The organism is Herbaspirillum sp. (assembly GCF_035644555.1).
Taxonomy (GTDB): Bacteria; Pseudomonadota; Gammaproteobacteria; order Burkholderiales; family Burkholderiaceae_D; genus Herbaspirillum.
This window is the reverse complement of sequence record NZ_DASQOH010000012.1, coordinates 56,260-171,602: the sequence shown is the minus strand read 5'-3', so window position 1 is coordinate 171,602 and position 115,343 is coordinate 56,260. Positions and strand designations below refer to the sequence as shown.

Genomic DNA, 115,343 nt, shown 5'->3' with positions numbered 1-115,343 from the left:
GAACAGGCCGGCGCCATCGCCCGCGAAGTGATCGCCATGAGTTCGGTGATCAAACTGCACCTGTCGGTGGAAGACCGCTACCTCTACCCGGCCATGCAGCAGGCTTCGCCTGCCCTGGCGGCCAAGGCCAGGCAGTATCAGGACGAGATGCAGGAAATCTCTGCGCAATATGCGCAGTTCTCGCGCCAGTGGAATGACGCGCAGCGGGTGGCCGAACAGCCCGAACTGTTCCGCGCCGACGCCAATCGGGTGCTCAAGTTGCTGTTCGATCGCATCGGGCGCGAGAACCGCGATTTCTATCCCATGGTGGAAGCGGCCTAGGCCGCCTGCCGGCAGGCTGGCTCGGGACGGCCACCGTCTCGCTGCTTCGCAGCAAATCAGCCTCCCGATCAGGCTGCCGGCGCGCATTGAAGGCTGCATTGAGGGCGCATTGAGGGCCACACAGGCCTGCCCCTCGGGGCAGGATTGATCTTCGACAATTTTTCGCAACGCAGCAAATGCTAAGCTGCGCCTTCCCTCCTCCACCGAAAGATTGTCATGTCCGAAAAACTCAGCGCCGAGCGCCACACCCCCGAGGAACTGACCCAGGAGCTGGAAGCCCTGGATCTGGAAATCGTGCGCTTCGCCGTGATCTGCCAGATCCGGCTGTTCGATCCCGGCGTACTCAACCAGGTGATGGACAACAATGAACAGATCTGCGGCCAGTCACACCCAACCGCCTTCCAGAGCCTGCGCGGCCTGCTTTATCTGCACTTCGACCTGCATCGCCAGCTGGCCCAGACCTATGGTGCCGCCGATGCCGAACAGATCATCGAGCGTGTGCATGCGCATCTGCGTCCCCGCATCGGCGAGCAGTTGGGCTCCCTGCTCAATGCCCACCACACGCCGCAGTGATCAGGCCACCAGCCGCTCGCCCAGGCTGCCGCCACGGGCGAAATCGTTCAGGTTGGCTACCGTGGTCTGCATGATCTGAGCAATCGCTTCTTCGGTAAAGAAAGCCTGGTGCCCAGTCACGATCACGTTGGGGAAGGACACCAGGCGCTGGATCACGTCATCGGTGATGATGGTCGAGGACAGGTCCTGGAAAAACAGGCTGGCCTCCTGCTCGTAGACGTCGATGGCCAGCCCGCGCAGCTGGCCGCTCTTGAGGGCCGCGATGGCCGCCTCCGTATCCACCAGCGCACCGCGACTGGTATTGACCAGGATGCAGCCGGGCTTGGCAGCGGCCAGGGTCCGGGCGTTGACCAGATGACGCGTGGCCTCGGTGAGCGGGCAATGCAGCGAAATCACGTCGCTCGCGGCCAGCAGCGCATCGCGCTCCACGTACCGTCCGCCCAGCGCTTCGAAATCGGGATTGCGATGCACGTCGCTGCCCAGCAGGGTACAGCCGAAGCCGGCCATGATGCGGGCAAACAGAGCGCCGATCTTGCCGGTACCGATCACGCCCACGGTCTTGCCGTGCAGATCGAAGCCCATCAGCCCATCCAGCTCGAAATTCCCTTCGCGTGTGCGCATGCTGGCGCGGGCGATCTTGCGATTGACCGCCAGCAGCAGCCCGACTGCGAACTCGGCCACCGAATACGGCGAATAATCGGCCACCCGCGCCACCGTGATGCCAAGGCGCCGCGCGGTGGCGATATCGATATGGTTGAAGCCGGTGGAGCGCGTGGTGATGAAGCGCACACCATGGCCGGCCAGGCGTTCCAGCACCGCTGCCCCGAGATCATCGTTGACGAAGGCCGCTACCGCCTCGCAGCCTGCCGCCAGCTGCGCCGTATCGGCATCCAGGCGGTCCTGCAGGAACAGCAGTTCGTGGGCTCCGCCGGATTCGGCATTGGCGCGCGTGAGCAGGGTCTGATCGTAGCGGCGGGCGCTGTAGACGGCGGTTTTCATGAAGACCTTTCAACAGGTTGGAAATCGGAGACCATGCACGAGGTCGATGCGGCATTGCACCATAGCTATCCTCCGCCTGCCTTGACGCAGTGCAGGGGAAAGCCGGAAAGCGGCTTTTTTGCCAGGAATGGCTTCCCAAGCTTTCATCCAGCTATCGAAAAAACCGATATTTGCTTCCATCCCGGGTCGGGGTGGTCCATGGTCGGGAATTCGGGCATAGAATCGGCGGCGCAATAGCTGTCCCCACAAAAAAGATCCTGACACAACCTGCCGCATGGCGGGACGAGACAGGCGCAAGACCGGAAGCAACACGGTCCGCCCAACTGATAACGAGGCACATATCATGACGACATCCACTTCTTCGCCGTCGAAGTTTTCCACGGTGCTGCGGGTTACCAGCGGCAACTTCATGGAAATGTTCGATTTCTTCCTGTTCGGTTTCTACGCGACGCACATCTCCAAGGCCTTCTTCCCGGGCGACAACGAGTTCGCGTCCATGATGCTGACCTTCATGACCTTTGGCGCCGGCTTCCTGATGCGTCCGCTGGGTGCCATCATCCTGGGCGCCTACGTGGACCGCGTCGGTCGCCGCCAGGGCCTGATCGTGACCCTGGCCCTGATGGCGCTGGGCACCATGCTGATCGCCTTTGTCCCCTCCTACGCCACCATCGGCGCGCTGGCGCCCGTGCTGGTGCTGATCGGCCGCCTGCTGCAAGGCTTCTCGGCCGGCGTGGAACTGGGCGGTGTGTCGGTCTACCTGGCCGAAATGGCCACGCCCGGCCGCAAGGGCTTTTACGTGAGCTGGCAGTCCGGCAGCCAGCAGGTGGCCATCATCGTGGCAGCCGCCATCGGCTACGCACTCTCGACCACCCTCACCCCGGCCCAGGTCGGTGACTGGGGCTGGCGCATTCCCTTCTTCATCGGCTGCCTGATCGTGCCGGTGCTGTTCGTGATCCGCCGCTCGCTGCAGGAAACCGAAGAGTTCATGCGCCGCAAGCATCGTCCGAGCACCGGCCAGATCTTCCGCTCCATGATCGAGAACTGGAAGCTGGTCATTGCCGGAATGATGCTGGTGTCGATGACGACCGTGTCGTTCTACCTGATCACGGTCTACACCCCGACCTTCGGCAAGAACGTCCTGAAGCTGTCCACCGAGGCCAGCCTGATCGTCACCTTGTGCGTGGGCGTGTCCAACTTCATCTGGCTGCCCATCATGGGCGCCCTGTCGGACCGCATCGGCCGCCGCCCCATCCTGGTGGCCTTCACCGTACTGACCATCCTGACCGCCTACCCCGCCGTGAACTGGCTGGTGCATGACGCCACCTTCGGCAAGATGCTGATCGTGGAACTGTGGCTGTCCTTCCTCTACGCCAGCTACAACGGCGCGATGGTGGTGGCACTGACCGAAGTGATGCCGGCCGACGTGCGTACCGCAGGTTTCTCGCTGGCCTACAGCCTGGCCACCGCCGTCTTCGGCGGCTTCACCCCGGCCATCGCCACCGGCCTGATCCACGCCACCGGCGACAAGGCAGCGCCTGGCATCTGGATGAGCGCAGCTGCGGTGTGCGGTCTGATCGCCACCCTGATCCTCTACCGCAACAAGACGGCACAGCAGGTGGCTGCGGCCTGACAAGCGTTTTTGCAATAGCTATTGGAATGATGGGCCGCTGAAGCTAAGCGGCCCTTTTTTATGCGCGCAAGCAACGGCGCGCCATAGGTTCAGCGCAGGCTGGACAGGGGCAGGAACAGGGTGCGGGGAGCATCTCGCAGATCGATGAACCCGTGATGACGGTAAAAAACGGCTGCCTGCGGGTCCTTCGCCTCGACCACCATGACCGCCCCCGGAATCTCGGCTGCCACTGCCCGGCGCATGGCATTGACCAGCAAGGCGCCACCGAGGCCACGCCCCTTGAACTCCCTTTCCACGGCGAGGCGGCCCATACGGATGGCCGGGATGGCGCCATAGCGCGGCAGCTTGCGTCGTAGATCATCCGGCAGTCCGGTCAGCGGCACGCTGGCACTGGCCAGGGTGTAATAGGCGGCGATGCGCTGGCTGTCATCGAGGGCGACAAAGCAGGCGGCCACGCGACGACGGATGTCCTGCGAGACCTGCTCCCGCAGGTAGCGGTTTAGTGCAAGTACGCCGCAGTCGAAGCGGCTACGATCATGAATCCCGGTCTCCAGCGCCGTCACCAGGAACGGCGGGCGCGTCATTCTTCAGTGCGCAGAAGCTTGTCATGACGCGCCATGGCGCGCTGGAGAGCGGGCGATGGCGACGGAGGCGCCAGCAAGGCGTCCGCGAAACGCTGCTGGTCCTGAAGTGAAAGGCGGATCACATCGGCCTGCTCGATGGCCTTTTGCGCAGCCTCCTGCACGGCGCTTACGACGAAATCGGTCAGCGTACGACCTTCGATCTCGGCGGCACGCTTGAGCAATTGCTGCAATTCAGGACTGATCCGGGCTTCGAGCCTGGCGGTTGAGACGGCGGGCATGATGTTTTCCTCCGGAAGTCATTGTACGGCAAATTGCCGGATCGATGGTGGCCCGGCCAGGTGATGGTGTGTGGATACAGCGGCCGCCCTTCTCAGCACTCGCTACCCAGGGGCAAATGAAGCGGCCTGGCAGGCTGGCATCATGCCGTGCGAATCTCTTCCAGCAGGTCCGGATGGCGGTCCAGCAGCCGGAACAGTTTGACCAGTGCCAGCGGCGGCTGGGTCTTGCCGTTTTCGTAGCGGGAAAAGGCATTGACGCCGCCCCCGAAGAGTTCAGCGGCCTGGCGCTGGTCGAGGTCGAGCTTGCGACGGACGCGGGCGATGTAGTCCGGATCGACGTAGGCCGCATTGATGCGGCGCTGGAACTGCCCAATCAGGGCGCTGTAGCGATCACCCTGCTCGCGATTGAGCAGTACCTCGCCACAGGCCGGGCAAAAATTCCCCGTCACTGCTTCGATGACCGTGCTTTCACCCTTGTAGATATAGGTCAGGTTGCGGGTGTCGCGCACCAGTTCAGCGCCACCACAGGAGGGACATTTCATTTCATAGCTCCTTGAAGGAAACGACAAGCACCTCATCGACCACCGTCAACTTGACGTAGGCCCATACGCCCGCAGCGAGCCGGGCGTGATAGACATCACGCCAGATACGATGGTCCATATGCGTTGTCATGCTTTTATGGAAGTCGTCAGGCGTCAGCTGCAGGACCACGCTGCAGATGCCATCAAGGTTCCCGATCCCGATGGCACGGGCGCCCTGGAAGGCAGCGGCCGTGGCCTGGACCTGCCCGGCCTGGACCAGGGCATGGACCACGGCAAGCTTGCAGTGTGCAGTGCGCTTTTCCATGCGGATTCTAACCCAATAGGTGATTAAACCAAAAAGGTTAATTGATCATCACTGCCCGCCAAACCGCTGCCCCTTGAATCGAAGGAAATACAAAAATTTCTTCAAGTCTTATATAAGAGTTGAAGCATTTCCGCCCGCTTAGGAGTAAACTACCGCTGTTTTTTGCCGCGGCCCTCTGGCAGCAGTACGCCGGGAACGCCGCCCCGGGAGACGAATTTCCGCGCAGCAAGCCGACAAGGAGATGGCGCCAGTCCAGGCCGACAGAGCCAGGACGGACCATCCGGCGCTGCGGGGATCGCACCAAAGCACATCAACACACCAACGCAAGGACATCATCGTGACTACTGGCAACCCGACCATCATCTATACGCTGACCGACGAGGCACCCTATCTGGCGACCCACTCGCTCTTGCCCATCGTCAAGAAGTTCACCGCTCCGGCTGGCATCGACGTCGTCGAAAGCGATATTTCGGTGGCTGCGCGTATCCTGGCTGAATTCCCGGAGTACCTCACCGATGAGCAGAAAGTCCCCGACAATCTGGCTGCACTGGGCGCCCTGACCCAGAAGCCGGAAGCCAACATCATCAAGCTGCCCAACATCAGCGCCTCCATCCTGCAGCTACAAGCGGCCATCCGCGAACTGCAGTCGCGTGGCTACAAGCTGCCCGACTATCCGGAAAACCCCAGCACCGAAGAAGAGAAGGCCCTGCAAAAGCGCTACGCCAAGGTCACCGGCAGCGCCGTGAACCCGGTCCTGCGCGAAGGCAACTCCGACCGCCGCGCACCCAACGCCGTCAAGAACTACGCCCGCAAGCACCCGCACTCGATGGCCAAGTGGTCCATGGCCTCGCGCACCCACGTGGCGCACATGCACGGCGGCGACTTCTACGCCGGTGAAAAGAGCCTGACCCTGGACAAGGCCGTCGACGTCAAGATGGACCTGGTCACCAAGTCCGGTGAAACCATCGTCCTGAAGTCCAAGGTCTCGCTGCAGGCCGGTGAAATCATCGACAGCATGTTCATGAGCAAGAAGGCCCTGTGTGCCTACTACGAAGAACAGATGCAGGATGCCTTCGATACCGACCTGCTGCTGTCGGTGCACGTCAAGGCCACCATGATGAAGGTCTCGCACCCCATCGTCTTCGGCCACGCCGTGCGTACCTACTACAAGGACACCTTCACCAAGCATGCCAAGCTGTTCGCCGAGATCGGCGTGAACCCGAACAACGGCATGTCGGGCGTCTACGAAAAGATCAACACCCTGCCCGAAGCCAAGAAGGCTGAAGTGCTGGCCGACCTGAAGGCCGACGAAGCCAAGCGTCCGCGCCTGGCCATGGTGGACTCCGCCAAGGGCATCACCAACCTGCACGCCCCCAACGACGTGATCGTCGATGCCTCCATGCCGGCCATGATCCGCGCGGGTGGCAAGATGTGGAACGCCGCCGGCAAGACCGAAGACACCAAGGCCCTGCTGCCGGAATCGACCTTCGCCCGCATCTATCAGGAAATCATCAACTTCTGCAAGACCAACGGCGCCTTCGACCCGACCACCATGGGTACCGTGCCCAACGTCGGCCTGATGGCCCAGAAGGCCGAGGAATACGGTTCGCACGACAAGACCTTCGAGATCGCACAAGCCGGCGTGGCCCGCATCGTCACCCTGGACGGCCAGGTGCTGCTGGAGCAGAACGTGGAAGAAGGCGACATCTGGCGCATGTGCCAGGTCAAGGACGCCGCCGTGCGTGACTGGGTCAAGCTGGCCGTCACCCGCGCCCGCCTGTCCGGCATGCCGGCCGTGTTCTGGCTGGACCCGTACCGTCCGCACGAAGCCGAACTGATCAAGAAGGTCAACACCTACCTGAAGGAACACGACCTGACCGGCGCGGACATCCAGATCATGTCGCAAGTGCGCGCCATGCGTTACACCCTGGAGCGCGTCATCCGCGGCCTGGACACCATCTCGGTGACCGGCAACATCCTGCGCGACTACCTGACCGACCTGTTCCCTATCATGGAACTGGGTACCTCGGCCAAGATGCTGTCGATCGTCCCGCTGATGGCCGGCGGCGGCATGTTCGAAACCGGCGCTGGCGGCTCGGCGCCCAAGCACGTGCAACAGCTGGTCGGTGAAAACCACCTGCGCTGGGATTCGCTGGGTGAATTCCTGGCCCTGGCCGTGTCCATCGAAGATGTGGGCATCAAGAACAACAACGCCCGTGCCAAGATCCTGGCCAAGACCCTGGACGCCGCCACCGGCAAGCTGCTGGACAACAACAAGTCGCCCTCGCCCAAGACCGGCGAACTGGACAACCGTGGCAGCCATTTCTACCTGGCCATGTACTGGGCCCAGGAACTGGCCGCGCAGAAGGACGACGCCGATCTGGCCAAGCAGTTCGCACCGCTGGCCAAGGCACTGACCGACAACGAGCAGAAGATCGTGGAAGAGCTCAATGCGGTGCAGGGCAAGGAAGTGGACATCGGCGGCTACTACCTGCCGGACCGCGAAAAGACCTTCGCCGTGATGCGTCCGAGCGCCACGCTGAACAAGGCGCTGGAAGCCATCTGAGCAGCCGTGCTGCCGTAGCGGCCTGAGCCACACCGGGCCGCCACAGCAACAGCAAAGGGCCGCGAACGCAAGTTCGCGGCCCTTTGTGTTATTGGCCTGGGTCGATACGCCCCACTCATGGCGACCGTTCCATGGCGACCGTTCCCTAACTACCGTTCGGACTGAGTAGCCGCACATGTGCGGCGTATCGAAGATTCACCGTCAGTGCATCTTCGATACGCGGCAAGCCGCTACTCAGTCCGAACGGTTCTCAGGGCATCCTAGCATGATCATGTGTCGGCCCGATTCAGGCGCCATCGAGCAGGAAATTACGCCGCACATCCAGCGCCGGCCCTTCGCCAGCCGTCTCATCCTTCAAGGCCACGCCCGACAGGCTGCGCTGGTGCGCCTGGGCCATCAGGTAGTGCAGCTTGTAGGCCGCTTCCGCATAGGGCAAGCCTTCTGGGCGTACGTTGGAAATGCAGTTGCGGCTGGCATCGGTCAATCCGCGTGCCGGCATCCAGGTCAAGTACAGGCCCATGCTGTCGGGCGAACTGAGTCCCGGCCGCTCGCCGATCAGGATCACCACCAGCTTCACGCCCAGCAATTCGCCGATCTCGTCAGCCACCGCCACCCGACCCTGCTGCACGATCACCGGCGGTGCCATGGTCCAGCCTTCCGGTGCGATGCGTCGCATCACCTCGCCCAGGAAAGGCGCGGCATTACGCACGATGGCGCGGGCCGAGAGGCCATCGGCGATGACGAAACCGACGTCGTAGCTGCGTGGCGCCTGGCTGCCGAAACGCGCCAGCAACTGTTGGCGCGATGCCTCCGAGAGCTTGCGTCCGAAGTCAGGGCGCTGCAGATAGACCAGACGGTCCGTTGCTGCGCTCTGGACCTGCAGTACCTCTTCGGCAGCGCAGATGCCCTGCTGCTGCAACTGTGTCGTCAAGGCTGCCACGTCCAGCGGCAGATGCACGGCATCCCGCGCCTGCGCATGCGCCAGCTGGAAGGCCAGTTGCGGCGCGGTCGGCAGACTGACGCCGCTGCGCCCCAGGGCGATGCGCGCGGCGGTAAAACGGCGTAGCGCTTCCCACGGATTGGCCGTGACCGATTCCGCACCGGGGCCGACGTTTTCTGCACCTGAAGGGGAAATGGGCTGGTCGTCCATGGTCATTGCAGCCGCAGCAAGGTATCGCGAAAGCCCGGTGCCATGTCGGCATGCAGGCGGAAGGCGACGTCGTCGCTGCCCTGGTTGAAGATCTGCATCCGGTGCAGCCAGGCCTCGAACTCGGGCGCGGGGCGCGAACCCAGTACCCGGCGCGCATACAGGGCATCGTGGAAGGACGTGGTCTGGTAGTTCAGCATGATGTCGTCCGAGCCGGGGATGCCCATGACGAAGGTACAGCCGGCCACGCCCAGCAGGGTCAGCAGCACGTCCATGTCGTTCTGGTCGGCCTCGGCGTGGTTGGTGTAGCAGACGTCGCAGCCCATGGGCAGGCCCAGCAGCTTGGCGCAGAAGTGGTCTTCCAGGCCGGCGCGGATGATCTGCTTGCCGTCGTAGAGATATTCGGGACCGATGAAGCCGACCACGGTGTTCACCAGCAGCGGCTTGAACGCCCGCGCCACCGCGTAGGCCCGGGCCTCGCAGGTCTGCTGGTCGATGCCGTGATGGGCATTGGCGGAGAGCGCACTGCCCTGCCCGGTCTCGAAATACATGACGTTGTCGCCGACGGTACCGCGCTTGAGCGACAGGGCGGCTTCACGCGCCTCGCCCAGCAGGGAGAGATCGATGCCGAAGCTGCGGTTGGCGGCCTCGGTGCCGGCAATCGACTGGAATACCAGGTCCACCGGCGCACCGCGCTCGATGGCGGCAATCGTGTTGGTGACGTGGGTCAGCACGCAGGATTGGGTGGGGATGTCATAGCGCGCAATGACGTCGGCCATCATGCCGACCAGCTTGACCACCTGCGGCACGTTGTCGGTGGCGGGGTTGATGCCGATGACGGCGTCGCCGTTACCGTACATCAGGCCATCGAGCATGCTGGCGGCGATGCCGCTGGCGTCGTCAGTCGGATGATTGGGCTGCAGGCGGGTCGAGAGCCGGCCCGGCAGGCCGATGGTATTGCGAAAGGCCGTCACCACGCGGCACTTCTTGGCGACCAGGATCAGGTCCTGGTTGCGCATGATCTTGCTGACGGCCGCAGCCATCTCCGGGGTGATGGCGGGCGCCACCGCTGCCAGCACGGTGCTGTCGGTGTCGTCGGCCAGCAGCCAGTTGCGCAGGTCGCCCACGGTGAGATGGGCGATGGGCACGAAGGCGGCGCGGTCGTGGCTGTCGAGGATGAGACGGGTGATCTCGTCCTCTTCATAGGGGATGAGCGGCTCTTCCAGGAAGAGCTTCAGCGGCAGATCGGCCAGCGCCATCTGCGCAATCGCCCGCTCTTCGGCGCTGCCCGCCGCCACCCCGGCCAGCAGGTCGCCCGAGCGCGCCGGGCTGGCCTTGGCCATCAGGTCCTTGAGATCGCGAAACACGTAGCTGGCGCTACCTGCGCTGTGCCGGAAACGGTGTTCGGCCATGATGCTGCTCCTCCTTGTTCGCCGGAGCCGGTGCTGCCGTGGATGGCGGCACCGGCCCGGTCTGGCACCCTGCCGCTCAGCTGGTGAGCAGTTGCGGTGCGGTCTTGCCGTATTTGATGCTGGTCTCGGCCGGCACCCAGTTGCCGGTCGATTCCTGCCGACCCTGCAGCAGGAAGCGCGGCTTGTCGGTGCTGATCTGGTCGGCCGCCAGCTTAGACAGCTCGCCGATCTTGCCGTTCTTCATGCGGTTGACGATGAGCCCGAAACGGGTCTCCGGGAAGTCCCGCAGCATATCGTAATCACCATCGCTGTCGCCTGCCACGAACAGCGGGCCATAGCCCTTCTGCGCCACCAGCACCTGCTTGATGGCGACCGTCTTGCCTGGTCCCCAGGTCAGCGGCCAGTCCTTGAGGTAGGCATTGCGGAAGGCCTGGCCGTTGCGCTCCAGACGCAGACCGATGACGTTGTCACGCGTGACGTGGTAGCCGTACTTGGGATGGGTCGCGAACACCGCCACCACATCCTCCAGCGAGGCGGTGCAGACGTAGACGTCGATGCCGTTGCGGCGCAGGCTGTCCATCAGGGTGGCGATCTCGGTGCACAGGCGGATGCCGTGGAAGTGCGACACGCTCACCACGCCCGCCTTGCCCGGGCGGTCGGCCGGGCTGGTGTACTTGACCTTGGTCAGCGCGGCGCCCAGTGCGGCATCGTTGGAGGCCTCGGCCAGGGCGCTCACCTCGGCCACGCTCATGTTGGCGAAGAAATAGATCACCCATGGATAGCCGATGTTCACGCCATGGGTGTCGTTGACCGCTTCATAGAGGTAATACAGCTTGGCGCGGAAGTCCTGGAACTCGGTGGTGGCCGTCACTTCCTCCAGCGACTTGCTGCCGGCCATGCCCTTGTAGTTGGCGTGCAGGAAGGCATAGTCGGCGTCCAGGTCGGCGCAGATGGAGTCGAGGTCGACGATCTGGCCGGCGGCATTCTTGAAATCCTTGCTGAAGGGACCCGGTGGCACGTTCTGGCGCGTGATGGCGGCGAACTCGGCCGGGCTCAGCTTAAAGGACAGCGTATTGATCTGGTACATCAGCAGCGCTTCCTCGCAGTCATTCATGATGCTGGTGTTGTCCCAGTCGAAGACCGCGTAGGGGCGCTTGCTGGACTGATAGCCCGGCGCCAGCTTGCCGTGTTCGGCGATCATCTGCGCCACCATGTCGTGATTGCGCATGGCCCACTTGGCGCGGTCCAGCGCCACCTCGGCGCGGCTGGCGGCATGGGCCGGGCTGGCCAGGGTCGCCAGCGTGCCGCCGGCGGCAGCGGCCAGCAGGCCGCCCAGGAAACCACGGCGTTGCAGCACGGGCGGATGGGAGTCGGTCGTCGGTGTGTGCTTGTTGTTCATGATGGCCTTGAGGAAATAAAAGTTTTATATCGTTTGAAAAATCATGCCGCTCAGGATTTCGCCATCGCCGCCGCACCCTCCGCCCGGTGTCGCGCCGTTGCCAGGAACCAGGCATAGCCCAGGGCCAGCAGGCCGACGAAGATGCCGAAGATCAGCGGGTTGTAATAGATCATGGTGGCCATGCACACCAGCGCGCCGAACAGCGCGAAGGCCGGGAAGTACGGGTACAGGGGTGCCCGGAACGGGCGCTCCAGGCCGGCCTCGTCGCGGCGCAGGCGGAACAGCGAGAGCATCGACAGGATGTACATCAGGATCGCGCCGAACACCGACATGGTGACGATGTTGGCGGTGAGGGTCTGGCCGCCGATCTTGATGAGTTCATCGCTGTAGATGGCGGCAATGCCCACCACACCGCCGGCCAGGATGGCCCGGTGCGGGGTCTTGAAACGGGGATGGACACGGGCGAAATAGGCCGGCAGGTAACCCTCCCGGGCCAGGGCGAAGATCTGCCGCGAATAACCCAGGATGATGCCGTGGAAGGACGCCACCAGCCCGAACAGGCCCAGCCACACCAGCATGTGCAGCCAGTTGCTGTTCTCGCCCACGATCAGCTTCATGGCCTGCGGCAACGGGTCGTTGATGTTGGCCAGCTTGGTCCAGTCACCCACGCCACCGGCGAAGAGCATCACGCCGATGGCCAGCACCACCAGCGTCAGGATGCCGGTGATATAGGCGATGGGGATGGAGCGACGGGGGTCCTTGGCTTCCTCGGCGGCCATGGCCACGCCTTCGATGGCCAGGAAGAACCAGATCGCGAACGGGATCGCCGCAAACATGCCCGGCACCGCCGCCAGGCTGAAGCCATCGCTGCCCGACCAGCCGCCCTTGGTGAAGTTGGCCATCGAGAAGCCCGGCGCCACCACGCCCATGAAGACCAGCAGTTCGAAGATCGCCAGCAGCGTCACGCACAGCTCGAAGGTGGCGGCGATCTGCACGCCCACGATATTGAGCGTCATGAAGACCAGATAGGCGCCCAGCGCGGCCAGCTTGGGGTCGAGCGCCGGAAACTGCACGTTCAGATAGGCCCCGATGGCCAGCGCAATGGCCGGCGGCGCGAAGACGAACTCGATCAGCGTGGCCGCCCCGGCCAGGTATCCGCCCACCGGCCCGAAGGCGCGCTTGCTGTAGGCGAACGGGCCGCCCGCATGGGGGATGGAGGTGGTCAGTTCGGTAAAGCTGAAGATGAAGGTGGCGTACATGGCCGCGATGAACAGCGCCGTCACCGTAAAGCCCAGCGTGCCGGCACTGGCCCAGCCGTAGCTCCAGCCGAAATACTCACCGGAGATCACCAGCCCGACCGCAATGGCCCAGAGCTGCAGGGTGGACAGGACGGGCTTGAGCGTATGCCCCTGCCCTGAAGAGCTTGCATTCATAGGATTCTCCTGTTGGCGCGAGAGGTGGGCCGCACTGTGGCGGCCGTCAGGGTGGCAAAGAGCCATCTTTGCGGGCATGCGGCTTGCTTGATTTTGATCAAGACGCTGCCCTAGCGACGCAATATAGCAACGGCCAAATCGGCGGCGTTATCGAAATTCGGCAAAACTGCGTCGCCTGCGGGCGGCTATCGATGCCACTCATCTATGGAGTCGTCCCATGTCCTCTCTTGCACTGTCCCAGCCTGACACAGTGGCAACGCACAGCCGGCGGGCATTGCGCACCGCCGTTGCGCGCGACGTGGACGAACATGCCCATAACCTCACCGACTGGGAGCAGCGCTACGACCAGCTGGCCTGCGGCAGCTTCGAGGGTGTGCTGCAGGAGTGGCAGAGCGAGGGTCTGCAGATCTTCCGCGAGGCCGGCAGCCGTGCCGTGCGCCAGTCCTGCCAGGTGTGGCCGGATGCCTACTGGTTCGGCATCGAGGTGCGCACCATGGGCATGCGCATCAATGGCCGCCTGGTGCCACAGGACGTGGTGATGACCCGACCCGGCGCCTGCGAATTCGAACTGGTCACGCCGGATCAACATGACATCTTCGGCGTCGTGGTCCAGCGCGACGCCCTGCAGGCCAGCGCCGCCCGGCTCGGCTGCCAGCCCGACTGGCGCCGGCTGGGTCAGGCCGAAATGCTGAAGGTGGACGCCGGCGGCCTGGACGATTGCCGCCACCAGATCGGCGCCCTGCTCGCGCTGGCCGGCCAGGCCAGCGGCCAGGCAGCCCATGCCGCCCTGCAACTGCGCCAGGAAGCGGTACTGGTCTCGCTGCTGGCACTGCTGGACGAAGGTGATATCGAAGCCGAGGCCGGCGCCAGCCTGCTGCGCCGCCGTCGCATCGTCAACGATGCCCGCGATCTGGCCCTGGCCCATCAGGAAAGCCCGGTCACCGTGCCCATGCTGTGCGAGGCATTGCATGTGAGCCGACGAACGCTGCAATACTGTTTCGAGGATGTGCTCGGTCTGAGCCCGATGAGCTACCTGCGCCTGCTGCGCCTGAACGGCGTGCGCCGCGCCCTGGCCCAGGGCGATGGCAGGCAGGCCATCGGTGACATCGCAGCAGCCTGGGGTTTCAGCAATTTCAGCCAGTTCTCGTGCGACTACAAGAAACTGTTCGGACAGTCGCCCTCGGCCATGCTGCAGGCCCGTACGTCGCACTGAGCGGGCCGGGCATTTGCCGGCTATAGTGGCAGGCCGACGCACGCACAGGCTCGCCACCTTTGAGACCATGGCCCGACCTCCCTCTTCCCTGATGTCCCTCGCCTTCGCCCTGGCGTTGCTGCTGACCTCCCTCCTGGGCCACTGTGCCGCTGCCTCCGCTGCATCCACTGCCAGCGGCGACGCGATGCGCCAGCCTTTGCTGCTGGAAGGCCCCGCTCGCCCGCCCTACACCTTCGGCCTGTATGCCAATGCCGATCTGGGCCAGTTGCCAAGTCACGTGCGGCAGGCCGTGCTGATCCTGCACGGCGTCAAGCGCAACGCCGACGATTACTTCGCCATCGGTCAACACCTGCTGACGATGGCTGGTCTGGCAGCGTCCGACAACTTGCTGCTGGCCCCGAACTTCATGGCCCGCAAGGATCGTGGCGTGCTACCGGGCATGCCGGTATGGGGCGGCGGCGCCTGGATGCAGGGCGAACCGTCGGCGCGGGGCGTGACGGGGATCACCAGTTTCCAGGTGCTGGACGACCTGCTGCGCTGGCTGGGTGACCCGCGGCGCTTTCCGGACCTGCGCGAGATCGTGCTGATCGGCCATTCGGCCGGGGCGCAACTGCTGCAGCGCTACGCGGTGTTGAATGCGGTCACGGAAGAACTGCAACAGGCGGGCATCCATGTGCGCTATGTCATCTCCAGCCCCTCGTCCTACCTCTACCTGAGCCCGGAACGCCCGCTCGGCGACGGCTTTGCCATCCCGACTATGCAGATGCAGGCCTGTCCGCGCTACGACGACTACCGCTACGGGCTGCAGCATGCGCCCGCCTACCTGCCGCCACCGCAGCTGGACGGACGCCAGCTGTTCGCCCGCTATGCCGCCCGGGACGTGCGCTACATGGTGGGTGCTCGCGACACTGATCCGCAGCACCGCTACCTCGACCATTCCTGCGGCGCGGCGATGCAAGGCCAGACCCGGGTGGCGCGACAACTGGCCTACGTGGGCAGCGAACACGACCTGTCGCAGCGCTGGCAGATTCCGGTCGATCATCCTCAACGGCAGATCGCCGGCGCCGCCCATGGTGCGGCGCGGCTGTTCGGGGCGCCGGAGGCGGTGCAGTGGATCTTCCCCCCACCGTCTGGCGCGGCACGACGTGAAAGCGCTGGCAGTCGTTTGCCATAGACGGCACAATGCCGGCTGCCTCCATTTGATGACGAGATCCCGCCATGACGGCCAGCCCCGACGAGATTTTCTCCCTGGAAAAATTCGAGTACCTGTGCTATTCGCGGCAGCATGAGCCAGCCGCCCGCGAACTGGTGCGCCTGCTGCTGCTGATCGACCGCCAGTACGGGCAGCTGGCCGACAAGTTTTCGCTGCAGGTATCGGCCGCCGTCACCGCCACCGAGCTGGAGCAGCACATGCTGACCCGCGTCACCAGCGCCATCTCGGCACTGTTCTCGGACCCCGCCTTTCACATCAGCCCGGACGGCTTCGGCCAGCTGATCAATTTCCAGCGCTGGCTGGCGGCGCTGTTCGGCGCCAGCCATTTCATCAATGCCGACCACATCCTGGCCTCGCTCAAGCTGGGCGGTCCGCAGGCCGAGGTGTTCGAAATCAAGCCGCTGGACCTGGTGAAGTTCTGCATCCTGTATTCGCCCGAATCGGAACTGCCGCTGGACGTGGAAATGCTGTGGGCGCAGAACAAGCCGCTGGCGGCCGCCCTGTTCCTGGCCCTGATGTCACCGCGCTTTCTCGGTACCCCGGCGGCGCACTCCAAGCGTGAAACCTTGCTGGGCTGGCTGCCGGACCGGCTGCAGCAGCTGGACTCGCTGGACGGGCTGCCGGTGGCGGTGCTGCATGACGTCTACATGCACTGCAGCTATGCCGACCTGCCGCAGCGCCATCGCATCAAGGGCGCCATCAACCAGTTGATCGTCAAGAAGCTGCGCGCCGAGGGTCTGGCCGACCTGGACCAAGACGGCGCTGGCCGGGTCGACGGCAAGCCGGTCATGCTGGTGCTGCTGGAATGGTTTTCCGGTGGCCACTCCATCTATCGCACCCACTCCAAGACGCTGGAGGCGGCGCGACGCCACTTTCACGTCGTGGCCATGGGCTACGAAGCCAATACCGACGATCTGGGGCGGGCAGTCTTCGATGAATTCGTCATCCTGCAGCAACCGTCGGACCTGATGGGCTGCATGCGCCAGATCGCCGCGCAGGCCCGCACCCGACAACCACAGGTGTTCTACATGCCCAGCGTGGGCATGTTCCCGATCACCATGTTTGCGGCCAATCTGCGCGTGGCACCGCTGCAGGTGGCGGCGCTGGGCCACCCGGCCACCACGCATTCGCCGCGCATCGACTACATCAGCGTGGAAGACGACTTCGTCGGCGACCCGACCTGCTTCAGCGAAAAGCTGCTGCGCCTGCCGGCTGACGGCCAGCCCTATCGGCCCTCGGCCATTCCCTTTGCGGTACCGCGGCTGGAGCGACGCGACCTACCCCACGTCAACATCGCCATCGCCGCCACTACGATGAAGCTCAATCCGCGCTTCCTGATGGCCTGCCAGAAGATCGTGGAACTGGCGGCCCGGCCGCCCGGTGGCGGTGCCGGCAAGCAGGTGCATCTGCACTTCCTGGTCGGTCAGGCGCAGGGGCTGCTGTATCCGCAACTGCAGCGCCTGGTGCTGCGCTACGTGCCGGGCGCCGAGGTCTACCCGCACCAGCCTTACCAGCAATACCTGTCCATCTTCAACCAGTGCGACATGTTCCTGTCGCCGCTGCCCTTCGGCAATACCAACGGCATCATCGACGCCTTCACGGTCGGCCTGCCGGGGGTCTGCAAGACCGGGCCGGAAGTCTTCGAGCACATCGACGAGGGCCTGTTCCGCCGGGTCGGCCTGCCCGACTGGACCATTGCCGTCACCCTGGACGACTACATCCTGGCGGCGGTGCGCATGGCGACCGATTACCCGGCGCGCCAGGCACTGTATGCGCATCTGGACGATCCGCAGGCCTTGCAACGCCTGTTCGAGGGACGGCCGGAGTCACTGGGCGACGCGCTGGCGGCGCTCTGTGCCGAGCATGCGGGGAATGGGGAAAGGAAAAGCGCCAACTGAAGCAGGCGGCGATCAGGCCGGCGCCAACGGTGCCACCTGTTCCGGCAGCAGGGGTGCCAGCGATGGCAGGCCCAGGCGGTGGCGCAATTGCTGGCAGACGGGATTGGGCCGGCCATCGGCCTCCCAGGGAGAAAATTCGCGACAGGTGCTGGGCCGGCGGGCATAGATGCGGCAACCGATGCCGGGCTGCCCGAGTTCACCCACCAGGGCCACGCAACGGCCGTGGCCGGATTCCGTGCCTTTCATGCAGGCCAGGTGGTCGTTGACCTTGCTGGTCAGCTCCACCGGCACCATGCCACCCAGACCATCACTGAGTTCACCGCAATAGAAGGACACCCGGAAATGCGCGCAGCAGCCGCCGCAGGCGGTACAGGGGTTGTCGGATGGATCGGTGGAACCGGACATGTCGGCGAAGAGGCGATCCTCGTCGACGATCCAGGTGACGGCCATGGGCTTATGCATGAAAACACCGCAAGCTGATACGAAGCGGCCATGATACGACAGGGACGACCGTCGGCACACTCGCCCGATGGTCGTCCCCTGCCCTGGTGGATCAGCTGCCCTTGCGGTCCTTGAAGGCTGGCACGAACATCTCGTTCCACACCGCCGGCTTGGTCTTGATGGTGCCGGCTTTGCTCATGAAGAGCACGTATTGCATGATGTCCACCGGCGTGGTCGAGAACTCGGTACCGGGGTCGGCCAGCATCTGTTCCACTTCTTCCTGCGGCAGCTTGAGCTTGGAGACGCGCAGGAAGGTTTCAGCCGCGCCCTTGCGGTTCTTGACGATATAGGCGTTCGCTTCTTCCTGCGCCGCCATGAAGGCTTGCGTCAGCTTGGGATTCTTGTCGGTGAAGGACTTCAGGGCGAAGACCACGTCGATGGTGATGTGGCCCAGCACGTCGGTGGAGTTCAGCACGCGGGTGATACCGGGCGCCTTGGCTTCCTGGTAGGAGAACGGCGGCGAGGTGAAGTGGGCGGTGATCTCGGTCTTGCCGGAAACCAGCGAAGCCATCGCCTCCGGGTGTGACAGGCTCACCGTCAGCGGGTCCAGCTTGGCGTAGTTCTCGGCACCGAAGGTCTTGGCCGCGGCCATCTGCAGCAGCACGGCCGACAGCGAGGTCTTGATGCCGGGGATGGCGATCTTGTCCTTGGGCGTGAAGTCCTTGAGCGACTTGACGTTGGGGTTGTTGGTGTTCAGCCAGAGCGGCGAGGTCGACAGCGCGCCCAGGCCCACCACTTCCGAACGCGGGATGCCGTGGGCCTTGGACCACAGGGTCACGAAGCCCGGGGCGCCGGTGCCAGCGATGTCCAGGTTACCGGCCAGCATGGCGTCATTGATGACATTGCCGCCGTCCAGCAGCACCCACTTGGTCTTCACATCGCCCAGGCCCATGGCCTTGGCATGCTTTTCCAGCAGGCCCTGGTCTCGGATCACCATCAACGGCAGGTACAGCAGGCCGTAGCCGTGGGAAATACGCACTTCCGGCGCTTCGGCGCGGGCGGCACCGGCGGCGGTGGACAGCGCCAGGGTGGCGGCGATCATCATGCTGCTAAAGGTACGACGTTTCATGTGTTGTCTCCTGTGGGTTCTCAGTTTATCGGTCTTGTCGTGGTCAGTCGTGTTGCGGTCAGCCTCAGTGCTGCATGCCCCAGCGGCGGATGGTTCGCTTCTCGATCTGGGCGAAGATCAGGTTCTCGACCACCAGGCCGATGATGATCACGAAGAACAGGCCCGAGAAGACGTTGGCGGTTTCCAGCTGGTTGCGGTTTTCGAAGATGTACCAGCCCAGGCCGCCAGCGCCGGAAGAAACCCCGAACACCAGCTCGGCTGCGATCAGCGTGCGCCAGGCAAAGGCCCAGCCCACCTTCAGGCCCGTGAGGATGCTGGGGAAGGCAGCCGGGATCAGGATGGACTTCACCAGCGAGAAGCGGCGCAGGCCATAGTTCTGGCCCACCATGCGCAGGGTGTTGGACACCGCGCGGAAGCCGCCGTGGGTATTGAGGGCCACCGCCCACAGCACCGAGTGCACCAGCACGAAGATGATGCTGCCGGTGCCCAGGCCGAACCAGATCAGCGCCAGCGGCAAGAGCGCGATGGCCGGCAGCGGGTTGAACATGGAGGTCAGGGTTTCCAGCAGGTCGTTGCCGATGCGCGAGCTGATGGCTACCGTGGTCAACAGACCGGCCAGCAGGATGCCCAGGCCGTAGCCCACCAGCAGGGTCTGCATGGATACCGCGGCACGCTCCAGCAGCACGCCGCTGCCGATGCCGGCGAGGAAGGCCTGCACCGTCTCGCTGAAGCTGGGGAACAGCAGCGCATTGTCCAGCCAGCGGCCATAGACTTCCCAGATCAGCGCCAGCACCAGCAGGATCACGGTCTTGCGCAGCCAGCCCATGCGATACAGCGATTCGAAGGCCGACAGCGGGCGCTGCACCTCGGCGGTGGCATTGGGGTTGGGTTCCACCACGATCTCGGGGCGGACGTAGGGCAGATTGGTTTGCATGATTATTGTCTCCTGGCGCGGCTCAGTGATGCGCGAACAGCATGTCGTTGATGCGGGTTTCCAGCTCGGCCTGGGCGGCGGTTCCCAGCTGGCTGGGATCGATGCTGTTGAGTTCGGCGCGGACCTGGCCCGGGTGCGGGGTCAGCAGGAGGATGCGGGTACCGACGCGGATGGCTTCCTCGATGGAGTGGGTCACGAAGAGCACCGTGAACTGGGTGTCGTCCCACAGGCGCAGCAGCTCGTCCTGCATCTTGCGGCGGGTCAGCGCGTCCAGCGCGGCGAAGGGTTCGTCCATCAGCAGCACATCCGGCTCCATGGCCATGCCACGGGCGATCGAGACGCGCTGCTTCATGCCCCCGGAGAGCATGTGCGGATAGCTGTCGATGAACTTGGCCAGGCCCACCTTGCTGATGTAGTACTCGGCGCGCTCGGCGGCGGCGCGGCCCTGCAGGCGGCCACTGGCGTGCAACGCGAATTCGACGTTCTGGCGCACCGTCTTCCAGGGCAGCAGCTGGTCGAATTCCTGGAACACCATCATGCGGTCCGGCCCCGGCTCATGCACCTCCCGCCCCTTGAGGCGGATCGCGCCGGAGGTCGGTTGCAGGTAGCCGCCGATGGCCTTCAACAGGGTGGACTTGCCGCAACCGGAGGGACCCAGCAGGATGTAGCGATCGCCCGGATGGACGTTGAAGCTAACGCTCTGGGTGGCCGTCACCAGCGAATCGGTGGTCTTGTATTGCAGGGTGACGCGGTCGATCTCCAGCAGCGGACGCGATGGATCGATGGCAGATGCGCCATGGGCATTGTCGCTCATGCAAGTCTCCAAATGATTTATAGGATTTATGTTGGAACGGATGCTAGGCCGCGAAGCTGTAACGAATCTGACTAAAAGCTGACGGCTGTTTCTATCGCGACGTTCGGGCATACAATGGCGCCCTGCAACACGCCCAAGCAGCGCCCACAGCTGCGGCAACGCCATCACACTGGAGATCCCCATGCGCATCCTGCTGGTCGAAGACACTGCCGACGTGGCCGAGGCCATCGTCTCCCACCTCACCCGCATCGGCCATACCGTGGAATGGGAGAGCCAGGGACTGGCCGCCAGCCGCCGCCTGGGCGAGGCCTTCGACCTCCTGATCCTGGACGTGATGCTGCCGCAGCTGGACGGCTTCGCCCTGCTGGAACAATTGCGCACGCGCGGCCAGCACACCCCGGTGCTGATGCTGACCGCCTGCGGCGAGATCGAGGAACGGGTGCGCGCCCTGGATCTGGGCGCGGATGACTACCTGGTCAAGCCCTTCGATTTTCGCGAACTGGAAGCCCGCATCCGCGTGCTGCTGCGCCGTAGCGGCGGCGAATCCACCAACCTGCTGCACTGCGCCAACCTGTGCATCGACCGCAAGAGCCGCAGCGCCACGCTGGACGGCCAGCCCATCGACCTGACCCGGCGCGAGGTGACCCTGCTGGAAATCATCGCTGCCCGTCCGGGTCGCATCTTCAACAAGGATGAATTGATGGATCGGCTCTTCACCGTCGATGACACCCCCAACGCCAACACGGTGGAGCAATACGTGGCGCGTCTGCGCAAGAAACTGGCCGGCGCCGCCTTCGAGATCCGCACCCTGCGCGGCCTGGGCTACCAGCTGGTGCTGCAGGCCCCGGCCGAGGCACTGCCCTGATGCAGGGCCGCACGCAGGAGGGAGCGCAGGTGGTGGCCGGGCGCTCGCTCTATACCCGGCTGGTAGTGCGCGTGGGCGCGGTGCTGCTGGCCAGCGCCGCGGTGCTGTTGATCGCCATCTGGATCTCCACCCAGCTGGCCGCCAAAGAAGCCTATGACCGCATCCTCACCGGCAGCGCCCTGCAGATCGCCGAAAACACCTGGTACGACCATGGCGAGGTCAATGTCGATGTGCCGCTGGCGGCGCTGTCGATGCTGGGTACCGGCGACCACGCCATCTATGCCGTCTTCGATCCGCGTGGCCGGGTGATTGCCGGCGATGCCGAATTCCGCCCCGAGATTCCCTGGAATGAACTGGAACAGGGCCCGCTGCTGCGCGACGGCCAATACCTGGGCACACCGGTGCGCATGGCCATCATCGGCCGCCGCATGCCGGTCGACAGCCCGCATCCCTGGGCCGTCATCGTGCTGGCGCAGACCAACAATGCCCGCATGTCCTTCGCCCACAGCCTGGGCAGCAAGGCACTGGTGGTGATCGTGGTGATGAGTGTGCTCACGCTGGTGGCTGCCATGTTCACGCTGTACCAGGCACTGGCACCGTTGAAGCGCATCGAGGCGGCCATCCGCGAACGCGACCTGAATGACCTCTCGCCCCTGGCCCTGACGGTGCCGGCCGAAACCCATGCGCTGGTCTCCGCCATCAATGCCTTCATGCAGCGGCTGGCGGTACACCGCGCCACCATGCGCCGCGTGATCGGCGACGCCGCCCACCAGTTGCGCACACCCGTGACGGCACTGGTGGCGCAGATGGAACTGCTGGCCAGCGAGAGCAACGAAGAAAAACGCCAGCGCCACCTGAGCCTGCTGCGTGAACGCACGCGCAGCCTGGGCGCGCTGGTGAACCAGCTGATCAACCATGCCATGGTGCAGCATCGCAACGACAGCCGCCTGCAGGAACCCGTCGACCTGGCCGCGCTGGTGCGCTCACAGATGACCGAGGTGCTCTCCAACCGGGCGCGCACCCCACCCGACCTGGCGCTGGATGTGCCGCCCCTGCCCTGCCTGATCCTGGGTGACGCCATCGCGTTGGGCGAGGCCGTCAAGAACATTCTCGACAATGCCCTGCAATACGGCGCGCCGGGCCTGCTGCATGTGCGGGTAGACAGCGATGGTCAACACCATCAATTGCGCTTCATCGACGACGGGCCGGGCATTCCGGCCGGCGATTGGGAACGCCTGCGCAAGCCCTTCGCGCCGCGTGCGGGGGATCGCATGGGCGCCAGCCTGGGCTTGTCCATCGTCGAGGAAGTGATGCGCGCGCACGGCGGCGAGATGCAGTTCGCCTATCTGCCGGACGGCCATTTTGCGGTCCTGCTGCAGTTCCCGGCCTGGCAGACGCCGGCCTAGGGTCTGGCTATTTCCATTCGATGATGGCGTTGCGGCGGTCCAGCCAGTGGACCTTTACGCCCGCCGGCGCCACCTTGCGCCCGGCACAGGCACTGGCGGCCAGGGCGAACGGCGCATCGTAGTAACGGCCGCTGGCCGAGGAACGCAGCGGTGTCTGGGCGGCATGACTGGCGATCCAGTCGGCCGCATTGGTGCGCAGGAAGATCATGCAGGCGCCACCGCTGGTAGGCGCCACCTGGCAGGTGCAGCTGTTGCCGGAGGTGGTGATGGGCTCGGCCAGCGCGCCATTGCCGTTCAAGGTATCCGGCACGGGAACGGGAACCGGCACCGGGATCGGCACCGCCTGCTGGTGTGGGCCATAGTGACCACCCAGGTCGCGCGTGGTGACCTGCGCCAGGGCAGGCAGGGCCGCTGCGCACAGCAGCCAGGGCAGGATGCGTGGAATTGTCATGATCAGGGCTCTCCCAGGGTGGCCATTGCAATGGACCAGGATGGACTAGGCCCGGGCGCGCAGGCGCCACAGGGTGGTGGTTTCCTTGCTGCGGGCGGCGAACAGCGGATCGTCACGGTCGACGGCCTTGCCGTGGCGCGGCTTGATGTCGTGCCGTGCCACCACCTCCAGGCCCGCTTGCGCAATCGCTTCCGCCAGCATGCTCGGTGCGCGCAGGCCGAGATGCTCGGCGAAATCGGAGAGGATCAGCCAGCCCTCGCCCTGGGCAGTCAGGTGCGCCGCCAGTCCATTGAGGAAACCCAGCAGCATGCGGCTGTCGGGGTCATAGACGGCATGTTCGATGGCCGAGCTGGGTCGTGCCGGCAGCCACGGTGGATTGCACACCGCCAGCGGCGCCCGGCCGGCCGGGAACAGGTCGGTCTGCTGTAGTTCCACCTGCTGGCGCAGGCCCAGGCCACGCAGGTTCTCATCGGCACAGGCCAGGGCGCGCAAGTCCATGTCGGTAGCGACGATCTTGCGCACGCCCCGCTTTGCCAGCACCGCCGAGAGCACACCGCTACCCACGCCGATGTCGAAGGCCAGTTCGGTGGATGGCAGTGGCGCCTGCGCCACCAGGTCCACATACTCGCCCCGCACCGGCGAAAACACCCCATAGTAGGGATGGATGCGTCCACCCAGTGCGGCAATCTCGACACCCTTCTTGCGCCATTCATGGGCACCGATCAACCCCTGCAGTTCGCGCAGCGAGACGGCGAAGGACTCGCTGGCCAGCGCCGCATCGTAGGCCTCGCTGCAGGCCGCCTGCACCTCCGGTGCACGCCGCAGCGGCACCACGAAGCCGGGCTCCACGGGAATGAGCAGCATGCCGAGGATACGCGCGCGTTGCGCCTGCATCTGGCGATGCTGGTGGAAGGCCTGGGCCGGGCTCTCGCCGCTGGCCGGCTTGCTGCGGCTCTTGGCCAGTGCGCGCTCGCGTGCCTTGTCCACGCGCCGGCCCAGCGCCTGCAGCAGTTGCCGTGCATTCTGGAAGTCGCCCCGCCAGAGCAGGCCGGTCCCTTCGCAGGCCAGCTTGTAGGCGGTACCGGCAGCGATCTGGTCGTCCGCCTCCTGGACCCGCCGGGGCGGCGGATTGCCGGCCTCGGAATGCCAGCGCAGCTGATGTTGGAGAGCGCCGGACTGCCAGGTGAGCTGTGGCGGGAAATCGTCTTGTGAAGTCATGAATCAGGATAGGCAATGGCGGCGCCGGACGCGCCGCGCGCAAAAACAGCCGCCAGTGTAGCAAAGCATGACGCCGTGGCCTCGCCGGAACCGGAACTTCCCTCCGCCATCGACAACCAAACAGGACAACTTGACGTCGGGCAAACCCCGGCGGCTTTTTTCGCCGGCCGCGCTGCAATGCGCCTATGATGGAGCCGGTCAATCACCGAAGGAGAATCCATGAGCGAGCAAATGCAAACCCCGGGTTTCGATCACCAGCGCCTGCTGGACATGGTCGGCCAGTTCGAGGCGGAGCTGCAGAAACTGCCCGCCGGCAGCACCGAAGCCGACCAGCTGCGCGAGGACATCGCCCGCCTGCGGCAACATCTGAGCGCCCCGCAACCCCATGCCGGCCAGGTCGGCGACACCTGGCAATCCCTGCGTCGCGCCGCCGACAGCCTGGAAAACCAGGTCCTCAAGGACAGCCCCTACATCACCGAGATGGGCCGCATCATCGGACTGCTCTGAGGCCTGCTCCACCGGCCGCCGCCGGAAAAAAAACCGCCAGTCGTGATGCATGCAATGCACACGACTGGCGGTTTTCTTTTCAGCGCCGTGGATCCGGAATCCGCGATGCGGCTCAATGGGCTGGCAGCGGAATCCACTCGGTTTCACCCGGGATATCCGGGAACACCTGCTTGTCGCGGCCATTCCAGGCCAGCTTGGCGGCTTCGATCTTGTCCCGCGAGGTGGCGACGAAATTCCACCAGACGAAGCGCGGGCCATCCAGCGGCGCGCCGCCCAGGATCATGAAGACCGCCTCGCCGACCGCCTTGAGGGCCACCGTGGCGCCCGGTTGCAGAATGGCCAGGGTGCCGGCCGGCATGCTTTCGCCATCCAGCGTCACATCACCACGGACCACATAGACAGCACGCTCCTGCACCTCGGCGCCGATCTCCAGCTCGGCACCCTCGGTGGTGCTGCCCGCCACGTACAGGGTCGGGCTGGCGGTCTTCACCGGCGAGCTCACGCCGAAGGCCGAACCGGCCAGCACGTGCAGGGTGGCACCCCCCACCTGGGCCTGCGGCATGTCTTCCGATGCATAGTGATGGAAGCTCGGTGCGTCCTCTTCCTGGTCGGCCGGCAGGGCCACCCACATCTGCAGACCGTGCACCGGCACCTTCTGCTCGCGGATGTCGTCGGGAATACGCTCGGAGTGGACGATGCCGCGACCCGAGGCCATCCAGTTGACCGCGCCCGGGGTGATGCGCTGGACCACGCCCAGGCTGTCGCGGTGCATCATCGCGCCGGAGAACAGGTAGGTGACGGTGGCCAGGCCGATATGCGGGTGCGGACGGACATCGCCTTCGGTGGTGCCGGCGTCGAATTCCACCGGCCCCATGTGATCGAAGAAGACGAAGGGGCCGACGGTACGGGCGGCGGCAGCGGGCAGCAGACGGCGCACGGGGAAGCCGATGTCGCGGGTCAGGCCCTGGATCTTGTGAAGGATGTTGCTCATGGTGCTCTCCTGTTGTGGTGCGGGCGTCCCGGACGCCCGTTTTTTCATTCAGATGACTGGCGATGAAGTGCAGTCTGTTTCAGCACAGACGCGCTCAAAAACGGCCGGCGCGGAAATCATCGATGGCGGCTTCGACCTGCTCGCGGGTATTCATCACGAACGGCCCCCATTGGGCGATGGGCTCGTTCAGAGGCTTGCCGGCGATCAGCAGGAAGCGGCTACCCTGCTCGGCCCGCACCGTTACTCCGGCGGCGCCCACCGGATTGGTCAGCACGGCCATGCGACCGGCTTCGGCCGCACGGGTCTCGGCGCCCTCGCCGCCCACGGCCAGCTTGCCCTGGTAGACGTAGAGGAAAGCATTGTGGGTGGCCGGGATCGGCAGTTCCAGGCTCACGCCGGCTTCCAGGTCCAGATCCAGGTACAGCGGCTCGGTGGTCTCGCGGCGGATGGCACCATCGGTACCGAAGGCAGTACCGGCCAGCACGCGCACCTTCACCCCCGGTTGCGGAAAGGTCTCGGGAATACCGGCCGAGGGGATATCCTGGTAGCCGGGATCGGTCATCTTGTCTTTGCCCGCCAGATTCACCCACAGCTGGAAGCCGCTCATGAGGCCGTTTTCCTGCTCCGGCAACTCGGAATGCACCAGGCCGCGACCGGCCGTCATCCACTGCATGCCGCCCGGTTCCAGCAGCCCTTCGTTGCCGGCATTGTCGCGGTGGCGCATGCGGCCGGCCAGCATATAGGTCACGGTCTCGAAGCCGCGATGCGGATGGTCGGGGAAACCGGCCAGGTAATCGCTGGGTTCGTCGGAGTGGAAGGCATCCAGCATCAGGAACGGGTCCAGGCGGCGTTGCAGGTCATGGGTCAGCACGCGGGTGAGGCTGACGCCGGCGCCATCCTGGGTGGGGATGCCGTTGACCAGGCGTTCGATCTGGCGGGTGTAGGAAGTAGTCATGGTCGATCTCCTTGAATCTGAATCAGGCCCGCACCTCATGGGCGCGGGCCGGGACTGCATTGACAGGATGGTTACTGGTAAGGATCAGCGGATCAGTGCGCTTCTTCGGGCTGGGCCTGGGTGTCGATGGAGGACACCAGCAGCAAGGCACCGATCAGGGCCACGTTCTTCAGGAAGTGAATCATCTGACCCTGGGCGGCGGCGCCTTCCATGGTCCAGAAATGGTGGGCCGACAGGGTGGCGCCGACGGTGAAGAGTGCAATCACCAGCGACACCGGACGCACGCCGCGACCACTCATGAGCAACAAGCCACCACCGACTTCGACCAGGATGGTGACCAGCACGGCCAGGGTCGGGACCGGCAGGCCCAGGCTGGTGAAGTAGCCGACGGTACCGGCGAAACCGACGATCTTGAAGATCCCGGAGATGACGAACAGCGACGCCAGCAGGACGCGGCCGATACGGAAGGTGGTGTAGTTGGTAATCATGGTAAGCCTCTCTGATATTGGGTATGGGTGAACTACGGTTGTTTGAGTTGTGATGCCGTGTTGCCTTACTGCATTTATCTTCATCATTGCTGCGTGAGCTTCTTGCTACTGCTCACAAATCCGGCTTTGTGCTGTTCGCTCTGGGCGTTTCGCTGCAGCCAGTGACGACAGAATAGGCAAGTTCCCGCTGCGGAAAAACTGATTATCTTTTTATAATCACCATCAATATTTTAGATATAGTTGGCTTTTTGCTCTTTTCCGGGAAAACGCATGAATATCGAACGCCTGTCACTGGATCAATTACGGGTCTTTGTCCAGGTCGCCGACAGTGGCAGCTTTCTGGCGGCGGCGCGCAAGCTGGCGCGGGCGCAATCGGCGGTCAGCTACGCCATCGCCACGCTGGAAGATCAACTGGGGGTGCTGCTGTTCGACCGCAGCGGCTATCGGCCGCAGCTGACCCGCCCGGGAATGGCGCTGCTGGCCGACGCGCGCCAGGTGCTGGACCACGTGGATTCGTTGCAGGTGCGGGCCAATTCCTATGCCCGTGGGCAGGAACTGGAGATGTCGCTGGCGGTGGATGTGTTCTTCCCGACCGACTGCCTGGTCGACCTGCTGCGGCGCTTTCGCGACGCCTTCCCGGCGGTGACGATAAGGCTGGAGGTGGAGGCGCTGGGCGCGGTGGCCGAGCGGGTCATCGATGGCCGCTCCATGCTGGGCATCCTGGGCACGCTGCCGACCACGCCGCCCAATCTGCTGCGCATCACCCTGCCCAGCGTGCAGCTGGTGGCGGTGGTGGCGCCCGGCCATCCGCTGGCGCGGGTCAAGGGCCGGATCACGGAAAAGATGCTGCAGCAGCAGACCCAGCTGGTGCTGAGCGACCGCAGCGAGCTGACTGCGCGCCAGGATTTTTCGGTGCACTCGCGCCTGACCTGGCGCATGAGCGACCTGGGGACCAAGCATGCGCTACTGCGTGCCGGGATGGGCTGGGGCAACATGCCCCTGCATGTGGTCAGGGACGACCTGGCAGCAGGACGGCTGATCAGTATCAGCACTGTCCACCACTCGCCCCAGGGCGAGGAGCTGCCGATCCAGTGCGTCTACAAGCCCGACCACCCGGCCGGACCGGCGCTGTCATGGTGGCTGGACTCGCTGGCCGCGCTGAAGTCGCTGGAACCGTTGGGGCCCTTCCCGGAAGCGCCTCCGGCCGGCTAGGCGGCACTGGCAAAGCGCTCGCGATACTGCCCGGGACTGACCCCGAGCTGGCGCAGGAATACGCGCCGCAGGTTCTGCTCTTCCCCGTAGCCGGACTGGCTGGCGATGCGCTTGAGCGGCAGGCGGGTCTCCTCCAGCGCACGGCGCGCCGCTTCCAGCCGCATCAATTCGACGGTACGGGCCGGAGTGCGCCCGGTTTCGGCCACGTAGAGCCGGGCGAAGGTGCGCGGACTCATGTTGGCCTGGCGCGCCAGGTTTTCCACCCGCAGGTCGGCTTCCAGATGCGCGGCGATCCAGGCATGCAGCTCGGCAAAGCGCCCTGCCCCGCTGGCTTGTGAGGCCAGCGGGGCGCTGAACTGCGACTGCCCGCCCGGGCGCTTGACGAACACCACTAGCTGGCGCGCCGTAGCGATAGCACAGGCATGGTCCAGGTCCTGCTCCACCAGGGCCAGCGCCAGGTCGATGCCGGCGGTGACGCCTGCGGACGTCCAGATACGGCCCTGGCGGATGTAGATCGGGTCGCCATCGACCTCCAGCGCCGGATAGCGCCGTTGCAGCTGTTGCGCCGAATCCCAGTGCGTGGTGACCCGCAGCCCATCCAGTACGCCGGCCTCGGCCAAATGGAAGGCGCCGGTGCAGACCGAACACACGCGCTGCGCCTGTGGCGCCCACCGGCGGATCCACTCCACCAGCGCCAGATCCAGGCTGAACGGGTCGCCCAGGCTGCCACCGGGCGACAGCAGCGTATGCAGCGCCTGCCCGGCCAGCAAGCTATCGACTGCGGCCAGCGATTGCGTCATCACCGGTAGGCCGGCGCTGGTCACGATGGCGCCGCCCTGTGCCGAGGCCACGTGCAGGCGATAGATTTCCTGCGCCTGCAACCGGTTGGTGGTGGCCAGCACCTGCAAGGGGCCGCAGAGGTCCAGCAGGTTCATGCCGTCATAGGCCAGGATCACCACCTGGCGGGGCGTGTGCTTGGGTTGCATGCAATGCCTGTGAAGAAAGTCCGTGCGATCTTAGCGCAGCCCGGCCACCAGCGGCGCGCGCGCCGCACGCTGGGCCAGCATCCAGCGCGCCGTCACCAGGGCCGACAGCAACAGCACCGGCAGGATCGCGGCGTTGAGGGTCTCCCAGCCGAAGCGTGCCAGCAAGGGACCGGCGCCCAGGGTGGCCAGGGCGGTAGCGGCATAGCGCATCAGCTCGGCCAGGCCCTGGGTCTTGGCGCGCTCGGACGGGGTATAGGACTGCGCCAGCAAGGTGGTGCCGCCCACGAACATGAAGTTCCAGCCCACGCCCAGCAGCAGCAAGGCCACATAGAAGGCTGGCAAGGTGGTCGAGAGCATGGCGATGAGCGCACAGCCCAGGTTCATGCCCAGCCCGGCCAGCAGCACGCTGCCCAGGCCGAAGCGCTGGATCAGGCGGCCGGCGAAGAAAGATGGCGCATACATGCCCACCAGATGCCACTGGATGATGGCGGCACCGTCGTCGATACCGTGATGACAGGCCACCGCCGCCAGCGGCGCGGCGGTCATGATGAACATCATCACCATCGATCCCGCCACGTTGTTGGCCACCGAGGCCATGAACACCGGGGTACGGGCGATGACCGCGAGTGGCCGGGCTGGCGCCGCGTCGGCCGCGACGCTGGCCGCCGGCGCAGCGCTGTCGACCTGGTCTCGGTAGAAGAGGATCAGCACCAGCATCGACAACAGGCCCATGGCCGCCACCACCAGGTAAGCCCCGGCGAATAGCGCGGCGGGGAACCAGTCCTTGCTCCAGGCCGCCAGTGCCGGCCCCACCAGCGCTGCGATCACGCCGCCGGCCAGCACGGTGGAGATGGCACGGCTCTTGGCCGCTTCGCTCACCGCGTCGGCCGCCGCCAGCCGGTAATACTGGGCAAAGGCCTGGAACACCCCGACCAGGGCGGTGCCGGCACAGAAGGTCCAGAACTGCCCGTGAAACACCGACCACACCGATACCAGGCCGCCCACGGCACAGCTGGCGGCCCCCAGCACGAAGGACCAACGCCGTCCCAGGCGCTGGATCAGGAAGGCGGCGAACCAGGTCACCACCGCCCCGGCCACCGTGATCAAGGCGAACGGCAGGGTCGCCAGCGCCTTGTCCGGGGCCAGTTGCCAGCCGGTCAGCGCGGTCAGGGTCAGGTCGATCGAGATGGCGCAGGTGAACAGGCCCTGGCACAGGGCCAGCACGGCGGCGTTGCGGCCACCGGCAGGGGTGGCGGATGGATGGTTCATGGCATTTGCTCCGGCGGGTCATTGATGGAAAAATTGTCGAATCGACGTGGCTTTGGCGTCAATGACACAAAACCTTCAATTCCTGCCAACCGCACTCATCCATCCCAACCCGAGAGGAAATCACCCGATGCTGATCCAGGCCCATGAATCTGCCCTGCTGGTCATCGACCCCCAGCAACGACTGCTGCCCGCCATCCACGATGGCCAGGCCGTGCTGGCGCACACGGTACGCATGGCCAGCATCGCCGGCCTGCTGGGGGTGCCGGTGATCGCCACCGAGCAGATGCCCGACAAGCTCGGCCCCAACCATCCCGACATCCGCCGCCTGTGCGACAAGACCCTGGCCAAGCGCCATTTCGACGCCTGTGCCGAGGGCTTGCTGACGGCCCTGCCGCATGCCGTCCGGCAGATCGTGGTGGCCGGTTGCGAAGCCCACATCTGCGTCCTGCAGACCGCGCTGTCCCTGTTGCAGCGCGGCTACCGCGTATTGCCGCTGCTGGAGGCCTGCGGCTCGCGCCGGGCCATCGACCGCGATGCCGCCTTCGAGCGCCTGCGTCAGGCCGGCGCCACGCCGGTAACGCTCGAAATGGTGGCCTATGAATGGCTGCGCGAGAGCGCCCATCCGCAGTTCCGGGCTGTGCTGCAACTGGTCAAGTAGGCCGGCCCGGGCATTCCCGGCTGCCAGGGCAATGGGACCAGGAATCGGGAATGCCCCGATCACGTAACCGGAATGCACGTTGTGCATTGAAGCGATGAAAGTTTCTGTTATCAACCCCGCCGATGCATTCCCCGGGCGAGAACTGTGGTAAAAGTACGGAAAAAATAGCAGCGTGGCCGCATGAGAATGTGGCGCATCCCATATCATCCGCCAAGACCTGGCCAGCCGACGCCGCCACAACAAAGAGGAATTCGAAACGCTTATGTCCAGCCTGACCGCAACCATGTCCGCCCATTCGCCGCCACCGCTCACCCTGCACGCGCTGCGCGCCAGCTGCTCGGCCTGCAGCATGCACCAGCTCTGCCTGCCGATGGGGCTGGACCAGGGCGACATGCAGCGCCTGGAAAAGGTGATCGACCGCCGTCGCAAGGTCAAGCGCGACGAGACCCTGTACCGGCTCAACGACAAGTTCGACATGCTCTATGCAATCCGGCTGGGGCATTTCAAGACCTTCCAGAGCAATACCAACGGCGGCCAGCAGATCACCGGCTTCCAGATGGCCGGCGAACTGCTGGGCATGGATGCCATCGGCGCTGGCCACCACCTGTGCGAAGCGGTGGCCCTGGAAGACAGCGAAGTCTGCGAAATCCCGTTCGCCCGGCTGGAAGACCTGTTCCGCGACATGCCGACCCTGCTGCGCCAGTTCCATCGCATGATGAGCCTGGAGATTTCCCGCGAACAGCGCGTCATGCTGACCCTGGGCAGCATGACCGCCCAGCAGAAGATGGCGGCCTTCCTGCTGAACCTGTCGTCGCGCTATGCCAGCCGTGGCTATTCCAGCACGCGCTTCCAGTTGCGCATGACCCGCGAGGAAATCGGCAACTACCTGGGCCTGGCGGTGGAAAGCGTGAGCCGCCTGCTTACCAACTTCAAGAAAACCGGGCTCATCGAGGTCCAGCACCGCGACGTCGAACTGAGCGACCTGGCGGCTCTGCGCGCCATCGCCCTGGGCAACGATCCCTGCGCCTGAGCTGACGGCGGCGGGGTGGGCAGGGTTAGAATGACCGGATGACCACACCCCGCACCTCCTCGCCCTGCTCCCCCTTCAAAAGCTTCCTGCGCGCCCGTCTGGCGCGCGACCACCATCTCGGCCTGCCGCTGACCACCGGCCTCATGGCAGTGCTGTCCACGGCCCTGCTATTTGCGCTGATCGCCTACGAGGTCGTCACCCACGGCGCGCTCACGCGCCTGGATCAGCATCTGGCGGACTGGTTCAACCAGCGCGCCTTCTCGCCCCTGACCGAACTGGTGCTGGGCTATACCCATGTGCACGGCACCATCGGCGTACTGGTGATGGGCGCGCTGCTGCTGCGGCACATGGTGCGCGCACGGCAGTGGAGCTGGGTGATCGACCTGATGCTGGTGCTGCCCGGCGGCATGCTATGCAATTACGCCCTCAAGCATGTGTTCGCCCGCATGCGGCCCAGCTTCGAGGATCCCATCCTGGTGCTGCACAGCTATAGTTTTCCCAGTGGTCATACCATCGGTGCCACCCTGCTCTACGCCGTGCTGGCGGCCTACCTGCTGAACCAGCCGGCCCTGCTCTCGACCTTCGGCGCGCGCTTGCGCTTGGGCCCTGCCGGCGCGCAGCGGGTCGTGGTCGGCGCGGCACTGCTGCTGGTCGGGCTGACCGCGTTCAGCCGGGTCTATCTGGGTGCCCACTTCCTGAGCGATGTACTGGGGGCGATGCTGCTGGGCACGGCCTGGTTCGCGCTATGGACCACGGCGGTTTTCACGATACAGCGGCACTATTGGACAATGTCGCGCTCCAACTGACTTTCCAACATCCCCTCGTTGCGAATGCCAGAACTACAATCCCTCCAGAATTTACCCGACAGCAAGACCGGAAGCGGGCGCCCTGACGTAGTGGCCGCCATCAATGCCAAGGCCGGTGGCGGTCACGCCGAAGCGCTGGCCGCCAATATCACCGATGAATTCTCCCGCCACGGCCTGCGCGCCGTGGTGCACTTGGCGCACAGCGGCGAAGACATGCTGCAGGCTGCGCGCCAGGCGGTGCGCGACCAGGTCCCGGTGGTCGCCGTCGGCGGCGGCGACGGCAGCGTCAATGCCGTGGCATCCACCCTGCTGGCCGACGACCAGTGCCGCAGTGCGCTGGGTGTGCTGCCGCTGGGGACCCTGAACCACTTCGCCAAGGACCTCGGCATCCCCTTGGTCTTGGAAGAGGCCATCGCCAACATCGCCACCGGGCGCCGCCTGCGGGTCGACAGTGGCGAGGTCAATGGCCAGCCCTTCATCAACAATTCCAGCCTGGGCCTCTATCCAGACATCGTGCGCGAGCGCGAGAAACAGCAGGCCCGCCTGGGGCGCGGCAAGTGGCTGGCCTTCACGTGGGCAGCCATGGGCGCGCTGCGGCGTTACCCCTTCCTGCGCGTACGCCTGTCCATCGATGGCCAGGAACACTGGCGCCGCACGCCCTTCGTCTTCATCGGCAACAACGAATACCTGATGAGTGGCCTGGACATCGGCAAGCGTTCCACCCTCACCGACGGCCGCCTGAGCTTGTACGTCTGCCATCGCACCGGCCGCTGGGGCCTGCTGCGGCTAGCCCTGCACGCGCTATTCGGACGCCTGCAGGCAGCGCAGGACTTCGACGTGCTGACCGCCACCGAGATCCACATCGAGACCCACAAGAAGCGCATGCGCGTGGCCACCGATGGCGAGGTCAACCTGATGCAGACGCCGCTGCACTATCGCATCCGCCCCGCCTCGCTGGAGGTGATTGTGCCGCAGGAGGCAAATGACGACGCCGGCAAGGAAGCCGGCATGCTGGACAAACTCTGGGGGGACCGCTGATGCGTACCCTCATCCATCTGTCGGACCTGCACTTCGGTCGCATCGATACGGCCATCATCGAACCGCTGATCGCCCAGATCCACGAACTGCGCCCCGATCTGGTGGTGGTCTCGGGCGACCTCACCCAGCGCGCCCGCAGCAGCCAGTTCAAAGAGGCGCGCCAGTTCCTGGACGCCCTGCCCAAGCCGCAACTGGTGGTGCCGGGCAACCACGACGTGCCGCTCTTCAATGTCGCTGCGCGCCTGCTGCAGCCGCTGCGCAAGTACAAGCGCCACATCACCCAGGACCTGCAGCCCTCGTACGTGGACGACGAGATTGCGGTAGTCGGTATCAACACCGCCCGCTCGCTGACCATCCAGGACGGGCGCGTTAACGACCGCCAGATCGAGCTGGCGCGGCGCGAACTGGCGGCGGTGGACGACCATCTGGTCAAGATCATCGTCACCCACCATCCCTTCGACCTGCCGCCGGGGCCGCAGCATCATGGCCTGGTCGGCCAGGCGGTACCGGCCATGCGCGCCTTCGCCCTGTGCGGCGCGGACCTGCTGCTGGCGGGCCACGTGCACACCAGCTCGGCCGTCAGCAGCGCCGGGCGCTACCACATCCCCGGCTATTCGGCACTGGTGGTACAGGCCGGCACGGCCACGTCCACGCGCGGCCGGGGCGAGCGCAATTCCTTCAATGTGCTGCAGGTGCAGCCGCACGAGATCGTGGTGCATCGCCTGGCCTGGCAGCCCGAGGCACGCTCCTTCGCGCTGGAGGCCACGCAGACCTTCGTACAGCGCGGCAGCGAATGGTTCGAGCAGAAGGCCGACGGCGCACTGGGGGATTAGGGCCTGTTCCCATTCAATCCAATGCCTCCAGGACGCACGGAGCGCACAGACGAAAAAAGAGCCGCAGGGTAACCATGCGGCTCTTTTTTCATGTGCTCGTGACCGGCGCGGCGTGAGGAACCTGACAACCTGACGACTGCGCCTGCGCGGACTCACATCGGGTTTTGGTCGATCCAGTCACCCGAGAAATCGAGGATGTAGGCAATGGCCTCGTCTTCGGAGTCGAATTCATTGGTGGGCGCCTTGCGCTGGTAGCGCAGCTTGCCGCTGCCATCCTTGCCCTCGTGAATCACGAAGCAAGCCATGAATTTACCGTTATCGAGCTTCTTGACCTCTGGAATGACGGCATTTCCCCTGTACGGGAAGATCTGGGACATGTGATGAAACCTCCTTGTTGCGAGGCGCCATGCTAGCACAAGCGGCCCGTCTCCACAGGGCGCGGGCCGGGCCGCCAGCGATCTGGCCAGGGCGTGGGAATGTGGAGATGGCCGATGCGGAAAAGGACGGGCCGCACCTATATTTGCAACATTGTTGCATTTGTGAGATATTCGCAACTCAGTTGCATTTACATGTTCCCGTCCTGACCCGCATCTCCACCTCCTCCATCTCGTTTCCCATGACCACCACACAACGCCAGCCGCGCGACACCCGGCTTCCCGTGACGGTGCTTTCCGGCTTCCTCGGTGCCGGCAAGACCACCCTGCTCAACCACATCCTGAACAACCGCGAGGGGCGCCGCGTGGCGGTGATCGTCAACGACATGTCCGAGGTGAACATCGATGCGGCGCTGGTGCGCGACGGCGGTGCCGATCTCTCGCGCACCGAGGAAAAGCTGGTCGAGATGAGCAATGGCTGCATCTGCTGCACCCTGCGCGAAGACCTGCTGATGGAAGTGCGCAAGCTGGCCCGGGAGCGCCGCTTCGACCAGCTGGTGATCGAATCGACCGGCATTTCCGAACCACTGCCGGTGGCCGAGACCTTTACCTTCACCGATGAAGACGGCGCCTGCCTGTCCGACGTGGCGCGCCTGGATACCATGGTCACGGTGGTGGATGCCTTCAATTTCCTCAAGGATTACAGCTCCCAGGACAGCCTGCACGAACGCGGCGAATCGATGGGCGAGGAAGACAGCCGCACCGTGGTCGACCTGCTGATCGAGCAGATCGAATTCTGCGACGTGATCGTGCTCAACAAGCTGGACCTGGTCTCGGCGCCCGACCTGGAACGCCTGCACGCCATCCTGCAGCGGCTCAACCCGCGTGCCCGCATCGTCAGCGCCGAGTTCGGCAAGGTGGCGCTGGATCGGGTGCTCGACACGGGACTGTTCGATTTCGAGCAGGCCAGCCAGGCCCCCGGCTGGCTGCAGGAACTGCGTGGTGAACACGTGCCGGAGACCGAACAGTACGGCATCACCAGCTTCGCCTGGCGCGCGCGCCGACCAATGCATCCGCAGCGTTTCTTCGCCCTGGTCAATAGCGAGTGGCCGGGCGTGGTGCGCTCCAAGGGTTTCTTCTGGCTGGCCACGCGACCGGCCCACGCCGGCTCGTGGTCGCAGGCCGGGGCGGTATGCCGCCATGGACTGGCCGGCAAATGGTGGGCCGCAGTGCCCCGCGAAAAATGGCCGCAGGAACAGGAATCCATCGATTTCATCATGGAACAATGGGATGAGAACGTCGGCGACGCCCGCCAGGAACTGGTGCTGATCGGCATCGATCTCGACCAGGATGCCCTGCGCGCCAGGCTGGAAGCCTGCCTGCTGTCCGACGCCGAGATGGCCCAGGGGCCGCTGGGTTGGGCCCGCATGCCGGATCCTTTCCCGGTCTGGGAATGAGGAAGCCGATACCATGAGCCTCACCAGCACCCTGCCCGACGTCGCCCGCGAACAGCGCGCCACCATCGCCCTGCCGCTGGAATGGGTGGGCATGAGCGGCATCGCCCTGCCCCTGCATCTGCAGGACGGGGCTGCCCCCATCCCCGCCAGCGCTGAAGTGGCGGTCGATCTGCCCGACCCGCAGGCCAAGGGCATCCACATGTCGCGCCTGTATCTGCTGCTTGAGCAATTCACCGCCCGCGCGGCACTGACACCGCCGGTGATCCACGCCCTGCTGCGCCAGATGCGCGAGAGCCACGCCGATTGCCACTCACGCGGGGCCGCCTTGCGCCTGGATTTTTCCCTGCTGCAGCAACGCCCGGCGCTGGTCACCCCCGGTCTGACCGGCTGGAAGAGCTACCCCGTCAGCCTGGCCGCCGAACTGCATGACGCGCAGGTGCAATTGAGCCTGCGGGTGCGGGTGGCCTATTCCTCTACCTGCCCCTGTTCAGCCGCGCTGTCGCGCAAGGCCTTGCAGGATGCCTTCGCCAGTCACTTCGCCGCCAGCGCCGCCATCCCGCGCGAAGCCGCGCTGAACTGGCTGGCGCGGCATGCCAGCCTGGCCACGCCGCACAGCCAGCGCAGCGAGGCCGAACTGAGCATCAACGTCGCCCCGGACAGCGCCGATTTGCCGCTACTGGCCCTGATCGATACCGCCGAAGCGGCACTGGGCACGGCCGTGCAGACCGCCGTGCGACGTGCCGATGAGCAAGCCTTTGCATTGGCCAACGGCGCCAACCTGATGTATGTGGAAGATGCCGCGCGGCGCCTGCGGCAGGCACTGGAAGCGGCCTTCGGCAGCTGCGCGGTGCGCGTCAGTCACTACGAAAGCCTGCATGCGCATGATGCGGTGGCCGCCACCGCCAGCCCCGGCTGGCGCGAGCAGATCCGCTGATGATGGCCAGTGGCGGCCGCCCCCGGGCCGCCGCCTGGCAAGATGAGCGAAAGCGGGGTATCGTTGCCGCTCCTGCGTAAAAGATTTCCATGATGTCCGACCACTTCCCCTCCTTCCTGCAACGTCACCAGTACGCCGCCCTCGAACCCGGTCCTCGCCTGCTGGTGCTGGGTGCCGTGCATGGCAACGAAACCTGCGGCACGCAGGCCATCGCCCGCCTGCGCGAGCAACTCGACAGCGGCCAGCTGCGCCTGCAACGCGGCCTGCTGACGCTGGTGCCGGTCACCAATCCGCTGGCCTACCAGAAGCACCAGCGCCAGGGCGAACGCAACCTCAACCGCAACCTGCGCCCGCATCCGGCCCCGGCCAATTTCGAGGACCGGCTCTGCAATGTGCTGTGTCCCTGGATCGATGAACACGAGGTGCTGCTGGACCTGCACTCCTTCCACACCGGTGGCGTTCCCTTCGCCATGCTGGGTCCGCTGGACAACCAGGACGCGGTCGAGCCCTTCGCCCATGCGGCGGCCGAGCAGCGCATGGTGGCGCACCTGGGCTGCAAGCGGGTGGTGGAAGGATGGATGACGGCCTACGTGCGTGGCGTGGAACGCCGCCGCCAGCAAGGCCATGCGGTGTCACCGGATCTGCTGGACCGGCAATACGGCGTGGGCACCACCGAATATGCGCGCAGTCACGGCCTGTACGGCGTCACGCTGGAATGCGGCCAGCATGATGATCCCCAGGCCCCCGCGGTGGCCTATCAGGCCATCCTGCAGACCCTGAGCTTGCACGGCATGATCGATCGCCCCCTGCAGCCGCCGGCGGACGACATCCAGATCATCCGCCTGGTCGATGTGATCGACATGGCCCATCCGGATGATCGCTTTGTCCGCGAATGGGCCAGCTTCGACCGGCTGCGTGCCGGTGAAGTGATCGGCCATCGCCACGACGGCCGCCCGGTCACCGCACCGGAAGACGGCTACATCGTCTTCCCCAACCCGCGCGCCCTGCCGGGCAACGAGTGGTTCTATCTGGGCGTGGACAGCCCGCGCAGCCTGTAAGGCTTCAGGCCGCGCAATCCAGCGCGTAGAAGCGGGTATCGACCACCATCACCGGGAAGGCCGGCGGCAGGTCGGCCTGCTCGATCTGGCGGAAGCCGTTCTTTTCATAGAAGCGATGCGCCGCCAGGAACTTGGCGGTGGTGCCCAGGAAGATCTGGCGCACCCCCTGCAGCCTGGCCCAGTCCACCGCGCCCTGCAACAACCGGGCGGCGGTGCCGTGCTCCTTGCCGCGATGGCTGGCCGCCACGAACATCTTGCGCAGCGCCACCTGATCATTGCCGATGTCCAGCAGGGAGATGGTACCGACCACCTTGCCTGCCTCCAGCGCCACCCAGAAATTGCCCTTGCCCTTCTGGTAGAAGCCGGGGATGTCCTTCAGGTCGGGCTGACCTTCCAGGGTGATGGGGATGCCGAACTCCTCTTGCTGGATCGGCAGGATGACGTCCACCACGCCACTGGCGTGCTCGGGCGAGAAAGCTTGAATCTGGATCATGGGGTGCAGACGAAAGGAATGGATGAAGGAGATACGCTGAAGGTGTAAAGCGGATTACGTGAGTTCTTGACCCGGCGTGAGCTCCCAGCAGCGCGGGCTGTGAGCGAAGCCGATATGGCCGTAGTAGCCGGCGGCGTCCGGCGCGGCCAGCAGACGCAGACGGCAACGCGGCCCCACCAGGCTGCGGGCATGGCGGATCAATTCCTTGCCGATACCCTGGCGCTGGTATTGCTCGTCCACGGCCAGCTCGGACAGATAGCAGGCATAGGCGAAATCGGTCACGCCCCGCGCCACGCCGACGATCAGTTCGCCATCCCAGGCGGTGGCGATCAGGTTGGCGTGCTCGACCATGGCCTGCATGCAGTCACGGTCGTCGAGCGGGCGGCGGGGTCCCAGCGAAGTACGGGAGAGGATATCGATGAACTGATCCACCGTGAGGCGGACGTCGGTACGGAAGACGATGGGCATGCGCGGGCTCACTGACAGTCGAAGCCGCCCACGTTAACACAAAATGCCGCACGGCATGCGGCACCCTGGCCCTGCCCGGCACCGCTTCAGTCCGGGCGCTGATAGACCTGCTGCGCCACCGGCTTGCCGGTGGCATCCACCCTGACCAGCACCATCTCGCCGGAAGCCACGCTGGCACCGGTCCAGCGGGCGATGTTCACGTCATGCGTGACCAGGATCAGCGCCCGCCCCTGCTTGGCCGGCAGAGCGCTGCGCAGGTAGGCCTGCAGACGGTCATTGGCACTGTCGGCGCGGCCAGCCTGATCATTGAAGAACGAGGCCAGGCTATCTTCTACCAGCGGTGTCCCGAAGCCCAGCAGGCTGGCCGTCTCCCGGGTACGGCACCAAGGGCTAGCTGCCACCACCGCGCTGCGCACGCCCTGTTCGCGCAGCCAAGCTCCGACCCTGCGTGCCTGCGCCCGTCCTTCTTCGTTGAGGTTGCGTTGCGTACTGCAGTCCTCCAGCGAGAATCCCGCCGGGTCGCCGATGCCGGGGGCACGGGCGTGTCGCATGATGAGCACCTGGTCGGCAGCGGCCAGGCGCTGGCCGAGGTCGTCAGCCCTTGCGGGCGTAGCAAAGGCAGCCAGGAAAAGAAAGCAGGCGAAGGAAGCGAGGAGGCCTCGGTACAGCAATCCGGTCATGGTCGAAGGTCTGGCGCACAAGTCTCTGGGCCTTCAGTCTAGTCCGGAATGGCGACGCCGCGCCCGCGCGGGGAGCGCGTTTGCGGCGTCAAAAGCAGGTCATGGTGCAGAAAACCTCAGGCGTTCTTCCATTGCGGGCTGCGCTTTTCGAGGAAGGCCTGGACGCCCTCGCGCTGGTCCTGGGTATCGAACAGATCGACGAAGAGTTCGCGCTCGGTCTGCAGGATGCTGCCCAGCGGATTGTGGCGCGCCCCCTGGATCAGTTGCTTGCTGGCCGCGACCGAGGACGGGCTCTGCTTTTCTGCCTGCAGGGCCAGCGCCAGTGCGCGCTCGCGGGCCTGGCCCTTGGGCACCACTTCTTCCACCAGGCCAATACGCAGTGCAGTCTCCGCATTGACGCGCTCGCCGCACAGGATCATGCGCTTGGCCCAGCCCTCACCGACCAGCCAGGGCAGGTTCTGCGTGCCGCCGGCGCAGGGCAAGAGGCCCACTGCGGCTTCCGGCAAGGCCATCTGCGCCTGTTCCTCGGCAATGCGGATATCGCAGGCCAGAGCGCATTCCAGGCCGCCACCCATGGCGTAGCCGTTGATGGCGGCAATCGAGACGCCACGGAAGGCGGACAAGGTCTCGAAGGCTTCGCCGAAGCGACGCGCCATCTCGCGCGCCATGGCCTTGTCACCATCGGCGAAGAGCTTCAGGTCGGCGCCGGCGGAAAAGAATTTCTCGCCCTCGCCGGTGACCACCAGGGTGTAGACGTTGCGGTCGGCATTGAGGTCCCGGACCAGTTGTGTAAGGTCGGCCAGGGCCTCGCGGGTCCAGGTGTTGGCGGGCGGATTGGACAGCGTCAGTACCGCGGTGTGGCCGGTGATGTCCAGTTTCAGGTTGGTGTAGGTGCGCATGCTCGTCCTTGTGTCGGGTCAGCGGATATCGTCCAGGTTGTCGCGTTCCAGCAGCTTGCGCGAAATGATGACCCGCATGATTTCATTGGTGCCTTCCAGGATCTGGTGTACCCGCACGTCGCGGAAGTAGCGCTCCAGCGGGTATTCGCGGATATAGCCATAGCCGCCATGCAATTGCAGCGCCTCGTTGCAGATGCGGAAACCGAGGTCGGTCGCCAGTCGCTTGGCCATGGCGCAATAGGTGGTGGCCTCGGGCGAACCGGCGTCCAGCTTGGTGGCCGCCAGGCGCACCATCTGGCGCGCCGCCACCAGCTCGGTCTGCATGTCGGCCAGCTTGAATTGCAGGGCCTGGAAATCGGCGATGGGGCGGCCGAACTGCTTGCGTTCCTTCATGTAGGCATGGGCCGCATCCAGTGCCCCCTGGGCCGCGCCCACCGAGCAGGTGGCGATGTTGATGCGGCCACCGTCCAGCCCCTTCATGGCGAACACGAAGCCCTCGCCCTCCTCGCCCAGCAGGTGGTCCACCGGGACCTTGACGTTGTCGAAGCTGATGGTGCGGGTGGGCTGGCTGTTCCAGCCCATCTTGCTTTCCTTCTTGCCGTAGCTGATGCCGGGGGTATCGCCCGGCACCACGATGGCCGACACCCCGCGTGCGCCGGGGCCGCCGGTGCGGGCCATCACCACCAGCAGGTCGGTACTGCCAGCCCCCGAGATGAAGGCCTTGGAACCATTGATGAGGTAGAAGTCGTCGACCCGGCGCGCGGTGGTCTTGAGCGAGGCCGCATCCGACCCGGAACCGGGCTCGGTCAGGCAATAGGAGCCGATCTTCTGACCGGCCGCCAGTTGCTCGCACCATTGCTCCTTCAGCGAAGGCTGGCCCCAGGTGGCCACCATCCAGCTGACCATGTTGTGGATGGTGAGATAGGCGGCGGTGGAGGTACAGGCCCGCGCCAGTTCCTCGAAGACCACGGTGGCATCCAGCCGGGTCAGGCCCAGGCCGCCATCGGCCTCGGGCGTATAGAGTCCGCAGAAACCCAGTTCGCCAGCCTTGGCGATCACGTCCAGCGGGAAATGGGCTTCCTCGTCCCACTTGGCCGCAAAGGGCGCCATCTCGCCGGCCGCAAAGTCGCGTGCGCTTTGCTGGAAGGCCAACTGGTCCTCATTGAGTTCGAAATCCATGCCTGTCTCCTGTTCGTTGTTTTTCCTGGCCGTGCGGGCGCAGGGCATGCCGCCAGTGGCAGTTAGCTTAATGGAAATCGCGCCGGGTAGTTGTCACCAGCGCGACAGTGCCGCTCCGCCCCGAAACTCAGGCCGCCGCCTCGAGCGCGGCCTTGCCACCGTTGGCAAAGGCGGCCAGCAAGCTGGCCTGGCGCACCCGCATGGCTTCCACTGCCTTGAGCTTGACATGACCGAAGCCACGCACCTGCTCCGGCAGCTGTGCCAGCTCGATGGCCAGTGCCAGATTATCGGCCGTCAGTTGCGGCAACAGGCCCAGCACCAGCGCACGATACTCGGCGATCAGGGCGCGTTCCATGCGACGTTCCTCGGTGCGACCGAACACATCCAGCATGCCGCCGCGCAGGCCCTTCATGCGTGCCAGCAACTTGAAGGCCTGCATCGTCCAGCCGCCGTAGCGGGCCTTCTGCAGATGCCCCTGCCCGTCCTTGCGGGCCAGGATGGGCGGCGCCAGGTTGAAACTGAGCGTAAAGTCGCCCTCGAACTGCTGCGCCAGTTCCTTCTGGAACTGGCCGTCGGTATAGAGCCGCGCCACCTCGTACTCATCCTTGTAGGCCATCAGACGGGACAGATTGCGGGCCACCGCCATGCTCAGTTTTTCGCTGCCCAGCGGCGCCTCGGCCGCACGCACGGCTTCCACCACCTCGGCATACTGGCCGGCGTAGCGGGCGTCCTGGTAGTCGGTGAGCAGGGCCACGCGACGCTTGATCAACTGGTCCAGCGACTGCGGCATCTGCAGCACCACCGGCTGGGCCGGCACGGCAATGCGCTCCACCTTCAGCAGGTCGACCGCGGCCCGGCGGCCCCAGCGGAAGGCAGTCTGGTTGGCCTGCACGGCCACGCCATTGAGTTCGATGGCGCGCAGCAGCGAGGCTTCGCTCAGCGGCAGTTCGCCGCGTTGCCAGGCATAGCCCAGCATGAACAGGTTGGTGGCGATGGAGTCGCCCATGAGCGCCGTGGCCAGGCGCGTGGCATCGATGAAATCGGCCTGCTGCCCGACCGACTCGACGATCAGGGCCTTGACCTCCTCGAAGGGGAAGTGCCAGTCCGGGTTGCGGGCAAACTGCCCCGGCGGTTGCTGGTGCAGGTTGACCACCGCACGCGTGCGGCCCGGACGCATCTTGGAGATGGCGTCGAAGGCGCCGGCCGTCAGCATGTCGCAACCCAGCACCAGATCGGCTTCGCCGGTGGCGATACGCTGGGCGCGGATGGCATCGCGCCGCGCGGCAATGCGCACGTGCGAGGTGACCGAGCCGTTCTTTTGCGACATGCCCGTCATGTCCAGCACCGAGGCGCCCTTGCCTTCCAGGTGCGCGGCCATGCCCATCAGGGCGCCGATGGTGATCACGCCGGTACCGCCAATGCCATTGATGAGGATGTTGAACGGCGTCTCGCAGGAGGGCAGGACCGGCTGCGGCAACTCGCCGAAGTCATCCGTCGCGTCCTTCTTCGTCACGCCGGTGCGCGACTTCTTGAGCTTGCCACCGGTGACCGTGACGAAGCTGGGGCAGAAGCCCTTCACGCAGGAGTAATCCTTGTTGCAGGACGACTGGTCGATGGTACGCTTGCGACCCAGGTCGGTTTCCAGCGGCAGCACGGAGGTGCAATTGGATTGCACGCCACAATCACCGCAGCCTTCGCAGACGGCGGAATTGATGAAGAGCCGCTCATTGGGATCGGGGTATTCGCCCTTCTTGCGGCGCCGACGTTTCTCTGCCGCGCAGGTCTGGTCATAGATGATCACGCTCACGCCGGCGATCTCGCGCAGTTCGCGCTGCACGGCATCCATCTCCTTGCGGTCGTGTACGGTCACGGCGGCCGGCAGACTGGAACGGTCGGCATAGCGGCCGATGTCCTCGGACACCAGCGCGATGCGCTGCACGCCCTCGGCCGCCATCTGCTGCGCGATCATCGGCACCGATACCGTACCGTCAACCGGCTGGCCACCGGTCATGGCCACGGCATCGTTGTAGAGGATCTTGTAGGTCATGTTGACCCGGGCCGCCACCGCAGCGCGGATGGCCAGGTAACCGGAATGGAAGTAGGTGCCATCGCCCAGGTTGGCGAACACGTGCGGCACCTTCGAGAACGGTGCCTGCCCGATCCACGGCGCGCCCTCGCCGCCCATGTGCGTGGTCAGCTTGTTGAATTCGGGATAGATCGCCGTGGCCATCACGTGGCAACCGATGCCGGCCAGCGCGAAGCTGCCTTCCGGTACCCGGGTGGAAGTATTGTGCGGACAGCCCGAGCAGTAGTAGGCCGGGCGCGGTGGCGTGTTGACCGCCTTGGACAGCACCGCATCCTTGGCATCGAGGAAGGCCAGGCGCGCCTTGATCAGGTCGCTGGTATGGAAGCGCGCAATGCGCGCCGCGATCACGCGGGCGATCTGCGCCACCGAGAAATCAGCCTTTGAGGTCAGCAGCCATTCACCGCGAGGCGCGACCCACTCGCCCTTCTCGTCGAACTTGCCGATTACCCGTGGACGCACATCGTCGCGCCAGTTGTAGAGCTGTTCCTTCAACTGGTACTCGACCATCTGGCGCTTTTCTTCCACCACCAGGATTTCATCCAGCCCTTGCGCGAACTCGCGCACCCCATCCGGCTCCAGCGGCCAGGGCATGGAGACCTTGAACAGACGCAGGCCGATCTCGGCGGCGAAGGCTTCGTCGATACCCAGTTCAGAGAGCGCTTCCAGCACGTCCAGATAGGACTTGCCGGAGGCAATGATGCCCAGCCGCGCACGGGGGCTGTCGATCATCACGCGATTGAGACGGTTGGCGCGGGCGTAGGCCAGGGCGGCGTAGATCTTGTAGTCCTGCATCAGCGCTTCCTGCTTGCGCGCCTGCACGCCCAGCGTGTCGGTCGACAGACGGGCATTGAGGCCGCCCTCGGGCATGACGAAGTCACCCGGCAGCCTGATCTGCACGCGGAAGGGATCGGCATCCACGGAGGCGCTCGATTCGACCGTATCGGCCAGGGCCTTGAAGCCCACCACGCAACCGGAATAGCGCGACATGGCCCAGCCATGCAGGCCCAGGTCCAGGTATTCCTGCACATTGCAGGGATAGAGCATCGGGATCATCGATGCCGAAAAGATGTGGTCGGACTGGTGCGGCAGCGTCGAGGAATAGGCGCCGTGGTCATCGCCGGCTACCAGCAGTACGCCACCATGGGCGGAGGTACCGGCGTGGTTCATGTGCTTCAGCACATCCCCGCAGCGGTCCACGCCGGGACCCTTGCCGTACCACATGGCGTAGACGCCGTCATAGTCGGTCGGGCCGATCAGCTTGACCTGTTGCGTGCCCCAGACGGCGGTGGCGGCCATGTCCTCGTTCACGCCCGGCTGGAACTTGACGCGGTGTGCGGCCAGGTGCGGCTGGGCATGCCACAGGGCTTCGTCCAGCCCGCCCAGGGGCGAGCCACGATAACCGGAAATGAAACCGGCGGTATTGAGCCCGGCGGCGCGGTCGCGGATCTGCTGCAGCAGCGGCAGGCGCACCAGGGCCTGGATGCCGGACAGGTAGATCGCACCGGAGGTGGCGGTGTATTTGTCGTCCAGGCTGACCGGGGCCAGCGGGACATCATCGGTGGGGGTGGCAACAACGGTGTGCACGCCGTCTGTCGCGGGGTTACCGGTTTTCCCTTGCGGGACCGGCGAGTGAGCGCTCACTTGGGTCGCAGCCTGTGCGCAGTCGCCAGTGCCTTCTACGGTCGGCACGGTCGCTGCGGCAGGCTCAGCTGCCGAACGGATCTGCATTGCTTGTCTCCAAAATTTTGATTCAGATAGCGTCTGCCATTACTGCGCCGGGTACGGTGCATCACTGCCAGACACTTCGACCGTGGTAGCGGTCAACACAACAATCTCCGTCTCGAAAACTGCTGTGACTGAAGTCTATCCGCAGGCCCGCAGGAAGCGGAAATACCGAATGAGGATAGGGGTATAAGGAAAAACGATAGCCCCGGGGGATGAGGGCGGATGAGGGCGCATGCTGCCTGCCTTCAGGCTTGCATTCATGCCTGAGCAGACCAGCCAGACCCAGACCGGGGTGCAGGCATTTTTTGCTGCCGAATGGAAAGATGCGGCAAGACGCGTTATGCTTGCGCGCGAAAACGCCGACGGGCGCGCACTGGAACGTTTCCTGCTTGCTGCATGGCAAGTGCGCAGTGATCAGCGCCTTCGAACAATTTCCCGACCTCAAGATTGCATTGGACAGCCACGACCCGCCATGACCGACACCACACAAGAACAAATGGAACCGGATAGCACGGTCTACAAGACCTTGCTGGAATCGACCAAGGCGATTCCCTGGAAGATCGACTGGAGCAGCATGCAGTTCGCCTACATCGGCCCGCAGATCGAGCAGTTGCTGGGCTGGAGCCCGGAGAGCTGGAAGACCGCCGACGACTGGGCCATGCGCATCCACGCCGAAGACCGCGAGGCGGTGGTCAACTTCTGCATCTCGCAATCCAAGGCCGGCGCCGACCACGAAGCCGACTACCGGGCGCTGACCCGCGATGGCGAGCATGTGTGGATCCGCGATGTGGTGCACGTGGTGCGCAATGACGATGGCAGCCCCAATGCGCTGATCGGCTTCATGTTCGACATCACCGAGCGCAAGAAGACCGAGGCGCGCCTGATCGAGCTGCAGAAGGAACTGGAGGCCCTGTCCTATCGCGACGGCCTGACCGACGTCGCCAATCGCCGCATGTTCGATTCGGCACTGGAGGTGGAATGGGCCAATGCGGTGAGCACGCGCGCGCCGCTGTCGCTGATCATGCTCGACATCGATTACTTCAAGCAGTACAACGACCAGTATGGCCACATCCGCGGCGACGAATGCCTCAAGCAGGTGGCGCGCATCCTCAGCCAAACGGCCACCCGCAGCCGCGATTTCTTCGCCCGCTATGGTGGCGAGGAATTCGTGCTGATCCTGCCCGAATGCGACGAAAAGGCCGCCCTGCAGGTGGCGCAGCGCTGCCGCAACCTGATCCTCGATGCCGCCATCCCGCATGCCAGCTCGCAGGTGGCCGAGATGGTCACCATCAGCCAGGGCGTGGCCACCATCGTGCCTTCGCCCATGGACCAGCGCATCGAGTTCCTGGAACTGGCCGACCGGCGCCTGTACCGCGCCAAACAGTTGGGCCGTAACTGTATCGCCGTCGACGAGTGAACTGTACCTGTCTCGTGGCAGGGGCCGTCGCTACAATCGGCAGCCTGACCACCCTGCCGCGAGACCTCCATGCCCGCCACCTACGCCTACCGACTGCTTAACGTCTTCGCCGAATCGACCTTCGGCGGCAATCCCCTGTGCGTGTTCGAAGATGCACGTGGCCTGGATGACGCCACCATGCTGGCGCTGGCACTGCAGTTCAACCTTTCCGAAACCACTTTCATCCTGCCCTCGACGGTGGCCGATGCCCGCGTGCGCATCTTCACCACCGGCTATGAAATGCCCTTCGCCGGCCATCCCACACTGGGAACGGCCCAGGTGGTGCGCGCGCTGCTCGGCAAGGGCGACGCCCTGACACTGGAATTCAAGGCCGGCGTGGTGCCGGTGCGCGCGCAAGGCGATGTCTGGACCTTTACCGCGCCCTGCCCCGGCGGGCCGAAGACGGCGCCCTCCCCCCTGTCGCGGGCCGAGGTGGCCGCCCTGGTGGCGCTGGACGAAAGCGACCTGGCCGGCGATCCGGTCTGGGTCGATACCGGGGCCGACCAGTTCCTGATCCCGCTGGTTTCGCCCGAGGCCGTGCGCCGCGCCCAGCCCGACAGCGCGCAGCTGCAGCGCTGGCCGGTCAGCAGCCTGGGACGCAAGACCGCCTATGTCTTTGCCTTCGACGCGACACAGCCTGGCCAGGTGCTGGCGCGCTACTTCTTTACCAAGCAAGGGGGTGGCGTGGCCGAAGATCCGGGAACCGGTTCGGCCTGCGCCAACCTGGGCGGCTGGCTGCGCGCCACCGGCCATGTGCTGCCGGCGCACTTCGCCATCGATCAGGGCGCGGCAGTGGATCGTCCTTCGCGGCTGTACCTGGACGTTGCCGCCGATGGCGCGATCCAGGTCGGTGGCCGGGTCATCGAGATCGGACGTGGCACGGTCACCATCGATCCGGTCGGCCAGACCATGCTGGCCTGATAGCGCAGGCAAGCCCGCAGCGCGCAGCAGCTCGGCTCAGCGGCTCAGCGGATCAGGCCACCCTCCTGCGTGAGCGGGAAGATCAGCGCATGCAGCCAGTCCATGAACTCCGCCAGCCGCGCCGGCACGTGGCGGCGGCTGGCATACATCAGGTTCACCGGCATCGGCGCCGGCCGGTATTGCGGCAAGACCTCGACCAGCTTGCCGCCATCGAGCATCTTGCGCTTGGCCGCACCCACCAGCGGCAACTGGATCAGGCCCAGCCCGGCCTGACAGGCCGCGTAGTAGGTCTCGGTGCTGTTGACGGTGACGCTGCCGGCCATGGGCAGGGTATGCGTCTGACGGCCGTCGAACCATTCCCAGCCGGGTGAACGCCCGCCCAGCACCTGGCGGTAATGCACCAGCTGGTGCTGCGCCAGGTCTTCCAGCGTGCGCGGTACGCCGTGGCGCTTGAGATAGGCGGCGCTGGCGCAATTGATCTGCACCAGATGACCGATGCAGCGCGCCACCAGCGAGGAATCGTCCAGGGTACCGGTGCGCAGCACGCAATCGAAACCCTCGGCCACCAGGTCGACCCGGCGGTCGCTGGCCGAGAGCTCGATCTCCAGTTGCGGATGCTGTGCCAGGAAGGACGGTAGCGCCGGCAACACCACCTCGCGTGCCATGGCGCTGGACATGTCCACCCGCAGCTTGCCGGTCAGCGGCTGGCCGCCGGCACGGAACATCCCCCGCAGCGATTCGAATTCATCCAGCAATTCCTTGCTGCGCCGGTAGAAGGATTCGCCGTCGGGCGTGAGCTGCACGCGCCGCGTGGTGCGCTGGAGCAGCCGCGTGCCCAGCATCTGCTCCAGTTGCTGGATGGCCAGCGACACGCTGGCATTGGGCAGGCCCAGCTGGCGCGCCGCACCGCTGAAGCTGGCCAGCTCGGCCACGCGCTGGAAGATCTTGAGGGTGTCCATCTGGTTCATGTCGCGCCCGGATTATTATCAGATATTGAAAAGTCTAATAGTAATTCAGAAATTTATTAGTAAAAAACTTCTCAATATACTGGGCTCCGTGGTACAGCAAATCACCCGACTTTTCCCACCAAGGAGCCCGACATGAGCAACATCACCACTTCCGATACCTCCACCCGCATCGCCATCATCACCGGCGGCAGCCGTGGCCTGGGCAAGAATGCCGCCCTGCACCTGGCCCGCGATGGCGTGGGCATCATCCTCACCTACGTCGGCAACCGTGACGCCGCCCAGGCCACGGTGGCCGAGATCGAAGCGCTCGGCGGCAAGGCCGTGGCACTGCAGCTGGACCTGGCCGACAGCACCAGCTTCCCGGCCTTTGCCGCATCGGTGAAGAGCGCACTCCAGCAGCACTGGCAGGTCCCGCACTTCAGCTACCTGGTCAACAACGGCGGCATGGGCATGCATGCCAGCATCGAAGAGACCACCGAGGCGGTCTTCGACGAACTCTTCAAGGTGCATCTCAAGGGCGTGTTCTTCCTGACCCAGGCACTGCTGCCGCTGCTGGCCCAGGGTGGCCGCATCATCAACATCTCCAGTGGCCTGGCACGCTTCTCCCTGCCTGGCTATGCCGCCTATGCCGCCATGAAGGGCGGCGTGGAAGTGATGACGCGCTACATGGCCAAGGAATTCGGTGCGCGTGGCATCGCCGTCAACACCGTTGCGCCGGGTGCCATCGAAACCGACTTCGGCGGTGGCCGGGTACGTGACAACGCCGAGCTCAACGCCTTCGTGGCCGGCCAGACCGCGCTGGGACGCGTCGGCCTGCCGGACGACATCGGCGCGGCCATCGCCTCGCTGCTGCGCCCGGACAATGGCTGGATCAATGCCCAACGGGTGGAAGTCTCGGGCGGCATGTTCATCTGAGTTCCGCTCTCCCGCCCTGCCTCTCTTCGCGGCAGGGCTGCGGCGGACGGCCTGCAGGCGCCCCCTGCGGGCGGCCCTTTTTGCTCCGGTTTGCACCCCCTCCCAAGAGCCAATTGCAAAGCCTGTCGCATTGTGTTGCGCATTGGAATGTGCTCGGGTAACATCCCCCGACATCTGGTGAGCCACCCGTACTGCAGCGCCACGGCGTTTTGTCTGCAGGCGCCGGTGATCACGCCACGGCCCGTCTTGGCGTGGACACATAAAAACAGATGGGTAGCGTCGCCACAGCGCGACGGTTCAGGGAAGGACCAGTAGCAGGTACAGGCGGCGATCCGCCACGACCCGGCTGCTGCGTCCGCATGGCGGAGTACGAACAGGGGGCGGTATTTTCAGTCACATCTTTGGCAAACGCGCAGTAGCGGCCTGGGCAGGCGCAGCGGCGTGCATGACGGTCCTCCTCGCCCCCGGTACCGCCAGCCTCGCCGCCAGCCCAGCCGGACCGGATTGTTCGCGCACCTATACCTTGGCCCTGCATGATCACGGCCTGCTCTACTCGGCCGCCACCGATACTGGCATCGACAAGGATTTCGCCGACGAACTGATCCGCCGCAGCGGTTGCAAGGTCAATGTCAGCCTGATGTCGCGCGCGCGCATCTGGCAACTGATCGAATCGGGCGCCCTCGATTTCAGCCTGTCCGGCATCACCAATGGCGAGCGTGACCAGTATGCCGCCTTCGCCTGGTACTTCAGCAATAAGTATTACCTGCTGGTGCGCAAGGATGCCGGCATCACGCAGCTGGCCGATGTGGCGCGCAGCGAGCGTTTCCAGCTGGGGGTGATCCGTGGTTTTCGCTACAGCGCCAATGCCAACCGCATGGTCGACCAGTTGACCGCGGCCAACCGTGTCTCGCTGGCAGGAGGCCTGGAACCGCTGTATGAGGCCCTGCTGCAGAACCGTATCCAGGGCATGATCATGGAGCCCTTCGACTACCCGGTGGTGGAAGAGAAACGCATCCGCGACGCCACCAGCATCATCGGTTTCGACGATCCCTCGGTACTGCATGGACTGATCATGTCGAAGAAGGCGCTTTCCCCTTCCGAACAGGAAAAATGGCGCGCCCTGGTCGATGGCATGCTGGCCGACGGCACCGTGCTGCGCATCTTCAAGAAATACTTCAACCCGGAACTGGCAGCGGCCATGGTCCAATTCCAGAGCAAGCCGTGAACTGGCTGCGCCTGATCCCGCTCCCCCTGCTGATCCTGGTGACGGGACTGGGCGTCACCTGGACCGCCTGGGACCACGAACGCGAAGCCGCCAGCAAGGAACTGCATACCCAGTTTTCCTCGGTGCTGCGCGAGACGGTCAGCCGCATCGAGCAGCGTATGGCCTCCTACGAACAGATGCTGCACGGGGTGCAGGGACTGATGGCGGCCACCGGCAGCATCGACCGCAACCAGTTCCACGACTACGTGGAGGCGCTGAACCTGGATGCCAACTTCTCCGGCATCCAGGTGATCTCCATCGAAGAATGGATTCCGGCCGCCGGCGTGGACGCCCATCTGGCGCGCATGGCCCGCCAGGGGCTGACCGACTACAAGATCCGGCCGCCCGGTGCACGCGACGCCTACGCCCCGACCGTGCTGCGCGAGCCCTACGTGGGCCGCAACCGCCAGCCCTTCGGCAATGACCAGTGGTCCGATCCGGTGCGTCGCGCCGCCATGGAAAAGGCGCGCGACTCTGGCCTGGCAACCATCTCCGGCAAGATCGATCTGGCCCAGGATGGTCCGGCGGCCCCGGCCTTCATGATGTACCTGCCGCTGTACGAGCGTGGCAAGCCGCAGGCCACCATCGAGCAACGGCGTGCCAGCCTGATCGGCTGGGTGCATGCGGTGTTCCGCATGAGCGATGTGATCGCCAGCCTGTATGGCGAAAGTACCCGCACCATCGCTTTCTCGCTGCATGACGGCGTGAACCAGCAGTCCGAGACCCTGCTCTATCGCTCGCCGGCGGCCCGCGAACCGCAGCCGGCGCGTCTGCATGCCGACGAATACCTGGTGGTGGGCAACCATAACTGGACCCTCAGCATGCGCACCACCGAGGCCTTCACCGCCCAGTTCGGCCGCAATGCCGAACACCTCATCGCGGCCACCGGTGTCGGCCTGAGCATCACGCTGTCGCTGCTGGCCTGGCTGATGATGTCGAGCCGGGTGCGAGCGGTACGGCTGGCGCAGAAGATGACCGCCGAGCTGCGCGCCAGCGAAGAACAGTTCCGCGCCATCGCCGACTGCACCGTCAACTGGGAAGTCTGGTGGGGCCTGGACGGCCGTCCGCGCTGGATCAACCATGCGGTACGCGACTACACCGGCTACACCGTCGAGGAATGTCTGACCATGCCGGACTTCATCGGCAGCATCGTGCACCCCGACGACGAACGTCGCATCCGTGCCGAACTGGCGCGCTGCATGGATGGCCAGAAGCGCGAAGACGTCGAATTCCGCTGTGTGCGCAAGGATGGCACGGTGTTCTGGCTGGCCCTGTCGTCGGCTCCGATCACCGATGCCCAGGGCAATTTCACGGGCTTTCGCACCAGCAGCCGCGACATCACCGATCGCAAGCAGATCGAAGCCGAGCTGCGCATCTCGGCAGTGGCCTTCGACTCGCGCGAAGGCATGCTCATCACCGATGCCAACAGCAAGATCCTGCGCGTAAACAAGGCCTTCACCGAAATCACCGGCTACACCGCCGAGGAAATCGTCGGCAAGCATCCCAACCTGCTGCGTTCGGACCGCCACGGCCCGGCCTTCTTCCAGGAAATGCGCGAGAGCATCCGGCGCTTCGGCAAATGGCAGGGCGAAATCTGGGACCGCCGCAAGAATGGCGAGGTCTATCCGGAATGGCTGACCATCTCGGCGGTCAAGAACCGGGACAACCAGATCACCCATTACGTCAGCACCCACCACGACATCAGCGACCGCAAGCTGGCCGAGGAGCGCATCCGCGAATTGGCCTTCTTCGACGGCTTGACCCGCCTGCCCAACCGCACCCTGTTGCTGGACCGCCTCAAGCAGGCCATCGCCCTGTCGCTGCGCACCCGCACCTGCGGCGCGCTGCTGTTCATCGACCTGGACCACTTCAAGACCTTGAACGACACCGTCGGCCATGAAAAGGGCGACACCCTGCTCAAGCAGGTGGCCCAGCGCCTGGTGGCCAACGTGCGCGAAAACGATACCGTGGCCCGCGTCGGGGGCGACGAATTCGTGGTGGTGCTGGAAGGCCTCAACGAACAACAACAGGAAGCCGCCACCCAGACCCGCGCCATCGGCGAGAAGATCCTGGCGGCGCTGGGCTCGACTTTCCAGCTCGACGATGTCGAATACCGCGCCACCGCCAGCATCGGCGCCACCGTCTTCCTGGGCCGCGCGGCCTCGGTGGACGAACTGATGAAGCAGGCCGACCTGGCCATGTACAAGGCCAAGGAAACCGGCCGCAATGCCTTGCGCTTCTTCGACCCGGCGATGCAGACCGCCGTACTGGAACGCGCCACCCTGGAAGCCGGCCTGCGCAAGGCCATCGACGGCGACCAGCTGCTGCTGCACTACCAGCCGCAGGTGGTCGAGGGCGGGCGCGTAACCGGCGCGGAAGTGCTGGTGCGCTGGCAGCATCCACAGCGCGGCATGGTGCCGCCGGGCGACTTCATCCCGCTGGCCGAGGAGACCGGACTGATCCTCTCCCTGGGCAATTGGGTGCTGGAGACCGCCTGCAAGCAGCTGGCCACCTGGGCCAAGCGTCCGGCCATGGCCGAACTCTCCATCGCCGTCAACGTCAGTGCGCCGCAATTGCGCGAACCCGATTTCGTGCAGACCGTGCTCGACACCATCGAACGCACCGGCGCCAACCCGCGTCGCCTGAAACTGGAGCTCACCGAAAGCCTGCTGGTGGACAACGTCGAGGACATCATCCAGAAGATGTTCGCCCTCAAGGCTTATGGCGTGGAGTTTTCGCTGGACGATTTCGGTACCGGCTACTCCTCGCTGTCCTACCTCAAGCGGCTGCCGCTGAATCAGCTTAAAATCGACCAGTCTTTCGTACGCGATGTCCTGATCGACCCCAACGACGCCTCGATTGCCAAGACCATCGTCAACCTGGCCCAGAGCCTGGGCCTGGGTGTCATCGCCGAAGGCGTGGAAACCGACGCCCAGCGCTCCTTCCTGGCCGATGCCGGCTGCCATGCCTATCAGGGGTATTTCTTCTGCCGGCCGGTGACAGTCGAGGCCTTCGAGAAATTCGCCCAGGACCGCGAATTACATATTTCCGCTGCCTAGGAGCCCCACATGAGCCATCCCTTGTCTGCTTTCCCCATCGACCAGAAATGGCCGGCGCAACATCCCGAACGTATCCAGCTGTACTCGCTGCCCACGCCCAATGGCGTGAAGGTGTCGATCATGCTGGAAGAAACCGGCCTGCCCTACGAAGCCCATCTGGTGAGCTTCGAGACCAATGACCAGATGTCGCCGGCCTTCCTGTCGCTGAACCCGAACAACAAGATTCCGGCCATCATCGATCCCGACGGCCCGGGCGGCAAGCCGCTGCCGCTGTTCGAATCCGGCGCCATCCTGCTATACCTGGCCGAAAAGAGCGGCAAGTTCCTGCCGCAGGATGCCGCCGCACGCTACCAGGTGATCCAGTGGGTGATGTTCCAGATGGGCGGCGTCGGTCCGATGTTTGGTCAGCTGGGCTTCTTCCATCGCTTCGCCGGCAAGGAATACGAGGACAAGCGGCCGCGCGACCGCTACGTCAACGAGTCCAAACGCCTGCTGGGCGTCATGGACAAGCAACTGGCGCAGCATCAGTGGCTGGCCGGCGACGAATACTCCATCGCCGATATCGCGACCTTCCCCTGGATTCGCAACCTGATCGGCTTCTACGAAGCGGCCGAGCTGGTCGGCTTCAAGGATTTCCCGAACGTGGCGCGTGCGCTGGAAGCCTTCGTGGCGCGTCCGGCCGTGGTGCGCGGCCTGAACATCCCGGCCCGCGGCTGAGCCGGCGAGTAGGTACGGCTACCGGCGCAGGGTGTAAATCGCTTTGCGTCGGTACGTCATGGGCATTACCATCACGAAAATGTCCACTATCGTTGACCAATGGTCAACCCTGCCTGCCCACGCACCCATGACGCTTTGCTTCCCGAAACACCACCGTCCCCCACGCGCACTGCGCCGTGCCGTGCTGGCGGCCGTGTGCGGCCTGTCGCTGCTGACGGCCCTGCCCGGCCAGGCGGTCGATCTCTCCCTCAAGACCCTGCGCGTGGGCAATCTCTCGCGCGCCTATTTTTCCGAACGCAATGTGGTCGGCGAAGCCCTGCCGCTGATCATCGCCCTGCATGCCAGCGGTTCCAGCGGCTCGCTGATGGCCCGCGCCACCGGCCTGACCGAGATTGCCGAGGCGGCCGGCTACATGATCGTCTACCCTAACGGTACCGGCCTGGCCATTGACGCCCGCACCTGGAATTCGGGCGGCTGCTGCGGCTACGCGCAGATGCACAAGGTCGATGACGTGGCCTTCCTGCGGGCTCTGGTCGACAAGCTGGTGGCCGACGGCCTGGCCGACCGCCAGCGCATCTACCTGGTTGGTGTCTCCAACGGCGGCATGATGGCCTATCGTATGGCAGCCGAAGCCCCCGAACTATTCAGGGCGGTGGCGGTGGTCAGCGCGGTACTGGACGTGCCACCCGAAACCGTCAAGGCCCCCATGCCGCTGCTGCACATCCACGGCAGCGACGACCCCTTCATCCCCTTCCTGGGTGGCATGGGCAAGCAGGAAGTCTCGCAGGTGCCACGCCTGTCGGTGGCCCGCAGCATCGAAGCCTTCATCAAGGCCGACGGCGCCAATCCGCGCCCGACCGTCAACGACATCCCCGACACCGCCGGCGACGGCACCACCATCCGCCAATACACCTACGCCAGCAAGACCGATCCGCAGGCGGTGGTGCTGTATGAGGTCAAGGGCGGCGGACATGCCTGGCCGGGTGGCGTGGTACCCATCATCAATGGTGGCAAGTCCTCGCAGAACCTGGATACCTCGCGCACCGTGGTCAGCTTCTTCAATGCCCACGGCGGGGGCCGCAAGAACGAAGCCGAGGACGACCAGTTGCCACCGGGCGCGACACCGCTCAAGCCGGCCGCCAATGCCGCCCCCAGGGCGCCGGCGACGACGCCCCCGGCAGCCAGTCCCGCAGCGCGCTGACGTCACCACGACGGCCAAATCGCACTATCATAGCGGCAGCGTTCAACCCTCATCGCCATGACAATGAAAAGACTCCTGACCAGCATCCTGATCGCCATCGTCCTGTACTTCCTGCTACCCTTCGTCGGCAAGCTCATTCCCCACTACCGACTGGCTGTGATCTGCATCACGGCCGGCATCGTCTCCTTCGCCATCTCGGCCTTGATGGACAAGACCTGAGGCAGTTTCCTGCGCCCAAAAAAATCGGCCACGATGCTTTCACATCGCGGCCGATTTTTCTTGGCTTGTCCGGTCTCGCACTATCCTGCAGCTGGATCAGCACTCACCCTTGCGCGCATGACCCGGGGGACAGCCCGGACCATGACCGGGTCCGCCACCCGGACCGCGATCATCATCGCGATCATGGTGACGCGGACCGCGACCCGGTGGCGGCCCACCGCGCCAGCCGCCGCGCTGGAGTTCCCAGCCACGCGGACCCTGATGCCAGACCGGGGCGGCATAGACATAACCGGGCCGTTCACGCAGCCAATGGCCCTCGCGCCACACATGACGATGACCATCCCAGTCCCAGAAGCCAGGCGCCCACACGTAACCGTGACGCGGCGGCGGCAAGGGCTCGGCGCGGGGCGGCGGCGGTGCGCCGATATTGATGTTGACCGACACCTGGGCCTGCGCCACCGGCAGGACGGCAGCGCAGGCTGTGACTGCGATCAGGGCGGCGAATATTGTTTTTTTAATCATATTAGTCATCAATAAACTGAAGGTTCAGCTAAGACCTCAGCAAGGCGACGCAGTTCCGGCGTGGCCTTGCCTGTGGCCCGGCCTCACGCCCCCTTGGCGTTCTTGAACATGGTCTTGATGCCGCGAATGGCCTGGCGGATGCGGGACTCGTTCTCAATCAGGGCGAAGCGCACGTACTCGTCACCATATTCGCCGAAGCCGATACCAGGCGAGACGCAGACCTTGGCCTGCTCCAGCAGGATGCGCGAGAACTCCAGCGAGCCGAACTGGCGATACGGTTCCGGGATGCGCGCCCAGATGTACATCGAGGCCTTGGGTACATCGACCATCCAGCCGGCCTCGTGCAGGCCCTTGACCAGCACGTTGCGGCGCTTTTCGTAGTTGGCGCGGATTTCCTCCACGCAAGCCTGGTCGCCCTCCAGCGCGGCAATAGCCGCCACCTGCACCGGCGTGAAGCTGCCGTAGTCGTGATAGCTCTTGATGCGCGCCAGGGCCGCCACCAGACGGGCATTACCGACCATGAAGCCGATCCGCCAGCCGGCCATGTTGTAGCTCTTGGAGAGGGTGAAGAACTCCACCGCGACCTCGCGCGCGCCCGGCACCTGCATGATGGACGGCGCTTTCCAGCCATCGAAGGTGATGTCGGCATAGGCCAGGTCATGCACCATCAGGATCTGGTGTTCCCGTGCCAGCTTGACCACCCGTTCGAAGAACTCCAGTTCCACGCATTGCGCGGTCGGGTTGGAGGGGAAGCCCAGGATCATCATCTTCGGCTTGGGATAGCTCTCGCGCACGGCGCGTTCCAGCTCGTCGAAGAAGTCCACGCCCGGGCTCATGCGCACCGAGCGGATATTGGCGCCGGCGATGACCGCGCCGTAGATGTGGATGGGATAGCTGGGGTTGGGCACCAGGACCGTATCGCCCTTGTCCAGGGTGGCCAGCATCAGGTGCGCCAGGCCTTCCTTGGAACCGATGGTGACGATGGCCTCGCTGTCGGGATCGAAGTCCACCTCGTAGCGGCTGCGGTACCAGTGCGCGATGGCGCGGCGCAGGCGCGGGATGCCCTTGGAGGACGAATAGCCGTGGGTATCGGGACGCTGCGCCACCTCCACCAGCTTCTCGACGATGTGCGGTGGGGTTGGACCATCGGGGTTGCCCATGGACATGTCGATGATGTCTTCACCACGCCGGCGCGCCGCCATCTTCAGTTCGGCAGTGATGTTGAAGACGTAGGGGGGCAGACGCTCAATGCGCGGGAAGCTGACTGGGAAGGCGTCGGCGGGTGCAGCAGAAGCGGAGGAAGGGGAAGAAGAGGAAGAAGAAACGTCAGGCGTGCGCGAGGAATCGCGCGAATCGGCGGATTGCGTCATGGAAGACTTTCACGTAAGCGCCCGGAACCGTCCGAGCGACGTTGGAACACATGTTCCGCGAATGATTCTATGCGCGAACCTTCATATGCACAAGCCGGGATGTGACTGATCGCAAGACATTTTGTGCATTCCTCCCTCACCATCGGTTCGGACTGAGCGGACCGAGTAGCGGCGCAGCCGCGTATCGAAGGCGGCGTGACGGCAGCAGCTCATGAGCGCCTTCGATACGGCCCTGACGGGCCTACTCAGTACGAACGGTCAGCCGCGGCGCGGGCTTGTCCGATGACGAAGCCCGCTGGCAAAGCATTCATTCGTACTTGCGCGCATCCTCGATCACCTTGCCATCATTGGGCAGGCTGCCCGGCGCCACCAGCAGGACCTCGCCGCGCAGCTTGGTCACATCCCGCAGGCTGCCGGCCAGCGCCGTGACATCGACCGCCGGATCAGCCGGGTCCCCCACTTCGCAATGCAGGGTCATGACGTCATTGGCCATCTCGCCGGACACCACCAGCCGCGCGCGCAGCACGTCGCCATGGCGGCGCAGCACATCGGCCACCTGCGAGGGATGGACGAACATGCCGCGCACCTTGGTGGTCTGGTCGGCACGGCCCATCCAGCCCTTGATGCGGGTATTGGTGCGCCCGCAGGGAGAGATGCCCTGTACCACCGCCGACAGGTCACCGGTACCGAAGCGGATCATCGGATAGTCGGGATTGAAGGAGGTCACCACCACTTCACCCACTTCCCCCTCGGCCACCGGATCGCCGGTGCCGGGCCGCACGATTTCCAGGATCAGCGATTCGTCCAGCACCATGCCGGGATGCACGGCGCCATCGCTCATGGTCTCGTAGGCGATATTGCCGATATCGGCCGAGGCATACAGCTGCAGTACCTGCGGTACGCCATGTTCATGGAACCAGTGGCGCAGCGACGGCGGCAACGCTTCGGCGCTGACCAGGGCACGCTGCACGCTGGAGATGTCGGCGCCCATTTCCTGCGCCTTCTCGATGATGATCTTGAGGAAGGACGGTGTGCCGACATAGGCATCTGGCTTCAGGGCCGTCATCGCATTGACCTGCAACTCGGTCTGGCCGATGCCGGCCGGAATGACCGCGCAACCCAGGCGGGCCGCCGCACCTTCGACCATGAAGGCAGCCGGTGTGAAATGGTAGGCAAAGCAGTTCTGCAGGATATGCCCGGCCTGCATGCCGAGCGCCTTCATGGGACTGGCAAAGCGCCACCAGTCGGCCGCATGGCCTTCGGGATCGTAGATCGGCCCGGGCGAGACGAACAGCCGCCGCAATTGACGTGCCGGTGTGGTGTTGAGCCCGCCGAAGGGGCTTTCGCGGGTCTGCAGTTCCTTCAGGTCCGACTTGCGCGTGACCGGCAATTGCGCCAGGTCGGCCCGCGAGCGGATGGCCGCGGCGTCGATACCGGCAAGGATGCGCGCCCAACCCGGCGCGGCCTGCGCACGCGCCAGCAGGGACGGCAAGGCCTGCATCAGCTGCGCTTCCCGCTGGGCCGGATCGCGTCGTTCCAGCGCATCCAGCTGCTGCATGAATTCGATGGGATCGGACATGGGCCTTCCCCTTACGCCAGCCAGCGCTTGCGGCGGCGGTAGAACTTCATGTCGCGGAAGTTCTTGCGCCCAGCGCCGGACACGCCCAGGTAGAACTCCTTGACGTCCTCGTTATCGGCCAGCTCGCGGGCTGCACCTTCCATCACCACCCGGCCGTTTTCCAGGATGTAGCCGAAGTCGGCATAGCGCAGGGCCACCATGGTGTTCTGTTCGGCCAGCAGGAAGGAGACCTTTTCCTTGCTGTTCAAGTCCTTGACGATCTCGAAGATCTCTTCCACGATCTGCGGCGCCAGGCCCATGGAGGGCTCGTCCAGCAGGATCATCGAAGGCTTGGCCATCATGGCGCGGCCGATCGCCGTCATCTGCTGTTCGCCACCGGAGGTATAGCCGGACTGCGACTTGCGCCGTACCTTCAGGCGCGGGAAATAATCGTAGATCTTTTCCAGCTCATGCTTCACCTCGGCATGGCTGATGCCACGGGTATAGGCCCCGGTGAGCAGGTTCTCTTCCACGGTAAGGTGACCGAAGCAATGGCGCCCTTCCATCACCTGGATCACGCCACGCTTGACCAGATCGTTGGGGGTCATGCGGTCCACCCGCTCGCCCCGGAACTCGATGCTGCCCTTGGTGACGTCGCCCCGCTCGGCATGCAGCAGGTTGGAGATGGCCTTGAGGGTGGTGCTCTTGCCGGCACCGTTGGCACCCAGCAGCGCCACGATCTTGCCCTCCGGCACGTCCAGCGAGACGCCCTTCAGGACCAGGATCACGTGGTCATAGATCACTTCGATATTGTTGATGGCCAAGGCCTTGGCCTGCGCCGGGGCGGTTGCGCTGTAGACGGTGCTGGCACTGGTCGGAATCGGTGTGGCATTCATGGTCTGTCGCATTTCCAAAAAAGCACCGGCGGCGGTGGGAGACGAGCAAGGCCGCCGGCGCAAGCGCCTACTTCATGCAGGCAGGAGTGATGCCTTTTTCTTTTGCGTATTTCGCAGCGGAAGCCTTGAACAGCGGGTGGATCAGGTTCTTGTTACCCTCGATCCAGTCCGACACCAGCACCCACTTGCTGCCGTCCCATTGCTGGATCTTCACCTTGCCCGATCCTTCGTGGTTTTCGCAGGAGGTCTTGATCTCCGGCAGCAGTCCGGTGGCGCCCAGGGCCTTCAGGCGGGCATCGGTGATGTTGAGGTTTTCAAAGCCCCAGCGCACCTGCTCGCCGCTCATGACCTTGCCTTTGCCGTATTTGTCCTGGGCGGTGCGCACCGCTTCCACGGTGGCAATCGCGGCCGACACGCCACGGTTGTAGAGGATGGAGCCGAGCTTGTTCTTGTCCTGCATGTTGCCCTTGCCCGCGCCATAGACCACCTTGTCGATATCGGCGATCACCGGGACATCCTTGCCGGCCACGTTCCAGGTCGCCGACAGATAGCCCTTGGCGGCTTCGCCTGCCGGAATGGTGTCTTCTTCCGAACCGGCCCACCAGGAACCGACGATCTTGTCACGCGGATAGCCGACCTTCTGCGCCGCCTTCAGCGCGGTTTGGTTCATCACGCCCCAGCCCCAGAAGATGACGTAGTCCGGGTTTTCCTGGCGGATGCGCAGCCACTGCGCGCCCTGTTCGTTGCCGGGGTGGGCCACCGGGATTTCCACCAGCTTGAACTTGCCGATGGAGGACTCGGCCTGCAGGGCCACGATGGGCTCCTTGCCATAGGCCGAATCGTGGTACAGGAAGACGATCTTCTTGCCGGCCAGCGAGCCATTGTTCTTGCCGGCCAGGTACTTGACGATGGCCGAGACCTGCATCTGGTAGGTCGTCACCAGCGGGAAGGCATACGGAAACACCGAGCCGTCCACCGCATCGGTACGGCCATAGCCGATCATCACCAGCGGCACCTTGTCCTCGGCGGTCTTGTCGATGAGGGCGTAGGAGATGCCGGTGGCCATGGGATTGATGGCCGTGCCGTGGGTGACCGTGTTCTTGTTCTTCATGCGCTCGTAGCACTCCACGCCCTTGGCATTGTTGTACTCGGTCTCGCACTCTTCCCAGGACAGCTTGACGCCATTGACGCCACCATCCTTGAGGTTGACGTAGTTCAGGTAGTCGACATAGCCGCCGTAGTAGGACTGGCCATTGGTCCCGTAGGGGCCGACGCGGTAGCTGGGGATGGCAATGAACTGGTCATTGGTCTGGGCCAGCGCCGGGGCCGCCGCCGACAGCAGGCTGGCGGCACAGGCGGTCGCCACTACCAGCTGCCTGAGATGCTTCATGGTCTTCATGGTCTCGTCTCCTTTATGTTGTCGTTGCCGACTTTTATCGGACGCCGGTGATCCGGCCCCCGCCTACCTTGATGCAGTGTTGCGCCACTGGGCGAACCCTCAGTGCGGGAACGGCCAAAGGCGCAGTTTTTCCTTGGCGATCTGCCACAGCCGCGCCAGCCCGTGCGGCTCGGCAATGAGGAAGAAGATGATCAGTGCGCCGAACACCATCATCTGGATGTGCGACACGGTGGCATTGGTGAACGGCAGGTGCAGCAGCGCGGCCAGCGGCGGCAGCGCGTTGTCCAGGAAGATCGGCAGCAGCAGGATGAAGGCCGAACCGAGGAAGGAGCCGAGGATGCTGCCGACACCGCCGATGATGATCATGAACAGGATGCGGAAGGACAGGTCCAGCGAGAAGCCGTCCGGCTCCACCGAACCCAGGTAGCAGAAGGCATACAGTGCCCCGGCCACGCCGCAGTAGAAGGAACTGACGGCGAAGGCGGTCAGCTTGGTGCGCATCAGGGGAATGCCGATCACCTCGGCGGCCACGTCCATGTCGCGCACCGCCATCCAGGCCCGCCCGGTGGAGGAACGCACCAGGTTCTTGGCCACCAACGCCAGCACGCTCACCACGGCCAGCACGAAGAGGTACTTGCGCACGGGGGTGTCGATGGCGATGCCGAAGAAATCGATCTTGGGGGTGCTGATCACGCCCGAGGAACTGTTGTTGGAGAACCAGGGGAACTTGGTCAGCGCCCACACCACGAAGAACTGCGCCGCCAGCGTGGCCACGGCCAGGTAGAAGCCCTTGATGCGCAGCGAAGGCAGCCCGAAGAGCACGCCCACCAGCGCCGCACAACCGCCCGAGAGCAGCAGCGTGGCGACGATGGGGATGCCCTCCACCCGCAGCTGGAAGTTGTAGGCCGCGTAGGCCCCCACCGCCATGAAGGCGGCCGACCCCAGCGAGAGCTGGCCGGCATAGCCGGTCAGCACATTCAGGCCCAGTGCGGCCAGCGCGAAGACCAGGAACGGCACCAGGATGGCCGAGAACCAGTATTCGCTGCCCAGCAGCGGCACGGCCACGAAGGCGAACACCATGAACAGCGTGAAGATGATGCGATCCTGGCGGATCGGGAAGATCTGGCTGTCGGCGATGTAGCTTGTCTTGAATTGTCCTGCTTCACGGTACAGCATCATGTTCTCCTTGTTCCTGCTCTTGCTCAATCCATCTGGCACCGTTCGTCCTGAGTAGCGGCGCAGCCGCGTATCGAAGGCGCGCCGTCAGCAAGCGCAGGAGCGCCCCTTCGACAGGCTCAGGACAGGCTTCGATACGGCCCTGATGGGCCTACTCAGTCCGAACGGTGGTCTGAGGTGCAAGCCGTCTCATTCAATCGATCCATATTGAAACAGTTGGAATCTGCACTTTGTCATACCCGGTCGATATGCCGCTCGCCAAACAGGCCTTCCGGCCGGACCAGCAAAAACAGCAGCGCGAACACATACGGGAACCAGCCTTCGATGCCGCCGAAGTTGCCGCCGAAGGCATCCTGCATCACCGGGGGGATATAGATTTCCGCCAGCTTTTCGGAAGCGCCGATGATGAGCCCGCCCACGATCGCCCCGGGGATCGAGGTGAAGCCCCCCAGGATCAGCACCGGCAAGGCCTTCAGCGCCGTCATGGTCAGCGCGAACTGCACGCCGTTGCGCGAGCCCCAGAGCAGGCCGGCGATCAGCGCCACGAAACCGGCCACGCCCCACACCACCGCCCAGATATGCTGCAGCGGGATGCCCAGCGACAGCGCGGCCTGGTGGTCATCAGCCACGGCCCGCAACGCCCGGCCCACCTTGGTCTTCTGGAAGAACAGCGCTAGCGCCGCCACCAGCGCCACCACCATGCCGGAGGCAAAGAGGTCGAACTTGGAAAGGCCGATGCCGACGCTGTCCATCACCGACTGGATCGGTTCGTCGACGATGCCCAGGTCAATCGGGCGCACTTCGCTGCCGAACAGCAAGGGCCCCAGACCTTCGAGGAAGAAGGTCAGGCCGATGGTGGCCATGAAGAGCGTGATCGGCGGCTGGTTGACCAGCTTGCGCAGCACGAAGCGTTCGGTGGCCAGGCCCACCAGGATCATCACCACGAAGGCACCGATGATGGCGGCCCACATCGGCATGCCCTTCTCCATCAGGCCCACCACCGCCAGCGCGGCGAAATAGACCATCGCCCCCTGCGCGAAATTGAACACGCCGGAGGCCTTGTAGATCAGCACGAAGCCCAGGGCCACCAGTGAATACATCAACCCGGAGAGCAGTCCGCTCAGGGTGACTTCGAGGAAGAATTGCATGTCGTCTCCTTGCTACCGCCTTCGATATTGTTTTTATTATTTATATTATTTACTGACTGCACGCCGATCCCGGACTCAGTGCGAGGTCCCCAGGTAGGCCTTGATCACTTCGGGATTGCTCATCACCTCGTCAGGCGTGCCGTCGCCGATCTTCTTGCCGTAGTCCAGCACCACCACCCGGTCGGAGATATCCATGACCACGCCCATGTCGTGTTCGATGAGCACGATGGTGGTGCCGAACTGGTCATTCACATCCAGCACGAAGCGACACATGTCCTGCTTTTCTTCCACGTTCATGCCGGCCATGGGCTCATCCAGCAGCAGCATGTGCGGTTCGGCCGCCAGCGCCCGCGCCAGTTCCACGCGCTTTTGCAGGCCGTAGGGCAGGCGTCCCACCGGGGTCTTGCGGATGTGCTGGATTTCCAGGAAATCGATCACCTCCTCGACCTTGTGGCGATGCGCGATTTCCTCGTTGCGGGCCGCGCCCCACCACATCGCATTGGAGAACAGGCCCGAGCGCATCTTGGTATTGCGCCCGGTCATGATGTTGTCCAGCACCGTCATGCCCTTGAAGAGCGCGATGTTCTGGAAGGTGCGGGCAATGCCCTGACGCGCGATGGCACTGGGATGCATGCCTAGGCGCGGCTGGCCGCGATAGAGGATCTGGCCTTTCTGCGGATGGTAGACGCCGTTGATGACGTTGATCATCGAGCTCTTGCCGGCACCGTTGGGGCCGATGATGGCGCGGATTTCATGTTCGCGAACATCGAAGGAAATGTCGGTCAGCGCCTTCACGCCACCGAAGGACAGCGAGATGTTCTGCAGGTCGAGGATGACCTCGCCGATGCGGCGCCCGTTGGCGGCCACGGCCGCTGCTTCTTCGTCGGGGCTGGTCACGGGTGGCAGGCCCGAGGGCAGGATTTCGGAAGACAGGTGTCGTTTCATGGTCGTATTCATTCAGCGGTGGTCTGGTCGGGCTACGCTGCTGGCCGGGCGCGCTGGCAAGGCGCCCGGGACGGGACTGCGTGCTGCTCAGGCGGCGCTTTGCAGCGTCTTGAAGGTCTTGGCCTCGGCGATCTTCAGGTCGGCCGCGATCATGCCCTGGCGGCCATCCTCGAACTTGACCTGGGTCTCGATGTATTGCGACGGGCGACCGTCGTAGAGCGCCTCGATCAACACCGCGTACTTGTCGGCGATGAAGCCGCGCCGGACCTTGCGGGTGCGGGTCAGCTCTTCATCGTCGGGGTCGAGTTCCTTGTGCAGGATCAGGAAGCGATGGACCTGTGAATCGGCCAGCAGCGGGTCGGCCACCAGGTCGGCATTGACCTTTTCCACGCATTCGCGCACCAGTTCGTACACTGCCGGATTGGCGGCCAGGTCGGTGTAGCCGCTGTAAGGCAGGTTGCGCCGTTCGGCCCAGTTGCCCACGGCATCCATGTCGATGTTGATGAAGGCCATGCACTGCTCGCGGCCGTTGCCGAAGGTCACCGCTTCCTTGATGAAGGGGAAGAACTTCAGCTTGTTCTCGATGTACTTGGGCGCGAACATGCTGCCGCAGGCCATCTTGCCGACATCCTTGGCGCGGTCGATGATCTTGAGGTGGCCGTCGCTGTCGAAGAAGCCGGCGTCGCCGGTGTGGAAGTAGCCGTTGGCGTCGATGGCTTCGGCGGTGGCGTCGGGGCGCTTGAAGTATTCCTTCATCAGGCCGGGCGAACGCACCAGCACTTCGCCGTTGTCGTCGATGCGCACTTCCACGCCCTTCATGGGGCGGCCCACGCTATCAAGCTTGACGTCGCCCGAGGGCTGCATGCACACCGTCACGCAGGTCTCGGTCATGCCATAGAGCTGCTTCAGGTTGATGCCCATGGAGCGATAGAAGTCGAACAGGTCGGGGCCGATGGCCTCGCCGCCGGTATAGGCCACGCGCAGGCGCGACATGCCCAGCACGTTCTTCAATGGCCCATAGACCAGCAGGTCGCCCAGCGCATATTGCAGCCGGTCCATCAGCGACACGCCCGGCTTGCCATCCAGGATGCGCATGCCGACCCGACGCGCCACCCGCATGAAGCCGTGGAACATCTTGCGCTTGAGCCAGCCCGCATCCTCGATGCGGATCATGACCTGGGTCAGGATGTTTTCATACACGCGCGGCGGCGCGAAGTAATAGGTCGGGCCGATCTCGCGCAGGTCGGTCATGACGGTATTGGGCGACTCCGGGCAGTTCAGGCAGAAACCGGCGACATGCTGCTGCGCGAAGGAGTACAGGAAATCACCCACCCAGGCCAGCGGCAGGTAGCACAGGATGTCGTCGTCCTGGTCCAGGTGATCGAACTCCACCAGCGTGGTGGCGGTGGTGATCATGGCCCGGTGCGAGTGGCACACGCCCTTGGGCTTGCCGGTGGTGCCGGAGGTATAGAGGATGATGGCGACGTCGTCGGGCGAACCGGCCGCGACCTCCTTTTCGAAGAAGTCGGGATGGGCGTGTTCGTAGGCGCGACCCAGTTCCTGCACGCGGGCAAAGGACAGCAGCTCGGGCTGGTGGTAGTTGCGCATGCCGCGCTCGTCGTCATAGATGACGTGGGCGATACGGGGCAGGTTTTCCTTGATCTCGAAGACCTTGTCGACCTGCTCCTGGTCTTCGGCCATGACGAAGTCGACGTTGGCGTCGGCCAGCACATAGGCCATGTCGGCGGCCGGTGCGTCCTGGTACAGCGGCACCGGCATGCCACCCAGCGCCTGGGCGGCGCTCATGGCCCAGTACAGGCGCGGGCAGTTGTTGCCGATGATGGCCAGGCTCATGCCGCGCTTGAAGCCCAGGGCCGCCAGGCCGCAGGCAAAGCTGCGCACCTCGTCGGCCACCTGGCGCCAGGTCGTGGTCTGCCAGATGCCCAGGTCCTTCTCGCGGAAGGCAGCCCGCTCGGGGCGTTGGCGGGCATGCGCCTGCAGCAGCCGCGGAAAGGTCGCAGCTTCCTTGTCTTGTCTCGTCTCCACCATCTTCCCACCTTCTTGTGCAGGTTCGAAAGATTCGCTTCATTCACTTGTCTGGGTGAGGAAGCGAACCCGGTGTCGGATCAGTCTGTGCCGCCAGGCTTACGCTGCTCTTACTGCGGCAGTCATTGTGTCTGGCGTGCCAGCTGTCCTGTCTCTATGTGTTGGCAGGGCTTGGGCCCAGGCCTTTTTTGCGATGATAGTAGAGTGAGAGGTTGCCAGTGGATGTCATCTCACCGACAATTGACAAAACTTTCGATATTGCGACGCATCATCATGGAGACATCAATTCGACGCATGCTGTCCAAGAGCATCTGGGCGCAGGCGCTGACCGAAGAGCAACTGGCCCGGGTGGAATCCGAAGTGGTCAGCCGCAAGATCCCCGCCGGTGGCTATGTCTGCCGCAAGGGTGACCCGGTGGCGCACTGGATCGGTGTGCATGAAGGCTTGCTGAAGATGAGCAGCGTCTCGCCCGAGGGCAAGACCGTGTCCTTCGCCGGCATGGCCAATGGCGGCTGGCTGGGCGAAGGCTCGCTGCTCAAGGACGAACCGCGCAAGTACGATGTGGTGGCACTGCGCGAGAGCGAATTGCTGTACATGCCCAAGGCCACCTACATCTGGCTGCTGGACAACAGCATTCCTTTCAACCGCTTCCTGGTGACGCAGTTGAACGAGCGCCTGGCGCTGTTCATTTCGCTGGTGGAATACGACCGCATGCTGGAGCCGGATGCGCGCGTGGCGCGTTGCCTGGCGGCCCTCTTCAATCCCTACCTGAACCCCGGCATCGGCCTGAATCTGCAGATCTCGCAGGAAGAGGTCGGCAATCTCTCCGGCACCTCGCGCCAGCGCGCCAACCAGGCTCTGCAGGTACTGGAAAAGGCCGGCCTGCTGAAGGTGGATTACGGCAGCATCACCATCAACGATCTGGACGGGCTGCGGCAGTTTCCCGGATGAAAGGCCAAATGGCCGTTGCCACCCAGCCATGAAAAAAGCGCGGTCACGACCGCGCTTTTTCGTTGGGAGCCCCGCCTGGAGGCGGGTGATCCGGTCAGGAAGCTGCCGCCGGGGATGCCGGGGCGTCTGCACCGGAACGTGCCGGGCGATTGCGATTGCGCCAGTAGATGCCGGTATCGACCACGGTACCCATGAATTCCTTGGGGTCGGTGGACTTGACGACGTAGCCGTTGGCGCCCAGTTCGTAGCTCTGGTTGATGTCGCGCTGGTCGTCCGAGGAAGAGAACATCACCACCGGGATGTGCGAGGTGGCGGCGTTGGACTTGATGATCTTCAGGAAATCGTGACCACTCATCAGCGGCAGGTTCAGATCGAGCAGGATCAGGTAGGGATGCAGGTCCTTGCGCTGCGCATAATCCCCCTGGAAGAAGAACTCCTCGGCCAGCTCCGCATCGGCAAACCAGGTCAGCTTGTCGGCCAGCTTGCGGCTGCCCAGCGCCAGGCGGGTCAACTCCGCCACTTCCGGGCTGTCGTCGACGAGGATGATGTCATATTGCTCGATATCCATGGATGGATCGCTTTCTTCAGTAAATTTCAAGCTGGAACTTATTCTTGTCTGCCTGGCCACATTCCGGCCATCCCGAACGTCTCACTGCCGCTTGCCCCCCTTGGCCAGCACTGCATGGACGGCCCTGCGACCTGGCTTCCAGCATCGGCGATACGCTGTAACACCAGTACCGACGCCGATTTCAGCACTGTCAGGGGATTATTGCACAGGCGATTTCAAAAAAAATCAGATTTTTCCTTAAACCCGCTTCCGCGTTACTTGTCGGGGGTGGCAATGCCGGTGCGGATGGCATAGCGCACCAGGCCCGGCACATCGCGGATATCCAGCCGCTCCATCAGCTGCGCCCGATGGGTCTCGATGGTCTTGGCGCTGACATTGAGCTGGTAGGCGATTTCCTTGGTATTGTTGCCCTCGGCGATCAGTTGCAGGATCTCGCGCTGGCGCGGGGTCAGCACCTCCACCGGCGTGCCATTCTGGGCCACCCGCTTCATGTAGTTGTCCAGAGCTTCGCGCGAGATGTGCGAATCCAGGTATTGCCGGCCATGCTTGACCTCGTAGAGCGCCTTTTCCAGTTCGGTGGCGGCGGAATCCTTGAACAGGTAGCCATTGGCCCCGGCATTCAAGGCCTGCATCACGTATTCCTCGCTGCCGTACATGGACAGCATCAAAAAGCGGATGGTGGGGTATTCGCCCCGCAAGCGCCGCAGCGCTTCCAGGCCGTTCATGCCCTTCATGGCGATGTCCAGCAGCACCAGGTCGGGTTTGAGCTGCGGGATCATCTCGATGACCTCGGCGCCATCGGAGGCCTCGCCCACCACTTCCACTCCCGGCATGGCGGTCAGCAATGCCTTGATGCCACTGCGCACCAGCGCGTGGTCGTCGGCCAGCATGATTCGGGTAAGCATCTACATCCTCCTGACGATAGGGGCGACCGGCAGGTGCATGACGATTTCCGTCCCTGCGCCGGGCGCCGAAGTGATATCCATGGAACCGCCCACCAGCACGGCCCGCTCTTCCATGTTGAGCAGTCCGAAGCTGGTGCCGGAAATGGCATTGCTGCGCGCGCGTTCGATGTCGAAACCTTTGCCGTCATCGCGGATGCTGAGATAGACCTGGTCCTGCTGGCGGTCGATCTTGACCCAGATGTTCTGGCATCTGGCGTGACGCAGGATATTGGTGACCGCTTCCTGCACGATGCGGAAAGCAGTGTTTTCGATGTCATGGTGCAACTCGCCGTCGTGACCGCTGCTTTCGAACCAGCCATTGACGTTGGCCAGCTTGGACTTCTGCTCCACATAGGAACGCAGGGCGGCGATCAGGCCCAGATTGTCCAGCTGCGGCGGGCGCAGGTCCAGCGACAGGCTGCGTACCTGGGCCAGCACGGCGGTGACGATGTCGATGCCGTTCTGCAGCGACGGGCCTTCCAGGGTGCCGGTCTTCTTGATGGTTTCCAGGTTGATCTTGAGTGCCGTCAGCGATTGGCCGACGTCGTCATGCAAGCCGCGCGCGAGGTGCTGGCGCTCGCGCTCCTGCACCTCGATCACGCGCGACGACAGCAGCTGCTGACGCTGGATCGCCAGCTCCAGTTCGCGCCGCGACTGCTCGCGCTCGGTGACGTCGATGGCCAGCCCGGCCACCATGTCGCCCTTGCCCTCTCCGCTGATGGGAAAACGCACCACGTCGAGGATGCGGGCATTGTGGTTGTGGTCGAAGACGGTTTCCTGGGTATGCAGCTCGACCTTTTCATCCAGCACCTTGCGATCGTATTCCTGCGAGGCCTGGGCCGCACCGGTGGTCATCAGTTCGGCGTCGGTCATGCCATCCATGTCGTGCGGGGTCATGCCGTAGAAGGCCGACTGCGCCGGATTGACATAGCTGTAGCGCAGTTGCGAATCCTTGATCCAGGTCGGCATCGGCGCGGCATTCATGAAGGCGTTGAAGCGCGCCTGCATCTCGCGCAGGGCCTGGGCGCTGGCGCGCTGCTTGCGCCGCGCCTGGGCGTCCCGCAGTTCGCGGTCGACCGCGTGCGGCAGGCGGGCGATGGCGCTCTTGAGGAAGTAATCCTGGGCACCGGCCTTCATCACCTCCACCGCAGTCTGCTCGCCGATGACGCCGGAGACGATGATGAACGGCGTCTGGTCGTTGTCAGCCTTGACCAGCTTCAGGGCTTCCACCCCGCTGAACATGGGCATGGAGTAATCCGAGATGACGATGTCCCAGCGCTGTTCGTGCAACGCCGCCAGCAGGGCCTGTTCGTCGTCGACCCGCTGCCAGGTGGGTTCGAAGCCGCCGCGCTTGAGTTCGCGCACCATCAGCACGGCATCTTCTTCCATGTCTTCGACGAACAGCACGCGTAGGGGAATGCTCATGGGACGGGTCTCTCTGACGATCGCTCGGTATTCGGCTCGGTATTGAGTTCGGTATCCAGCAGGGTTGGCGGGGCGCAATGCATGGGCACGTCTCCGGGCGGGTACTCAGCGCACATCGCCCAGATTGGGCAGGACACCCTTGCGCGGCAGCGAGAAATAGAAGCTCGCGCCCACCTTGGGAGTGCTCTCGGCCCAGACCCGGCCGGTATGGCGGATCACGATACGCTGCACCAGCGCCAGGCCGATGCCGGTGCCGGGATATTCCTCCTGACGGTGCAGCCGCTGGAAGGTACCGAACAGCTTGTGGGCATAGCGCATGTCGAAGCCCACGCCATTGTCATGCACGCCATAGATGTACTCCTCCGGCCCCACTTCCATGCTCACCCGTACCAGCGGCTCGTCGCTCTTGCTGCTGAACTTGACGGCGTTGGAGAGCAGGTTTTCCCACACCTGGGCGATCAGGCCACGATTGGCCACCGCGCCCTCCAGCGCATCCACCTCGAAGCGCACACCCGGGTTTTCCTGGCGCAGGCCGGCGATCACCTGCCCCACCAGCTCATCCATCGAGAACCGCTGCAGGGTCAACTCGCCGGTGGTGGACTTGGCGAGCTTGAGCAGGTCGTTGATCAGCTCATCCATCTTGCGCACGTTACGGCGGATCACCTGCAACTGCTCGCGGCCCTTCTCGTCGATGACGTGGGCGTAGTCTTCCTCCAGGATCATGGCATAGCCCGAGATGGCACGCAGCGGTGCCCGCAGGTCGTGCGAGACCGAATAGGAAAAACTCTCCAGTTCCTTGTTCACACTGTGCAGATGCTGGGCCTGGCGCTCCAGATCGGCATTGAGGGCTTCGATTTCATCCTCGGCCCGCTTGCGTTCGGAAATATCGTAGATGACGGTGCGACTGATCAGCTTGCTGTTGTCGCGACTGGGAATGGCGGTGGCATTGACCAGGGCCGTGAACTCACTGCCGTCGGCGCGGCGGAAGTCGAGGTCGATACCATTGATCTCGCGCTTGAGCAGGAATTGCGGATGCAGCTCGCGCTGGTAGCGTTCGGCGCTGCCTGGCGCCAGCAGATCGAGCTGGGTCATGCGTCCCACCACCTGCTCGCGGGTGTAGCCCAGCCATTTGAGCTCGGTATCGTTGATCTTGATGATGGTCTTGTCGGTCTCATCGACCGAGTGATAGCCGCAGGGCGCGTTGTTGTAGAGGTCTTCGATCTCGTCCGAATAGGCCTGGGCCCGTTGCTGGGCTTCCACCCGCCGGCTCATCTCGCGGCGCAGCTTGCTGTAGACCAGCACCAGCAGCGCGATACTGAGCAGGCTGCCGCTGACCACCATGAGAATGGTCAGGTCGGCGCTGGCAGCGGCGTCGTGGGCGCGCTTGGCCAGCAGCCCGGTCTCCTGGGCCTTCATTTCCTCGAAGGCGGTACGGATCTGGTCGCTCAGGTCCTTGCCCTCCAGCACCCGCTGGTGCCCTTCCTCGGGGCTGAGCTCCATGAGCCGGCGTGACAGACTCAGGCGCTGGGCTATCAGGTCTTCGGTACGGGCCAGCAGTTGCATCTGCGCCAGGTTGTCGCTCATCATCCCGCGCAGATCGCGCAGCAGCACCTCCAGCTGCCGCACGCCGGCATCGAAACTGTCCTGGTATTCGTGGTTGCCGGAGAGCGCATAGCCACGCGAATTGCTGACCACGTCGCGCACGGTCGAATTGGCAGCTTCCAGCTTGTTGATGACGGCATGGGTGTGCTGCAGCCAGACCGTGCGCTGTTCGAAATCGCGCACGCTGTAATAGGAAAAGCCCGCCACGCCCAGCGACAGCAGCAAGGCCAGCAGGAAGAAGATGCCGGTACTGGCACGTGCCAGTCCGCTTGGTCTAGTCATCGGCATGAATTACATCGGTCGCTGTTCATCGGTCTGCCAGTCACGTCATGCACTTGAGAGCCTGTTACCGGCCCACGCGTTCAAACCTGCGCACCGTCGCAGGGCCGCAGGGTCGCGCCATTCTTGAGCTTGGTCGTTCCGGGAGTGTGCTGCCGCAGGCACACGCCGACGCGGCACCCGCCCCCCACTTGATCGTCTGGCCGACGGCACTGCGCTGCTGCCGGCAGGTCTCCTGGCTGTCTGCAGAGATGCCGGACATAGCGATCTGGCATCAAATGTTTTCTTTCTGTCAGCAAATGGAAGCAAGTTCTTCCAATTTATCGAAAATGGTGTTGCTTGTCCGCATCTTTATATCCATTTTCAGAGTAATTATTCGAATTAATTCTATAATAGATTCCAGTTCTTACAGTGACCAGATGGCCTTGCACCATGATGAAAAATCCGCCTTTTCTGCTACTGGCCGCTGCATCGCTGGGCCTGAGCGTCAACGCGCTGGCCGTTTCCACCACCGGCCAGCTTGATATCAGCGCCGTGGTACCGACCCAATGCGTGGTGCAGAGCGCCGCCCTGCCCTTCGGCGTGTATTCCTCTACTGCCTTGCAACAGAATGCCCAGATCGGCGTGGCCTGCTCTGCCGGCACCAGCTATACCGTAAGCCTGGATGCCGGCACCGGCGCGGCCGGCAATGTGACCGCGCGCAAGCTCACCAGTGCCGACGGCGTCAATTCGCTCAACTACGCTCTGTACCAGGATGCGGCCCGCACCAAGGCCTGGGGTAACAGCAATGGCAGCGATACCGTGGCCGGCGTGGGCAATGGCACGACCCAGAATCTGCCGGTCTACGGCTACATCCCGGCCGGACAGACGCCGCGTGCCGGCAACTACAGCGACGTGGTGGCCATCACCCTGTCTTACTGATCCCAGCGCGTACAGGCGCCGCCGATCTCTGCTCTCATCGCCCGCATGGCGCGCCTTCCAACGGAAGCCGCGCCATTTTTCCGTGTCGACGATGAATGTCGACCACGTACTTTGATCATCCTGATATTCAACTTAACGAAAGGAAATATTTAACTTCCTGTCAAATTCTGTGGCTGGTTTGCAACTTTTTGTTTTCCATGTTCGGGTTTCGTTTTACTCTAGCAAAAAATTGACAAATACCTGACAACCAGAATGGAGATTTCGTAGCGTGACGAGATCAGGATCCATGTTGTGGCCGCTGGCACGCGCGTGTGCTCTGGCTGGCCTGTTGATGGCGGGGGGATGGCAGCAAGTGCATGCCTCCAATTTCGAGATCGCACCGGTGGTACTGGAACTGTCGTCTTCGCGTACGGCCGGGGTGATCAAGATCGTCAACAACGACAACCATAATGTGTCGCTGCAAATCCGTGCCTATGACTGGAACCAGGTGGACAGCAAGGATGATCTGCAGCCTACCCAGAACCTGATCATCAGCCCGCCGGTATTCAACCTGGCACCGGGCGCCTCCCAGGTGATCCGCGTCGTCTCCAGGCAGGCCGCAGGTGCCGGGGAAATCGCCTTTCGCCTGTTGATCGACGAGATTCCCTCGGCGGCCGAGGGGGCCACCATCAATTTCAAGTTCCGCATCTCGATGCCGGTGTTCATCGCGCCCACTGCGCCGCCCAAGGCCCAGCTTGAATATCAGTTACGTGCCGGCAAGCCGGTCCGGCTGCAGGTGCAGAATGTCGGCAACCGCCGAGCGCGGTTACTGGATCTGGCGCTGACCCTGCCCAACGGCAAGAAGATCAGCGCCCCCGCCGGCGGCAATCCCTATACCCTGGCCGGGATCACCCGCCAATACCTGATCGATACCGAGACCCCGCTTGCCGTCGGCAGCAAAGTCAAGATGACTGCCAACAGCGATGCCGGGCCGATTGATGCCGAACTCACCGTGGCGCCTTGAAGCGGCTGTCGCTGTGGCTGCTCTGGCTGCTCTGGCTGACGCTGCTGGCCGGCACGGTCCTGCAGGCGCGCGCTGCGGCCGGTGACGAACTGCTGTTGCTGGAAGTGTCGATCAATGGCCGCGCCACCGATCTGGTGGCGCAGTTCACCCGGCGCCAGCAGGCCCTCTTCGCCACCGCTGCCGAATTGCGCAGTTTGCGGCTGCGGGTCGATGGCGCCGACGACGAGCTCATCGCCCTGCGCGCCATCGCCACCGGCGTCGACCTCGACGAGGGCGCCGCCAAGATCAACCTGATGATCCCGGCCCGCTTCATGAACACCACCGACATCGACGCCACCAGTATTGCCAGCAGGGTCCCCTTGTCCGCGGGCGGGCGCGGGATGGTGCTGAACTACGACCTGCTGGCCTCCTCCAGCCAGGGGCAGCATGCGCTGGGCGGACTGTTCGATGCGCGCTGGTTCAGCGGCAGCGGCGTGCTCAGTTCGACCGGGCTGGGCTTCACCGGCAACAGCGGCGGCGTCTCGGCGCGACTGGAGACGACCTACACCTATTCCGAACCGGCCAGCCTGACGCGCTACCGGGTCGGTGACGTCATCAATGGCAGCCTGGCCTGGAGCCGCTCGGTGCGACTGGGCGGCTTCCAGTACGCCTCCGACTTCAACCTGAGGCCGGACCTGGTGCGCTTCCCCACACCATCGCTGGGGGGCGAGACGGTAGTGCCCTCGACGGTGGACCTGTTCGTCAACGGTGTGCGCCAGCTCTCGCAACCGGTGCCGCCCGGCCCGTTCGAAATCCGCCAGCCGCCGATCGCCAGCGGGGCCGGCCAGATCGCGGTGGCGGTCACCGATGAACTGGGCCGGCAGACCCTGCGTACCATCAATTTCTACGCAACCGACCGCCTGTTGAAGCCGGGCCTGTCATCCTACTCGGTCGAAGGCGGCTGGGTGCGCCGCAACTATGGATTGCGCAGCAACGACTATGGCCAGTTCGCCATGTCCGGCACGGCACGTCGTGGCGTAAGCGACGGCCTGACGCTGGAAGGCCACGCCGAAGCCATGCGCAGCCTGAAGCTGGCCGGCGGCGGCGCAGTGTTCAATCTGGGAAACCGCGCGGTCCTGGCCACCGCCCTGGCCGCCAGCAATGCCGAGCGCGGCAACGGGCAACAGCTCTCGCTGGCCATCGAGCGCAATGCCGATCCGGTGAGCATCTCAGTGAGCCGCACCCAGGCCACCCGCGACTACCAGGACATCGGTGCCATCCAGGGTGCAGCGGTCTCGCGCAGCGCCACCGTGGCTACGCTGGGCCTGAACCTGGGCCGTGGCGGATCGCTCAGCATGGCCTATGCGCGCAGCAAGAGTCCACTGCTGTTCACCGATACCGGCACCACCGGCCTGGCCGACAGCGAGACGGTCACGGTCACCTGGTTCAAGTCGGTGGGTAGCACTTCCAACATGTACCTGACGGCCTACCGCGATTTCCGCAACAGCGGCTACGGCGCCACCATCGGCCTGATCATTCCCTTCGGCGCGCGCGACGTGGCCGGTGCCAGCGTGAGCAACAACAATGGTCAGCGCACCACCACGCTGCAGGCCAGCCGCTCGACGGTGGCCATCGGCGACCTCGGCTGGCAGTTGCAGGACACCGAGGGCAGCTACCACCAGCGTATCGCCCAGCTCAACTACAAGAGCCGCTATGGCAGCCTCAGCGCCGCCGCTTCGCAAGCCGCCAACACCAACAGCCAGCGCCTGGGCGCGCGCGGTTCGGTCGCCTTCATCGATGGCAGCGGCTTCGCCGCCGACTGGATTGACGACAGCTTTGCGGTGGTCAACGCCGCCGGCGTCAAGAATGTCGGCATCTATACCGAAAACCGCTACGCCGGCCGCACCGACGACAATGGTCAGCTGTTGCTGACCGACCTGCGCGCCTACGACGTCAACAAGATATCGGTGGATGTGCTGGACCTGCCGCTGACCCTGCAGCTGGACCAGCCCGACCAGTACATCCGGCCGCGCGACCGTTCCGGCGTGGTGGTGCACTTCAACGCCCGGCGCGCCTCGGACGTGACCATCATCCTCAAGGATGCAGCTGGCCAGTTCATCCCGCTGGGCGCCAGCATCACGGTGCGCGAAACCGGCCTGCAGGCGCCGGTCGGCTATGACGGCGTGAGCTACCTGCAGGAACTGGCCCCGGTCAACACCCTGGACGTGCAGCTGCCCTCGGGCGCGCAATGCCACGCCACCCTGACACCGCCGCCGCGCAGCGAGGGCGGCATGAGCAACGAAGTCGTGATCTGCCGTTGAAGGGCGGCGGCATCATGGAGAACACATGAAGACGATCCCCCCATTCTGCCCGGCGTTGGCCTGGACCCTCCTCCTGCTGGTCGTCGCGCCGCTGCAGGCGCAGCAGGTCTGCTCGTCGGCCTCCAATCCGGTGGCGTTCGGCCTGTACGACCCGCAGTCCAGCGCCCACCTCGACAACACCGGCAGCATCACCGTGACCTGCCAGGCCACCGTGTCGCTGCTGATCGGCTATTCCGTCAAGCTCAGTGCCGGCAGCAGCGGTGCCTATTCACAGCGCAAGATGCTCAGCGGCACCAACAGTCTGAACTACCAGGTCTATACCGACGCGGCGCGCACGTCGATCTGGGGTGACGGCTCATCCAGCACCGGCTTCATCGCCGATGGCTATCTGCTGCAGGTGCTCACCCCGGTGGTCCGCACCTATACCGTCTACGGTCGCGTACCGGGCAGCCAGAACGTCAAGGCCGGAAGTTACCTGGATACCCTGACCGTATTGATCACCTATTGAGGGCAGTTGGCCGTCGTGTTGCGTAGTGTCGCGCTGGTGCCACTTTCCGGCAGCTCAGGTTTTCCCTGACGCCAATGGACGGGGGACTAGGGAATCGCCGGATGTCGTCGGCGACGCCTGGAAATTAAAGTGTCTCCATACCAGCGCTGCACAGGGAAGTTCTCGCAAGGGGCGAGGACGGGGCAGCCAGAACCGGAGAAACCACATGTTCTTTGCCAAGAAAAATCGCTTCGTCGCCGCTTCCATCGCCGCCGTCGTCCTGGCCTCCAGCGCACCTGCCTCCTATGCCGCCACTGCCAGCGGCACCCTGACCATCAGCGCCTCCGTGGTGGCTGCCTGCACCGTGGTCGGTTCAGCCATCGCCTTCGGCGCCTATACCCAGAGCGTGGTCAACCAGTCCGGCACCATCACCGTGCTCTGCACCAACGGCACCGCCTACAACGTCGGCCTGGATGCCGGCACCGGTAGCGGCTCCACCGTCAGCAGCCGCAAGATGAGCGCGGCCGGCGGCGGCACCCTGAACTATGCGCTGTACCGCGATGCGGCCCGCAGCAACAACTGGGGTTCGACCATCGGCACCGACACCGTGACCGGCACCGGCTCGGGCCTGACCCAGACACTGACCGTCTACGGCCAGATCCCGGCCGCCCAGACCCCGCTGGCCGGCGCCTATTCGGATACCGTGACGGTCACGCTGACCTATTGAGCATGGCGCGGCACACGGGTGCCGACGCGGATTTGACGCCGACATTGAGCGGCTGCAGCATACGACGTACTTGACTTTTGCTTAACCGGCAGACTACAACGTCAAGACCAGCGGATCGCCAGCATGGACGACCGGAATCAAATACCGGGGAAACCGGAGGGGGGGGTAGGCGGTGCACTTCGCGCAGAAGTGCACCGTTTTTTTTCGTCCCTCAGCCTTGCGGGAACACGGCGTGCATCAGGCTGGCCTGCTGGGCGTAATGGGTGGCCTTGGAGGCGGTCGGTCCGGAAGCGGTATCCGGCCGATACACGGCGCGCAGGCGCACCGCCGCCGGCAAGGCGGCCTCGATGGCATCGCGTACGCAAAGCCAGGCCCCCTGGTTGCGTTCTTCCTCCTGGACCCAGAGCACTTCCTCCAGGGCCGGCCAGGTGTGCAGCATTTCACCCAGCTGCGCGGTCGGGAAGGGATAGAGCTGCTCCACCGACAGCAGTGCAGTGCGCGCATCCTGCACCTTGTCACGCGCAGCGGCCAGGTCATGGCGCACCTTGCCACTGCACAGCACCACCCGCCGCACCTGATCCTGCGGCGGCCCCTCCGGATCCTCCAGCAGCGGCTGGAATGCGCCTTCCAGCAAGGCTGACAGCGGCGAACTGGCACGCGGCTCGGTGTGCAGCACGGTCTTGGGCGTAAACACGACCAGCGGGCAATCGGCCTGCAGCGCCTGATCGCGCAGCAGATGGAACCACTGCGCCGAACTGGAGGGATAGGCCACACGGATGTTGTGATCCGCGCATAGCAGCAGCATGCGACTGAGGTAACCGGTGGAATGCTCCGGCCCCACGCCCTCGTAGCCATGCGGCAGCAGCAGGGTCAAGGCCGAGCCATAGCCCCACTTGCCACGTCCGGAGGTGATGTACTGGTCGATCATGATCTGGGCGCCGTTAACGAAATCGCCGAACTGGGCCTCCCAGATCACCAGCGCATCGGGACGGGCCTGTACGCTCACCCCATATTCGAAACCGACCACCGCCTCTTCGCTCAGCGGGGAATTGATCACCTCCAGGGCGGCCCCCGGCGCGGCCACTTCGCGCAGCGGCCAGAAAGAATGCTGGCGCGCCTGAGCCTGGTCCACCGCATGCCAGACCGCCTGGCGTTGCATGAAGGTGCCGCGCTGTACGTCCATGCCGGAAATGCGCACACTGTGGCCTGCCGCCAGCAGGGAGGCATAGGCCATGTTCTCGGCGAAGTTCCAGCTGCAGGCGTGCTCGGGCGCAGCCACGCTGTGCTGCCATTGGGCGACCAACCTGTCGATGACCGGATGGGCGTCGAATCCGACCGGCAGGCGCGTCATCCGCTCCACCCACTGCCGCAACCGGTTCAGGGTCGGCAAGCTGGTATCTCGCGCGCCCACCTCCGATGCCGGCCGCGAAGACGCCGGCTCCCGACTGTCGCCAACGCGGCTGGCACGGAAGGCTGCCAAGGCCTGCTGGCGGCTGGCCGTCAGCAGCGCTGCGCCCTCGTCCGAACCGGGCCAGCCGGCCTGGGCGTAGAGCCGCGTCACTGAAGGATGCTTGTCGATGAAGCCGTGCAGCAGTGGCTGCGTCACGGTCGCCGTATCCTGTTCGGCATGGCCCCAGCGGCGGTAGCCAACCAGGTCGATCACCACATCGGAGTGGAACTGCATACGATAGTCGAAGGCGATGCGGGCTGCGCGCAAGACCGCCTCGGGCTGGTCGGCATTGACGTGCAGCACCGGCGCGCCGACGATGCGGGCGATGTCGGTGCAATAGCCGTGGTTCTCCGGGTCCAGTGGATTGGGGGTGGTGAAACCGATCTGATTGTTGACGATGATGTGGATGGTGCCACCCACTTCATAGCCGGGCTGCCGGACCAGCTTGAGGGACTCCATCACCACGCCCTGCCCGCAGAAAGCGGCGTCGCCATGGATCACCACCGACGCCGGCGGCGCGGCCAGCGGATGACTGGCGCGGTAGCCGCGTGCCATGCCCAGCAACACCGGGTAGGCGCTTTCCAGGTGGGAGGGATTGTGCGCCAGGAACAGAGCAACCTCGCCCTGCGCTGTGCGGCGCACGGTTTCGGCGCCCAGGTGGTAAGGCAGGTCCACCGCGCCGGCGGCGGCCACGGTAGTGCGGCTGGCGTCGAAATAGGCCACGATTTCGGCGGCCGGCATCTGCAGCAGGTTCACCAGCAGGTTCAGGCGGCCGCGATGCGGCATGGCGAAGAACAGGCGATCCAGCTGGTAGAAGCTGCAGCGCTCCACCAGGGCATCCATCATCAGCAGCAGGCTTTCGCAGCCTTCCAGCGAAAACCGCTTGGCCTGCGGATAGTCCTGCTGCAGGTAGTGCTCCCACTGCTCGGCTGCCGCCAGCCGGGCCAGGATGGCGGCGCGTTCGGGCATACCGGACTCGGCGCCCGGGTCGGGCGCACTCATGCGGGCCAGCAGCCACTGGCGCCGCGCCTCGTCGCGCACGCCGCTGCCATCCAGCGCCAGCGGACCGCAGAACAGGCGGCTCAGATGGTGGGTCAGCTCCTTGACGGTGCGCAGACCCAGGCCGTCGAGCAGGCGATGCTGGGCCAGGCCGATATCCTCGTCCTCCAGCGCGTGCGTCTGCGACAGCAGGGCCGGGATGTCCGGCACCGAGATGGTACCCAGCGGATCGATATCGGCGATGCGATAACCCTCATTGCGGTAGGCCTCGATGAAGGACTGGATGCGGGCATGCGCCAGGGCCTGGCGGGCGGAAAGGGAAGACTGGTCGAGCGGGCTCGAACGGTGGAGCGTCATGGCGAACCTTTCTGGGCAAGTGTGCAGGCATGCCGCATCGGGCTGGCGGACATGCCTTCTACGAAAAAGACGATGGCGGCGAGCGCACCCGGGACGGTATCGTCCGGCCATCACTGGCACGGTGATCGTCCCGGGCGGGACGCCTTGTTCTTGTCACGACCGGCCGTGGAGGCCGGCCGCGGTCTCCTCGCGGCCCCTCTTACCACACTGCGTTCACAACAATGACTAGCCCTGGATCAGCGACAACTCGGGCTGGATGATCTTTTCACGCACGCTGCCATGGCCCCTGCCGGCATAGCCGGTCTGGGCGATCAGCTCGCTCAGACGGAACCGCCCCATCAGGGCCGACAGTTGCTCCGCCTGCGCCTGCAAGGCCTTGGAGGCGGCGGCATTCTGCTCCACCAGGGCGGAGTTTTCCTGGGTCATCTGGTCCATCTGGCTGATGGCCTGGTTGATCTGCTCGATGCCCTCGCTCTGTTCCTTGCTGGAAGCGCTGATATCGGTGATCAGATCGGTCGCATGCTTGATGCTGGCGATGACTTCATCGATGGTGGCTACCGTCTGTTCGACGATGGTGCTGCCGGCCTTGACGTGACTGACCGAACCTTCGATCAGGGACTTGATTTCCTTGGCGGCCACGGCGCTGCGTTGGGCCAGGCCGCGCACTTCGCTGGCCACCACGGCAAAACCGCGACCGTGTTCGCCGGCGCGGGCTGCTTCGACTGCCGCGTTCAGGGCCAGCAGGTTGGTCTGGAAGGCGATGCCATCGATCACCGCGATGATGTCGGCGATCTTGCCGGAAGAAGTGCTGATGGCACTCATGATGTTGACCACCTGCTCCACCGAAGCGCCGCCGCGCACGGCCACGTCCGAGGCCGAGACCGCGAGCTGGCTGGCTTGCAAGGCATTGTCGGCATTCTGGCGCACTGCCGAGGTCAGCTGCTCCATGGCCGAGGCGGTTTCCTCCAGGGAGCTGGCCTGCTGTTCGGTACGATCCGACAGGCTCAGGTTGCCCTGCGCCAGTTCACGTGCGGCCATGTCGATGGCCGAGGTGCCGTTGCGCACATTGGAGACTGTGTCATGCAGGTTATCGCTCATGTGCTGCAGCGCTTGCAGCAGGCGGCTGATCTCGTCCTTGCCCTTGGCCTGCAGGCGATAGGACAGGTCTCCCTGTGCCACGGTCTCGGCCAGCATGACCGCGTGACGCACCGGGGCGGTGATGGAGCGCGTGATGAGCACACCCACTACCGAGGCCAGCAGCACGGCCACGGCCGACAGCACCAGCATCTGAATCACGGCCATCTGACCATCTTCGGCGGCCTGACCGGCGTCGACCACCATTTCCTTGGCCAAGGAATTGACCATCTTGTCGACCATGACGAAATAGTCCAGCTGCAGCCTGGACATGTCGCCCTGGTACAGCGTGGTGGCCTCGGCACGGTCGCCGTTCTTCATCAGTTCGAAGAACTTGCGTACTGCCACGCCGTAGGCCGAACGGGCCGTGGTCTGTTCGGCGTAGAGAGCCTTGGTCTTGTCGGAATCGAGCATGCCTTCGAGCTGCTTGTAGGCCTCGGTATTGGCCTTGCGCAGGCCTGCGTATTCGTCCATGTACTTGGCCGACGCTTCCGGCGTGGCGGCCAACAGGATGTTGCTCAGCACCGCGTTGGCCTTGTAGCCGTTGTTCTTGATCTGGTTGCTCAAGGCGATGAGCTGGTACTTCTCGTTGACGATGCTGTTGATTTCAGCATTGTTGGACGACTGGTTCCTGATCCCGACCATGGCAGTCACCACGATCAGCAACAAGACCACTGCGAATGCGGCGCCCAAGCGGACGCCAATATTGAAATTGGCGAGCTTCATCGCTTCCCCCTATTTATCCCATTAGATGCCAAACGTGCAGGCCACAGGATGCGGCGCGCGCCGCCCTGCTCATGCCATCCCTGCACTTCTTGCGAATCCGCTACTGCATCTCGGTGGGTTCTTGGTACATCTTTGGGGAGCGGTTCGAGCCCTCTTCCTCGACCTGCGCGACAGGCCGGGTTCCCTCAAAAACATCACTGCGCCCCGGCATACGCCGGTCTCCTGTTTTGAGAAACTGCAAATTCCGGGTTAGTGTAAGCATTTCCAAGTGGAAATAGTACGTGGAACTCAAATTTTTTTGATCCTGTCGCGTAATCGTCCCAGCCGGCGATTGTGTCTTTTCTAAGGCGCGTGAACGTGCTAAGCATAGAGCCGCGCAGACAGCTTCATCCAGGCTGCAGTTTTTTCTGCGCAAAAACAAAAACGCCCCGTTCTTGCGAACGAGGCGTTTTATTTGGCGGAGCGGACGGGGCTCGAACCCGCGACCCCCGGCGTGACAGGCCGGTATTCTAACCAACTGAACTACCACTCCTAAAACCGCTTCAGCTGTCGTTGCTTGCTGAAAGAACGATATTATAGGAGAGCTTTTTTCAAAAAGCTAGGCCTTCTTCAGAAAATTGCGAAATATTTTACGGGCCGGCTCAAGCCTTGAATTTGCCTTCGAATGCCAGCTTGGAAAGCGGCTCACGCGGGCTGGGGACTTCGCGGGCCTGCAGGCCTTCCGGCAGGACGGACTTGTCGCCCAGCTTGCCGATGACGACCATGGCTTCCACCGAGAATTCGGCCGGTACGTTCAGTTCGGTACGGGCCTTGTCCTTGTCGAAACCGGCCATGCCGTGGGCGTGCCAGCCGGACAGCGAGGCTTGCAGGGCCAGATAGCCCCACGCCGAGCCGGTATCGAAGGAGTGGGTCGGGGCCGGGACGACTTCGGTCGCGCCCGGGGGCAGCATGACGGTACGCGAAAGCACCACGATCAGCACCGAAGCGTTGGCGCACCAGGCGCGGTTGAAATCGTTGAGCAGGCCCAGCAGGCTGTCCCATGCAGGTGTGCCGCGACGGGCGTAGACGAAGCGCCAGGGCTGGGCATTGTAGGCCGAAGGTGCCCAGCGGGCGGCTTCCAGAAAGGTCAGTACGGTCTCTTCGGAAATCTCGGCACCGTTGTAGGCGCGGGGCGACCAGCGGTTCAGGAATTGCGGATCGATGGGATAGTCGGCGTTGCGCGGATTGGCGGACATGTTCTTTTTCCTGTGATGATGTGAGAGGGGTAAATTCGGACAGCAGGCATATTAGCAGCGCTGCCCCTTTCCTGCAGAGCCGGCGCCAGCCTGGCGCGGCCATAAAAAAACCCGCGCACCTTGCGGCGGCGGGTTAAATCCAATTCTCAGGGGTGATGAATTGGAGGGGGAGGAACTTCAGAATAACGATGCTCTCTTTCCGCCTCCAAGCTTTTTACACGCTGTAACATTCGTTGCAATTCTGCAGTGGACTGTGGGGAAACTGTCAGGAATGGCGCTGCTGTCCGATTCCTCTTCCCTCACTACTTGCCGATGCAAAAGCGCGAGAAGATTACCCCCAACAGATCATCCGGTGTGAACTTGCCGGTGATGCTGGACAGGCGCTCCTGCGCCAGCCGCAACTCTTCGGCGAACAGATCCAGGGCGTGTTCGCCAGCTTCGTTGTCCAGATCGGCGTGGGCGGCGGCGTGGGCCAGATGTTCATCGGCCGCCTTCAAGGCCAGCAGGTGACGCTCACGTGCCAGGTAGCGCGATTCCACCGTCTGCTGCCAGCCGGCGATGCGCAGCAGTTCGCCGCGCAGCAGCTCCACGCCCTGCCCTTCGGCCGCCGACAGGTAGACATGGGTGGCGTCAGGCATCTGGTCCACCGCGGGCTTGTGGCCGGAGCGGTCGATCTTGTTCCAGATGCGGATGATCGGCACGCCATCGGGGAAACGGGCGGTGATCTTTTCGTCTTCCAGCGTCGGACCACGGTCGGCGTCCAGCATATGCAGGATGACGTCGGCCTTGGCCACCTCGGCCCAGGTGCGCTCGATGCCGATGCGCTCGACCTCGTCGGGGCCGCTGCCGTCGTCGCCGGCTTCGCGGATGCCGGCGGTGTCGATGATGTTCAGCGGCATGCCTTCGATCTGGATGGTCTGGGTGACCTTGTCGCGGGTGGTACCGGCGATGGGGGTGACGATGGCCACGTCCGAACCGGCCAGGACATTGAGCAGCGAGGATTTGCCTACATTCGGCTTGCCCGCCAGCACGGCGTTCAGACCGTCGCGCAGCAGGGCGCCCTGGGCGGCATGGCGGAAGACCTCTTCCAGGGTGCTGCGGATGGTGGCCAGCTGACCACGCGCATCACTCTGCTTGAGGAAGTCGATCTCTTCCTCGGGGAAGTCCAGCGTGGCCTCCACCAGCATGCGCAGTCGGGTGACCTGATCGACCAACTCGTGGATCACCTTGGAAAAAGCGCCGGAGAGCGACTCCGAGGCCGATTTGGCGGCTGCCTCGGTGGTGGCTTCGATCAGGTCGGCCACGGCCTCGGCCTGGGCCAGGTCGATCTTGTCGTTGAGGAAGGCGCGCTGGGTGAATTCACCCGGCTCGGCCAGGCGCAGGCCGATCTCGGCACCGGCCTGGACACAGCGTGCCAGCAACATCTGCATCACCACCGGGCCGCCATGGCCCTGCAGTTCGAGCACGTCTTCCCCGGTGTAGGAATGCGGGCCGGGGAAATGGATCGCCAGACCCTGGTCGATGGCGCTGCCGTCCTCGTTGAGGAAAGGCAGGTAGGTGGCGTGGCGCGGCGCCAGGCTGTCGCGCCCGCATACCGCGCGGATCACCGGTGCCAGGTTCTTGCCGGAAATGCGGACCACGCCGATGCCGCCGCGTCCGGGTGCGGTGGCGATGGCGGCGATGGGAGAAGAATCGAAAGTCATCTGCGTCTACTTGTTGTTGTGTGATCAAAACACGCTGCGATCCCCCCTTTGGGGCAGCGGTAAAGACAATGTTAAACCCGACGGAAGCGTAGGACCGAAAAAAAACCCGTGGATTCCACGGGTTTTTCCTTTGATGGGCTGCAGGAACCAGCTTACTTGGTCTTGCCGCTCTCGATATTGCGGGTGATCACCCATTGCTGCGCGATCGACAGGATGTTGTTGGTCACCCAGTACAGCACCAGGCCGGACGGGAAGAAGAAGAACATGAACGAGAACACCAGCGGCATGAACATCATCACCTTGGCCTGGACCGGGTCCGGCGGCGTCGGGTTCAGCTTGGTCTGCAGGAACATCGAGGCAGCCATGATGATGGGCAGCAGGCCGATGGGCATGTTGAAGTAGGGGATGGTGCCAAACAGGCGGTCCGGCGCGGTCAGGTCATGCACCCAGCCCAGCCACGGCGCGCCGCGCATTTCCACCGACGCCAGCAGCACCGAGTACAGCGAGATGAACACCGGGATCTGGATCACGATGGGCAGGCAGCCGCCCAGCGGATTGATCTTTTCGGTCTTGTAGAGCGCCATCATCTCGCGGTTCATGGCCTGCGGATCACCCTTGTGGCGTTCGCGGATGGCCTGCATCTTCGGCGAGACCGCCTTCATCTTGGCCATGCTGCGGTAGCTGGCGGCCGACAGCGGGAAGAACACCAGCTTGATCAGCACGGTCAGCAGGATGATGGTCCAGCCCCAGTTGCCCACCAGGTTGTGGATGTGGGTCATGAGCCAGAAGATGGGCTCGGCAATCACGGTCAGGTGGCCGTAGTCGCGCACCAGGTCCAGGCCGGGGGCAATCGCCTGCAGGGTCTTGGAGATGGTGGGGCCGGAATACAGCTGGCTGTCCATGGTCACGCTGGCGTTGGGTGCCACGGTGCCCAGCGGCAGGATGGAGCCGACCGCGTACAGGTTGTCGCCCACCTTCTTGCTGAAGATGTCGCGCTGCGCCTTCTGCGGCGGGATGAAGGCCGACACGAAGTAGTGCTGCACCATGGCGATCCAGCCGTTGTCGGCCTTGTTCACATGCTGCTGCTTGCCGTTGGCGATCTTCTCGAAGTCCAGCTTTTCGAAGTGCTCGCTGTCGCTGTAGACGGCCGGACCGGTGAAGGTGCTGTAGAAGTGCGATTCGCCACCCGGCTTGTTGCCGTCGCGCACCAGCTGCAGGTACAGCGAGGGATTGATCGCCGCACCAGTGTCGTTGGTCACGGTGTGCTTGACGTCGATCAGGTAGCTGTCGCGCTTGAAGGTATAGGTCTTGGTCAGCTTCACACCACCCTGGTCGGCCACCAGCACCAGTTGCACCTCGTTGCCGTTGTCCAGCGTACGCGGACCCGGCTGGGCGGTGAAGATGGTCTTATGGTTGGGGAACGGGCCGCCGATCAGGCCCGATTCGGCCAGGTACATATGGCCCGGTTCGGAGTCGAACAGCACCACGTTCTTGGTCGGATCGACCACGTCCGGCTGCTTGAGCAGCTCCAGGCGCTTCAGTTCGCCGCCGACGGTGTCGATGCTGGCCTTGACCAGGTCGGTGGTGATGGTGATGGTTTCGCCCTTGGCGGCAACGGCATTGCCGTCAGCGCCCGGCACGGCGCCTGGAGTACCGGCAGCGGCCGGAGCCGGCGTACCGGCCTGCGGGACAGGCGAACCGGTCGGGCTGGCGGTGGGTGCGGCCGGATTGGCGGCGGCTTGCTCCTGAGTCGGGTTGGCCGACGGGAAGAACATCGACTGATGCCCGTTATGGCGCATCCAGCCATCCCAGAGCAGCAGCAGGGAGAAGGAGAATACAACCCACAGGACGGTACGTTTGATATCCATATGCGTATTGATGAGTTCAGGAGTGGCTGCAACCGTCAGCGGCCACAGGGGGAGAAACCCGGGCAGCCGGGGGCTGCGACGAAGTATTCGGAAAATCGGGAGACGGCGCGGAAGACTGGCTCATCGCATGCGCCCGCGCCTCGGCCGAACCGGGGACGAAATCCAGTCCGCCGGGATGCCAGGGATGACACTTGCACACGCGCTTGCCGGCCAGCAGGCTGCCCTTGAGCGCGCCATGCAGGCGCACCGCCTCGGCGGCATAGTCGGAACAGCTGGGATAGAAACGGCAATTCTGCCCCAGGAACGGGCTTACTCCCAGCTTGTAGGCACGTAACAGCAGGAGCAAAGGCGTTTTCATCACTTCCTATTTCCTGGCAAATGCCGGCGCGTTCGGCAAGAAGGCGAACAACTGCATCAGCTCGGTCCGCAACATGGCCTTGACGCCGGCACTGCGGGCCGGGTCCTTGCGCGCATTGACCGGGCGCGACAGGCGCACGATGCAATCCACGGCGGGCAGTTCGGCCTGGCGGAACAGTTCGCGCGTGGCCCGCTTGATCGTATTGCGGGTCACCGCGCGCGGTGCGAGCCGCTTGGCCGCGACCACGCCCAGGCGGGCTTGCATCAGGCTGTTACGGCGCGCATACAACACGAAGTGCTCGGTACGATACACGGGGCGCAAACGAAAAACGGATGAAAACTCATCCGTTTTAACGATTCGCCGATCGCGTGGGAAGTCGCCTGCTTGACGTGCTGGAAGCGGTGAGCGGACGTCCGTCACACGAAACGGCAGCGCAATGCCCTGGCTTAAACAGCAGCCAGACGCTTGCGGCCCTTGGCGCGACGGGCGTTGATCACGGCACGGCCGCCACGGGTTGCCATACGGGCACGGAAACCATGGGTACGCTTGCGACGCACGACGGAAGGTTGGTAAGTACGTTTCATGTTGGACTCGCTAAGTTGGGCTGCCTTGGAGCAAACAGCAAAAATAAATCGGAATTCTGGAACCGCTTTCGGTGTGCCTGTTCCGCATCACCGATGCCCTGCCGCCATATAAGCCGGCAGCCCCTGCATCGCTGACACCATTTGTTGGCCTCTGTCGCTGGCGGCCTGGCTTACCTGGGTAATCGGGCGACCTGCAACTGAAACAGCACTGCGACGGCACCGCGCGCAATTCTTCAGATGGTGAACCCTGAATTAGACTGCATTTTCTACTTAGCTGTCAATGACTTATGCGCTTTCCAGCCCCTTGCCGGCGGCCAATGGCCGAGTTTGCCGCCAGAGCGTGGCGGATTTGCCGCGCCGCCCCCGCGCGCGGACGGAAAATTGCCTGATCGACATGCTTTGACCTTCCTCACGCTCGTTGACCCATCACGATGCCGGCGGCGCATCCAGGCCATGCGTCCTGCTCATGCGGCGGGAAGAAATCATCTAAAGGGTTTTCCGGTCATCCTGCGATGCGTCTCGGGATGAGGCAGATCAGCAACACCGGGGCGCGGCGATCCGCACCGTTACAAAAAAGATGGGGCATCTGCGCGCCAGCAGGGAATAAGTCATACCGGGCTGGCACGATTCCAGCTATAAGGGACTTGGGGTAGTCAGCAGTGTGCGAACCGCACCGTAACGAGGAGACGACAAACACAGGCGCATCGCCTGCCAAACCGACCAGGCGGAGATTGTCCGCCGGTTTTCTCCCGCCGGCCATCAGGTTTTTTACGATGGCGCGCTGCGCGAAAATAGCGCACCGTGAGGTCAACCGCTGCAGCAATCCGCACATTGAAAGAGCATGAGGGGAAAATCCCTTCACCCATGAAGGAATGGGACGGCTTGAACGCAGGTCCGGACATCGAAAAAATTCGAGCATCCAATGAACCATGCCAGTAGCGATGGATCACTAGGGGAAGCAAGTGCTAGTCAAAAAAGGACTAGAATAAAAACCAGAAGTGAAAAGTTCTTCGCATCACGCTGTAGACGCTACGGCTTTCAAAGAACACACCGGCAATGACGCTTTCCAGAGTCACCGACGCGTTCTTCGATAACCGCAGATGGCAAGTCCAGACATATGAATCTGTTTCGTACTTTTTTGAGAGCGACGGAGGTGGTATGGATATCTACAGCAGCTTTGCAAGCCGGTTCGACAAGACCAGAGAAGAAGAATTATCGCTTGAAGAGTATCTGAATCTTTGCAAGAACGACCCGGCAGTCTATGCATCGGCTGCCGAACGGATGCTGATGGCCATCGGCGAGCCGGAGAAGGTCGACACCCGGGAAGATCCGCGCCTCTCGCGCATCTTCGCCAACAAGGTCATCAAGGTCTATCCCGCCTTCAAGGAGTTCTACGGCGCGGAAGAAGTGATCGAGCAAGTGGTTTCCTATTTCCGCCATGCCGCCCAGGGTCTGGAAGAGAAGAAGCAGATTCTCTACCTGCTGGGTCCGGTCGGTGGCGGCAAGTCCTCCATCGCCGAGCGCCTGAAGCAGCTCATGGAGCAGGTGCCCTTCTATTCCATCAAGGGTTCGCCGGTCAATGAATCGCCGCTGGGCCTGTTCGACTACGACGAAGACGGCCCCATCCTCGAAGAACAGTACGGCATCCCGCGTCGCTACCTCAAACCCATCCTGAGCCCCTGGGCCGTCAAGCGCCTGCACGAGTACAACGGCGACATCCGCCAATTCCGCGTGGTCAAGCGCTACCCGTCGATCCTGCGCCAGATCGGTATTTCCAAGACCGAGCCGGGCGACGAGAACAACCAGGACATCTCGACCCTGGTGGGCAAGGTCGATATCCGCAAGCTGGAACAGTATTCGCAGGACGACGCCGACGCCTACAGCTATTCGGGCGGGCTGTGCCTGTCCAACCAGGGTCTGTTGGAATTCGTGGAAATGTTCAAGGCGCCCATCAAGGTGCTGCACCCGCTGCTGACGGCCACGCAGGAAGGCAACTTCAAGGGCACCGAAGGCTTTGGTGCGATACCCTTCGATGGCGTCATCCTGGCCCACTCCAACGAATCGGAGTGGAAGGCCTTCCGCAACAACAAGAACAACGAAGCGCTGCTGGACCGTATCTTCATCGTCAAGGTGCCGTATTGCCTGCGCGTGTCCGAAGAAATCAAGATCTACGAAAAACTGATCCGCAGCTCTTCGTTGGCCAAGGCCACTTGCGCGCCGGGCACGCTGAAGATGATGGCGCAGTTCTCGGTGCTCACCCGCCTGAAGGAGCCGGAAAACTCCAGCCTCTTCTCCAAGATGCAGGTCTATGACGGCGAGAACCTGAAAGACACCGACCCCAAGGCCAAGTCCTATCAGGAGTATCGCGACTATGCCGGCGTCGATGAGGGCATGAACGGTATCTCCACGCGCTTCGCTTTCAAGATCCTCTCGCGTGTGTTCAACTTCGATACCACCGAGGTCGCGGCCAATCCGGTGCACCTGATGTATGTGCTGGAACAGCAGATCGAGCGTGAACAGTTCCCGCAGGAAGCCGAGCAGAAATATCTCTCCTTCGTGAAGGACACGCTGGCCTCGCGCTATGCCGAATTCATCGGCAAGGAAATCCAGACCGCCTACCTGGAGTCGTACTCGGAATATGGCCAGAACGTCTTCGATCGTTACGTGACCTATGCCGACTTCTGGATCCAGGACCAGGAATACCGCGATCACGACACCGGCGAGAGCTTCGACCGTGCGGCCCTGAACGCGGAACTGGAAAAGATCGAGAAGCCGGCCGGCATCAGCAATCCCAAGGACTTCCGCAACGAGATAGTCAACTTCGTACTACGCGCCCGGGTCAACAACGGTGGCAAGAACCCGCTGTGGACCAGCTACGAAAAACTGCGTGTGGTGATCGAGAAGAAGATGTTCTCCAACACCGAGGACCTGCTGCCGGTGATCTCCTTCAATGCCAAGGGTTCCACCGAGGAAATGCAGAAACACGAAGACTTCGTCAATCGCATGGTCAGCAAGGGATACACGCCCAAGCAGGTGCGCCTGCTGTGCGAATGGTACCTGCGCGTGCGCAAGTCCTCGTAAGCGCCGCTGTTGCGCATCGTCCGCGGCATGCGTGGCGATGCTCGTGGCGACCCTTCGGCGCCGTGCGCCTGGCGCACCGCCGACCACTAGCAGGAGAACCGAGTGCTGCATCAGATCATCGACCGCAGGCTGGCTGGCAAGAACAAGAGCATCGCCAACCGGGAGCGCTTCCTGCGGCGCTTCAAGGGGCATATCCAACGTTCGGTGGCGGACGCAGTGCGCGACCGCAGCATCACCGATCTCGAAAAATCCAAGAGCATCAGCATCCCCCGCAAGGACGTCTCGGAGCCCTTCTTCCATCACGGCAAGGGCGGCAAGCGCGAAGCCGTGCATCCGGGCAACCAGGATTACCTGCAGGGTGACCGCATCCCGCGCCAGAACGGTGGCAGCGGCGGCGGAGGCGGCAGCAGTGCCAGTAACGACGGCGAAGGACAGGACGATTTCACCTTCGAACTGACCCGCGAAGAATTCATGCATTACTTCTTCGAGGACCTCGAACTGCCGCGCCTGGTGGAAACCAACCTGCTGCAGGTACCAAGCTGGAAGAACCAGCGCGCCGGCTATTCGGTGGATGGCTCGCCCAACAACATCGACGTGGTGCGCTCGCTGCGCTCCTCGCTGGGCCGCCGCATCGCCCTGGGTGGTCCCTTGCAGCGCCAGCTCGACGTGGCCGAGGAAACGCTGGCCGAGATGAAGCGCAAACCCGAGGAGCACAGCGCCGACATCCAGTTGCTGGAAGAGGAAGTGAAGCATTTGCGCGCCCGCATCCTGCGCATCCCCTTCATCGACCCCTTCGACCTGCGCTATGTGAACCGGGTGCGTCAACCGCAACCCTCCAGCCGCGCCGTGATGTTCTGCGTGATGGATGTATCGGGTTCGATGGATGAGCAGCGCAAGGACCTGTCCAAGCGTTTCTTCATCCTGCTCTACCTGTTCCTGACACGTAACTACGAACACATCGAAGTGGTCTTCATCCGCCACCACACGCGGGCTGACGAGGTCGATGAAAACACTTTCTTCCACTCGCAGGAAAGTGGCGGCACCGTGGTCTCCAGCGCCCTGGAACTGATGCACGACATCATCACCAAGCGCTACTCTCCCAGCGAATGGAACATCTACGGTGCGCAGGCCTCCGACGGCGACAACTGGAACGACGATTCCCCGAAATGCCGCGAGCTGCTGGAGTCGGCCATCCTGCCGCTGACGCGCTACTTCGCCTACATCCAGGTGGCCGATCCGGAACAGAACCTGTGGACCGAGTACATGCAACTGATCGAGTCGCACCCGCACTTCGCCATGAAGAAGGTGCAGTCGGCCGCCGAGATCTACCCGGTCTTCCGCGAACTCTTTGAAAAGCAGGTGCACGCATGAACAGCCGCTTCAAGCATGACCCCCTGCCCTGCCCCTCGGACTGGAGCTTCGATCTGATCGAACGCTACAACGATGAAATCGCCCGGGTGGCCAAGGGTTACGAGCTGGACATCTATCCCATCCAGCTGGAAATCATCTCGGCCGAACAGATGATGGATGCCTATGCCTCGCACGGCATGCCGGTCAACTATCGACACTGGTCCTACGGCAAGCACTTCATGCTGACCGAACGCGACTACAAGCGCGGCCAGATGGGCCTGGCCTATGAGATCGTGATCAACTCCGACCCTTGCATCGCCTACCTGATGGAAGAGAACACGATGACCATGCAGGCCCTGGTCATCGCCCACGCGGCCTACGGACACAACTCCTTCTTCAAGGGCAACTACCTGTTCCAGTTGTGGACCGATGCCAGTGCCATCATCGATTATCTGGTGTATGCACGCAATTACATTGCCGAGTGCGAAGAGCGTCATGGCTTCGAGCGGGTCGAGGAACTGCTGGACTCCTGCCATGCGCTGATGAATTACGGCGTGGATCGCTACAAGCGCCCGCAACGGCTGTCGCTGGCGCAGGAAAAGGCGCGCCAGCGCGAGCGCGAAGCCTATATGCAGTCGCAGGTCAATGAACTCTGGCGCACCCTGCCGGCAAAGAAGGAAACGGCCGCCGCCACCGTCGAAGGCCGCTTCCCCTCCGAGCCGCAGGAAAACCTGCTCTACTTCGCCGAGAAGAACGCGCCCTTGCTGGAGCCCTGGGAACGTGAAGTGATCCGCATCGTGCGCAAGGTCGGCCAGTATTTCTATCCGCAGCGCCAGACCCAGGTGATGAACGAGGGTTGGGCCACCTTCTGGCATTACACGCTGTTGAATACGCTCTACGACCAGGGCCGCCTGACCGATGGCTTCATGATGGAATTCCTGCATTCGCACAGCAATGTGGTGTTCCAGCCGCCCATCACCAAGCCCTATTACAACGGCATCAACCCCTACGCCCTGGGCTTCTCGATGATGAGCGACATCCGCCGCATCTGCGAACAGCCCAGCGATGAAGACCGCGAATGGTTTCCCGAGATCGCCGGCAGCAACTGGCTCGACACCCTGCAATACGTGATGCGCAACTACAAGGACGAGAGCTTCATCGCCCAGTATCTCTCGCCCAAGCTCATGCGCGACATGCGCATGTTCGCCGTGCTGGACGATGAGGCGCGCAGCGAGATCGAGGTCTCGGCCATCCACAACGAGCGGGGTTTCCAGTATGTGCGCCAGGCCCTCTCGCGGCAGTACGACATCAACCATCGCGAGCCCAACATCCAGGTCTGGTCGGTCAACACGCGCGGCAACCGCAGCCTGACACTGCGCCACTTCCGCAGTGATGGCCGCTCGCTGGGTGACAGCACCAACGAGGTGCTGCGGCACATGGCGCGGCTGTGGCAGTTCGACGTCTATCTGGAGAGCGTGGATGACAACGGCTACATCGTGCAACGCTATGAATGCGTGGCCGAGAACAGGTATGCTCTGCGCTCATGACTGATCGCCATCAGGAGTGATGATGCCCGCTGCCCCCGCTACCCCGCGCCCGCCGATCTCGGCGCAGACCATCCCGCTGTTTCCGCTGGCCAGCACGCTCTTTCCCGAAGGGCGGCTACCGTTGCAGATCTTCGAGGTGCGCTATCTGGACATGATAGGCAAGTGTATCGCCGAGGGCAGCGGCTTCGGCGTGGTGGCGCTGACCGAAGGCTCTGAAGTGCGCCGGCCGGGGCAAAGCGAGCGCTTCGTCGGCGTCGGCACCATGGCGCGCATCAAGGAATGGAGCACGCCCTCGCCCGGCCTGATGCGCGTGGCCTGCCTGGGCGGCGAGCGTTTCCGCATCCTGCAGGCCGAGCAGCAGAAACACGGTCTGTGGACGGCCCAGGTGGAAATGATGGAAGCCGATCGCGCGGTGACGATTCCCGAGGAACTGGGCAATACCGCGCAGGCGCTGGACAATCTGCTGCAATCGGTGCTGCGCCAGGGCCTGCCCGAAAGCGAAGTGCCGATTGCCGCGCCCTACCGGCTGGACGACTGCGGCTGGGTCGCCAACCGCTGGGCCGAGATGATGCCCATCACCGTCGAACTCAAGCAGAGCCTGCTGGCGCTGGACAACCCCGTGCTGCGCCTGGAGCTGGTACAGGACGCGCTGGATGAACTGGGCTGGCTGAAGTAGCCGCCTTACCCCTTATCCCTTGCCTTATGGCGCGACCCCGCTGATCCCTGCCTCGGCCAGCAGGGCCGCCATGCCCGACCAGAAGATCTGGATCCCGATGCACAGCAGGATGAAGGCCGACAGGCGCAGCACCACCATGGTGCCCAGGCGCCCCATCAGGTTGACCAGCTTGTGGGCGTAGTTGTAGCAGAGGAAGATCACCAGCGCCGTCAGGGCCGCACCCAGCGCCGCGCTGCCCACCGAAATCACCCAGTCCAGCAGGCGCGTGGGCGTATTGGCACCCAGCGTAATGGAGGCGGCAATCGTGCCTGGTCCCACGGTGAGGGGAAAGCTCATGGGATAGAAGCTGCGCGCCTTGATCTCTTCGTCGGGCAGGTCTTCGTCATAGGTCTTGGCGACCTGGGTGGGGATGGAACTGTCCTGGCTGTTGTCGTTGAGCAGCTTCCAGCCCGACACCGCCACCAGCAGGCCACCGCCCACGCGCACGATGGGCAGCGAGATACCGAAGAAGGTCAGCACGTGCGAACCGATGAAGATCGCCGCCACCAGCATGAACCAGCAATTGATGGCTACCTGGCGCGCGATGCGCTTTTCGGTGCTGCGGCTGACGTTGCCCAGCAGGTTGGCGAATACCGGCGCGATACCCAGCGGATTGAGGATGGGCAACAGCGTGATCGGGATCAGGACCACAGCCTTGAGGAAGAGGATGAACATGGCGGAATGGGCGCTCGGAAATGCATTGATCGGTTGACCCGGCAGCGTAGCTGAAAGCCGCTACGCTGCCAACTACGACCGTGCTGCGCGCCCGATGTTCGCCGCGCTGCTGGCCCGATCAGGCCGCCCGCAACCGCATGCCGCGCACACGGGTCAGCAGCAGGACCGCGATTCCGAGGTTGAGTAGGTTCCAGGCGATGCCGTTGGCGAAGGCGGCGTGATAGGAGCCGGTCAGGTCGAAGATCTTGCCCGACATCCAGCCGCCCAGGGCCATGCCGAACATGGTCGCCATGATGACCGCCCCCACCCGCTGGCCGGCTTCGGCGGCCGGGAAGTATTCGCGCACGATGATGGCGTAGGACGGCACGATGCCACCCTGGAACAGGCCGAACAGTGCCGAGATGATGTACAGCGAAGCCAGGCTGTCGAAGGGGATGAACAGCAGCAGCGACAGGCCCTGCAGCATGGAACCCAGCAACAGCGTGCGCAGGCCGCCGATGCGGTCGCAGATGGCGCCCGAGACCAGGCGGCTGACCACGCCGCAGGCCAGCATCAGTGACAGCATCTGGGCACCCCGCGCCGGACCGTAACCGAGATCGCCGCAGTAGGCCACGATGTGTACCTGGGGCATGGCCATGGCCACGCAACAGGCCACACCGGCCACGCATAGCAGCAACTGCGCCGCACCGGGCGAGAGGCCGAAGGGACGCGGTCCGCCGCCGATGCGGGCGCCGGTCGTGCCACTTTCCTGCACCGGAGGACGGGCGCGCATCAGCAGGGCCAATGAGCACATGATCAGCGTACAGGTGATGCCCAGGCCGATATAGGTCTGCTGCCAGCCGACACTGTCGACGAAATGCTGGACGATGGGTGGCCAGATCGCGCCACCCAGGTAGTTGCCGCTGGCGCATACCGCCACGGCGATACCGCGTCGCTTGCGGAACCACAGCGAGGTGTCGGCTACCAGCGGGGAAAAGGTACAGGCCGTCCCCAGCAGGCCGATCAGCACACAGTGCGCCGCCATGAAGAACCAGATATTGGGCGCCAGCGCTGCAGCGATAAATCCTCCGCCCAGGCAGACGCCGCCCAGCAGCAGGGGGCGCATGATGCCGGAGCGGTCGGCCATGCGACCCATCAGCAGGCCACCCACGCCCACGCCGAGCATGGTCAGCGTGTAGGGCATGGACGCCAGGCCACGATCCACCTGGAAATGCGCCTGCACCGCCGGCAGCACCACCGCCATCACGTACATGCCGCTGGCCCCGACGACCATCAAGACCATGGTGATACACAGGCGCAGCACGGCATAGGAGGAATCGACCTGATGACGGTCAACGGCAGCAGGCTCTGGGGGCAATGAGGGTGGCACGGTCGGTCTCCGGAGTAATTATTTATATCTTTATCTCAAGCGGGTCTTGTGTTCTTGTCGTTTGCAGCGGCGTTTCTGGTTTTTATCTGCCGCGCAAGAATTGCACCCGACTGGTGCGGGCCGACTAGCCTAACATGGGTCGCGCCGCCTTGCAGATGAGCCAATGGCGGCGGCGCTGCAGCGGGCTCAGCCCACGTGGTACAGGTGGACCTGGCGAAAGCCCAGGCGCTCCTTGTGGCGGGCGATCTTCTGCAGCATCTGCAGGCCCCGTTCGTGGCCCTCGACCACCACGCGGCGCACCGCGCTGCGGCCTTCGGCGCCATCCCAGGCCTGAGTGAGCACCCAGTCGCCCAGCAGGTCCTGGACCAGGTCCACGGTGAAGATGGCGCGCGACTTGCCGTCCGTGAAGTGCAGGCGCGTGGCCACGGTCACGGGCAGTGCATGGGTGACGTGGTCAGCGGAATCGATCATGGCTAAAGCAAGGGCTACGGAACGGCGGGCGTGGATGATAGCAGGACGGCTGCCGAATACAAGCCACAGGAAAAACTGCCCGGCGCGCAGGCCGGGCATGGGAGGACTTACAGGTTGGGCGCGAGCCAGCGTTCCAGCTCGTCCCTGGACACCTGGCGACGGCGGGCCATGTCCTCGACCTGGTCGGCGCCGATCTTGCCGACCACGAAGTACTTCGACTGCGGATGGGCAAAGTAGAAGCCCGACACCGACGCCCCCGGGAACATGGCATAGGACTCGGTCAGCTGCATGCCGATCTCGTCGCACTGCATGGTGCGGAAAGCGTCAGCCTTGACGGTGTGCTCCGGGCAGGCCGGATAGCCGGGTGCGGGGCGGATGCCGAGGTATTTTTCCTTGATCAGGTCGGTGCTGCTCAACTGCTCGTCGGCGGCATAGCCCCACAGGTCCTTGCGCACGCGCTCGTGCAGGTATTCGGCGAAGGCTTCGGCCAGGCGGTCGGCCAGGGCCTTGAGCATGATGGAGGAGTAATCGTCATGCGCATCCTCGAAGCGCTTTTCGTACTTCTCGATACCCAAGCCGGCGGTGACAGCGAACATGCCGATGTAGTCCTGCACGCCCGAGTCCTTGGGCGCGATGAAGTCCGACAGGCACTGGTTGGGACGCGCCACGCCATCGACCACCGGCTTCTCGGTCTGCTGGCGCAGGCCGTAGTAGGTGAAGGCGACCTGGCTGCGGCTGTCGTCGGTATAGATCTCGATGTCGTCGTCATTGACGGTATTGGCCGGCAGCAGCGAGATGACACCATTGGCGGTGAGCCAGCGGCCATCGATGATCTTCTTGAGCATGGCCTGGGCTTCTTCGAAGACCTTGGTAGCGGCTTCCCCCACGACCTCATCGCTCAGGATGGCGGGATAAGGTCCGGCCAGGTCCCAGGTCTGGAAGAACGGGCCCCAGTCGATATAGTTGGCCAGCAGGCCCAGGTCGACATTCTTGAACAGACGACGGCCGATGAACTTGGGCTTGACCGGTGCGAAGTCGAGCCGGGTCTTGTTGGCGCGGGCGGCTGCCAGCGACAGCATGGGTGCGGCCTTCTTGCTTGCGTGCTGCTCGCGGATGCGTTCGTAGTCGGCGTTGAGTTCGCTGACGTACTGTGTCTTCTGCTCGTCGGCCAGCAGCGATTGCGCCACCGACACGGCACGCGAGGCGTCCGGCACGTAGACCACCGGGCCTTCGTAGTTGGGCGCGATCTTGACCGCCGTGTGCGCGCGCGAGGTGGTGGCGCCACCGATCATGAGCGGCATCTTGATGCCGGCGAAATACGGGTCGCGCTGCATTTCCTTGGCCACGTAGGCCATCTCTTCCAGCGAGGGCGTGATCAGGCCGGACAGGCCGATGATGTCGGCCTTCTCTTCCTTGGCCTTGGCCAGGATCTCGGCGCAGGGCACCATCACGCCCATGTTGACCACTTCGAAGTTGTTGCACTGGAGGACCACGGTGACGATGTTCTTGCCGATGTCGTGGACGTCGCCCTTGACGGTGGCGATCACGATCTTGCCCTTGGGCTTGGCGACCTCGCCGGTGGTGATTTCCAGCTGGCGCTTTTCTTCCTCGATGAAGGGGATCAGGTGGGCCACGGCCTGCTTCATCACGCGGGCCGACTTGACCACCTGCGGCAGGAACATCTTGCCCTGGCCGAACAGGTCGCCGACCACGTTCATGCCGTCCATCAGCGGGCCTTCGATGACATGGATGGGACGGCCACCATCGGCGGCGATCTGCTGGCGCGCCTCTTCGGTGTCTTCCACGATCCATTGCGTGATGCCGTGCACCAGCGCATGCGAGAGGCGCTTGGCGACCGGTTCGCTGCGCCATTCCAGGGTGGCTTCTTCCTTCTTGTCGCCGGCCTTCAGGGTGGCGGCGTATTCGATCATGCGCTCGGTGGCGTCGTCGCGGCGGTTCAGCACCACGTCTTCCACGCGCTCGCGCAGTTCGGCCGGCAGGTCGTCATAGACGCCGATCATGCCGGCATTGACGATGCCCATGGTCATGCCGGCCTTGATGGCGTGGTACAGGAAGACCGTGTGGATGGCCTCGCGCGCCGGGTCGTTGCCGCGGAAGCTGAAGGACACGTTGGAGACACCGCCGCTGATCTTGGCGTAGGGCAGGTTCTCGTGGATCCAGCGCGTGGCTTCGATGAAGTCGACCGCGTAGTTGTTGTGTTCCTCAATACCCGTTGCCACCGCGAAGATGTTGGGGTCGAAGATGATGTCTTCCGGCGGGAAGTCCAGCTTGTCCACCAGCAGGCGATAGGCGCGCTCGCAGATTTCGATCTTGCGCGCGAAGGTATCGGCCTGGCCCACTTCGTCGAAGGCCATGACGATTACGGCAGCGCCGTAGCGACGGCACAGCTTGGCTTCGCGCAGGAATTTCTCTTCGCCTTCCTTCATCGAGATGGAATTGACGATGGACTTGCCCTGCACGCACTTGAGACCGGCTTCGATGACTTCCCACTTGGAGGAGTCGATCATGATGGGCACGCGGGCGATGTCCGGCTCGGAGGCGATCAGGTTCAGGAAGCGCGTCATGGCGGCGACCGAATCGAGCATCGCCTCGTCCATGTTGATGTCGATGATCTGCGCGCCGTTCTCGACCTGCTGGCGGGCCACGGCCAGGGCTTCGTCGTACTGCTCGTTCAAGATCAGGCGGGCAAAGGCCTTGGAACCGGTGACGTTGGTGCGCTCGCCGACATTGACGTACAGCGATTCATCATTGATGGTGAAGGGCTCCAGGCCCGACAGGCGCATCTCATGAGTGGTTTCCGGGACCTTGCGCGGAGCGATGGTGGCCACCGTCTCGGCAATGGCCTTGATGTGCGGCGGCGTGGTGCCGCAGCAGCCACCGGCGACGTTGACGAAGCCGCTCTCGGCGAATTCCTTCAGCAGGGCCGAGGTGACGTCAGGGGTTTCATCGAAGCCGGTGTCGCTCATCGGATTGGGCAGGCCGGCGTTGGGGTAGATGCAGACGTAGGTATCGGCGATGCGCGACAGTTCTTCCGCATAGGGGCGCATGAGGGCTGCACCCAGCGCGCAATTCAGGCCCACCGTCAGCGGGCGAGCGTGACGGATGGAATTCCAGAAGGCGGTCACGGTCTGGCCCGACAGGATGCGGCCGGAGGCGTCGGTGACGGTACCGGAAATCATGATGGGCAGGCGCTTGCCGCTTTCCTCGAAGAAGGTATCGATGGCGAACAGCGCAGCCTTGCAGTTCAGGGTATCGAAGATGGTCTCGACCAGCAGCACGTCGGCGCCACCTTCGACCAGCGCGCGCGTCTGTTCCAGGTACGCAGTCACCAGTTGATCGAAAGTTACGTTGCGCGCTGCCGGATCGTTGACGTCAGGAGAAATCGATGCAGTCTTGGGCGTGGGGCCAAGGGCGCCGGCCACGAAGCGCGGCTTGTCCGGGGTCGAATACTTGTCGCAGGCGGCGCGGGCCAGGCGGGCCGATTCCAGGTTCATCTCGTAGACCAGATGCGCCATGTGGTAATCGTCCTGGGCCACGCTGGTGGCGCCGAAGGTATTGGTCTCGATCAGGTCGGCACCGGCGGCCAGGTATTGCTCGTGGATTTCCTGGATGATGTGCGGCTGGGTCAGCGAGAGCAACTCGTTGTTGCCCTTGACGAACATCTCCTTGCCGGGAACGCTGAAGTCGGCAAAACGCTGGCCACGATAATCCTCTTCGCTCAGCTTGTAGCGCTGGATCATGGTGCCCATGGCACCATCGAGGATGAGGATGCGCTGCGACATCAGGTCGCGCAGCAGCAATTCGGTCTGGCACAGTTCGTTCGGCTTCATCTGGCGTTTTTCTCTGGTTGCGGCAACAATGCGGGCCTGTCTGCGGGACTGTCCACGCTTTGGCGGGACAAAAAAACCGGTCTGGACCCACCGTGGACCGACCGGTTTTACAGGCAAAAATGAGAGCCAGATTATACGCGAAAGCGCCCTACCCCCCCGCGCCAGCCGGCCTTTGCGGCTGGGTTTGCTTGCAATCCATTAACTGTTGACAAAGATGACAGCGCCTCGCCCCATCCTCATCCTGACCGCCCTGGAAAGCGAACTCCAGGCCACTGACGCGCCTGATGGCGTAGAGCTGCTCTATTGCGGTGTCGGCAAGATCAATGCCGCGCTGCATGCCACCCGGGCCATCCTGGAGCGGCAGCCGCGCCTGGTGATCAACTTCGGTACCGCTGGCAAGATCGATCCGCTACACGACGGCCTGCTGGAAGTGGCGGCGGTGATCCAGCGCGACATGGCGGCCATGCCGCTGGCGCCGCGCGGCGTGACGCCGCTGATGAACCTGGAGCAGCAACCGCCGCGCCTGGAATCCGGCCATCCCGGCGTGCTGTGCGGCACCGGCGACAGCTTCGTCACCGCAGCCGACGACTGGCTGGTGGCGCAGGGGGTCGACCTGGTGGACATGGAGTTGTTTGCCATCGCCCGTGTCTGCCACCATTTCGGGCTGCCCTGGCGGGCCTTCAAGTTCGTCACCGACGGTGCCGACGACGATGCCGCCGATGACTGGCAGGCCCGCGTCCACCTGGGCGCAGAGCTGTTCTGGCGGCATCTGCCGCACGTGCTCAAGCAATACGCCTGAGCCCACCCGCTCAGGCGAAGCGGCCGCCTTCCAGCGGGAAACCCTTCAGGAATTCCGCCGCCGGCAGGCGCTTGCCGCCGGGCTTCTGCAATTCGGTCAGCAGCAGTGCGCCTTCGCCGCAGGCCACCACGATTCCGCCCTGGGCATCAGCCGACAATACCTGGCCGGGTTCGCCCTGCTGCGCCACGGTCACCGGACGCGCCTGCCACAGCTTGACCACGGTGTCGCCGAAGCGGCCAGTGGCGCCGGGGAAGGGATTGAAGGCGCGGATGCGGCGCGCCAGTTGTTGCGCGCTCTGGCTGAAGTCCAGCGCAGCCTCTTCCTTGGCGATCTTGGCGGCGTAGTTGGCGCCCTCGTCCGGTTGCGGCGTGGCCGACAATGCGCCCTGCGCCAGCTTTTCCATCGCTTCCACGATCATCCGGCCGCCCAGCGCGGCGAGCTTGTCATGCAGGCTGCCGGTGGTGTCCTCGTCAGTGATGGGCAGGCTTTCGATCAACATCATCGGGCCGGTATCCAGTCCTTCTTCCATCTGCATGATGGTGATACCGGTCTCGGTGTCGCCGGCCTCGATGGCGCGGTGGATGGGGGCGGCGCCGCGCCAGCGCGGCAGGAGCGAGCCGTGGATGTTGATGCAGCCGTAACGCGGGATGTCGAGCACGCTGCGCGGCAGGATCAGGCCATAGGCGGCCACCACCATCACGTCATGCGGGGTCGATTGCAGCAGCGCATGCGCTTCTTGCGCGACCTCGGGGTACTTGCCGTTCAGGCGCAGCGAGACCGGCTGCGCCACCGGCGTGCCGTGCTTCAACGCGCATTGCTTGACCGGCGAGGCCTGCAGCTGCATGCCGCGTCCGGCCGGACGGTCAGGCTGGGTCAGGACCAGGGTGATCTCGTGACCGGCGGCGTACAGGGCTTCGAGGGCAACGGCGGCAAATTCCGGCGTGCCGGCGAAAATGATCTTCATGAAAAACTCCAGAGGCGGCGCCGGGCGCCGCGATGTCGGGTGGCTAGAGATTACGAGGCTTGTGCGGGGCGCGGGCGAAGGCCATATCGTACAGCCAGTTCGGCAGCAGCCTGAGCAGCTTGGCCACCACCCCCATCTGCCAGGGAATGACACGGTAGCTGACGCCGTCGGCGATGCTCTGCAGGGCGCGTTCGGCGAAGCGTTCCACCGGCATCAGGAAGGGCATGCGGTAGGTGTTCACGCGGGTCATGGGGGTGTCGATGTAGCCGGGTGCGATGGTCACGACCTTGATGCCGGAGGTGCGCAATTCCACCCGCAGCGATTCGCAGTAGTTGATCACGGCAGCCTTGGAGGCGCTATAGGCCTCGGCACCGGGCAGACCACGGATGCCGGCCACGCTGCCGATGCCGACCAGGCGGCAGCGGCGACGCTGTGCCTCGGGTTGTGCCTTCATGCGCGCCACGAAGGGCGTGAAGGTGGCGAAGGTGGCGGTGACATTGACGGCCAGGATGCGCTCGAAGGCGCGCAGGTCTTCCTGGTATTCGGTGAGCGTGCCTTGGGAGATGCCGGCGTTGGCGATGACCACGTCGGCGCCACCGAACTCGGTCATGAAAGACTCTGCGGCAGTGGCCAGGGCGGCGTGATCAGTGACATCGAGCGCATACACGCGATGCCGTTCAGGATGCGGCAGGCTGGCGCGCAAGGCGTCGAGCTCGGCGCCACGCCGGGCCACCAGACCCAGGACCGCGCCACGCTGTGCATAGGCGCGCGCCAGGGCCATGCCGATGCCGCTGGAAGCTCCGGTCAGGAAGACGCGTTCCTGGGCTGCGACGACGGGAAGGGTGGCCATGCCGGCTCCTGAGGGTATATGAAGGGTTGCGACCGGTCGAACATGCCCGGGCTCAAATGACAACGGTCCGCGGCCTTGCGGACGCGGACCGTGCAGGACAGGTGAAGCTTACTTCTTTTTGGCTGCAGCGCCGCCAGCGGCCTTCTCGGCGGCGACCTTGGCCACCAGATGATCCATCACCTGCAGGGCAGCAGCCTGCTGCATCGACTCGGGCTGGTTGGCCAGGGCCACGCCGACCACGGCCGGCGAAGTCACGTAGCGGCCATCGATGGCGATCATGGGTACGCCGTCGACCTTGTAGGCTTCCTGCAGCTGGGCGGCGCGCCGGGCCTTGGTCTGGATGCCGAAGGAGTTGTACAGGTCGAGGAATTTCTGCTTGTCCAGGCCGATCTTCTCGATGTAGGCCAGGATGGTCTTGTCGGTGTTGATGCGCTGGTTCTCGACGTGGATGGCGTGGAAGATCTTGGGGGTCAGCTCATCCGCCTTGCCCATGGCTTCCAGCGTGTAGTACAGCTTCTGCTGCGGCACGAAGCTGTCGCGGAAGGCCACCGGCACCTTCTTGAAGTTGATCTTGTCGCCTTGCTTCTTGACCCAGGCGGTCAGCGAAGGATCCCATGCGGCGCAGTGCGGGCAGTCGAACCAGAAGAATTCGGTGACTTCGACCTTGTTGCCGGAATCAGTCGGCTGGGCCTGTTCCAGCACGCGGTAGTCGCTGCCCACTTGCGGATTGGCAGGCGAGGCCGAGGCGCCGACGCTGGCGGTGAAGGCCAGTACGCCAAAGCTGACGGCTGCCAGCAGCTTTTGATGGAAACGCATGGTATTACCCTCTCTGATGGATAGTCATGTGAACCGGCCAGTGCGCCGGTCTGCGCCCCGCTGTGCCGAACGGCCATCCCTTGCCGCCGGCAGCGTCGGTGCGCCTTGGATTACTTGGGAATGCGCACGATGGCGGCATCGACCCCGTTATCGGACAGCTTGCTGCGCGTGCGGTTCATCGCTTCGGCATGGTCGAAGGGACCGATGCGTACGCGATAGAGCACGCCGCTGTCAGCAGTGCGTTCGGTGACGCGGGCTTCGAACCCGAGCAGGGCCAGCTTGGCGCGGGCGCTCTCGGCATCGGCCTGGTCACGGAAGGCGCCGGTCTGCAGGAAGTAGGTCCACTTGTCGTCGTTGCTGTCGTTCTTGGAGGCCGACGGCGCAGCGGCAGAGGGCTTGGCGTCCGCCGTCTTGGTGTCAGGCTGCTTGGCCGGCGCAGTCGTGGGCTGCGGTGCCGGCGCCACTGGCGGCACCGGCTGGGCGGCGGCGGTATTGGGCGGCACCGGCGTCTGCGATTGCTGCTGGTCGCGCGCGGCCTCGCGGGCGATATCGCGGTTGCCGTAGAGCGGACGGTTGGGGTCGGCGGCCTGCGCCGGGGTGGGATCGGCCCGTTCAGGACGGGCGACCTTATTGACGAAGGGGATGGGCGACTTGGTGATCATCAGCGCCACACCCACGGCGATGCCCAGGCCGACGATCAAACCCAGGATCAGGCCGAGCAGCGTACCGCCGGCCTGCTTGTGATATTTCGCGTTCAACGGTTTCACGTTTCTCTTTAGCTGCTTGTTTACATTCTGGCCGGAGCCGATACGCCCAGCAGGGCCAGGCCGTTGCGCAGTACCTGACGGGTGGCGGACAACAGCGCCAGACGTGCGGACCTGGTTGGGACATCGTCGACCAGTACGCGTTCCGCATTGTAGTAGCTATGCAGTTCGCCTGCCAGATCGCGCAGGTAGAAGGCGACCTGGTGCGGTCCCAGCTCCTGCAGGGCATGCGCCAGCATGTCCGGATACTCGGCCAGCTTGGCCAGCAGGGTCGCTTCGCGCGGAGCGGTCAGCGGCGACAGGTCGCTCACGTCCTTGAGCTCATCCTCGTTGCCGCCCCACTTGGCCAGCACGGTGCAGATGCGGGCATGGGCGTATTGCACGTAGTAGACCGGGTTTTCGTCGGACTGGGCCAGGGCCAGGTCGACGTCGAAGACGAACTCGGTATCGGCCTTGCGCGAGATGAGGAAGAAGCGCACCGCATCGCGGCCGCGGGTGAGGTCGCGTTCCTGGCCTTCGACGGCCTCGCCGGCCGACCATTCGATCAGGTCACGCAGAGTGACGTAGGAACCGGCGCGCTTGGAGATCTTGACCTCTTCGCCATTGCGCATGACGGTGACCATCTTGTGCAGCACGTAGTCGGGATAGCCCTGCGGGATGCCCACGCCGGCGGCCTGCAGGCCGGCGCGTACGCGGGCGATGGTACCGTGGTGGTCGCTGCCCTGGATATTGATGACCTTGCCGTAGCCACGTTGCCACTTGTTGATGTGGTAGGCGACATCGGGCACAAAGTAGGTATAGGTGCCGTCGGTCTTCTTCATGACGCGATCCTTGTCGTCGCCATAGTCGGTGGTGCGCAGCCACAGCGCGCCATCCTGCTCGTAGGTCTTGCCGGCCTTGACCAGCGCGTCCACGGCGGCGGCCACCTTGCCGTCGGCGTAGAGCGAGGACTCCAGGTAGTAGTTGTCGAACTTCACGCCGAAGGCCTGCAGGTCCAGGTCCTGCTCATGACGCAGGTAGGCGACGGCGAAGCGACGGATCGACTCGATGTCTTCGACATCACCGCTGCCGGTGACGGGTTCGCCATCGCTGGCGGCGACCGTCTTCTTGTCCAGGAAGTCGCGGGCGATGTCGGCGATGTAATCACCGTTGTAGGCCGATTCCGGCCATTGCGCATCGCCCGGCTTGAAGCCGCGGGCACGCGCTTGCACCGAGCTTGCCAGCGTAGCGATCTGGACACCGGCGTCGTTGTAGTAGAACTCGCGCAGGACATCGTAGCCCTGCACTTCCAGCAGCGAAGACAACGCATCGCCCAGCGCACCCTGGCGACCGTGGCCCACGTGCAGCGGGCCGGTGGGGTTGGCGGAGACGAACTCGACCAGCACCTTCTTGCCGGCGCCTGCAGTGCCACGGCCGAACGTCTCACCCTGTTCGTGGATCGCCTTGACCACGGCCTGCTTGGCGGCGGCAGCCACGCGCAGGTTGATGAAGCCCGGACCGGCGATCTCGACCGACTCCACCAGGCCTTCGCGGGCCGGGTCGGCCATCACGGCGGCCACGATGGCTTGCGCCAGTTCACGCGGATTCTTCTTGAGCGGCTTGGCCAGCTGCATGGCGATGTTGCAGGCGATGTCGCCGTGCGAGGCGTCACGCGGGCGCTCCAGGGTGATGGTCGGCGTCAGGCCGCTGTCGGCCAGCAGCGGCTGCAGGGCGGACGAGAACAGGTCAGAGATGCGTTGTTTCTGTTGTGCGAGCATGGGAATGAGGGGTAAAGCGGAAGCGGCCGTGGCGCTGGACCGGCTGTGAGGCGCCGCGCGGAGGGATCGCTTGCAATTGGTTGAGCAGCCGAGATTATACCGGCTAGGCGTACCGTGTTGGCTGCATGAACAAGCGGCTTGCGCGCAGTCCGGCGCCCTGCCGAGGCAAAGATGCCGTAATCACAACAAAAACCGGCCCGGGCCGTCTCAGATATCGACCGGATCGACTTCCAGCGACCAGCGCGCGCGGGTCTTCATCTGCCGCAACAAGGCTAGCCATTCCTTGAGGAAAGCCTGCAGGGTCGGGCGCGAGGGACATTCGATCAGCAATTGGGCACGCTCGACATTGGCCACCCGCATCATGGTCATCGGGATCGGTTCGTTGATGGTGATGGCCGGGGCGTCCAGCAAGGTGGCCGCTTCCTTCAGGAAGCCCATGGCGATCTCCAGTTCGCGACCTTCGGCGCGCAACAGTGCCTGATACATGAAGGGCGGGAAATGCGCCTGGCGCCGCTCGTCCAGCAATTCACCGGCAAAGCCATCGTAGTCGTGGCGGATCACGGCCTGGTACAGCGGGTGATGCGGATAGCGGGTCTGGATCAGCACTTCGCCCGAACTGCCATCGGCCGACAGCCCGGCACGGCCGGCGCGGCCGGCCACCTGCATCAGTTGCGCGAACAGGCGCTCGCTGGCGCGGTAGTCGTGCGAGAACAGGGCGGTGTCGGGATTGAGCACGCCCACCAGGGTGAGCTTTTTGAAGTCATGCCCCTTGGCCACCATCTGGGTGCCGATCAGGATATCGACCTCGCCCCGGTGCACACTGTCGAAGGCGCTCTGGGCCGAGCCCTTGAGACGAGTGGAATCGGCATCGATACGCAGGATGCGGGCCTCGGGGAAGATGCCATGCAGGCCCTCTTCGACCCGCTGGGTGCCGCGTCCCAACGGTTGCAGGTCGACATTGCCGCAGGTCGGGCAGGCGCGTGGAATGTGCAGTTCCAGGCTGCAATGGTGGCAGCGCAGGCGGCGCTCGGGGCGATGCACCACCATGAAGGCATCGCAGCGCATGCAGTTGCTGATCCAGCCGCAGGCATCGCAGGCCAGCACCGGCGCATAGCCACGCCGGTTGAGGAACAGCAGCGACTGCTCGCCCTGCTCCAGGCGCTTGCGCACGGCCGCGATCAGGGTTGATGTGAGGCCGTCGACGGGCTTGTCGCGCTCCATGTCGATCACCTTGACGCTGGGCAGCACGGCCTGCAGCGCAGCGCGCTGGCGCAGTTCCAGGCGGCGGTAGCGGCCGGCCTGGGCGTGCTGCCAGGTTTCCAGCGAGGGCGTGGCCGAACCCAGCACCACCGGGATGCCCAGCTGGTGCGCGCGCCAGACGGCCAGGTCACGTGCGGAGTAGCGCAAGCCCTCCTGCTGCTTGTAGGACGGGTCGTGTTCCTCGTCGATGACGATGAGCTTCAGTGACGGCAGCGACGACAGGATCGCCAGCCGCGTCCCCAGCACGATGTGCGCCTGCCCGAGATGGGCGGCCAGCCAGTTGCGGGCGCGCTCGCCCTCGGCCAGGCCGCTGTGCAGCGCTACCACGTTCAGGTGCGGGAAGCGCGCCCGGATATTGCCTTCCAGTTGCGGGGTCAGGTTGATTTCCGGCACCAACACCAGGATCTGGGCGGGCGCGGGCTGCCCAGCGTGCGGCGGCCCGGCCTGGTCGGCGGCGCGACGCAGGATGGCGGCGGCGGCCTGCAGGTAGACCTCGGTCTTGCCGCTGCCGGTGACGCCATATAGCAGTAGCGGCGCAAAGCCTTCAGCACCGGCGATGGCCTCCACCGCTTCCTGCTGGGACGGATTCAGCGCCGGGGCGGCCCCCAGTTGCAGGGGATCGGGCGTGGCCGCAGGACTGGCGACGGTGGAGTCGGCATCAGGTATGGCTGCGGGAGCAGGCTTTTTCTTCGACTTCGGCTTGGCCTTGGCCTCCGGGGCGAAGCGGCCCAGCGCCTTGAGCGCCTTGTCCAGTGCCACCGTGCTCAGGGCGCGCAGATTCTTGGGCAAGCCTGGCAGCATCACCTCGCCCAGCGGACGCTGGTAGTAATCGGCGGCGAAGCCGCACAGTGCCAGCCAATGCGCTGACATCGGCGGCAGCTGGCGGCGCACGGCGATGACATCCTTGATCTTGTCGGCCTGCAGGTCGGTCTGCGCATCCTGGCCGACGACCACGCCGACGGCTTCGCGGCGGCCGAAGGGGACCACCACCAGCTGGCCGATCGCCGGCAACGGCTCATCCGGCGAACTGGCCTTCCAGCGGTAATCAAAGACGGTATGCAGGGGCGTATCGAGCGCGACCTGAAGCAGACGTTGTTCCACGAACTTAATGTAAATCCTGAAAAACCGGCCTAAGCCCCGGTTTAATCGTCATTTTTCAACCTATCCACAAACCCTGTGGATAACTTTGGGGACAAATGGCTCTTGACATCGCCACGAGTAGACTGGGCGAGGCTTACGGCGCGCTGCCCAAATGCAGGGCAATAAATTAGTCCAATAAAATCAATGACTTAAAATTGTCCGTCTTAGCATGGGAAAAAAATTTGCTTAGACGGTTTGTGCAGATGCGGCATGCCTTTTATGTGCATAAGTCCCCGTTTGCGGATCAGGCGGAAGGCATTTGTCAAGTCCTGACTGACAAAAAAACCCTGGCTTTTTCCTGCACCGAGCTGCGCGTACTGTCCTACAAACTTAAAGTAATTCTTCAAATACTTCGATAAGCGGCGGTTTTGTAAACGCTTTTGCGCATTATGCACAGCGCCTGTGGATAACTTTGTTGACAAGTGCCTCTTGACAATTCCGAGAGCTACGACCACAGCGGCTTACGGACAGACCAGGCATTTATTCGACAAAAATAAATCCATGAAAATCAAGGACTTACAAACACCGTCTTACACTTGTCGTTCATATTCCAATAAGTTTGATTCTCAATCAGAAAACACCGGCGAATGTGCATAAGTCAAGTCCGACCGGCAAGGATGTGCATATTAACTTATCCCGCTGCACAGATATGAACAGATAACGACAGATACGCGCACGATCAACCGCGCATGGCACGACTCATCTCGTGCACCGCCTGCGCCAGGGTCGCCACGGCTTGCGGCGGGGTGTGCTGGGAGATGCCATGGCCCAGATTGAAGACGTGGCCACTGCCGGGGCCAGGACGTCCGAATGACTCCAGCAGCTTGCGGACTTCAGCGCGGATGGCGTCGTCGCCGGCGAAGAGGACGTTGGGGTCCAGGTTGCCTTGCAGGGCGACCTTGTCGCCCACACGGCGCCTTGCGTCACCCAGGTTGACGGTCCAGTCCAGGCCTACGGCGTCGGCGCCGATGGCGGCGATCTGCTCCAGCCACAGGCCACCGCCCTTGGTGAAGACAATCACCGGAATCTGCTGGCCATCCTGCTTGCGCTGGAGCTGGCTGACCACCTGCTGCATATAGGCCAGGGAGTATTGCTGGTAGATGCCGTCGGCCAGCGCACCACCCCAGGTATCAAAGATCATCACGGCCTGCGCACCGGCGGCGATCTGCGCGTTCAGGTAGGCGGCCACGGCAGCGGCGTTGGTGCTGAGGATGTGATGCATCAGGTCAGGGCGGCTGTAGAGCATGCTCTTGACCAGGCGGAAATCGTCCGAGCCACCGCCTTCGACCATGTAGCAGGCCAGCGTCCAGGGGCTGCCGGAGAAGCCGATCAGCGGAACCCGGCCATCGAGCTCGCGCCGGATCTGGGTGACAGCCTTGAAGACGTAATCCAGGCGCTCCAGGTCCGGGGCCTGCAGCGCACGGATCGCGGCTTCATCACGCAGGGGACGCTCGAACTTGGGGCCCTCGCCCTCGGCGAAATAAAGGCCCAGACCCATGGCGTCGGGAACGGTGAGGATGTCCGAGAACAGGATGGCGGCATCGAGGGGATAGCGCTCCAGCGGCTGCAGCGTGACTTCGGTCGCATAGTCCGGGTTGGTCGCCAGGCCCATGAAGGAACCGGCGCGACTGCGGGTGGCGCGGTATTCGGGCAGATAGCGGCCAGCCTGACGCATCAGCCACAGCGGCGTGTAGTCGGTGGGCTGGCGCAACAAGGCTCGCAGGAAAGTATCGTTCTTCAGCGGAGCGAAGGTGGACTGAGAGGTGGACGGAGACGTGGAAGAAGACATGGTCGGCCTGCAATGCGCTCTGAGGACAATCCGGCATTATCGCATCCTACGAGCGGGGCTTCCGGCCTAATTGTCGCTATCAGCGTACGCTGATATTGATGCAGGTCGTGGCAGCGGGTTTTGCTATGATGGCCCGGCTGGCGAAGTGCTCGCCCAGCCGGCCTATCAAATCAACAAGAACCGAACTGAGATCGGGCCGATCCCGCGCTATCATCCACAAGGAGAATCCATGAAGAACACTATCCGCGCCGTCCTGCTGGCAGGTCTGGCGGTGCTGTCACTGACCTTGTCATCGGCCCGTGCCGAGGACAACGTCCCGGCCTCGCGCCTGGACCAGGTGCTCAAGGCCGGCAAGCTGCGCATCTGCATGACCGGTGACTACAAGCCCTTCACCTACTATCGCCCCGACCAGACCTTCGAGGGCATGGACGTGGAACTGGGCCAGTCGCTGGCCAAGTCCCTGGGCGTGGAAGCACAGTTCATCAAGACCACCTGGAGCACGCTGATGAACGACTTCATCGCCCAGTGCGACATCGCCATGGGCGGGGTCTCGATCACGCTGGACCGCGCCCGCAAGGCGTCCTTCTCGGAGCCGACCATGGTGGACGGCAAGGCGCCCATCATCCGATGTGCCGACAAGGAGAAGTTCCGCAACTTCGATATGATCGACCAGCCCGGCACCCGCGCCATCGTCAATCCGGGCGGCACCAACGAGCGCTTCGCCCGTGCCCGCTACAAGCGCGCCACGCTGCTGCTGCATCCGGACAACGTGACCATCTTCCAGCAGATCGTCGATGGCAAGGCCGACGTCATGGTGACGGACGCCAGCGAGACGATGTGGCAGTCCAAGCTGCATCCGGAACTGTGCCCGGTGACGCCCGACCAGCCACTGCAGTTCGCCGAGAAGGCCTATCTGCTGCCGCGCGGGGATGTTGCCTTCAAGGCCTACGTCGATACCTGGCTGCACCTGGCCAAGGCCACCGGCGAATACCAGCAGATCTTTGACAAGTGGCTGAAGTAAAACGCCAACCCGAGACCGGCCCGCTCAGTCGAACTTGAGGTTCTTCAGTTCGGGCTTGGCATCGGGGAATTTCAGCTTGAGCTTCTGCAGCGCCTCCAGGACCAGGTTGGCCACCAGCAGGTTGCGATGGGTCTTGGAGTCCGCCGGCACCACATACCATGGCGCGTGCAGCGTGCTGGTGGCGCGCAGCACTTCCTGGTAGCGCGCCTGGTAGGCATCCCAGAACTTGCGCTCGGCCAGGTCCTGGGGATCGAATTTCCAGTGTTTGTTGGGATCGTCGAGCCGCGACTGCAGCCGTGATTTCTGCTCGGCCTTCGAAATGTGCAGGAAGAACTTCAACACCACCGTTCCGGTTTCCCACAGCATGCGCTCGAAGTCGTTGATCTGGCGGTAACGGCGCTGGCATTCCTTGTCATCGATCCAGTCATGGACGCGGGTGATCAGCACATCCTCGTAATGGCTGCGATTGAACACCGCAATCTCCCCCGCCACCGGTACCTGGGCATGGACCCGCCACAGGTAGTCGTGCGCCAGCTCGATGGCGGTCGGCCCCTTGAAATTGGCGATGCGTATCCCCTGCGGATTGACCGCCGCGAACACATCATTGACGGTGCCATCCTTGCCGCTGGTATCCATGCCTTGCAGGATCACCAGCACCTTGTGCTTGTGCCCGGCATAGAGCATCTGCTGCTGCAGCCCGATCTGCGCCGCCAGCGCCTGGATCGCGGCACGATCCTTTTCCTTGTTGCCGCTGGAAAGCGGCTTGGTGGAGGCTTCACTCTCCTTGAGGACGAACTTGGGATGGACGATGAATTGCGGGCCGATCT

Annotated in this window: 100 protein-coding genes and 1 tRNA gene (2 of these 101 only partly in view); 39 read left to right on the top strand and 62 right to left on the bottom strand. The window is 64.0% G+C overall.

The features are described from left to right. Together VE092_RS04665 and VE092_RS04660 are read left to right on the top strand one after the other, a co-directional pair. On the top strand, positions 1–321 hold the 3' portion of the coding sequence (locus VE092_RS04665) for a hemerythrin domain-containing protein (protein WP_324874279.1). Its footprint begins 87 nt before the window's first position; the window shows 321 of its 408 coding nt (coding positions 88–408); its start codon lies off the left edge, out of view; it ends in the stop codon at positions 319–321. A gap of 216 nt (positions 322–537) precedes the next feature. Beyond that, positions 538–894, top strand: coding sequence for a hypothetical protein (locus VE092_RS04660; RefSeq protein WP_324874277.1), 357 nt, complete (start codon positions 538–540; stop codon positions 892–894). On the opposite strand, the gene VE092_RS04655 is transcribed toward VE092_RS04660, so the two are convergent. After that, entirely contained in the window at positions 895–1,893 is a 999-nt protein-coding gene (locus tag VE092_RS04655) for a 2-hydroxyacid dehydrogenase (RefSeq protein WP_324874275.1), read from the bottom strand. Between the two features lie 343 nt (positions 1,894–2,236). Between VE092_RS04655 and VE092_RS04650 the strand changes: the two genes are divergently transcribed. After that, positions 2,237–3,523: an MFS transporter gene (locus VE092_RS04650; protein WP_324874273.1), complete on the top strand. Its 1,287-nt coding sequence runs from the start codon at positions 2,237–2,239 to the stop codon at positions 3,521–3,523. Positions 3,524–3,612: 89 nt separating this feature from the next. Here the strand turns inward: VE092_RS04650 and VE092_RS04645 are convergent, their stop codons facing one another. The 4 genes from VE092_RS04645 to VE092_RS04630 all read right to left on the bottom strand — a co-directional run bounded on the left by VE092_RS04645 (position 3,613) and on the right by VE092_RS04630 (position 5,231). Continuing rightward, on the bottom strand, positions 3,613–4,107 hold the full coding sequence (locus VE092_RS04645; protein WP_324874271.1) for a GNAT family N-acetyltransferase: 495 nt from the start codon (positions 4,105–4,107) through the stop codon (positions 3,613–3,615). Continuing rightward, complete coding sequence (locus VE092_RS04640; protein WP_324874269.1) at positions 4,104–4,385, bottom strand: DUF1778 domain-containing protein; 282 nt, start codon at positions 4,383–4,385, stop codon at positions 4,104–4,106. The genes VE092_RS04645 and VE092_RS04640 overlap by 4 nt, the downstream gene beginning before the upstream one ends. 140 nt (positions 4,386–4,525) lie before the next feature. Then, positions 4,526–4,927 carry a type II toxin-antitoxin system MqsA family antitoxin gene (locus tag VE092_RS04635; RefSeq protein WP_324874267.1) on the bottom strand — a complete coding sequence of 134 codons (402 nt, stop codon included), beginning with the start codon at positions 4,925–4,927 and terminating at the stop codon, positions 4,526–4,528. Position 4,928: 1 nt separating this feature from the next. Beyond that, positions 4,929–5,231 (bottom strand): type II toxin-antitoxin system MqsR family toxin, encoded by a 303-nt coding sequence (locus VE092_RS04630; RefSeq protein WP_324874265.1) that lies wholly within the window; start codon positions 5,229–5,231, stop codon positions 4,929–4,931. A 337-nt stretch (positions 5,232–5,568) separates the two neighbouring features. Here VE092_RS04630 and VE092_RS04625 point away from each other — a divergent pair, with 337 nt between their 5' ends. Further along, a complete protein-coding gene (locus tag VE092_RS04625) occupies positions 5,569–7,797 on the top strand; it encodes an NADP-dependent isocitrate dehydrogenase (protein WP_324874263.1) in 2,229 nt (742 codons plus the stop codon). A gap of 286 nt (positions 7,798–8,083) precedes the next feature. Here VE092_RS04625 and eutC read toward each other — a convergent pair whose 3' ends face one another. From eutC to eat, 4 genes are all read right to left on the bottom strand, one after another. Continuing rightward, a complete protein-coding gene (eutC, locus tag VE092_RS04620) occupies positions 8,084–8,953 on the bottom strand; it encodes an ethanolamine ammonia-lyase subunit EutC (protein ID WP_324874261.1) in 870 nt (289 codons plus the stop codon). Next, the gene (locus tag VE092_RS04615; RefSeq protein ID WP_324874258.1) at positions 8,950–10,356 is read right to left on the bottom strand and encodes an ethanolamine ammonia-lyase subunit EutB; all 1,407 of its coding nucleotides are present in this window, start codon (positions 10,354–10,356) and stop codon (positions 8,950–8,952) included. The genes eutC and VE092_RS04615 overlap by 4 nt, the downstream gene beginning before the upstream one ends. 76 nt (positions 10,357–10,432) lie before the next feature. After that, positions 10,433–11,755: an HAD family hydrolase gene (locus VE092_RS04610; RefSeq protein WP_324874256.1), complete on the bottom strand. Its 1,323-nt coding sequence runs from the start codon at positions 11,753–11,755 to the stop codon at positions 10,433–10,435. A 50-nt stretch (positions 11,756–11,805) separates the two neighbouring features. Next, positions 11,806–13,188 (bottom strand): ethanolamine permease, encoded by a 1,383-nt coding sequence (gene eat / locus VE092_RS04605; RefSeq protein ID WP_077238078.1) that lies wholly within the window; start codon positions 13,186–13,188, stop codon positions 11,806–11,808. Between the two features lie 217 nt (positions 13,189–13,405). Between eat and VE092_RS04600 the strand changes: the two genes are divergently transcribed. The 3 genes from VE092_RS04600 (at position 13,406) to VE092_RS04590 (ending at position 17,512) form a co-directional block, all read left to right on the top strand. Continuing rightward, positions 13,406–14,401 carry a helix-turn-helix domain-containing protein gene (locus tag VE092_RS04600; protein ID WP_324874253.1) on the top strand — a complete coding sequence of 332 codons (996 nt, stop codon included), beginning with the start codon at positions 13,406–13,408 and terminating at the stop codon, positions 14,399–14,401. 67 nt (positions 14,402–14,468) lie between these two features. Then, entirely contained in the window at positions 14,469–15,575 is a 1,107-nt protein-coding gene (locus VE092_RS04595) for a hypothetical protein (RefSeq protein ID WP_324874251.1), read from the top strand. A gap of 44 nt (positions 15,576–15,619) precedes the next feature. Next, complete coding sequence (locus VE092_RS04590) at positions 15,620–17,512, top strand: peptide transporter (RefSeq protein WP_324874249.1); 1,893 nt, start codon at positions 15,620–15,622, stop codon at positions 17,510–17,512. A gap of 12 nt (positions 17,513–17,524) precedes the next feature. Here VE092_RS04590 and VE092_RS04585 read toward each other — a convergent pair whose 3' ends face one another. The 4 genes from VE092_RS04585 to VE092_RS04570 form a co-directional block, all read right to left on the bottom strand. Then, a complete protein-coding gene (locus VE092_RS04585; RefSeq protein ID WP_414653415.1) occupies positions 17,525–17,917 on the bottom strand; it encodes a YkgJ family cysteine cluster protein in 393 nt (130 codons plus the stop codon). A 148-nt stretch (positions 17,918–18,065) separates the two neighbouring features. Then, positions 18,066–19,082, bottom strand: a complete 1,017-nt coding sequence (locus tag VE092_RS04580; RefSeq protein ID WP_077238082.1) for an ABC transporter substrate-binding protein — start codon at positions 19,080–19,082, stop codon at positions 18,066–18,068. A gap of 64 nt (positions 19,083–19,146) precedes the next feature. Further along, entirely contained in the window at positions 19,147–20,016 is an 870-nt protein-coding gene (locus VE092_RS04575; protein WP_324874244.1) for an ABC transporter permease, read from the bottom strand. Positions 20,017–20,038: 22 nt separating this feature from the next. Then, complete coding sequence (locus VE092_RS04570; protein WP_006463863.1) at positions 20,039–20,830, bottom strand: ABC transporter ATP-binding protein; 792 nt, start codon at positions 20,828–20,830, stop codon at positions 20,039–20,041. Positions 20,831–21,011: 181 nt separating this feature from the next. Between VE092_RS04570 and VE092_RS04565 the strand changes: the two genes are divergently transcribed. Both VE092_RS04565 and VE092_RS04560 read left to right on the top strand, forming a co-directional pair. Beyond that, positions 21,012–21,695 (top strand): response regulator transcription factor, encoded by a 684-nt coding sequence (locus VE092_RS04565; RefSeq protein ID WP_077238083.1) that lies wholly within the window; start codon positions 21,012–21,014, stop codon positions 21,693–21,695. Further along, a complete protein-coding gene (locus VE092_RS04560; protein ID WP_324874239.1) occupies positions 21,695–23,101 on the top strand; it encodes a sensor histidine kinase in 1,407 nt (468 codons plus the stop codon). Before VE092_RS04565 ends, VE092_RS04560 begins: the two co-directional genes overlap by 1 nt. A gap of 7 nt (positions 23,102–23,108) precedes the next feature. On the opposite strand, the gene VE092_RS04555 is transcribed toward VE092_RS04560, so the two are convergent. After that, the gene (locus VE092_RS04555; protein ID WP_324874237.1) at positions 23,109–23,552 is read right to left on the bottom strand and encodes a hypothetical protein; all 444 of its coding nucleotides are present in this window, start codon (positions 23,550–23,552) and stop codon (positions 23,109–23,111) included. Positions 23,553–23,597: 45 nt separating this feature from the next. Then, the gene (locus tag VE092_RS04550; RefSeq protein ID WP_324874235.1) at positions 23,598–24,770 is read right to left on the bottom strand and encodes a class I SAM-dependent methyltransferase; all 1,173 of its coding nucleotides are present in this window, start codon (positions 24,768–24,770) and stop codon (positions 23,598–23,600) included. A 219-nt stretch (positions 24,771–24,989) separates the two neighbouring features. Between VE092_RS04550 and VE092_RS04545 the strand changes: the two genes are divergently transcribed. After that, on the top strand, positions 24,990–25,277 hold the full coding sequence (locus tag VE092_RS04545; RefSeq protein WP_006463868.1) for a hypothetical protein: 288 nt from the start codon (positions 24,990–24,992) through the stop codon (positions 25,275–25,277). A gap of 112 nt (positions 25,278–25,389) precedes the next feature. Here the strand turns inward: VE092_RS04545 and VE092_RS04540 are convergent, their stop codons facing one another. The 3 genes from VE092_RS04540 to VE092_RS04530 form a co-directional block, all read right to left on the bottom strand. Further along, the gene (locus tag VE092_RS04540) at positions 25,390–26,268 is read right to left on the bottom strand and encodes a pirin family protein (protein WP_324874233.1); all 879 of its coding nucleotides are present in this window, start codon (positions 26,266–26,268) and stop codon (positions 25,390–25,392) included. A 94-nt stretch (positions 26,269–26,362) separates the two neighbouring features. Next, positions 26,363–27,223 (bottom strand): pirin family protein, encoded by an 861-nt coding sequence (locus VE092_RS04535; protein WP_324874230.1) that lies wholly within the window; start codon positions 27,221–27,223, stop codon positions 26,363–26,365. A 92-nt stretch (positions 27,224–27,315) separates the two neighbouring features. Continuing rightward, positions 27,316–27,711, bottom strand: a complete 396-nt coding sequence (locus tag VE092_RS04530) for a DoxX family protein (protein WP_006463871.1) — start codon at positions 27,709–27,711, stop codon at positions 27,316–27,318. 270 nt (positions 27,712–27,981) lie between these two features. Between VE092_RS04530 and VE092_RS04525 the strand changes: the two genes are divergently transcribed. Beyond that, entirely contained in the window at positions 27,982–28,923 is a 942-nt protein-coding gene (locus VE092_RS04525) for a LysR family transcriptional regulator (RefSeq protein WP_324874228.1), read from the top strand. Here the strand turns inward: VE092_RS04525 and VE092_RS04520 are convergent. Both VE092_RS04520 and VE092_RS04515 read right to left on the bottom strand, forming a co-directional pair. Continuing rightward, positions 28,920–29,909, bottom strand: a complete 990-nt coding sequence (locus tag VE092_RS04520; protein WP_324874226.1) for a GlxA family transcriptional regulator — start codon at positions 29,907–29,909, stop codon at positions 28,920–28,922. The two genes, VE092_RS04525 and VE092_RS04520, sit on opposite strands and share 4 nt — an antisense overlap. Before the next feature lie 30 nt (positions 29,910–29,939). After that, the gene (locus VE092_RS04515) at positions 29,940–31,178 is read right to left on the bottom strand and encodes an MFS transporter (RefSeq protein WP_324874224.1); all 1,239 of its coding nucleotides are present in this window, start codon (positions 31,176–31,178) and stop codon (positions 29,940–29,942) included. Positions 31,179–31,305: 127 nt separating this feature from the next. On the opposite strand from VE092_RS04515, the gene VE092_RS04510 reads away from it, so the two are divergent. The 5 genes from VE092_RS04510 to VE092_RS04490 all read left to right on the top strand — a co-directional run bounded on the left by VE092_RS04510 (position 31,306) and on the right by VE092_RS04490 (position 35,543). Beyond that, the gene (locus VE092_RS04510) at positions 31,306–31,836 is read left to right on the top strand and encodes an isochorismatase family protein (RefSeq protein WP_324874222.1); all 531 of its coding nucleotides are present in this window, start codon (positions 31,306–31,308) and stop codon (positions 31,834–31,836) included. 262 nt (positions 31,837–32,098) lie between these two features. After that, positions 32,099–32,866, top strand: a complete 768-nt coding sequence (gene fnr / locus VE092_RS04505; protein ID WP_324874219.1) for a fumarate/nitrate reduction transcriptional regulator Fnr — start codon at positions 32,099–32,101, stop codon at positions 32,864–32,866. A 38-nt stretch (positions 32,867–32,904) separates the two neighbouring features. Next, a complete protein-coding gene (locus VE092_RS04500) occupies positions 32,905–33,672 on the top strand; it encodes a phosphatase PAP2 family protein (RefSeq protein ID WP_324874217.1) in 768 nt (255 codons plus the stop codon). Positions 33,673–33,696: 24 nt separating this feature from the next. After that, positions 33,697–34,710, top strand: coding sequence for a diacylglycerol kinase family protein (locus tag VE092_RS04495; protein ID WP_324874215.1), 1,014 nt, complete (start codon positions 33,697–33,699; stop codon positions 34,708–34,710). Further along, positions 34,710–35,543: a metallophosphoesterase gene (locus VE092_RS04490; protein ID WP_324874213.1), complete on the top strand. Its 834-nt coding sequence runs from the start codon at positions 34,710–34,712 to the stop codon at positions 35,541–35,543. Before VE092_RS04495 ends, VE092_RS04490 begins: the two co-directional genes overlap by 1 nt. A gap of 152 nt (positions 35,544–35,695) precedes the next feature. Here VE092_RS04490 and VE092_RS04485 read toward each other — a convergent pair whose 3' ends face one another. Then, positions 35,696–35,920, bottom strand: coding sequence for a hypothetical protein (locus VE092_RS04485; RefSeq protein ID WP_241811574.1), 225 nt, complete (start codon positions 35,918–35,920; stop codon positions 35,696–35,698). A 239-nt stretch (positions 35,921–36,159) separates the two neighbouring features. Here VE092_RS04485 and zigA point away from each other — a divergent pair, with 239 nt between their 5' ends. From zigA to VE092_RS04470, 3 genes are all read left to right on the top strand, one after another. After that, the gene (gene zigA / locus VE092_RS04480; RefSeq protein ID WP_324874210.1) at positions 36,160–37,374 is read left to right on the top strand and encodes a zinc metallochaperone GTPase ZigA; all 1,215 of its coding nucleotides are present in this window, start codon (positions 36,160–36,162) and stop codon (positions 37,372–37,374) included. Positions 37,375–37,387: 13 nt separating this feature from the next. Then, positions 37,388–38,308 (top strand): GTP cyclohydrolase FolE2, encoded by a 921-nt coding sequence (folE2, locus tag VE092_RS04475; protein ID WP_324874208.1) that lies wholly within the window; start codon positions 37,388–37,390, stop codon positions 38,306–38,308. A 92-nt stretch (positions 38,309–38,400) separates the two neighbouring features. Then, complete coding sequence (locus tag VE092_RS04470; RefSeq protein WP_324874479.1) at positions 38,401–39,366, top strand: succinylglutamate desuccinylase/aspartoacylase domain-containing protein; 966 nt, start codon at positions 38,401–38,403, stop codon at positions 39,364–39,366. 4 nt (positions 39,367–39,370) lie between these two features. On the opposite strand, the gene VE092_RS04465 is transcribed toward VE092_RS04470, so the two are convergent. The 6 genes from VE092_RS04465 to VE092_RS04440 all read right to left on the bottom strand — a co-directional run bounded on the left by VE092_RS04465 (position 39,371) and on the right by VE092_RS04440 (position 46,755). Then, positions 39,371–39,859: a GNAT family N-acetyltransferase gene (locus VE092_RS04465; RefSeq protein WP_324874206.1), complete on the bottom strand. Its 489-nt coding sequence runs from the start codon at positions 39,857–39,859 to the stop codon at positions 39,371–39,373. Between the two features lie 54 nt (positions 39,860–39,913). Continuing rightward, positions 39,914–40,327 carry a GNAT family N-acetyltransferase gene (locus VE092_RS04460; RefSeq protein ID WP_324874204.1) on the bottom strand — a complete coding sequence of 138 codons (414 nt, stop codon included), beginning with the start codon at positions 40,325–40,327 and terminating at the stop codon, positions 39,914–39,916. Between the two features lie 86 nt (positions 40,328–40,413). Further along, the gene (locus tag VE092_RS04455; protein WP_324874202.1) at positions 40,414–41,007 is read right to left on the bottom strand and encodes a histidine phosphatase family protein; all 594 of its coding nucleotides are present in this window, start codon (positions 41,005–41,007) and stop codon (positions 40,414–40,416) included. Between the two features lie 116 nt (positions 41,008–41,123). Next, positions 41,124–41,906, bottom strand: a complete 783-nt coding sequence (locus VE092_RS04450; RefSeq protein ID WP_241811579.1) for an enoyl-CoA hydratase — start codon at positions 41,904–41,906, stop codon at positions 41,124–41,126. A gap of 18 nt (positions 41,907–41,924) precedes the next feature. Next, on the bottom strand, positions 41,925–43,085 hold the full coding sequence (locus VE092_RS04445; RefSeq protein WP_324874199.1) for an acyl-CoA dehydrogenase family protein: 1,161 nt from the start codon (positions 43,083–43,085) through the stop codon (positions 41,925–41,927). A gap of 127 nt (positions 43,086–43,212) precedes the next feature. Next, the gene (locus tag VE092_RS04440; protein ID WP_324874197.1) at positions 43,213–46,755 is read right to left on the bottom strand and encodes an indolepyruvate ferredoxin oxidoreductase family protein; all 3,543 of its coding nucleotides are present in this window, start codon (positions 46,753–46,755) and stop codon (positions 43,213–43,215) included. A gap of 613 nt (positions 46,756–47,368) precedes the next feature. Between VE092_RS04440 and VE092_RS04435 the strand changes: the two genes are divergently transcribed. Then, positions 47,369–48,313, top strand: a complete 945-nt coding sequence (locus VE092_RS04435) for a sensor domain-containing diguanylate cyclase (RefSeq protein WP_324874195.1) — start codon at positions 47,369–47,371, stop codon at positions 48,311–48,313. A gap of 69 nt (positions 48,314–48,382) precedes the next feature. Further along, on the top strand, positions 48,383–49,273 hold the full coding sequence (locus VE092_RS04430; RefSeq protein WP_324874193.1) for a PhzF family phenazine biosynthesis protein: 891 nt from the start codon (positions 48,383–48,385) through the stop codon (positions 49,271–49,273). Between the two features lie 44 nt (positions 49,274–49,317). Here the strand turns inward: VE092_RS04430 and VE092_RS04425 are convergent, their stop codons facing one another. Further along, the gene (locus VE092_RS04425; RefSeq protein WP_324874191.1) at positions 49,318–50,241 is read right to left on the bottom strand and encodes a LysR family transcriptional regulator; all 924 of its coding nucleotides are present in this window, start codon (positions 50,239–50,241) and stop codon (positions 49,318–49,320) included. A gap of 132 nt (positions 50,242–50,373) precedes the next feature. Here VE092_RS04425 and VE092_RS04420 point away from each other — a divergent pair, with 132 nt between their 5' ends. The 6 genes from VE092_RS04420 (at position 50,374) to VE092_RS04395 (ending at position 57,616) form a co-directional block, all read left to right on the top strand. After that, on the top strand, positions 50,374–51,156 hold the full coding sequence (locus tag VE092_RS04420; RefSeq protein ID WP_324874189.1) for an SDR family NAD(P)-dependent oxidoreductase: 783 nt from the start codon (positions 50,374–50,376) through the stop codon (positions 51,154–51,156). A gap of 445 nt (positions 51,157–51,601) precedes the next feature. Further along, positions 51,602–52,381 carry a substrate-binding periplasmic protein gene (locus VE092_RS04415; protein WP_324874187.1) on the top strand — a complete coding sequence of 260 codons (780 nt, stop codon included), beginning with the start codon at positions 51,602–51,604 and terminating at the stop codon, positions 52,379–52,381. Further along, positions 52,378–55,479 (top strand): bifunctional diguanylate cyclase/phosphodiesterase, encoded by a 3,102-nt coding sequence (locus VE092_RS04410; protein WP_324874185.1) that lies wholly within the window; start codon positions 52,378–52,380, stop codon positions 55,477–55,479. Before VE092_RS04415 ends, VE092_RS04410 begins: the two co-directional genes overlap by 4 nt. A gap of 9 nt (positions 55,480–55,488) precedes the next feature. Then, positions 55,489–56,196 (top strand): glutathione S-transferase N-terminal domain-containing protein, encoded by a 708-nt coding sequence (locus VE092_RS04405; protein ID WP_234293675.1) that lies wholly within the window; start codon positions 55,489–55,491, stop codon positions 56,194–56,196. A gap of 79 nt (positions 56,197–56,275) precedes the next feature. Next, entirely contained in the window at positions 56,276–57,397 is a 1,122-nt protein-coding gene (locus VE092_RS04400) for an alpha/beta hydrolase family esterase (protein ID WP_324874181.1), read from the top strand. A gap of 63 nt (positions 57,398–57,460) precedes the next feature. Continuing rightward, positions 57,461–57,616: a hypothetical protein gene (locus VE092_RS04395; protein ID WP_166757930.1), complete on the top strand. Its 156-nt coding sequence runs from the start codon at positions 57,461–57,463 to the stop codon at positions 57,614–57,616. A gap of 96 nt (positions 57,617–57,712) precedes the next feature. On the opposite strand, the gene VE092_RS04390 is transcribed toward VE092_RS04395, so the two are convergent. The 9 genes from VE092_RS04390 to VE092_RS04350 all read right to left on the bottom strand — a co-directional run bounded on the left by VE092_RS04390 (position 57,713) and on the right by VE092_RS04350 (position 68,679). Then, a complete protein-coding gene (locus VE092_RS04390; RefSeq protein ID WP_324874178.1) occupies positions 57,713–58,138 on the bottom strand; it encodes a YXWGXW repeat-containing protein in 426 nt (141 codons plus the stop codon). Between the two features lie 83 nt (positions 58,139–58,221). Continuing rightward, complete coding sequence (gene alaC, locus VE092_RS04385) at positions 58,222–59,508, bottom strand: alanine transaminase (RefSeq protein ID WP_324874176.1); 1,287 nt, start codon at positions 59,506–59,508, stop codon at positions 58,222–58,224. Between the two features lie 307 nt (positions 59,509–59,815). Then, a complete protein-coding gene (locus tag VE092_RS04380) occupies positions 59,816–61,087 on the bottom strand; it encodes a phenylacetate--CoA ligase family protein (protein ID WP_324874174.1) in 1,272 nt (423 codons plus the stop codon). Positions 61,088–61,098: 11 nt separating this feature from the next. Further along, positions 61,099–61,962: an ABC transporter ATP-binding protein gene (locus VE092_RS04375; RefSeq protein ID WP_324874172.1), complete on the bottom strand. Its 864-nt coding sequence runs from the start codon at positions 61,960–61,962 to the stop codon at positions 61,099–61,101. Positions 61,963–62,029: 67 nt separating this feature from the next. Beyond that, positions 62,030–63,361, bottom strand: a complete 1,332-nt coding sequence (locus VE092_RS04370; protein ID WP_324874170.1) for an ABC transporter substrate-binding protein — start codon at positions 63,359–63,361, stop codon at positions 62,030–62,032. Between the two features lie 99 nt (positions 63,362–63,460). Then, the gene (locus tag VE092_RS04365; protein WP_006463903.1) at positions 63,461–64,537 is read right to left on the bottom strand and encodes a branched-chain amino acid ABC transporter permease; all 1,077 of its coding nucleotides are present in this window, start codon (positions 64,535–64,537) and stop codon (positions 63,461–63,463) included. A gap of 233 nt (positions 64,538–64,770) precedes the next feature. Beyond that, positions 64,771–65,685: a branched-chain amino acid ABC transporter permease gene (locus tag VE092_RS04360; protein ID WP_006463904.1), complete on the bottom strand. Its 915-nt coding sequence runs from the start codon at positions 65,683–65,685 to the stop codon at positions 64,771–64,773. 75 nt (positions 65,686–65,760) lie between these two features. After that, positions 65,761–66,642, bottom strand: coding sequence for an ABC transporter ATP-binding protein (locus VE092_RS04355; protein ID WP_324874167.1), 882 nt, complete (start codon positions 66,640–66,642; stop codon positions 65,761–65,763). Positions 66,643–66,717: 75 nt separating this feature from the next. Then, complete coding sequence (locus VE092_RS04350; RefSeq protein ID WP_324874165.1) at positions 66,718–68,679, bottom strand: AMP-dependent synthetase/ligase; 1,962 nt, start codon at positions 68,677–68,679, stop codon at positions 66,718–66,720. Between the two features lie 270 nt (positions 68,680–68,949). Here VE092_RS04350 and VE092_RS04345 point away from each other — a divergent pair, with 270 nt between their 5' ends. Beyond that, entirely contained in the window at positions 68,950–69,627 is a 678-nt protein-coding gene (locus tag VE092_RS04345; RefSeq protein ID WP_324874163.1) for a Crp/Fnr family transcriptional regulator, read from the top strand. Positions 69,628–69,721: 94 nt separating this feature from the next. Here the strand turns inward: VE092_RS04345 and VE092_RS04340 are convergent, their stop codons facing one another. The 4 genes from VE092_RS04340 to VE092_RS04325 all read right to left on the bottom strand — a co-directional run bounded on the left by VE092_RS04340 (position 69,722) and on the right by VE092_RS04325 (position 74,454). Next, the gene (locus VE092_RS04340) at positions 69,722–70,195 is read right to left on the bottom strand and encodes a response regulator (protein WP_324874162.1); all 474 of its coding nucleotides are present in this window, start codon (positions 70,193–70,195) and stop codon (positions 69,722–69,724) included. A gap of 254 nt (positions 70,196–70,449) precedes the next feature. Then, complete coding sequence (locus VE092_RS04335) at positions 70,450–71,100, bottom strand: response regulator (RefSeq protein ID WP_008329401.1); 651 nt, start codon at positions 71,098–71,100, stop codon at positions 70,450–70,452. After that, positions 71,101–72,564 (bottom strand): hybrid sensor histidine kinase/response regulator, encoded by a 1,464-nt coding sequence (locus VE092_RS04330; protein ID WP_324874159.1) that lies wholly within the window; start codon positions 72,562–72,564, stop codon positions 71,101–71,103. 105 nt (positions 72,565–72,669) lie between these two features. After that, positions 72,670–74,454, bottom strand: a complete 1,785-nt coding sequence (locus VE092_RS04325) for a sensor histidine kinase (RefSeq protein ID WP_324874157.1) — start codon at positions 74,452–74,454, stop codon at positions 72,670–72,672. 423 nt (positions 74,455–74,877) lie between these two features. Between VE092_RS04325 and VE092_RS04320 the strand changes: the two genes are divergently transcribed. The 5 genes from VE092_RS04320 to VE092_RS04300 all read left to right on the top strand — a co-directional run bounded on the left by VE092_RS04320 (position 74,878) and on the right by VE092_RS04300 (position 79,883). Next, the gene (locus VE092_RS04320; protein WP_324874155.1) at positions 74,878–75,366 is read left to right on the top strand and encodes a spore coat U domain-containing protein; all 489 of its coding nucleotides are present in this window, start codon (positions 74,878–74,880) and stop codon (positions 75,364–75,366) included. A 352-nt stretch (positions 75,367–75,718) separates the two neighbouring features. Then, entirely contained in the window at positions 75,719–76,369 is a 651-nt protein-coding gene (locus tag VE092_RS04315; protein WP_324874153.1) for a fimbrial biogenesis chaperone, read from the top strand. Further along, positions 76,366–78,669: a fimbria/pilus outer membrane usher protein gene (locus tag VE092_RS04310; RefSeq protein ID WP_324874151.1), complete on the top strand. Its 2,304-nt coding sequence runs from the start codon at positions 76,366–76,368 to the stop codon at positions 78,667–78,669. Before VE092_RS04315 ends, VE092_RS04310 begins: the two co-directional genes overlap by 4 nt. 25 nt (positions 78,670–78,694) lie before the next feature. Then, positions 78,695–79,177, top strand: a complete 483-nt coding sequence (locus VE092_RS04305; RefSeq protein WP_324874149.1) for a spore coat U domain-containing protein — start codon at positions 78,695–78,697, stop codon at positions 79,175–79,177. A gap of 205 nt (positions 79,178–79,382) precedes the next feature. Then, positions 79,383–79,883, top strand: coding sequence for a spore coat U domain-containing protein (locus VE092_RS04300; protein ID WP_324874148.1), 501 nt, complete (start codon positions 79,383–79,385; stop codon positions 79,881–79,883). Between the two features lie 211 nt (positions 79,884–80,094). Here VE092_RS04300 and VE092_RS04295 read toward each other — a convergent pair whose 3' ends face one another. The 9 genes from VE092_RS04295 to rpmH all read right to left on the bottom strand — a co-directional run bounded on the left by VE092_RS04295 (position 80,095) and on the right by rpmH (position 90,297). Further along, positions 80,095–82,689 (bottom strand): 2-oxoglutarate dehydrogenase E1 component, encoded by a 2,595-nt coding sequence (locus tag VE092_RS04295; RefSeq protein WP_324874146.1) that lies wholly within the window; start codon positions 82,687–82,689, stop codon positions 80,095–80,097. A gap of 225 nt (positions 82,690–82,914) precedes the next feature. Next, entirely contained in the window at positions 82,915–84,549 is a 1,635-nt protein-coding gene (locus tag VE092_RS04290; protein ID WP_324874144.1) for a methyl-accepting chemotaxis protein, read from the bottom strand. Between the two features lie 455 nt (positions 84,550–85,004). Then, positions 85,005–85,081, bottom strand: a tRNA-Asp gene (locus VE092_RS04285). Between the two features lie 109 nt (positions 85,082–85,190). After that, entirely contained in the window at positions 85,191–85,784 is a 594-nt protein-coding gene (locus VE092_RS04280) for a nitroreductase family protein (protein ID WP_324874142.1), read from the bottom strand. A gap of 302 nt (positions 85,785–86,086) precedes the next feature. Then, positions 86,087–87,487: a tRNA uridine-5-carboxymethylaminomethyl(34) synthesis GTPase MnmE gene (gene mnmE / locus VE092_RS04275; protein ID WP_324874140.1), complete on the bottom strand. Its 1,401-nt coding sequence runs from the start codon at positions 87,485–87,487 to the stop codon at positions 86,087–86,089. 152 nt (positions 87,488–87,639) lie between these two features. Next, positions 87,640–89,355 carry a membrane protein insertase YidC gene (gene yidC / locus VE092_RS04270; protein ID WP_324874138.1) on the bottom strand — a complete coding sequence of 572 codons (1,716 nt, stop codon included), beginning with the start codon at positions 89,353–89,355 and terminating at the stop codon, positions 87,640–87,642. Positions 89,356–89,371: 16 nt separating this feature from the next. Beyond that, positions 89,372–89,713 (bottom strand): membrane protein insertion efficiency factor YidD, encoded by a 342-nt coding sequence (gene yidD, locus VE092_RS04265; RefSeq protein WP_324874136.1) that lies wholly within the window; start codon positions 89,711–89,713, stop codon positions 89,372–89,374. A 6-nt stretch (positions 89,714–89,719) separates the two neighbouring features. After that, positions 89,720–90,133: a ribonuclease P protein component gene (gene rnpA / locus VE092_RS04260; RefSeq protein ID WP_324874133.1), complete on the bottom strand. Its 414-nt coding sequence runs from the start codon at positions 90,131–90,133 to the stop codon at positions 89,720–89,722. A 26-nt stretch (positions 90,134–90,159) separates the two neighbouring features. Continuing rightward, on the bottom strand, positions 90,160–90,297 hold the full coding sequence (rpmH, locus tag VE092_RS04255; RefSeq protein ID WP_006461360.1) for a 50S ribosomal protein L34: 138 nt from the start codon (positions 90,295–90,297) through the stop codon (positions 90,160–90,162). Between the two features lie 1,158 nt (positions 90,298–91,455). Between rpmH and VE092_RS04250 the strand changes: the two genes are divergently transcribed. From VE092_RS04250 to VE092_RS04235, 4 genes are all read left to right on the top strand, one after another. Then, positions 91,456–93,378: a PrkA family serine protein kinase gene (locus VE092_RS04250; RefSeq protein WP_324874131.1), complete on the top strand. Its 1,923-nt coding sequence runs from the start codon at positions 91,456–91,458 to the stop codon at positions 93,376–93,378. A 102-nt stretch (positions 93,379–93,480) separates the two neighbouring features. After that, positions 93,481–94,749, top strand: coding sequence for a YeaH/YhbH family protein (locus tag VE092_RS04245; protein ID WP_006461358.1), 1,269 nt, complete (start codon positions 93,481–93,483; stop codon positions 94,747–94,749). Continuing rightward, positions 94,746–96,275, top strand: a complete 1,530-nt coding sequence (locus tag VE092_RS04240; protein ID WP_324874128.1) for a SpoVR family protein — start codon at positions 94,746–94,748, stop codon at positions 96,273–96,275. Before VE092_RS04245 ends, VE092_RS04240 begins: the two co-directional genes overlap by 4 nt. Before the next feature lie 22 nt (positions 96,276–96,297). Further along, positions 96,298–96,951 (top strand): LON peptidase substrate-binding domain-containing protein, encoded by a 654-nt coding sequence (locus tag VE092_RS04235; protein ID WP_324874126.1) that lies wholly within the window; start codon positions 96,298–96,300, stop codon positions 96,949–96,951. A gap of 24 nt (positions 96,952–96,975) precedes the next feature. Here the strand turns inward: VE092_RS04235 and VE092_RS04230 are convergent, their stop codons facing one another. From VE092_RS04230 to metH, 4 genes are all read right to left on the bottom strand, one after another. Next, complete coding sequence (locus VE092_RS04230; RefSeq protein ID WP_324874124.1) at positions 96,976–97,665, bottom strand: MarC family protein; 690 nt, start codon at positions 97,663–97,665, stop codon at positions 96,976–96,978. A gap of 118 nt (positions 97,666–97,783) precedes the next feature. Then, the gene (locus VE092_RS04225; protein WP_274620020.1) at positions 97,784–98,947 is read right to left on the bottom strand and encodes an MFS transporter; all 1,164 of its coding nucleotides are present in this window, start codon (positions 98,945–98,947) and stop codon (positions 97,784–97,786) included. 273 nt (positions 98,948–99,220) lie between these two features. Then, positions 99,221–99,505: a hypothetical protein gene (locus VE092_RS04220; protein WP_324874121.1), complete on the bottom strand. Its 285-nt coding sequence runs from the start codon at positions 99,503–99,505 to the stop codon at positions 99,221–99,223. Between the two features lie 107 nt (positions 99,506–99,612). Further along, on the bottom strand, positions 99,613–103,356 hold the full coding sequence (metH, locus tag VE092_RS04215; RefSeq protein ID WP_324874119.1) for a methionine synthase: 3,744 nt from the start codon (positions 103,354–103,356) through the stop codon (positions 99,613–99,615). Between the two features lie 214 nt (positions 103,357–103,570). Between metH and VE092_RS04210 the strand changes: the two genes are divergently transcribed. Continuing rightward, entirely contained in the window at positions 103,571–104,155 is a 585-nt protein-coding gene (locus VE092_RS04210; RefSeq protein WP_324874117.1) for a 5'-methylthioadenosine nucleosidase, read from the top strand. 10 nt (positions 104,156–104,165) lie between these two features. Here the strand turns inward: VE092_RS04210 and fmt are convergent, their stop codons facing one another. The 7 genes from fmt to hemE form a co-directional block, all read right to left on the bottom strand. Continuing rightward, positions 104,166–105,119, bottom strand: a complete 954-nt coding sequence (fmt, locus tag VE092_RS04205) for a methionyl-tRNA formyltransferase (RefSeq protein WP_324874115.1) — start codon at positions 105,117–105,119, stop codon at positions 104,166–104,168. 43 nt (positions 105,120–105,162) lie between these two features. Continuing rightward, complete coding sequence (locus VE092_RS04200; RefSeq protein ID WP_324874113.1) at positions 105,163–105,969, bottom strand: SDR family oxidoreductase; 807 nt, start codon at positions 105,967–105,969, stop codon at positions 105,163–105,165. A gap of 108 nt (positions 105,970–106,077) precedes the next feature. Continuing rightward, the gene (locus VE092_RS04195; RefSeq protein ID WP_324874111.1) at positions 106,078–106,785 is read right to left on the bottom strand and encodes a thiol:disulfide interchange protein DsbA/DsbL; all 708 of its coding nucleotides are present in this window, start codon (positions 106,783–106,785) and stop codon (positions 106,078–106,080) included. A gap of 110 nt (positions 106,786–106,895) precedes the next feature. Then, positions 106,896–107,552 carry an SPOR domain-containing protein gene (locus tag VE092_RS04190; protein WP_324874109.1) on the bottom strand — a complete coding sequence of 219 codons (657 nt, stop codon included), beginning with the start codon at positions 107,550–107,552 and terminating at the stop codon, positions 106,896–106,898. A 20-nt stretch (positions 107,553–107,572) separates the two neighbouring features. Continuing rightward, a complete protein-coding gene (gene argS, locus VE092_RS04185) occupies positions 107,573–109,306 on the bottom strand; it encodes an arginine--tRNA ligase (protein WP_324874107.1) in 1,734 nt (577 codons plus the stop codon). Between the two features lie 207 nt (positions 109,307–109,513). Beyond that, a complete protein-coding gene (locus VE092_RS04180) occupies positions 109,514–111,667 on the bottom strand; it encodes a primosomal protein N' (RefSeq protein WP_324874105.1) in 2,154 nt (717 codons plus the stop codon). A 718-nt stretch (positions 111,668–112,385) separates the two neighbouring features. Next, positions 112,386–113,495 carry a uroporphyrinogen decarboxylase gene (gene hemE, locus VE092_RS04175; RefSeq protein ID WP_324874103.1) on the bottom strand — a complete coding sequence of 370 codons (1,110 nt, stop codon included), beginning with the start codon at positions 113,493–113,495 and terminating at the stop codon, positions 112,386–112,388. Between the two features lie 229 nt (positions 113,496–113,724). On the opposite strand from hemE, the gene VE092_RS04170 reads away from it, so the two are divergent. Beyond that, entirely contained in the window at positions 113,725–114,516 is a 792-nt protein-coding gene (locus VE092_RS04170) for a transporter substrate-binding domain-containing protein (protein ID WP_324874101.1), read from the top strand. Between the two features lie 24 nt (positions 114,517–114,540). Here VE092_RS04170 and VE092_RS04165 read toward each other — a convergent pair whose 3' ends face one another. After that, positions 114,541–115,343, bottom strand: partial view of a PPK2 family polyphosphate kinase gene (locus tag VE092_RS04165; protein WP_324874099.1) — the 3' portion only. Its footprint extends 10 nt past the window's final position; only the last 803 of its 813 coding nucleotides appear in the window; its start codon lies off the right edge, out of view; it ends in the stop codon at positions 114,541–114,543.

Bases quoted from the DNA above. Each gene is read 5' to 3' on its own strand.
- VE092_RS04220 (WP_324874121.1), bottom strand. From the start codon at position 99,505: ATGATCGATTCCGCTGACCACGTCACCCATGCACTGCCCGTGACCGTG.
- VE092_RS04470 (WP_324874479.1), top strand. From the start codon at position 38,401: ATGTCCGACCACTTCCCCTCCTTCCTGCAACGTCACCAGTACGCCGCC.
- VE092_RS04280 (WP_324874142.1), bottom strand. From the start codon at position 85,784: ATGTCCGCCAATCCGCGCAACGCCGACTATCCCATCGATCCGCAATTC.
- VE092_RS04390 (WP_324874178.1), bottom strand. From the start codon at position 58,138: ATGATTAAAAAAACAATATTCGCCGCCCTGATCGCAGTCACAGCCTGC.
- VE092_RS04225 (WP_274620020.1), bottom strand. From the start codon at position 98,947: ATGGTCTTGATGGTCGTCGGGGCCAGCGGCATGTACGTGATGGCGGTG.
- VE092_RS04655 (WP_324874275.1), bottom strand. From the start codon at position 1,893: ATGAAAACCGCCGTCTACAGCGCCCGCCGCTACGATCAGACCCTGCTC.
- VE092_RS04575 (WP_324874244.1), bottom strand. From the start codon at position 20,016: ATGCAAACCAATCTGCCCTACGTCCGCCCCGAGATCGTGGTGGAACCC.
- metH (WP_324874119.1), bottom strand. From the start codon at position 103,356: ATGAAGCCGAACGAACTGTGCCAGACCGAATTGCTGCTGCGCGACCTG.
- VE092_RS04250 (WP_324874131.1), top strand. From the start codon at position 91,456: ATGGATATCTACAGCAGCTTTGCAAGCCGGTTCGACAAGACCAGAGAA.
- VE092_RS04510 (WP_324874222.1), top strand. From the start codon at position 31,306: ATGCTGATCCAGGCCCATGAATCTGCCCTGCTGGTCATCGACCCCCAG.
- VE092_RS04370 (WP_324874170.1), bottom strand. From the start codon at position 63,361: ATGAAGACCATGAAGCATCTCAGGCAGCTGGTAGTGGCGACCGCCTGT.
- VE092_RS04515 (WP_324874224.1), bottom strand. From the start codon at position 31,178: ATGAACCATCCATCCGCCACCCCTGCCGGTGGCCGCAACGCCGCCGTG.
- VE092_RS04465 (WP_324874206.1), bottom strand. From the start codon at position 39,859: ATGATCCAGATTCAAGCTTTCTCGCCCGAGCACGCCAGTGGCGTGGTG.
- VE092_RS04580 (WP_077238082.1), bottom strand. From the start codon at position 19,082: ATGAAACGTCGTACCTTTAGCAGCATGATGATCGCCGCCACCCTGGCG.
- zigA (WP_324874210.1), top strand. From the start codon at position 36,160: ATGACCACCACACAACGCCAGCCGCGCGACACCCGGCTTCCCGTGACG.
- VE092_RS04645 (WP_324874271.1), bottom strand. From the start codon at position 4,107: ATGACGCGCCCGCCGTTCCTGGTGACGGCGCTGGAGACCGGGATTCAT.
- VE092_RS04500 (WP_324874217.1), top strand. From the start codon at position 32,905: ATGACCACACCCCGCACCTCCTCGCCCTGCTCCCCCTTCAAAAGCTTC.
- yidD (WP_324874136.1), bottom strand. From the start codon at position 89,713: ATGAAAACGCCTTTGCTCCTGCTGTTACGTGCCTACAAGCTGGGAGTA.
- VE092_RS04335 (WP_008329401.1), bottom strand. From the start codon at position 71,100: ATGCTTACCCGAATCATGCTGGCCGACGACCACGCGCTGGTGCGCAGT.
- VE092_RS04375 (WP_324874172.1), bottom strand. From the start codon at position 61,962: ATGAATGCCACACCGATTCCGACCAGTGCCAGCACCGTCTACAGCGCA.
- fmt (WP_324874115.1), bottom strand. From the start codon at position 105,119: ATGAAGATCATTTTCGCCGGCACGCCGGAATTTGCCGCCGTTGCCCTC.
- VE092_RS04445 (WP_324874199.1), bottom strand. From the start codon at position 43,085: ATGGATTTCGAACTCAATGAGGACCAGTTGGCCTTCCAGCAAAGCGCA.
- VE092_RS04380 (WP_324874174.1), bottom strand. From the start codon at position 61,087: ATGTCCGATCCCATCGAATTCATGCAGCAGCTGGATGCGCTGGAACGA.
- VE092_RS04640 (WP_324874269.1), bottom strand. From the start codon at position 4,385: ATGCCCGCCGTCTCAACCGCCAGGCTCGAAGCCCGGATCAGTCCTGAA.
- VE092_RS04525 (WP_324874228.1), top strand. From the start codon at position 27,982: ATGAATATCGAACGCCTGTCACTGGATCAATTACGGGTCTTTGTCCAG.
- VE092_RS04455 (WP_324874202.1), bottom strand. From the start codon at position 41,007: ATGACCGGATTGCTGTACCGAGGCCTCCTCGCTTCCTTCGCCTGCTTT.
- VE092_RS04400 (WP_324874181.1), top strand. From the start codon at position 56,276: ATGTCCACTATCGTTGACCAATGGTCAACCCTGCCTGCCCACGCACCC.
- VE092_RS04485 (WP_241811574.1), bottom strand. From the start codon at position 35,920: ATGTCCCAGATCTTCCCGTACAGGGGAAATGCCGTCATTCCAGAGGTC.
- VE092_RS04530 (WP_006463871.1), bottom strand. From the start codon at position 27,711: ATGATTACCAACTACACCACCTTCCGTATCGGCCGCGTCCTGCTGGCG.
- VE092_RS04170 (WP_324874101.1), top strand. From the start codon at position 113,725: ATGAAGAACACTATCCGCGCCGTCCTGCTGGCAGGTCTGGCGGTGCTG.
- VE092_RS04590 (WP_324874249.1), top strand. From the start codon at position 15,620: ATGACGGCCAGCCCCGACGAGATTTTCTCCCTGGAAAAATTCGAGTAC.
- VE092_RS04430 (WP_324874193.1), top strand. From the start codon at position 48,383: ATGCCCGCCACCTACGCCTACCGACTGCTTAACGTCTTCGCCGAATCG.
- VE092_RS04490 (WP_324874213.1), top strand. From the start codon at position 34,710: ATGCGTACCCTCATCCATCTGTCGGACCTGCACTTCGGTCGCATCGAT.
- VE092_RS04565 (WP_077238083.1), top strand. From the start codon at position 21,012: ATGCGCATCCTGCTGGTCGAAGACACTGCCGACGTGGCCGAGGCCATC.
- VE092_RS04600 (WP_324874253.1), top strand. From the start codon at position 13,406: ATGTCCTCTCTTGCACTGTCCCAGCCTGACACAGTGGCAACGCACAGC.
- VE092_RS04395 (WP_166757930.1), top strand. From the start codon at position 57,461: ATGAAAAGACTCCTGACCAGCATCCTGATCGCCATCGTCCTGTACTTC.
- VE092_RS04650 (WP_324874273.1), top strand. From the start codon at position 2,237: ATGACGACATCCACTTCTTCGCCGTCGAAGTTTTCCACGGTGCTGCGG.
- argS (WP_324874107.1), bottom strand. From the start codon at position 109,306: ATGCTCGCACAACAGAAACAACGCATCTCTGACCTGTTCTCGTCCGCC.
- VE092_RS04660 (WP_324874277.1), top strand. From the start codon at position 538: ATGTCCGAAAAACTCAGCGCCGAGCGCCACACCCCCGAGGAACTGACC.
- VE092_RS04405 (WP_234293675.1), top strand. From the start codon at position 55,489: ATGAGCCATCCCTTGTCTGCTTTCCCCATCGACCAGAAATGGCCGGCG.
- eat (WP_077238078.1), bottom strand. From the start codon at position 13,188: ATGAATGCAAGCTCTTCAGGGCAGGGGCATACGCTCAAGCCCGTCCTG.
- VE092_RS04305 (WP_324874149.1), top strand. From the start codon at position 78,695: ATGAAGACGATCCCCCCATTCTGCCCGGCGTTGGCCTGGACCCTCCTC.
- VE092_RS04595 (WP_324874251.1), top strand. From the start codon at position 14,469: ATGGCCCGACCTCCCTCTTCCCTGATGTCCCTCGCCTTCGCCCTGGCG.
- VE092_RS04555 (WP_324874237.1), bottom strand. From the start codon at position 23,552: ATGACAATTCCACGCATCCTGCCCTGGCTGCTGTGCGCAGCGGCCCTG.
- eutC (WP_324874261.1), bottom strand. From the start codon at position 8,953: ATGACCATGGACGACCAGCCCATTTCCCCTTCAGGTGCAGAAAACGTC.
- yidC (WP_324874138.1), bottom strand. From the start codon at position 89,355: ATGGATATCAAACGTACCGTCCTGTGGGTTGTATTCTCCTTCTCCCTG.
- alaC (WP_324874176.1), bottom strand. From the start codon at position 59,508: ATGACGCAATCCGCCGATTCGCGCGATTCCTCGCGCACGCCTGACGTT.
- VE092_RS04610 (WP_324874256.1), bottom strand. From the start codon at position 11,755: ATGAACAACAAGCACACACCGACGACCGACTCCCATCCGCCCGTGCTG.
- VE092_RS04295 (WP_324874146.1), bottom strand. From the start codon at position 82,689: ATGACGCTCCACCGTTCGAGCCCGCTCGACCAGTCTTCCCTTTCCGCC.
- VE092_RS04585 (WP_414653415.1), bottom strand. From the start codon at position 17,917: ATGTCCGGTTCCACCGATCCATCCGACAACCCCTGTACCGCCTGCGGC.
- VE092_RS04365 (WP_006463903.1), bottom strand. From the start codon at position 64,537: ATGCTGTACCGTGAAGCAGGACAATTCAAGACAAGCTACATCGCCGAC.
- VE092_RS04340 (WP_324874162.1), bottom strand. From the start codon at position 70,195: ATGGATATCGAGCAATATGACATCATCCTCGTCGACGACAGCCCGGAA.
- VE092_RS04460 (WP_324874204.1), bottom strand. From the start codon at position 40,327: ATGCCCATCGTCTTCCGTACCGACGTCCGCCTCACGGTGGATCAGTTC.
- VE092_RS04550 (WP_324874235.1), bottom strand. From the start codon at position 24,770: ATGACTTCACAAGACGATTTCCCGCCACAGCTCACCTGGCAGTCCGGC.
- VE092_RS04415 (WP_324874187.1), top strand. From the start codon at position 51,602: ATGACGGTCCTCCTCGCCCCCGGTACCGCCAGCCTCGCCGCCAGCCCA.
- VE092_RS04235 (WP_324874126.1), top strand. From the start codon at position 96,298: ATGCCCGCTGCCCCCGCTACCCCGCGCCCGCCGATCTCGGCGCAGACC.
- VE092_RS04540 (WP_324874233.1), bottom strand. From the start codon at position 26,268: ATGAGCAACATCCTTCACAAGATCCAGGGCCTGACCCGCGACATCGGC.
- VE092_RS04570 (WP_006463863.1), bottom strand. From the start codon at position 20,830: ATGAGCGACAATGCCCATGGCGCATCTGCCATCGATCCATCGCGTCCG.
- VE092_RS04325 (WP_324874157.1), bottom strand. From the start codon at position 74,454: ATGCCGATGACTAGACCAAGCGGACTGGCACGTGCCAGTACCGGCATC.
- hemE (WP_324874103.1), bottom strand. From the start codon at position 113,495: ATGTCTTCTTCCACGTCTCCGTCCACCTCTCAGTCCACCTTCGCTCCG.
- VE092_RS04535 (WP_324874230.1), bottom strand. From the start codon at position 27,223: ATGACTACTTCCTACACCCGCCAGATCGAACGCCTGGTCAACGGCATC.
- VE092_RS04330 (WP_324874159.1), bottom strand. From the start codon at position 72,564: ATGAGCATTCCCCTACGCGTGCTGTTCGTCGAAGACATGGAAGAAGAT.
- VE092_RS04450 (WP_241811579.1), bottom strand. From the start codon at position 41,906: ATGCGCACCTACACCAACCTGAAACTGGACATCACCGGCCACACCGCG.
- VE092_RS04435 (WP_324874195.1), top strand. From the start codon at position 47,369: ATGACCGACACCACACAAGAACAAATGGAACCGGATAGCACGGTCTAC.
- VE092_RS04360 (WP_006463904.1), bottom strand. From the start codon at position 65,685: ATGCAATTCTTCCTCGAAGTCACCCTGAGCGGACTGCTCTCCGGGTTG.
- VE092_RS04345 (WP_324874163.1), top strand. From the start codon at position 68,950: ATGGAGACATCAATTCGACGCATGCTGTCCAAGAGCATCTGGGCGCAG.
- VE092_RS04545 (WP_006463868.1), top strand. From the start codon at position 24,990: ATGAGCGAGCAAATGCAAACCCCGGGTTTCGATCACCAGCGCCTGCTG.
- VE092_RS04495 (WP_324874215.1), top strand. From the start codon at position 33,697: ATGCCAGAACTACAATCCCTCCAGAATTTACCCGACAGCAAGACCGGA.
- VE092_RS04195 (WP_324874111.1), bottom strand. From the start codon at position 106,785: ATGCGTTTCCATCAAAAGCTGCTGGCAGCCGTCAGCTTTGGCGTACTG.
- mnmE (WP_324874140.1), bottom strand. From the start codon at position 87,487: ATGACTTTCGATTCTTCTCCCATCGCCGCCATCGCCACCGCACCCGGA.
- VE092_RS04200 (WP_324874113.1), bottom strand. From the start codon at position 105,969: ATGGCCACCCTTCCCGTCGTCGCAGCCCAGGAACGCGTCTTCCTGACC.
- VE092_RS04630 (WP_324874265.1), bottom strand. From the start codon at position 5,231: ATGGAAAAGCGCACTGCACACTGCAAGCTTGCCGTGGTCCATGCCCTG.
- VE092_RS04615 (WP_324874258.1), bottom strand. From the start codon at position 10,356: ATGGCCGAACACCGTTTCCGGCACAGCGCAGGTAGCGCCAGCTACGTG.
- VE092_RS04320 (WP_324874155.1), top strand. From the start codon at position 74,878: ATGATGAAAAATCCGCCTTTTCTGCTACTGGCCGCTGCATCGCTGGGC.
- VE092_RS04240 (WP_324874128.1), top strand. From the start codon at position 94,746: ATGAACAGCCGCTTCAAGCATGACCCCCTGCCCTGCCCCTCGGACTGG.
- rpmH (WP_006461360.1), bottom strand. From the start codon at position 90,297: ATGAAACGTACTTACCAACCTTCCGTCGTGCGTCGCAAGCGTACCCAT.
- VE092_RS04635 (WP_324874267.1), bottom strand. From the start codon at position 4,927: ATGAAATGTCCCTCCTGTGGTGGCGCTGAACTGGTGCGCGACACCCGC.
- VE092_RS04520 (WP_324874226.1), bottom strand. From the start codon at position 29,909: ATGCAACCCAAGCACACGCCCCGCCAGGTGGTGATCCTGGCCTATGAC.
- VE092_RS04425 (WP_324874191.1), bottom strand. From the start codon at position 50,241: ATGAACCAGATGGACACCCTCAAGATCTTCCAGCGCGTGGCCGAGCTG.
- VE092_RS04230 (WP_324874124.1), bottom strand. From the start codon at position 97,665: ATGTTCATCCTCTTCCTCAAGGCTGTGGTCCTGATCCCGATCACGCTG.
- VE092_RS04560 (WP_324874239.1), top strand. From the start codon at position 21,695: ATGCAGGGCCGCACGCAGGAGGGAGCGCAGGTGGTGGCCGGGCGCTCG.
- VE092_RS04350 (WP_324874165.1), bottom strand. From the start codon at position 68,679: ATGGTGGAGACGAGACAAGACAAGGAAGCTGCGACCTTTCCGCGGCTG.
- fnr (WP_324874219.1), top strand. From the start codon at position 32,099: ATGTCCAGCCTGACCGCAACCATGTCCGCCCATTCGCCGCCACCGCTC.
- VE092_RS04420 (WP_324874189.1), top strand. From the start codon at position 50,374: ATGAGCAACATCACCACTTCCGATACCTCCACCCGCATCGCCATCATC.
- VE092_RS04290 (WP_324874144.1), bottom strand. From the start codon at position 84,549: ATGAAGCTCGCCAATTTCAATATTGGCGTCCGCTTGGGCGCCGCATTC.
- folE2 (WP_324874208.1), top strand. From the start codon at position 37,388: ATGAGCCTCACCAGCACCCTGCCCGACGTCGCCCGCGAACAGCGCGCC.
- VE092_RS04210 (WP_324874117.1), top strand. From the start codon at position 103,571: ATGACAGCGCCTCGCCCCATCCTCATCCTGACCGCCCTGGAAAGCGAA.
- VE092_RS04300 (WP_324874148.1), top strand. From the start codon at position 79,383: ATGTTCTTTGCCAAGAAAAATCGCTTCGTCGCCGCTTCCATCGCCGCC.
- VE092_RS04355 (WP_324874167.1), bottom strand. From the start codon at position 66,642: ATGAATACGACCATGAAACGACACCTGTCTTCCGAAATCCTGCCCTCG.